Raw genomic sequence first — 113,767 nt, forward strand, 5'->3', positions numbered from 1 at the left:
GCCGTCACCGCCGGGCTGCTCAAGCAGCCCAACCTGGACGGCATCTACGACCTCACCCTGCTGAACAAGGTCCTCGCCGCCCAGGGCCGGCCCGCCGTCGCGGACGCCGGACTCGGCACCAAGTAGCGCCGCAGCCCCTCCAGTTCCGCGGTCCGGCCCCGCCCGCTCCCCGATCGATGCCCACCGGCGGGAGGGGCCCGGACCACGGCCCCGCTTCGCAGCCCGACGCAGACCACTCACGCAGGAGGTGTCCGGATGACTCCGGCACTGACCACCGAACCGGGCGCCGCCGGCGCCCGCCCCGACGGCGCCGCGCCCGCCATCCGGATCTCGCACGTGCACAAGTCCTTCGGCCGCCCCGGCGCCCGGACCCACGTCCTGGACGACATCACCCTCGACGTCGCCCCCGGCGAGTTCGTCACCCTCCTCGGCGCCTCCGGCTGCGGCAAGTCGACCCTGCTCAACCTGGTCGCCGGCCTCGACCGACCCAGCGCCGGCACCATCGAGGTGCCCGACGGCCGACCCGCGCTGATGTTCCAGGAACACGCCCTGTTCCCCTGGCTCACCGCCGGACGCAACATCGAACTCGCCCTCAAGCTCGCCGGCGTCCCCCGCCCCGAGCGCCGCGCCGAGGCCGAGCGGCTGCTCGAACTCGTCCGCCTCGGCGGCGCCCACGACAAGCGGGTCCACGAGCTGTCCGGCGGCATGCGCCAGCGCGTCGCCATGGCCCGCGCCCTCGCCCAGGGCAGCAAGGTTCTGCTGATGGACGAGCCCTTCGCCGCACTCGACGCCATCACCCGTGACGTGCTGCACGACGAGATCACCCGGATCTGGGCCGAACGGCAGCTGTCCGTCCTGTTCGTCACCCACAACGTCCGCGAGGCCGTCCGGCTCGCCCAGCGCGTCGTCCTGCTCTCCTCCCGCCCCGGCCGGGTCGCCCGCGAATGGCAGATCGACCTGCCGCAGCCGCGCCGCATCGAGTCCGCCGGAGTCGCCGACCTGTCCATCGAGATCACCGAAGAACTGCGGGGGGAGATCCGTCGCCATGTCCAGCACTGACACCACCCTCACCAAGTCCGACGGCCGGGAGGACACCGCCTCCGTCGGCGCGGGCCTCGACGCCCTGGACGCCGTCACCGCGCAGCGCGGCTCGCTCGGCGAGGCACTGCGGACCAAGGCGCTGCCGCCGCTGATCGGCGTCCTGGTCGTGCTCGCGCTGTGGCAGGGCGCCTACAGCATGCACGTCACCTCGTCGTACAAGCTGCCCAGCCCGGCCGACGTATGGCACTCCGCCCAGGACCTCTGGTACCAGGGCACCCTGTTCTCCATCATCTGGACCAGCGTCTGGCGCGGCCTGTCCGGCTTCCTGCTCGCCGTCGTCATCGGCACCCCGATCGGCCTGGTCGTCGCCCGCGTCCGGCCGGTGCGCACCGCCATCGGCCCGGTCCTCCAGGGCCTCCAGTCGCTGCCCTCGGTCGCCTGGGTGCCCGCCGCCGTGATCTGGCTCGGCATCAACGACTCGATGATGTACGCCGTCATCCTGCTCGGCGCCGTCCCCTCCATCGCCAACGGCCTGGTCGCCGGCATCGACCAGGTGCCCCCGCTGTTCCTGCGGGCCGGGCGCACCATCGGCGCCACCGGCCTCGCCGGCGCCCGCCACGTCCTCATCCCCGCCGCCCTGCCCGGCTACCTGGCCGGCCTCAAGCAGGGCTGGGCCTTCTCCTGGCGCTCCCTGATGGCCGCCGAACTCGTCGCCGCCTCCCCCGACCTCGGCCGGGGCCTGGGCCGGTTCCTGGAGGACCAGCGGGAGTTCTCCGACATGTCCGGCGTGCTGCTCGGCATCATCCTGATCCTCTTCGTCGGCATCGCCATCGAACTGCTGGTCTTCACCCCGGTCGAGCGCCGGGTGCTGCGCAACCGCGGCCTGCTGGCCGCCGGCAAGTGAGGCAGCGCCGATGCCCGCCCTCCTCCTGATCGCCCACGGCAGCCGCGACCCGCGCCACGCCGCGACGGTGGCCGCCCTGGTGGAGGAGGTGCGGGCGCAGCGCCCCGCCGCCGTGGTCGCCACCGCCTACCTGGACCACTGCGCGCCGCGGATCCCCCAGGTGGTCGGACGGCTGGCGGACGCGGTGGCGGTGCCGCTGCTGCTCAACCGGGCGTTCCACGCCAAGCACGACATCCCGGCCGCGCTGCGGGCCGCCGGCTCCCGGCTGCCGGTCGCGGACGTGCTCGGCCCGTCCCCGCTGCTGCTCGCCGCCCTGGACCGGCGCCTCGCCGAGGCCGGCCTGGCGGTCGGCTCGCCCGCCGTCCGGGCCCGCACCGGCGTCGTCCTGGCGGCGGCCGGCTCCTCCGACCCGGCCGCCGACGCGGCGACCCGCACGGTCGCCGCCGCCTGGCGCCGCACCCGCGGTTGGGCCGCCGTCGAAGTCGCCTACGCCTCCGCCGCCGGCCCGCGCGTCCCCGACGCCCTCGCCGCCCTCCGCACGGCCGGCGCCGCACACACCGCCGTCGCCCCCTACCTGCTGGCCCCGGGCCTGCTCCCGGACCGCATCACGGCCGCCGCCGAGGGGGCGGATGTGGTCGCGGACGTCCTCGGCCCCGCCCCGGAACTGGCGTCCCTGCTGCTCCGGCGCTACGACCAGGCCCTCCGGGCCGCCCAGCCGGTCGCGGCCCTCACCGCCTGAACAGAACCTCCGGTCACCGCTGCCCGTCAAGGGCACGCCGGGCGGCCGGAACGCGAACGGCCCGGCTCCCCCCGGGCGAGGGGGAGCCGGGCCGTCGTCGGGCCCCGGAAGGGGATCAGTCGAACGTGCGGCGCTGGCGGCCGGTCCCGTAGTTGGAGCCGGACTTGCTGCCGCTGCCGGGCTTGGAGCGGCCGGAGGAGCGGCCGATGAAACCGGCCGCCTGCGGGCGGTCGCCGCTCTGGGCGGTGGCTCCGGCCCCCATCCGCTGCTTGGGGCGGGGGCGGCGCGGGTTGCCGTTCATGTCGACGTCGGTGGGCAGCCCGGAGCGCTTGCCGGGACGGCGGCGCGGGGCGCCGGCCTTGGCCCCGGCGGGCTTCTCGGCGGCGGCCGCGGCCTGGTCGGCGACGACCGGCACGGCCACCGTCACCGGGACGCCGCTCGGCGTGCGGGCGCCGGTGATCCGGACCAGGTCGGCGTCGCCCGGACGGATCTTGGTGACGGTCGGGCGGATGCCGGCCACCGTCATCAGCCGGTTGACCTCGCGGCGCTGCTCGGGCAGCACCAGGGTGACGACCGTCCCGGACTCGCCGGCCCGGGCGGTACGGCCGCCGCGGTGCAGGTAGTCCTTGTGGTCGACCGGCGGGTCGACGTTGACGACCAGGTCCAGGCCGTCGATGTGGATGCCGCGCGCGGCGACGTTGGTGGCGATCAGCGCGGTGACGTGGCCTTCCCGGAACTGGTCCAGGACCCGGTTGCGCTGCGGCTGGGACTTGCCGCCGTGCAGGGCGGCGGCCTTCACGCCGTTGGCGAGCAGCTGCTTGGCCAGCCGGTCGGCGCCGTGCTTGGTGTGCACGAACATGATCACCCGGCCCTCGCGGGAGGCGATGTGCGCGGTGGCGGAGGCCTTGTCGGTCGGGTCCAGCTGGAGGACGTGGTGGTCCATGGTGGTGACCGCGCCGGCCGAGGGGTCGACCGAGTGGGTCACCGGGTCGGTCAGGAAGCGCTTGACCAGCCGGTCGACGTTGCGGTCCAGGGTGGCGGAGAACAGCATCCGCTGCCCGCCCTCGGCGACCTGCTCCAGCAGCTTGCTGACCTGCGGCAGGAAGCCCATGTCGGCCATCTGGTCGGCCTCGTCGAGGACCGTGATCGCGACGTCGGAGAGGTTGACGTCCCCGCGCCCGATCAGGTCGTCCAGCCGGCCCGGGGTGGCCACCAGGACCTCGGTGCCGCGGCGCACCGCGTTGGCCTGCCGGTTGATCGACATGCCGCCGACGACGGTGGTGATCCGCAGGTTGACGGCGGTGGCGTACGGGGTGAGCGCCTCGGTGACCTGCTGGGCCAGCTCGCGGGTGGGCACCAGGACGAGGGCCAGCGGGTACCGGGCGTCGGCGCGCTTGCCCGCGGTCCGGGCGAGCAGCGGCAGGCCGAAGGCGAGGGTCTTGCCGGAGCCGGTGCGGCCGCGGCCCAGGACGTCTCGCCCGGCGATCGAGTCGGGCAGCGTGGCGGCCTGGATCGGGAACGGCTCGGTGACGCCTTCGCGGCCGAGCGCGGAGAGGATCCCCTTGGGCAGTTCCAGCTCGGCGAAGGTCGCCGCCGGGGGCCGGGCCGGGGTGCCCTGGACCACGGTGAAGTCGGTGGCCTCGGGGGTGGCGGCGGGGCGGTTCTGCTTGGGGGCGCCGGCGCGGTTGCGCGGCTTGCGCGAGCGGTCGCCGCCCGCGGTGCGGCCGGGCTGGCCGGTGCGGCGGGACTGCTCGGTGTTGCGGGGGCCGCGGTCGCGCGGCGGGCGGGCAGGGGTGGTCACGGGATCTCCGTCCGTTGGTCAACAACCCGGGTCACGGGCTGGTCGGCCGTCGGAAGGAAGTGCGCCGCCCCGGCCGTACGGCGGCATGAGCGGGGGCCCGCACCGTGCGGTGCGGGCCCCCGCTTCGCGATGATCGCGAGTCAGCGTGGGAGCTGACGTCAGCCGATGATCTGGATGTTCTCGGCCTGCGGGCCCTTCTGGCCCTGGGTCACGTCGAACTCGACCTTCTGGCCCTCGAACAGCTCACGGAAGCCCTGAGCCTGGATGTTCGAGTAGTGGGCGAAGACGTCAGCGCCGCCACCATCCTGCTCGATGAAGCCGAAGCCCTTTTCGCTGTTGAACCACTTCACGGTGCCGGTAGCCATAACCGTCTCCTCATACTGGGGCATCAGAGACCCACACCTCGTGGGTCCCCAAGTAGCCGCGATCCCCATCCGGAGACTGAAACACCGGACAAAACAAATGCGCCTGTCGGTTGGAACCAGCAGGCGCACACCACGTTCATGGGAACCAAAACTGCAACTGCTTCGACTGTAGCACGGTGCCACCCCGGTTGACCGGGGATTTTCCCGCCCTGTAGATCACGTTTGGCCGCCCCGAGAAAGGGGCAGGCGGCGCCCCGCCGAAGCGGGGCGCCGCCTGTTTCCGGAGATCCGCGGCTCAGCGCCGGCCGGCCGGCTCCGGCAGGCCGTGGACGTCGACCGGCGGGGCCTGGCCCTCGCCGTGGCCGTGCCCGGGGGTGTCCGCGTGGCCGGGCCACCAGGCGCGGCGGCCGAGCAGCGCGGTGAGCGCCGGGGTGAAGAACATCGACATCACGAAGGCCGCGATGAGGATGCCGATGGCGATCGAGAAGCCCATCTCGCTCATCATCGTGTTGCCGGCCAGCAGCATGGTGCCGAAGGTCGCGGCCAGGATGAAGCCGGCCGCGGCCACCGTCGGGCCGCCGTGGCGGATCGCCTGGCTCGCCGCCTCGCGGGGGCTGCGGCCCTCGCGGGCCTCCTCGCGCAGTCGGGCGATCATCAGGATGTTGTAGTCGGTGCCGAGCGCGACCACGAAGAGGTAGATCAGGATCGGCAGCATGAACATCAGGCCCTGCTCGCCCTTGATGTTCTGGAACAGCAGGGTGGTGGCGCCGAGGGTGGCGCCGAAGCCGAGGCCGACCGAGGCCATCAGGTACCAGGGGGCGACCACGCTGCGCAGCAGCAGGCCGAGGATCACCATGATCAGCACCGCGGCGATCGGGAAGACCAGGCTGTAGTCGTGGGCCATCGCCGTGTTGATGTCCTTGTACACGGAGGTGGTGCCGGCGACGTAGGCCTTGGTGCCGGCGGGCGCCTGGTCGTGGGCGACCTTGCGGACCTCGCCGATGGTGTCGATGGCCTTGTTGCTGGCCGCCTCGTCCTTGAGGACGACGGTGATGTCGGCGGTGAGCCCGTCCTTGCTGACCCCGTGCTGCGGGTCCGGCAGGGCGGCGCCGGACACGCCGGGCACCTTGCCCAGCCCGTCCACGTAGCCCTTGAGCCCGGCGACGTCGATCTTGTTGCCGTTCTGGCTGGTCAGGTAGATGTGGGCGGGGTCCGCGGCGCCGGCCGAGTAGGCCTTGATCATGGTGTCCTGGACGACCATCGACTCCTTGGACTTCGGCATCGAGCTGCCGGCCATGTCGAAGGTGCCCTGGTAGCCGAGGGCGGCGACCGCGAGGCCGGCCATCACCAGGCCGGAGAGCACCGCGGCGGCGGCCGGACGGCGGCCGACGGTGCGGCCGATCGCGGCGAAGCGGGCGTTGGACGGCTCGCGCTGCCAGGCCTTGGAGGGCCAGAACAGGACCTTCTCGGGGATCAGGCAGAGGATCGCGGGCACCAGGGTGACGGACGCGACGGCGGTGACGGCCACCGCGATGGCCAGCGACGGGCCGAGCGCCTTGAACATGCCGAGGCTGGACAGGACGAGCACGGCGAAGGCGACCACGACGGCGCCGGCGGCGGAGGCGATGGCCTCGCCGACCCGGCCGATGGCGTTGGCCACGGCCTGCTTGCGGTCGTCCCCGGCCCGCAGCCGCTCGCGGTAGCGGAACATCAGGAACAGGAAGTAGTCGGTGCCGACGCCGTAGAGGACGACGGTGAGGATCTGCTCCATCGAGTTGTCGGCCTTGAGCCCGAACACCTTGCTGGCGTCCGCGATCAGGCCGTTGGCGACCATCGAGTAGATGATCACCGAGAGGATCGGCAGCAGCGCGATGATCGGGCTGCGGAAGATGATCCCGAGCGTCAGCAGGATGATCACGACCGTGCCGAGGCCGATCAGCATCCCGGCCGTCTTGCCGGCGTCCTGCTGGTCCAGGCTCATCGCGGCCGGGCCGCCGACCTGGAACTTCAGGTTGCTGCCGGAGGCGAGGGCGGTGCCCTCCTCGCGCAGCTTCTTCGCCGCGTCGGGGAACTCCTCCGACTGCATCTTGGTCTTGTCGATGGAGACCATCGACATCGCGTACTTGTGGTCCTGGGAGTAGGAGGCCGGCGAGACCGGGACGACCATCTCGACCAGCGGGATCTTCTTGTCGGCCAGGCCCTGGGTGACCTTGTTCATGGTCGCCGCGTCGGCGTCGTCCAGCTTGCCGCCGTCGTTGCGCTCGAAGAGCAGCAGCGCGGAGGGCGAGATGTTGGACGGGAAGGCCTTCTGCTGGACCTCCATCGCCTGGATGGACTCGTAGTGCTTGGGGAGGAAGGCCGCCTCATCGGTGTTGGCCTTCAGCGGCGGGGCGGTCGCGATGATCGCGACCGCGGCGATCAGCCATGCGCCGATCACCCACCAGGGGCGGCGAACGACGAATTGTCCGAGTCGGTGGAACATGCTCGTGATGCCTCCTGGGCATGGTTCACCGCAGCCCTCTGGGGGACGGGTTTCGGGGCGACGGCAGGACCGGCACGGGAATGCCCGAGGGCTTCCTTGCCGGTCGGCAGGTAAGTGGTCTGGGGCATCATCCTACGAGCACTTGCTTGCCGCCCGGCAAGGAGCCCCCGTGTGCTTCAACCCCCCGTGGCCGCCCGAAGCGGCCCCGCATCAGTTTCTCCCGAGCGCAAGCCCGTTGACCTCGTGCTCCGGGTGGAGATGAGTCCCCCTCAGGGTGGAGGCGAACCCCCTACCCCCTGGGATGAGATCTCGGGGTCCGGGGGTAGGGAAAACCCCACCCCACCCCCCGAGGAGAGCACCAGCGCGAGGCCACCCGGCAGCCGGATTACCCGCCGACCCCCGCTTCCCTAGTGTCGATCGTGACGCCGGGACGCAGCCGGCGAGCGACATCCGGCGGCTCCCCGACCCAGGGCTCCCGCCACTCCCGTACCGGCGACGACCGCCGCACTCCCTGGGGGGACCTCCGATGAAACACCTGAAGACCAGACTCGGCCCGGCCGCCGCGATGGGTGCCTGGAGCGCCAGGCACCGCAAGACCGCGGTGTTCGGCTGGCTGCTCTTCGTCATCCTGGCCTCGGTGCTCGGCGGCATGCACGGCAGCACCAGGATCACCGAGGCCGAGTCGATACCCGGCCAGGTCTCCCGGGCCACGACGATCCTGGAGGAGGCCGGGCTGAAGAGCCCGGCGACCGAGACCGTCCTGGTCCAGAGCACCACCCGCAGCGCCGACGACCCCGAGTTCCGCGCCGCCGTCGACCAGGTGGTCGCCGCCGTGAACGGCACCGGCAAGGCCGCCGAGGTCCGCTCGCCGTACGACACCAAGGCCGTCTCCGCGGACGGCCACTCCGCGCTGGTGCTGCTGACGCTCAAGGGCGACGCCACCGAGGCGACGGACCACGTCCAGCCGGTGCTGGACGCGGTGGCCGGCGTGCAGAAGCAGAACCCCGGCCTGACCGTGGTCGAGCTCGGCGACGCCAGCTCCGGCAAGTGGATGCAGGACCAGGTCAAGGACGACTTCACCCGCGCCGAGTGGACGGCCGTACCGCTCGCCCTCGGCATCCTGCTGGTCGCCTTCGGGGCGCTGGTCGCCGCCGTACTGCCGGTCGTGCTCGCGCTGACCGCCTTCATCGCCGCCGCCGGACTGGTCGCGCTCGGCAGCGGGTTCCTGCACACCAGCAGCGACGCGAGCTCGGTGATGCTGCTGGTCGGCCTCGCCGTCGGCGTCGACTACTGCCTCTTCTACCTGCGCCGCGAGCGCGAGGAGCGGGCCGCCGGACGGGACGCGGCCACCGCGCTCGCCGTCGCCGCCGCCACCAGCGGCCGGGCGGTGCTGGTCTCCGGCGTCACCGTGGTCGTCGCCATGGCCGGGATGTTCCTCACCGGGATCGCCACCTTCCGGGCGATGGCCTTCGCCACCATCGTGGTCGTGGTCACCGCCGTGCTCGGCTCGCTCACCGTGCTGCCCGCGCTGCTGTCGATGCTCGGCGACCGGGTCGAGAAGGGCCGGGTGCCGCTCCTGGCCAGGCTGCGCCGCCCGGAGCCGGCCGGGGCCGTGACCGGCGGGCGCTTCTGGAACGCGGTGCTGACCCCGGTGCTGCGCCGCCCCCTGGCCGCCACCGTGATCGCCGGCGGCGTGCTGCTGGCCCTGGCCGCGCCGCTGCTCACCATGCACACCGCCAAGCTGACCTTCCAGCAGCAGCTGCCCGCGGGCGACGCCCTGGTCGCCGCCTCGCGGAAGATCGAGGCCGCCTTCCCCGGCAGCCCGGCCCCCGCCACCGTGGTGATCAAGGCCGCCGACATCGACTCCCCCGCGATGACCGCCGCGATCGCCGACCTCAAGGCCAAGGCCCTGGCCGGCGGCCGGATGCACGGCCCGGTGGCGGTCACCGTGCACGCCGAGCAGAACGTGGCCACCGTCGAGATCCCGCTCAACGGCACCGGCAACGACGCCACCAGCAACGACGCCCTGCGCAGCCTGCGCGAGGAGCTGGTGCCCGCCACCGTGCTCAAGGTGCCCGGCACCGAGGCCCCGGTCACCGGCGCCACCGCCGCCTCGTACGACTTCAACCGCAAGATGTCCCACGCGATGCCGCTGGTCTTCGGCTTCGTGGTGCTCTTCGCCTTCCTGCTGATGCTCACCTCCTTCCGCTCCCCGGTCGTCGCCGTGACCGCCGTGGTGCTCAACCTGCTCTCGGTGGGCGCCGCGTACGGGGTGCTGACGCTGGTCTTCCAGCACGGCGTGGGCGCCTCGCTGCTGGGCACCGCCGGGGTCGGCGCGGTGGAGTCCTGGGTGCCGCTGTTCCTCTTCGTGATCCTCTTCGGGCTCTCGATGGACTACCACGTCTTCGTGGTCTCCCGGATCAAGGAGGGCCACGACCGCGGCCTGCCGACCCGGGCCGCGATCGCCCACGGCATCCGCTCCACGGCCGGGGTGGTCACCAGCGCCGCGGTGATCATGGTGGGGGTGTTCTCGGTCTTCGGTTCGCTGTCCATGCAGGTGATGAAGCAGATGGGCGTGGGCCTGGCGGTCGCGGTGCTGATCGACGCCACGGTGATCCGCGCGGTGCTGCTGCCCGCGGTGATGACCCTGCTGGGCGACCGCAACTGGTACCTGCCGCGCCGGCTGAACTGGCTGCCGGGCCTCTCGCACGGCGAGTCCGTCCCGCCGGTCGCGCCGGCGGCGGCTCCCGCGGCCTCCCCGGTGGAGGTGCTGAGCCACCGGTGACGCTGGTCACCCTCGGTCGATGCCGGGCCCCGCGGCGCGCGGGGCCCGGCGTCCGTGCGTCATGATGATCACCGTCCGGAATCTCCCGGATGTACACCGGCGGAACGGAGCCCAGTCATGATCCCCTTCGACGAGGGCCGCGCCCGGCTCCTGCTCGCCGAGGCCTGCCAGTCCGCCGGACTGCCCGCCCCGGACGGCGCCACGCTGCTCGCGCTCGGCGAGAACGCCGTCTTCGACCTCGGCGACCCGGCCGTGGTCGCCAAGGTCGGCCGCGGCCCCGAGCTGTACGACCGGGCGCACCGCGAGCTGGCCCTCGCCCACTGGCTGGCCGGGCAGGACGTGCCGGTGGTGCGCCCGTACGACGCGGTGGCGCCCGAGCCGCAGCTGGCCGACGGCCACCCGGTCACCTTCTGGCACCGGCTCGCGCCCGCCGTGCGCCCCGCCCGCCCGGTCGACCTCGCCCCGCTGCTGCGAGCCCTGCACAAGCTGCCGCTGCCGCCCTTCACCCTGGGCCGGCGCGACCTGCTGGCCCCGGTCGAGCGCTGGCTGGCCTCCGCCGAGGGTCATGTCGACCCGGCGGACGTCGCCTTCCTGCGCCACCGCCGGGACGCCTTCGCGGCCGCCCTGCCCGACCTGGTGCCGCGGCTGCACCCCGGGGTGATCCACGGCGACGCGCTGCCCCGCAACGTCCACGTCGGCCCGGACGGGCCGGTGCTGCTCGACCTGGAGTTCATGGCGAACGACCTGCGCGAGCACGACCTGGTGGTCCTCGCCCTCAGCCAGGACCGGTACGGCGTGCCGGCCGAGGAGTACCGCGCGTTCACCGAGGCGTACGGCTGGGACGTGCGCGAGTGGCCCGGCTTCACGGTGCTGCGCGGCGCCCGGGAGACGGCCAGCGCCTCCTGGGTGGCGCAGCAGGCGGCCAGCAACCCGGCGGCGCTGAAGGAGTTCCGGCGCCGGGTGGACTCGCTGCGGGACGGGGCCACCGAGGTGCGCTGGTACCCGTTCTGACGGTGCCGTTACCCCGGTCGGCGCCGGGGCGCCAACCGGGGCGAGTGTGAGAAGAGTCCTGGGGCGGTTCGGTCCGGTCCGCAACCAGGGCACGTACGATCGGCGTCCTATCGGACAGTCATCCTGACCCGAGAGATCGGCACCGTACTCGCACCTCAGGAGCCGCCGCCATGCACCGGACCGCCCGCCGCCCCTCCACCCCGACCCGACCGTCCCGCTCCAGGCGCCGGCTGTTCGCGGGCTGTGTCGCGGTGGCCGCCGCCCTGGGCCTGGCCGCGTGCGGGACGGCCAACGGCGCCCTCCAGTCGCCGAGCACCGCCCCCGTGACGTCCGGGACGGCGGCGCCGACCGCCGCTCCGAGCGGGACGGCGGCGACCACCATCGCGCCGGCGCCCGGCTCGGACGCCGCCACGCCGGGGTCCTCCCCCGCCGCCTCGGCGCCGGCGAAGCCGCACCCGTCCACGGCGACCGGCTCGCCCGTCTCCGCCAAGCCCACCGCGCCGGCCACCCCGGCCGCGCCGAGCAGCGCCGCGGCCTCGCCGGCCTCGTCGGCCTCCCCGGCCGCGCCGCCGCCGCACACCGGGGCGGGCACCGTGATCGGCTCCACCGCCTCCGGCGGCCGCACCGTCGCGCTGACCTTCGACGACGGGCCCGGCCCGGCCACCGGCCAGATCCTCGACCTGCTGGCCCAGTACCACGCCAAGGCCGTGTTCTGCGAGATCGGCCAGAACGCCGCCGCCAACCCGGCGCTGGTCAAGCGCATCCTGGCCGACGGGCACCGGCTCTGCGACCACAGCGTCCACCACCCGCAGCCGTTCGCGAAGCTCTCGCACGACAAGGCGGCGTACGAGATCACCACGGCCCGGGACATGATCGTCCACGCGGGCGGTCCGGGCACCGAGGTCGGCTGGTTCCGCGCCCCGGGCGGCGGCTTCAACGCCGACAACGAGCGGATCACCGCGGGCCTGGGGATGTCCTCGCTCGGCTGGTCCGTCGACCCGCGCGACTGGTCGCGTCCGGGTGTGCCGGCGATCGTCTCGACCGTGCAGCACCAGCTCAAGCCCGGCGGGGTGATCCTGATGCACGACGGCGGCGGCGACCGCGGCCAGACCGTGGCCGCGCTCAAGCAGCTGCTGCCCTGGCTGGTCGAGCAGGGGTACACCTTCGACTTCCCGGCCGCGTAGCGTCAGTCGACGCGCAGCCGGTAGACCTGCCGGGAGCCGCCCTCCGGGCCCGGGTCGGCGGCCTCGGCCGGGGTGAAGCCCAGCCGCTCGTAGAAGACCCGGGCACCACTGGCCACCGCGCCCGGGTGGTCCGGCCCGAAGGTCACCACCTCGACGGTGGCCGGGCCCCGGACGTGGCGGCGCAGCGCGTCCTCGACCAGCGCCCGGCCGACGCCGGTGCCCCGGGCGCGCCCGGCGACCACCAGCCAGTGCAGGTGGTGCGGCCCCTCACCGCCGACTCCGAACAGCAGGCCGCCGAGCGGCCCTTCGCCGTCCTCGGCGACGGTCGCCAGGCCCTGCTCGGCGCTGTCGAGCACCGCGCGGTGGAAGCCCGGTTCGGCGACCATCGGGCCGAACCAGTGCTCGACCTCGGCGGCGAGCGCGAGGAAGCCGGGCAGGTCCGCCGACCGGGCCTGGCGCAGGGCCGTCACCGGGCGGGCCAGCGCGGGTCGACGACGGCCCGCGGGTCCTTGCCGCGGCGCAGCCAGGCCTGGAGGCCCTCGGCCCACTCGCGGTACCAGTCGATCTGCCGCCGGTGCAGTTCGGCGGGCTCCAGCGCCCCCACCTCGGCCGGGTAGCGCCCGGCGAGGGCGACGGCGACCCGGACGGCGGCCAGCGCGTCGCTGCCCGCCTCGTGGGCGTCCGTCAGCTCCACCCCGTACAGCTCGCAGACCCGTTGCAGGGTGCGCGAGCCCTTGCGGTACTTGTCCACGGCGCGGTCGATGACCAGGGCGTCCAGCACCGGCCCGACCGGCCGGCCCAGCCGCTCGGCTAGCGTCGCCAGCCCGTGGCGGCGCAGCTCGGCGTCGAGCAGCGAGAGGTCGAACGGCGCGTTGAACGCCACCACCGGCCGTCCGTCGGCGATCCGTTCGCACAGCGCGGCGGCTATCTCCTCCACCGCTTCCTTGGCCGGCCTGCCCTTGCTCCGCGCGACCTCGTCGCCGATCCCGTGGATCGCCGCCGCCTCGGCGGGTATCGGCACCCCGGGGTCGAGCAGCCAGTGCGCGGCCCCCACCCGGGCGGCTCCGACGGTGTCCACGAGGGCGGCCGTGACGATGCGGTCCACGGCCGGGTCGGTGCCCGTGGTCTCCAGATCGAAGCCGACCAGTGGCTGCTGCCACCAGCTCATCAGGTGTGTCCTTCCGTCCTGTGTCCCGAAACAGCCCCTATCATCACCCGCCCCACCGACAACCCGGCCCACCGGGAGCCGTTCCGGGGCCCGATCACCGTTCGGGGGCGGGGCGGAGCAGGAAGACGTCGATCTCGTCCTCGCGTTCGAGCCGGAAGCCGTGCCGTTCGTAGAGGCGGCGGGCGGGGCTGCCCTGGAGGACGTCGAGGCGGACGGGTTCGCCCGCGGTGTCGGCGTCGGCGAGGAGGTGGCGCAGGACGGCGGTGCCCAGGCCCTGCCCCTGGTGGCGCGGGTGGAGGTAGAAGTGTTCCAGCAGGCGGCCGCCCTGGTCGGCGGGGCGGACGGTGACGGAGCCGGCGAAGGCGCGGTCCGGGCCGAGCAGCACGATCGAGGTGTGTGCGGGCGAGAAGCCGTCGCGCAGCCGCTGGCGGACCCGGTGTTCGTCGTAGCGGCCGAGGCGTTCGAGGTCGGGGCGCATCACCTCGGCCCGTAGTTCGGCGACGGGTTCGAGGTCGGCGGTGGTGGCGGGGCGCAGGCTCCAGGCGGGGTCGCTGTTCACGGTCGGCAGTCTGGCAGTGGCGTCATCGCGCCGGCCAGGGACTTTCTCAGGAGACCGGCCGGGAGTCGGACCAGATGCCCTCGAACTCCTCGCGGTAGACCTCCAGCAGGCCGGGTTCGGTGCCGCCGGGCTGCTGGCCGGCGCCGCCGCGCAGGACCAGGGCCGGGGACTCCATGCCGCGGGCGCGGCGCAGGTAGGGCTGGATGACGCCGAGGTCGCGGCCCTGGCGGCGGCCGCCGCTCGGGCCAGCCGGGCGGGGGCCTTCGACGAGGTAGGCGGTGAAGCGCGGGGTCTCGTCGAAGACCCGGATCTCGAAGCCGCCCTGGTCGCGCAGGTGGGCCCGGACCCGCCGTACGTGCCGGATGTTCATCTCGATGGAGCGGGACAACTCGCTGCGGCTGAGGCCGAGTTCGCGTTCGCGGCGGCGTACCGCGCTGCTCGCCGGGTTGAGGAAGAGCAGCCGTACCCGGCAGCCGTCCCCGGCCAGGCGCACCAGGCGTTTGCCGGTGTAGTTCTGGCAGAGCATGCCGAGGCCGATGCCGAGCGCGTCCAGGCGGCGGGCGCCGTCCAGCAGGTCCTCCACCGGCAGGTCGCGCTGGAGCCGGACCCGGTCGGCGTGCACGGCGACCACGTCGGCGTACCGGCCGGCCACCAGGGATTCGACCACGTCGGCGGGCACCCCGGCGCCGCCGCCGCCGTCGAGGACGGCGAGCAGCCGGGCGGCGGCCCGTTCGGTCTGGGCCAGGACGGTCTGGGTGAGCACGCGGTTGCGGGAGACCACGTGCCGGGCGACTTCCAGTTCGTCCAGGGCGAGTTCGATCTCGCGCCGGTCGGCGAGGAACGGTTCGAAGCAGGGCCAGTGCTGGACCATCAGTTCGCGCAGCTGGGGCAGGGTGAGGAAGACCAGCGGGTCGTCGTCGGCGGGGTCGAGCAGGTAGCCCTTGCGGCGGCTGACCTCGCGGACGGCTCCGGCGCGGTGGGCCCATTCCTCGCCGACCGGTCCGGCGGCGGCGGTGACCCAGTCCTCGCCGTGGGCGGGGGCGTAGATGGGGTGCAGCACCTCGTCGACGAGGGCGCGCAGCCGCTGTTCGACGAGGTTGAGCCAGACGTAGGCGCGGCCGGACAGCCGGACCCGCTGGTAGGCGTCCTCCCATTCGCCGGCCGACCAGGCCAGTGCCGGTATCTCGACGGGGCCGCTCTGGGCGGGTACCAGGGCGCGGCCGGTCAGGGTGGGGCGCATGACGACCGTGGGCGCCTCGCTACGGGCCGGGCCCCGGTCGGGGCCGCCGGGCCCGGAGCCACGGCCGCCAGCGGGGAACACCATGCGCCACCTCATCTGCGGCTGATCCCCGCGGGCGCGGGGACCGTTGACGGGTCGTTGACAAGCACCGGTCGGCCGGGGTGGCCGGACGATCAAGGGTACTGCCCGCCGCGAGCGGCTCGCAGCCGGACGCCGGGCGGCCCGGCCGCGGCGCCGTCCGCATCACCCGCCGCACTCTTCACACGAATGCCCGTCGACCCCTCGTTCGGACCAACCCGGGCCGGATCTCCCGGACGCCGGGGAGGGCCTCGGGGAGTATGCGCTGGTGCCACGTGTCAGGGCGGCCGCGCCGTCCACCGCCGCGGCTGTGCCGTGCGTCACGGCGCGCGGGCACGCACATGTCCGGCCGTCCGGCCGGGAAGAAGAGCGTCCGAGTCCGGGCCGACGGCCCGGATCCTTGTCGGATGCTACGCCAATTTCCGTCGGCAGCAAGGAAGTTGAGGAGTCATGCAGGTCTGGCCCGGTACGCCCTACCCGCTCGGCGCCACCTACGACGGGGCCGGCACCAACTTCGCGGTGTTCTCCGAGAGCGCCGACCGGATCGAGCTGTGCCTGATCGGCGAGGACGGCTCCGAGACGGCCGTCGAACTGCGCGAGACGGACGCCTTCGTCCGGCACGCCTACCTCCCGGGCGTCCAGCCCGGCCAGCGCTACGGCTTCCGCGTGCACGGCCCGTACAACCCGGGCCTGGGCCAGCGGCACAACAGCGCCAAGCTGCTGCTGGACCCGTACGCCAAGGCGATGAGCGGGCACATCGACTGGGACGAGTCGGTCTACGGCTACCACTTCGGCGCCCCCGAGCGCCGCAACGACCTGGACTCCGCCCCGCACACCATGCACTCGGTGGTGATCAACCCGTACTTCGACTGGGGCACCGACCGCCCACCGCGCACCGAGTACCACCGCACCGTCATCTACGAGGCCCATGTGAAGGGCCTGACCAGGCTGCACCCGGGCATCCCCGAGGAGATCCGCGGCAGTTACGCGGGCCTGGCCCACCCGGCGGTGATCGAGCACCTGGCCAAGCTCGGCGTCACCGCGATCGAGCTGATGCCGGTGCACCAGTTCGTCCGCGACCACCGGCTGCGGGACCTGGGCCTGTCCAACTACTGGGGCTACAACACCGTCGGCTTCTTCGCCCCGCACTCCTCCTACTCCTCCACCGGCGACCGCGGCCAGCAGGTGCAGGAGTTCAAGTCGATGGTCAAGGCGCTGCACGCGGCCGGGATCGAGGTGATCCTCGACGTGGTCTACAACCACACCGCCGAGGGCAACCACCTGGGCCCGACGCTGTCGCTGCGCGGCCTGGACAACGTCTCCTACTACCGCCTCGCCCAGGACCAGCGCTTCTACGAGGACACCACCGGCACCGGCAACAGCCTGCTGATGCGCAGCCCCCACGTGCTCCAGCTGATCATGGACTCGCTGCGCTACTGGGTCACCGAGATGCACGTGGACGGCTTCCGCTTCGACCTCGCCGCCACCCTGGCCCGGCAGTTCCACGAGGTGGACCGGCTCTCCTCGTTCTTCGACCTGGTCCAGCAGGACCCGGTGGTCTCCCAGGCCAAGCTGATCGCCGAGCCCTGGGACCTCGGCGAGGGCGGCTACCAGGTGGGCAACTTCCCGCCGCTGTGGACGGAGTGGAACGGCAAGTACCGGGACACGGTGCGCGACCTGTGGCGCGGCGAGACGGCGGCGCTGGCCGAGTTCGGCTCCCGGCTCACCGGCTCCTCCGACCTCTACCAGGACGACGGCCGCCGCCCGATCGCCTCGATCAACTTCGTGACCTGCCACGACGGTTTCACCCTGCGCGACCTGGTCTCGTACAACGAGAAGCACAACCAGGCCAACGGCGAGGAGAACCGGGACGGCGAGTCCTTCAACCGCTCCTGGAACTGCGGCGTCGAGGGCCCCACCACCGACCCGGAGGTCGAGGAGCTGCGGGCACGCCAGCAGCGCAACCTCATCGCCACCCTGATGCTCTCCCAGGGCGTGCCGATGCTCTCCCACGGCGACGAGCTCGGCCGCACCCAGCAGGGCAACAACAACGCCTACTGCCAGGACAACGAGCTCACCTGGGTGCACTGGCCGGAGGGCGACGGGTGGCAGGCGCGGCTGCTGGAGTTCACCCAGGGGATGATCTGGCTGCGCCGCGACCACCCGGTGTTCCGGCGGCGGCGGTTCTTCCACGGCCGGCCGGTGTCCGCCTCCGGCAGCCTCGACGACCTCACCGACATCGCCTGGTTCACCCCGACGGGCGACGAGATGACCAAGCGCAACTGGGGCGCGAGCTACGCCAAGTCGCTGACCGTCTTCCTCAACGGCTACGCGATCTCCGAACCGGACCGGCGCGGCGGGCGGATCGTCGACGACTCCTTCCTGCTGATGTTCAACGCCCACTTCGAGCCGCTGGAGTTCACCGTGCCGGCCGGGCACGGGCAGGAGTGGCAGGTCGTGGTGGACACCGCCCAGCCCCGGCTGCCCGCCCCGGGCACAGGGGCCAAGGTCAAGGCCGGGGACGCCCTGTGGCTCACCGACCGCTCGCTGATGGTGCTGCAACGGCCCGCGTGAGCGACCGTACGGACGGCCCCGGTCACCTGTTCGGGTCAGCAGCGGGTCTTGGCGGCGCGCTCCCCCGGGTACCTATGGAGCTATGACCCCCGCCGCCGAGCCCGCGCAGCCCCGCCCGGCCGCCACCGTCCCCACCGCCTCGTACCGCCTCCAGCTCCAGCCCGGCTTCACCCTGCGCGACGCCACCGCCGCCGTCCCCTACCTGGCCGCCCTCGGCGTCTCCCACCTGCACCTCTCGCCGCTGCTGGAGGCCGTCCCCGGCTCCACCCACGGCTACGACACCGTCGACCACACCCGGATCAGCGAGCAGCTCGGCGGCGAGCCGGCGCTGCGCGAGCTGGCCGCCGCCGCGCACCGCCACGGGCTGCGGCTGATCGCCGACGTGGTGCCCAACCACATGGCCGTGCCCGCCCCCGAGCGGCTCAACCGTCCGCTGTGGCAGGTGCTGCGCGACGGGCCCGACTCGCCGTACGCGCGCTGGTTCGACATCGACTGGGCCGCCCAGCCCGGCCCCGTCGACGCCCCCGGGCGCGGCCGGGTGCTGCTGCCGCTGCTCGGCGACCGGCTCGGCGCCGTGCTGGACCAGCTCACCGTGGACGGCGACACCCTGCGCTACCACCGGCACGAGCTGCCGCTGCGCCCCGGCACCTCCGGGCTTCCGCTCGACGAGCTGCTCGCCCGCCAGTGGTACCGGCTCGCCTGGTGGCGCCTGGCCCGCACCGAGCTCAACTACCGGCGCTTCTTCACCGTCAACGAGCTGATCGCGCTGCGGGCCGAGGACCCGGAGGTGTTCGCCGCCACCCACGCCGTGCTGCTCGGGCTGCACGCCGACGGCGTCCTGGACGGCTTCCGGATCGACCACCCGGACGGGCTCGCCGACCCGCGCGGCTATCTGCGGCGCCTGGCCGAGGCCACCGGCGGCGCGTACGTCGTGGTCGAGAAGATCCTCACCGGCGAGGAGCGGCTGCCCGAGGACTGGCCGGTGGCCGGCACCACCGGCTACGACGCGCTGCGCCGGATCGACGGCGTGCTCACCGACCACGCGGGCGCCTGCCGGCTGGCCGGGGCGTACGAGTCCTTCCGGCACGGCGGCCCCGTCCGGGACCTCTGCGAGGACCCGCACCCCGCGATCGCCGCCGCCCGGCGCGGACGGGCCGACATGACCGGTCCGGACGGCGAACTCGCCGCCGAGGTCGAGCGGCTGGTGCGGATCGCGCTGCGGATCGGCGCCGCCGAGCCCGCGCACGCCGACCACTCGCCGGCGCAGCTGCGCACCGCGCTCGGCCGGCTGCTCACCGACTACCCGGCGTACCGCCCGTACGCCCGGCCGGGCGAGGTGGTCCCGGCCGTCGCGACGGAGCAGCTGCGGGCGGCCCTGGACGGCTCCGCCGACCCGACCGACCGCCTGGTCGCCGCGCTCGCCCTCGGCGAGCTGGGCCGCGGCACGGACAAGGACGAGTTCTGCGTGCGCTTCGCCCAGACCGCCGCCGCGGTGGCCGCCAAGGGCGTCGAGGACACCGCCTTCTACCGCTGGAACGCGCTGCCCGGCCTCAACGAGGTCGGCGGCGAGCCGGCCAGGCCCGGACTGCACCCGGCCGAGTTCCACGACTGGTGCCGCCACCTGGAGGGCACCTGGCCGCACAGCATGACGGCGCTCTCCACCCACGACACCAAGCGCAGCGCCGACGCCCGGGCCCGGCTCACCGCGCTCGCCGAGCGGCCGGACAGCTGGGCCGCCGAGGCCGCCGCCTGGTCCACCGCCGCCGGGCCCGGCTTCGACCCGGACGCCGACTGGCTGCTCTGGCACACCCTGGTCGCCGCCTGGCCGATCGACCCGGACCGGCTGGTCGCCGCCCTGCTCAAGGCCGCCCGCGAGGCCAAGCTGCACACCTCCTGGACGACCCCCGACCCCCGCTACGAGCAGGCCCTGGAACAGCGGGCCCGCTCCGTCTACGGCAACCCCGGGCTGCTCCCCCGGATCGAGGGCGCCGTGCACGCCCTCGCCCCGTACGCCCGCGCCAACACCCTGGCCGCCGCGCTGCTGCACCTGACCGTGCCGGGCGTGCCGGACCTCTACCAGGGCAGCGAGGAGCCGCTGTACACCCTGGTCGACCCGGACAACCGGGGCCCGGTGGACTTCGGCGCGCTCGCCGTGCGGCTCACCGACGCGGCCACGCCGCGCCCCGGCGACCTCGCCCGGGAGAAGCTGCACCTCACCACCGCCGCGCTGCACCTGCGCCGGTCCCACCCGCTCGGCCGGTACCGGCCGCTGGCCGCCACCGGCCCCGCCGGGGAGCACCTGCTGGCCTTCGCCCGGGGCGAGGACGTGGTCACCGCCGTCACCCGGCTGCCGTACGGGCTGGAGCGCTCGGGCGGCTGGCGCGACACCGCGCTGGAGCTGCCGGCCGGCGGGCCGTGGACGGACGAGCTGACCCTGCGGAGCTTCCCGGCGGGGCCGGTGCCGGTGGCGCGACTGCTGGAGTCCTCGCCGGTGGCGCTGCTGACGAGGAGGGGCTGATGCCGGCCTACGAGGTGTGGGCGCCCCACGCAGCCTCCCGGGTGCGGGTCGAAGTCAACGGATTCGCCTACGAATTGGCTCGCTGCACGGACCGGGCGGGCTGGTGGTCCGGCGAGGCCCCGGCCGGTGACTACGCCTTCCGGCTGGACGACGGCCCGCCGCTGCCCGACCCGCGTTCACCCCGGCAGCCGCACGGCCCGGACGGCCCGAGCCGCCCGGTGGACCACGCCGCGTTCCACTGGTCGACCGCCGGCCGGTGCGCGCGGGCGCTGCCCGGCTCGGTGCTGTACGAGCTGCACGTGGGCACCTTCACCGCCCGCGGCACCTTCGACGCGGCCGCCGAACGCCTGGACCACCTGGTCGAGTTGGGGGTGGACTTCGTCGAGCTGATGCCGGTCTGCCCGTTCCCCGGCAAGCACGGCTGGGGCTACGACGGCGTCTCCCTCTGGGCCGTCCACGAGCCCTACGGCGGGCCCGAGGGCCTCAAGCGCTTCGTGGACGCGGCCCACCGCAAGGGTCTCGGGGTGGTCCTGGACGTGGTGCACAACCACCTCGGCCCGTCCGGCAACCACCTTCCCGCGTACGGCCCCTACTTCACCGACCGGCACCACACCCCGTGGGGCTCGGCGGTCAACCTGGACGCGCCCGGCTCGGACGAGGTGCGCGCCTACCTGATCGGCAGCGCGCTGGCCTGGCTGCGTGACTACCGGATCGACGGGCTGCGACTGGACGCCGTGCACGCCCTCGCCGACGACCGCGCCGTCCACTTCCTGGAGGAACTCTCCCACGAGGTCGAGAAGTTGGCGGTCACCACCAACCGGCCACTGTTCCTGATCGCCGAGTCCGACCTCAACACCCCCGCCACCACCGCCCCCCGCGAGGCGGGCGGAAGAGGCCTGACCGCGCAGTGGAGCGACGACTTCCACCACGCCCTGCACTGCGCGCTCACCGGCGAATCCCAGGGCTACTACGGGGACTTCGCCCGCGAGCCGATCGCCGCCCTCGCCAAGGCCCTCACTCGGGGCTTCTTCCACGACGGCACCTGGTCCTCCTTCCGCGGCCGCCACCACGGGCGCCCGTTCACCCCGACCGGCCACGGGCACCGGCTGCTCGGCTACCTCCAGACCCACGACCAGGTCGGCAACCGGGCGCTCGGCGACCGCGTCTCCACCGGCCTCGCCCCCGGCCGACTCGCTTGCGGCGCCGCGCTGGTGCTCACCTCACCGTTCACCCCGATGCTGTTCATGGGCGAGGAGTGGGGCGCCGCGACCCCCTGGCAGTACTTCACCGACCACACCGACCCGGCGCTCGCCGAGGCCGTCCGGCAGGGCCGGCGGCGGGAGTTCGCCGAGCACGGCTGGGCCGCCGAGGTCGTCCCCGACCCGCAGGAGCCGGCCACCGTGCTGCGCTCGGTGCTCGACTGGACCGAGCCCAGGCGCGCCCCGCACGCCGGACTGCTCGACTGGTACCGGACGTTGATCAGGCTGCGGCGCGAGCGGCCGGAGCTGTCCGACCCGGACCTCGGGGCGGTGCGGGTGGAGTTCGACGAGGCGGCGCACTGGCTGGTGGTGCACCGGGGGCCGTACCGGATCGCGGTCAACCTCGGGCCGGAGGAGGCCGCGCTGCCGCTGGGGGCCACCGGGCGCGAGGTGGTGGCGGCCTTCGGCGGGGGCGTCGAGCCGGACGGACACGCGGTGCGGGTGGCGGCGGACACGGTGGCGGTCGTCGCCCTCTGAGCGCTACTGGAAGAAAGTGCCGATCCGCTCCCGCAGCGCCGGGGCGTCCAGGCCGTAGGCGGCCAGGTGCTCCGGGATCGAGCCGTAGTGCCGGTGCTCCTCGCGCGGCACGCCCAGCGCCAGCACCCGGTGCGCCCGGCTCGCCAGCGCCTCGTGCGCCTCGTTGGCGGAGGTGCCCGCCAGGTACGGCTCCACCAGCACCACGTCCTGCCCCCGCTCGCCGAGCGCCGCGCGCAGCCCGGCGGCGTCGAAGGGGCGCACCGTCGCCGCGTACAGCACGGTGACGTCCAGGCCCTCGGTGGCCGCCAGCACCGCGTCCAGCATCGGGCCGACGGCCAGCACCACGCCGCGCGAGCCGGCCCGGACGGTGGCGAAGCGGCCCGGCTCGACGGCCACCGGCGCCGCGTTCTGGTGCGCCGAGAGCCGGACGTACACAGTGCGGTCGCCGTCCGCGTAGGCGTGGCGCAGCAGTCGCTCGGCCTCGTCCGGGTGGCCGGGCACGTGGACGGTCCAGTCCGGCAGGGTGTCCAGCAGGGCGACGTCGCCCGGCGACATGTGGGTGCGGCCGCCGGCCGGCCAGTCGTACGAGCCGGCCGCGCTCACCAGGACGGCGCCGACGCCCTGGTGGACCAGGTCCAACTTGACTTGCTCGAAGGGTCGTTCGATGAGGAAGCTGGCGAAGGTGTGGGCGATCGGGCGCATCCCGGTGAGCGCCAGTCCGCCGGCCGCGCCGATCAGCAGCTGCTCGCGGATGCCGACGTTGACCACCCGGTCGGGGTGGCGCTCCTGGGCCGGGGCGAAGGCCGCCGCGGTGATGTCGGCCAGTACCAGGGCCAGCCGGGGGTCCTCGTCCAGCAGGCGGGTGGTGACGTCGACGAAACGGTCGCGCATGGTGTCCATCGGTGAACTGCCCTTCGGTGTGCGGTTGTCGGTGATCAGGAGTTCTTGGGCTCGACCCGGGCGACCACCACGTGCGGGCGGCCCGGGTGTTCGGCGGTGAAGGCGCGGTACAGCGCCTCGTGGTCGCGGCCGTTCACCGTCGCGCTCGACCAGCCCTCGGCCGCGAAGCGCTCGGCGATGCCGCCCTGCCAGCCGTGGGTGGCCGAGGAGTTGTCGATCACCACCGTGTGCAGCCGGTCCAGCCCGTACGCCCCGGCGAAGGCCACCGCCTCGGCGTTGGAGCCCTCGTCGAACTCCGCGTCGCCGACCAGCACCCACACCGCCGGGTCGCTCAGCCCCTGCGCCCGCAGCCCGAGCGCCGTGCCGACGGCCAGCGGCAGGCCGTGGCCGAGCGAGCCGGAGGCGATCTCCACGCCGGGCAGCAGGGTGCGGTCCGGGTGGTGGCCGAGCGGCGAGTCGTAGCCGCCGAAGCTCGGCAGCACGGCGGGGTCGAGGAAGCCCTTGGCCGCCAGCACCGCGTAGTAGGCCATCGGGCCGTGGCCCTTGGAGAGCAGGAAGCGGTCCCGGTCCTGGGCCTCGGCGGTGGCCGGGGTGACGCGCAGGACCCGGTCGTACAGCACCCAGAGGGCGTCCAGGGTGGAGGTGGCGGCGGGGCCGTGCTTCTCGTCGCCGGTCATCAGGCCCATCAGGGCCGGCAGGTCATCGAACCGGGTGTCGTGTCCGGCCCCGGCCGTCGCGTTCGTCGTCATGACCACGATGGTGCGACTTGAAGCCGACTTGAGGTCAAGCGGCTACAGTGGGCCTCCATGACCGCCCCGTCCGACGGCCTCCGAACCTCCTGCCCGCGCCCCGGCGACCTGCTGACCATCGGCCAGCTCGCCGCCCGCAGCGGCCTCGCCGCCTCGGCACTGCGCTACTACGAGAGCCTCGGCCTGATCCACGCCACCCGCACCGCCGGCGGCCAACGCCGGTACGCCCGCGGCACGCTGCGCCGGATCGCCTTCATCCGGGCCGCCCAGCGGGTCGGCCTCTCGCTGGACGAGGCGAAGGTCGCGCTGGACCGGCTCCCCGAGCGCCCCGCCCCCAGCGGCACCGAGTGGGACAAGGTCGCCGAGTCCTGGCAGGGCCGGATCGACGAGCAGATCGCCGAACTGGAGCGGCTGAAGGCCAAACTCTCCGGCTGCATCGGCTGCGGCTGCCTCTCGCTGTCCCGCTGCGCCCTCTACAACGCCGCCGACCGGGCCGGCGAGACCGGCCCGGGCGCCCGCTACCTGCTCACCCGCGACCCGGCCACGGGCCCGGAACCCGTCCCCACCGAAGGCCCTTGAGGCCGCGGGTCGGTGCGCAGCAGGCCGTAGCGGACGACGTCGCGCCACTCGCCGCCGCGGAAGGTCCCCGCGCGCTGCACGCCCTCCCGGGTGAAGCCGAGCTTCTCCAGGACGCGCTGCTCGGCCAGGTTGCCGGCCTCGGTGTCCGCCTCCAGCCGCATGGTCGGGGTGTGCGCGAACATGTAGTCCACCAGCAGCCGTTGGGCCTGCGTCCCGATCCCCCGGCCGCGCGCCGCCCGCACCAGCTGCGCGCCGAGGCTCCAGTACGGGGCGACGGGGCGCGGGCCCATGCGGGTGGCGGCGACGAAGCCGCAGTACTCGTCACGGACGGCCACCGCGAGCACCCACTGCCCCTCGCCGAGCAGCCCGTTCTCCGCCCACTGCCGGCTGAACCGCTGCGGGTCACGCCAGCCGAACCACTGGAACTCGCCCGGCGCCTCCGGGTCGTTCAGCATCGCGTCCAGGGCGGGCAGATCGGCCGCGGCGACCGGGCGGAGGGAAACTCTGTCATCGCTCATGCAGGCGCCAACGGCCGGGCGGACGCGGCGGTTCCGCTGCCCTTCCCGATCGAGCGGGCGAGCCGGAATCCCACGTCGTCGATCCGCAGGGTCGGGTGGCTGCGGCGGCGGACGGAGGCGCGGCAGCTCCAGTGCTCGTCGAACCAGCCGCCGCCGCGCAGGACGCGGTAACCGCCGTACACCTCGGGGTCGTAGAGGTCCCAGCACCACTCCCAGACGTTGCCGAGCAGGTCGTACAGCCCGTACGCGTTGGGGCGCAGCTCGCCGACCTCGTGCGGGCGCTCGTCGGAGTTGCCGCGGTGCCAGGCGATCTCGTCCAGCGGGCCGTAGCGGGGGCCGTCGGTTCCGGCGCGGCAGGCGTGCTCCCATTCGGCCTCGGTGGGCAGCCGGTAGCCGTCGGCGGCACGGTTCCAGGAGGCCGTCTCGCCGTCCGGCGCGTAGGCGGGTGTGAGGTTCTCGCGCCGGGAGAGTTCGTTGCAGTAGCGGACGGCGTCGAGCCAGGAGACGCTGTGCGCGGGGCGCCGGTCGCCCGTCACGCCCTGGTACTGCTCGCGGGTCACCGGACAGGCCGCCAGCCGGTAGGAGTCCACGTCGACGGCCCAACTCCGCTGGGTGCGACGGTCGGAGAGGGTGACCCGGCCGGACGGTACGGTGATCATCCACCGATCCTAGGCCGCACCCGGGCGTGTGCGCCGCGGCCGACCGCGCCGCGCGCCGTCAGGTCCATGCCGAGACCCAGCCGGTGAAGCCCAGCCAGCCGCCGATCGTGACCGCCGCGCACACCCAGGCGAATCCGGCCGCGCCACGGCCGGCCCGCGGGCCCTTGGCGCGCTGGAAGCCGGCGGTCAGTCCGGCGACCGCGGTGACGGGCAGGGCGAGGAAGGCCAGGTACCCGACACCGTGGTAGATCCACATCGCGAAGATCAGGCCGACGAACGCGAACGGCGCCGACACCACCACGACGATCACGCCACCGACCGTGCAGGCGATCCGGAGCTGCCGCGCCTCGGAGAAGAACGGCGGCACCGCGCATGCCGCGGCGCAGAACAGCCCGAAGATGTACAGCTCCACCCCGCCCGGGCCGTACCCCAGTCCGATGCACCACACCGGCAGCAGGAAGGCGACCGCCCCCAGTCCGGACAGCCATCGGGCACTCCACGGCACCGCAACCATGCTTCCCCCTCGCACGCAGCATATTTGAACGCGTTCGAATCTAGCATGCCCCACCCCCCGGCGAGTCTTGGCCGAAGCGTTACGCCGGCCCCCTCCCGGGCACCTCCCCCGCCCCGCGGAAGGGGCCCTTCCCGGGCCGTGGCGCAGTCGCCACCGAGCGCCGACCCGGGCCCCGGACAACCGGGACGGACCAGGCCGCCAGGGCCCCAACCACCCGCCGCGCAGCCGCTTTTGCGCCCCGCGCGCCCGCCCGGCGAGCCGCCTAGGCTCGGTGGCATGAACCGTACGATCCGCACCGTCGACGACGTCCTCGCCCTCCTCGACGGCCTCTTCCCGCCCGCCGGGCCGTTCTGGGACCGGTTCTACGCGGACCGGTCCGCCGAGCGCCCGTTCTTCGCGCCCAAGCCGGACGAGAACCTGGTGTCCTGCCTGGAACGGGGCCTGCTGCCCCCGGCCCCCGGCCGGGCGCTCGACCTCGGCTGCGGCGCCGGGCGCAACGCGATCCACCTGGCCTCGCTCGGCTTCGAGGTCGACGCCGTCGACCTCTCCCCCACCGCCCTCGCCTGGGCCGAGGAGCGCGCCCGCGAGGCCGGGGTGGCGGGCGCCGGCCTGCGCTTCCACCGGGCGAGCATCTTCGAGGCCGAACTCCCGCACACCCGGTACGACCTGGTCTACGACTCCGGCTGCCTGCACCACCTCCCGCCGCACCGCCGGGTCGGCTACCTCGCCCTCCTCGACCGGGTCCTCGCCCCCGGCGGGCACTTCGCCGTCACCGCCTTCGCGGCCGGGCAGATGGGATCCGAGCGCCCCGACGAGGAGCTCTACCGGCTCGGCACCCTGGAGGGCGGGCTCGCCTACTCGCCGGACGAACTCCGTTCACTGTTCCGCGAGTTCACCCCGCTGGAGATTCGCCCGATGGCCGCCCAGGGCCCGGAGTCCGAGCTGTTCGGCCTGCCCTTCCTCCTCACAGCGCTCTTCCAGCGGGCTGTCAGCTTCTAACCGGCCTCTCATCTGCCGCCCCTAGCCTCCGGCCGTATGAACGTCTCCCTGCTCGACGGCTGGTTCCCGTGGACGGTCCAGGCCGCGGCCCTCGCGCTGCTCCTGGCCACCGCGAGCCGACGGGACCGGACCTGGCTGCGCAAGCGGGGGCCGATCGCGCTCGGGACGGCGCTGGCGCTCACCGGCGCCGCCGCCCTCGCCGTGCTCACGCTGAGCGGGATCACCGACCCGGTCCCGTACGGGGTGTGGCTGTGGAGCGGGGTGGCGATCGCGGCGCTGTGCGTGCTCGGCTTCGGCTGGCGCGGCGACCGGTGGTGGCGGCGGGCGCTGGTGGCGCCGACGGTGCTGCTGGCGCTGTTCTCCGCCGCGAACAGCGTGAACATCGCCACCGGCTACTACCCGACGCTGGACGACGCGATCGGCGAGCTCGGCGGGCAGCCGCTGCCGGAGCAGGTCACCCTGGACGAGCTGCGCTCGATCCACGGCCGGACCAGCACCGGCCGGATCGTCCAGGTCGACATACCGGACACCACCGGCGGTTTCCCCCACCGCCAGGAGCTGGTCTACCTGCCGCCCGCCTGGTTCCGCAGTCAGAGCCGCCCCAAGCTGCCGGTGCTGGAGATGATCGGCGGCGAGTTCGCGGCGCCCGACAACTGGATCCGCTCGGGCAACGCCGTGAAGACCGCCGACGCCTTCGCCGCCCAGCACAACGGCTTCGCGCCGATCCTGGTGTTCACGGACGCCACCGGCGGCTTCCGGGTGGACACCGAGTGCGTGGACGGCCCGCACGGCCGCGCCGAGAGCCACCTGCTCAAGGACGTCCCGCCGTTCGTCCAGAAGACCTTCAACGCCGCCACCGACCCGCACAAGTGGGGCGTGGCCGGCTGGTCGATGGGCGGCACCTGCGCGTTCGACCTCACCGTCGAGCACCCGAACGTCTTCACCCACTTCGGCGACTTCTCCGGCGACAAGGGCCCGTACATCGGCGACAAGGACCACACCGTCCAGGAGCTGTACGGCGGCGACGCGGCGGCCTGGGCCGCCCACGACCCGCTGACCGTGCTCGCCCACCACCCCAAGTACCAGGGCGTCTCCGGCTACTTCGCCCAGGGCGACGAGGAGCACGGCCAGATCGAGTCCGCCAAGGCCCTGGAGGCGGCGGCCGAGAAGGACGGCATCCGCACCGTGAACGTGGTCGGCTCCGGCAGGCACAACTGGCAGACCGGCGCCGCGTCCTTCACCCGGGCGCTGCCCTGGCTCGCCCGACAGCTCGGCGTCCCGGGCACCCGCGTCTAGACCAGCCGCACCGCGCGACCGCCCTCACCAGCACGGATGTCACATCAACCACACCGGCACCAAGGGGAATCCGGTCCTCCGGCCGGGACCCGGCTTTGCTCCCGGCGGCCCGGTGGCATAGGTTTTCGAGCGCCGTCGGCATACCACCGACCCTGACCGTCCCTCAATCCGGGGGCGAGCGGCGGGGCGAGGAATCCTGCGGCCGTACGCACGGGGGAGGAACCGCTGCCATGCCGAGTGCCCGCGACCACGGGTCCACCCGGCGGCGAGGACGGAGGGACGGCGCCGCACACCAGCGGTCCACGGCCGGCACCCGCCCGACCCCGACCAATGCCACCGGACATCCGAGGAAACGTCAGTTGCGCACCACCAGACTCGCCACCGCCACCGCCGCCGCCCTCGTCTGCCTGGGCGCGCTCAGCGCCTGCGGGCCGGACAACTCCGGACAGGACGCCGCCCGGCCCGCCGCAGAGGCCACCACGCCCACCACCAACCCCACCAAGCCCAGCGGGCCCGACAAGGGCATCCCGGACAAGGCCTGGATGGACACCAAGAGCATCCCGATGGACGAGAGCTACCACTACACGCCGCTGGCGGCCAACGCCAAGCAGCTCTCCGGCACGGTCCAGTTCAAGGGCATGGAGCTGTGCCACGCCCCGGTCGCCAAGGACGACGAGCCGCTGTTCACCGGCACCGCCGCCAAGTCCGAGGTCGGCTTCGGCGGGGAGCGCTGGGCGGCCCAGCAGACGCTGCTGTTCCACGGCGACCCGACCCACAGCAGCGGCGCCAAGCAGAGCACCAACCTGGCCCAGGCCCGCCTGTTGGAGACGGTCAAGGCCTGCGCCAAGACCGCGCCCGGCGCCACCGTGAAGGTCGACAGCGCCCCGGAGGCGCCCTACTTCGCCGCGCTCCTGACCATCCCGCAGGCCGACGGCAGCACCGTCACCCTGCACGAGTACGTGGTCAGCGACGGCGGCGTCGTCAGCGAGCTGTCGGTGTGGGCCACCACCAAGGCCGGCGCCCAGCCCAAGGACGCCTGGAAGGCCCCCGAGGACAAGTACGTCGGCACCGGCATGGGCTCGCCGATGTGCGAGGCCTTCCCGGGCTGCGACGGCCACGCGTAGCCCGTACGCCCGCCGCCGCCCGGCCCGTTCACTCCCGTGGGGGTGAACGGGCCGGGCGGCGTTCTCACAGTCCCAGGACGCCGAGCGCGGTGGTCCAGTCGGTCGCGATCGCGCTGCGGGCGTCGTCGAGGCCGACCCGGCCGCCGCACACCGCGTTCTTGAGCTTGGTCTCGACGGAGTCCTTGCTCTGCGCCGGCTGGCTGCCGTAGCGCGGCTCGGGCCACAGGTTGGCCGGGTCGCGCGGGGCGCCGCCGAGCTCCAGCGGGACGAGGTGGTCCTCCTCGTAGTCCGCCGTGCTGGTGTCCGCGTAGCCGTACGCCGCGATCTGCTGCACCTTCAGCGCGTTGGTGTAGCTGGTCGGCGGGCGGACGGTGGCGGTCCAGCCGGAGACGCAGATGGTCTGCCCGATGGTCGCCTGGGTGACGTCCGGGTTGTACGCGCCGGGGGTGCAGGACGGGTCGGGCAGCGGCAGGTACGCCTGCGAACAGCTCGCCGCGAGCGCGCCGTGCCCGGCGGTGGAGGCCGTCGCCGGGGTGGCGGCCCGCGCGGTGCCGGCGGCGAGCCCGGCGGCGGCGATGGCGGCCGCCGAGGCGACGACGGTGAGACGGTGACGGAGCATCATGGGGAAGCACTCCTGAACCGGCCCGGCCCCTTGCCGGGCGACTGTGTTCATGACATCACCGCTCGACCGTCCGCCGTCAGGCCCGGGACGTGAACGCCTGGTGCCCGCGTCTCCACAACCGCCGGGGCCCGGCCCGCGCCTCCGCCGCCGGCCTCAGCCCCGGGGGACCTCCAGCTCGATCTCCCGCCGGGTGTCGTCCCCGGGCATCGGAACCGTCACCCCGGTCGGCTCGAAGCCGGCCTTCCGGTACAGCGCCTGCGCCCGGGGGTTGTCCTCGTGGACGAACAGCCGCACCCGCTGCATCCGGGGCTCGGTGAGCGACCACGCCCAGTCCTGGACGGTCCGGATCAGCTCCTGCGCCAGCCCGGTGCCGCGCGCCTCCGGCCGGACGTAGACCCCGACCACGTGCACCTGGTCGACCTCGACGACGTCGCCGCCCAGGGCCCCTCCCGCGCCGGGCCGCTCGACCAGGCCGGTCATGGAGCCCAGCCAGCGCCCGTCCTCGGCCTCCGCGACGAACTGCGCCACGTCCGGGGCCGTCGCGGCCTTGGTCGTACGGTCCTGCCAGAACTCGTCGGGCTGGGCCGCGGCCTGCTCGTGGGTCTCCAGGAAGGCCACGGGCGCGACCGGGTCCAGCAGGGCGTCCAGGCGGATGTCCCTGAGCCGCTGCCAGTCCTCGGTGCGGACTCGTCTGATGGTGATTCCGGTGCTCATCGCATGATCATTTCACCGGATCCCGCCGCCCGCGCAACCGATTTCGACGCCGCCGAGGGGCCCCGATCCGGGCCCCAGGGCCTACAGTCCCTGGGCCAGCAGCCGGGCCAGCAGCGCCGCCGGCCCCTCCGGCAGGCTGCCGTGGACGAGTTCGGTGCGGTGCACCAGCCGGGGCGTCGCGATCGGCGCGCGGCCGACCCCGGGCGCCGCCGCGAGCACCGGCTCGGGCAGCAGGGTGAGCCCGTGCCCGGCGGCCACCAGCGCGAGCAGTCCGCGCAGGTCGGTGCCCTGGTAGCGGGTGGCGGGCCGGAAGCCGTCGACGCCCGCGGCCGCGCGCAGCCGAACCGCCGTCGGGGTGAGGTCGGGGGCGTCCAGCCAGCGGGCGGCGCAGAGGTCGGCGAGCGCGAGGCCGCCGCGCCCGGCCAGCGGGTGGCCGAGCGGCAGGGCTACGGCGACCGGCTGCTCGGCCACCGCGACGGTGCGCAGCGGGCCGACGTCGGGCAGCGGCAGCGGGTCGCTTGGCGCGGCCAGGCCGTCGACCAGGGCGAGGTCGACCTCGCCGGTGGCGACCTGCGCGGGCAGCACGCCCTGGGCGAGCACCCGGACCACGAGGTCCGCCTTCGGGTAGGCCCGGCGCACTTCGCCGAGTGCGCGCCCGAGCTTCGCTCCGACCGCCAGCGGGGTGGTTCCGAGCACCAGCCGGGCGCTCGGGGTGGCGGCCAGGCGCGCGACGTCGGCGCGCGCCGCCTCCAATCGGACCAGCAGCGGCGCGGCGTGCTCCAGCAGCCGCCGTCCGGCCTCGGTCGGGCCGACCGGGCGGCGGACCAGCAGGGCGGTGCCGAGGTCCGCCTCCAGGGCGGCGATCTGCTGCGAGACCGCGGACTGGGTGTAGCCGAGCTCGCGCGCCGCGTCCGAGAAGGAGGCGAGGCGGGAGACGGTGACGAAGGTGCGCAGCTGCTGCGGGTCCACGGCGGTCATCAACCGATCTGATCGAAACGTAAGGAATCATCGTTGGCGCTGATCTCGGGTCGGGGGCCAGGATAGCCGCATGACCTACCTGACCCCGCGCCTCGCCCTGGTCGGCGACCGCTCCCCCGCCGTCCGCTCGCACGCCCGCGTCCCCGGCCTGCTGGACGCCCTCGCCGACCACGACCACCTCGTCCTGGACGCCTACTGGATCCCGACCGGGGACGCCGCCGCACCCGGCGCCCTGGACGGCTTCGACGCCATCTGGCTGCTGCCCGGCAGCCCCTACCGCAGCGAGGCGGGCGCGCTGGCCGCCGTCCGGACCGCCCGGGAGCGCGGCATCCCCTTCCTCGGCACCTGCGCCGGGTTCCAGCATGCGGTGCTGGAGTACGCCCGCGACGTCTGCGGCCTGGCCGGGGCCGTCCACGGCGAGGAGCACCCGGACGGGGAGCACCAGGTGATCGCCCCGCTGGCCTGCTCGCTGGTCGGCCACGAGGGGGCCGTCACGGTCAGCCCCGGGAGCCTCGCCGAGCAGGTCCTGGGCACCACCCGCACCCAGGAGCGCTACCACTGCGCGTACGGCGTCGACGGCTCCTACCTGGAGCGGCTGTCCGCGCACGGCCTGCGGTTCAGCGGCGCGGACGACTCCGGCGAGGCGCGCATCCTGGAGCTGCCCGGCCACCCGTTCTTCCTGGCCTCGCTGTTCCAGCCCGAACTGTCCGGCGACGGCACCCGGGCGCACCCGATGGTCCGCGCCCTGGCCATGGCCGCCGTGGCCCACGCGGACGCCGCCACGGCCACGGCCGGCGCCTGAGCGCGCCTCACATCGGCAGCGACCGCAGCCGCACCGGCCCCTCCGGCCAGCCGGCCCCCGCCACCAGCGGCGCCCACATGGTGCGCAGCGGCATCTGCGCCAGCCGCCCCTCCGGCTGCTCCACGGTGACCCCCTGGGCCACCTCCCGGAAGCCGAGCCCCCGGTAGAACGCGCTCAGCGGCGGGCGGCAGAACAGCAGCGCGTACCGGTGGCCGAGCGTGCGCGCGTGGTCGAGGGCGGTCCCGACCACGGCCCGCGCGAGGCCGCCGTGCCGCTGGTCGGGCGCCACGCAGACCCCGCCGACGCCCATCACCGCCAGGTCGGTGCCGCCCACGGTGAGCGGCAGCGGCAGCAGCCCGGTGTGGGCGACGAGCCTGCCGTCGGCGGCCCGGACGCCGAAGTGGATCTCCTTGGGGAGGAAGGCCAGCCCGGTGTACGCGACGCCGTACGGGTCGTCGCCGGGGCCGAGGATCTCGTCCTGCTCGGCGCGGCCGTACCGGGCGAGCCGCTCGACCACCGGCGCCGCCCCGGCGAGGTGCCGCTCGGACACGGGCGCGGATGCGGACAGGGTCGCGGGCGCGGGCATGGGCTCGGGCTCAGGCTCAGGCTCAGGAGGGAAACGATCATCCATTCCGCCATGCTCTCCCCCCGTCACGGCCTTTCACCAGTCCCTTCCCGGCCACTCGATCGGACGATCCGACCGGCGTCCCCGGCGGTGTGGCAGCATGCCCCTCATGCAGCAGCCCACCGACCAGTCGGCCGCCGCCCAGCCGACCGCCGTCCCCTCGGCCGAGGAACTCGCCGCGCCGCTGCCCGGCCCGCCACTGCGTCTGCCCGGCCCCGTCCGGGACCTCGCCCCGGCCGCCCTGGTGCTGCTGGTCCTCGTCCCGCTCGCCGCCCACGACCCGGAGGTCGGCCCGACTGACTCGCCGACGACCAACGCGAGCCTGATGGCGGTCGGCGCGCTCGCCCTCGTCCTGCGCCGCCGCCACCCGGCCGCCGTCGCGGCGGTCACCCTGGTGAGCGGTCAACTCCCGCTCGCCGTCGCGCTCTACGGCCTGGCCGCGCGGCGCGGCGGCACCGCGCCGGTGTACGTCCTGGCGGCCCTGGCCGAACTCCGGCTGCTCGTCCCGTTCGACGCCGAGGACGTCGTCACCCTGTCCGGACTCGCCAATCTGATCGAGGACCCGCTGGTCTTCGGCCTCGTGCCGCTCGCCCTCGGCCTGGCCACCCACCAACGCGCCCGCACCGTCAGCGTGTTGGCCGAGCGCAACCGGCTGCTCGGCGAGCGCAACCGGCTGCTGGAAGAGGCCCGCCGGCACGCCGAGGAGCGCGCGGTGGCCGCCGAACGCGCCCGGCTCGCCCGGGAGATGCACGACGTGGTGTCCAACCGGGTCTCACTGATCACCCTGCACGCGGGCGCCGGGCAGGTCGCCCTGGCCGGGGACCCGGCCGCCGTCCGGCAGACGCTCGGCCTGATCCGCACCCTCGGCCTCCAGGCGCTGACCGAACTGCGCGTCCTGCTGGGCGTGTTGACCACCACCGCCGACCAGGCGCCCTCGCTGCGCGCGCTGCCCGCCCTGGTGGAGGAGTCCCGGCAGGCCGGGCTGGCGGTCGGGCTGACCGTCAACGGCCCGGCCGAGGGGCTGGCCGATCCCGGCCCCGCCGTGCAGTACGCGGCCTACCGGATCGTCCAGGAGGCGCTGACCAACGCCCACAAGCACGCCCCGGCGGCCGAGGTGGCCGTCACCGTCGAGGTCGCACCGGACGGGCTGCGTCTCGCGGTGGTCAACTCCCCCACCGGCAACGGGAACCCGGACCCGGACCTGCCCTCCGGCGGCCACGGCCTGCGCGGCATGCGCACCCGGGCCGGCGACCTCGGCGGCACCCTGGACGCCGGGCCGACCCCGGAGGGCGGCTTCGCCGTCCGTGCCCGGCTGCCGCTCGGCACCGCCTGAGCGGCAGCACCCGAGCGGCACCCGAGCGGCATCGGGGCGGCACTCGGACGGAAGCTCAGGCCGACGCCCGCCGCGCCAGCTCCGCCCACACCTCGTCCACCCGGGCCGCCAGCTCCGTCAGCCCGCCGCCGTTGTCGATCACCAGGTTCGCGATCGCCAGCCGGTCCTCCCGGGAGGCCTGCGCGGCCATCCGGGCCCGTGCCTCCTCCTCGGCCATCCCGCGCAGCCGCACCAGCCGGTCCACCCGCACCTCGTCGGCCGCGTCCACCACCACGATCAGGTCGAACAGCGGCGCCAGGCCGTTCTCCGCCAGCAGCGGCACGTCGTGCACCACGACCGCGTCCGGCGCGGCCGCCGCCTCCAGCGCGGCGGAGCGGGCCCGCACCAGCGGGTGGACGATCGCGTTCAGCGCCTTCAGCCGCTCCGGGTCGGCGAACACGATCGCCCCGAGCGCCGGACGGTCCAGCGCGCCGTCCTCCCGCAGCACCTGCGGGCCGAACTCGGCCACCACGGCCGCCAGGCCGTCCGTCCCGGGGGCGACCACCTCGCGGGCGATCACGTCCGAGTCCACGATCACCGCGCCGTGCGCGGCGAACAGCCGGGACACCTCGCTCTTGCCCGCGCCGATGCCACCCGTCAGTCCGATCTTCAGCATGGCGTCAGGCTACCTGCGTGGCCCGGCCCAGGTCAGCCCAGCTCCAGGCTCTCGCCCTCCTTCAGCACCGCCAGCTCCGCCCCCGTACCGGGCCCCTGCGGCCCGACCAGCCGGGTCTGCACGGCGAACCCGATCGGGCTGAGCACTGCCTCGTGCACCGGCACCGCCCGGCGCGGCCCGGCCTCCCGGACGTAGTCGATCACCTCGGAGGCCTTGCTCCAGGGCGCCGCCAGCGGCAGCAGCAGGGTCTCCACCGGGTGCGGCGGCACGGTGAACGCGTCGCCGGGGTGGAACAGCCGGCCGTCGAAGAGGAAGCCGATGTTCGTCACCCGGGGGATGTCCCGATGGATCTCCGCGTGCCACTCGCCGTGCACCGACACCCCCAGCCCGCCGATCTCGAAGGCGTCGCCCTCGCCGACGACCGCGACCCGCCGCGCCACTCCGTCCAGCCGCGCGGCGACGGCCCGGTTGGTCCACACCCGCAGCGCCGGATCCGCCTCCAGCGCGGCGCGCAGCCGGGACTCCTCGAAGTGGTCCATGTGCTCGTGGGTGATCAGGACGGCGTCCGCCCCGGCCAGTGCGGCGGCCGGGTCGGTGAACGCTCCCGGATCGACGACGACGGTGGTGTCACCGTGCTCGATGCGTACGCAGGCGTGTCCGAACTTGGTGATTCGCATGCCCGAAACCCTACAGCAAGGCTGTACAGCAATGCTGTGCATATTGTCGGTAGACTCATCCCATGACCAGCCGAGCCCCCCACCCGGACACCCTGGAACTCGCCGCCGACCTGCGCGCCGCCCTCGGCGCCCTGGTCCGCTCCCTGCGCACCGGCGACGAACTGCCGCAGAACCAGGCGGGCGTCCTCGGCCTGCTGATCCGCGACGAACGCTCCTGCACGGTCGCCGAACTCGCCGAGCTCCAGCGCGTCCGCCACCAGTCGATGGCCCGCACCGTCACCCTGATGACCGAGGCCGGACTGGTCACCCAGCAGCCCCACCCCACCGACGGCCGCAAGCAGCTGATCACCGCCACCGAGGCCGGCCGCGCCGCCCTGCTCGACCAGCGCGCCCGCCGCGAGCACCGCATCGCCACCGCGATCGAGTCCCGCCTCACCCCCGAGGAGCAGCACGCCCTGCAAGCCGCCGTCCCTCTGCTGCGCCGCCTGCGCTGACCGCGCCAACACCCACCCGAGGCCCGGCTTCTGACCCCTGCTAGGGTCCGACCACGTGACGGACCGGGCAGAGCACCAGTACCAGGCCATGCGCGAACACTTCCACCGCGCCGCCGACCAGCGGGGATTCACCCTCGCTCCGGCCCAGCAGGCGGCAGCCGAGCGGCTCAGCCGACTCGCCGGCGAACTGGCCCGCCCGGCCTGGCGGTTGCGCCGCCCACCGCGCCACCTCTACCTGTGGGGCCCGGTCGGCCGCGGCAAGAGCTGGCTCGTGGACACCTTCCTCGACGGCCTGCCCACTCCGGACAAGCGGCGCCTGCACTTCCACGACTTCTTCCGCCGCCTGCACCAGGGGGTCGCCCGGCACGACGCCGGCCCGCGGCAGTCCGCGCGCGACGGCGCCGCCGTCGACCGCGCCGTGGACGACCTGCTCGGCGACTGCCGGATCCTGGTCTTCGACGAGTTCCACGCCCACGACGCCGGCGACGCGATGCTCGTCGCCCGCCTGCTGCGCACCCTGCTGGAGCGCCGGATCACCCTGGTCACCACGTCCAACTACCCGCCCGCCGGCCTGATGCCCGACCCGATCCACCACCACCTCTTCGAGCCGACGATCCGGCTCATCGAGGAACGGATGGACGTCCTCGACGTCGCCGGCCCGGTCGACTTCCGTCGACTGGCCCCGGCCCAGGACCGGCCCGCGCCGAGCGACCTGCGCTTCGCCACCGGCGCCGTCCTGCGCCCCGGCCAGGAGGCGGCCGCCGGACTGACCCCGCCCGGGCCCGAGGAGGCCGCCCCCGTGACCGCCCACCACCGCGAGCTGCCCGCCCGGGCCGTCCGCGAGGCCGAGGGGCTGGTCTGGTTCGGCTTCGACGCGCTCTGCGAGGGCCGCACCGCCGTCCCCGACTACCTGGCGCTCGCCGAGCGCTTCCCCACCCTCGTCCTGGACGGCGTGCCGCCGCTCGCCGAGGCCGGTTCGGACGGCCGCCAGCGGTTCGCCAACCTGGTGGACGTCTGCTGCGACCGCGACATCCGGCTGATCCTGATCGGCGCCGACCCGATGACCGGCCTGGACCCAGGCTCCCCGCTCCAGCGTGACCTGGACCGCACCACCAGTCGCCTCGCCCTGCTCCGACAGGAGCCGGCCACGGCGCCCTGAGGCCGGCCCGCCCGCCCGGGAAGAAGCCCGCTACGCCGTCCCGACCAGCGACTCGACCTCGACCGGCCGCTTCGGCGGGACCGCCACCGGCCGCGCCGCCGCCCCGATCTCCGGCAGCTCCACGTGCTCGCTCAGCCCGAACCGCCGGTGCAGCCGCCGCAGCGGAGCCGGCGCCCACCAGTTGAACTCGCCGAACAGGCTCATCGCCGCGGGCACCAGCAGGCACCGCACCAGGGTGGCGTCCACCGCGACGGCGACGGCCAGCGCGATGCCCATCTGCTTGACCATCAGCATGTCCCCGAGCGCGAACCCGGCGAAGACGATCACCATCAGCATCGCCGCCGAGGTGATGATCCGCCCGCTGCGCTGCACGCCCAGCTCCACCGCCCGGACGCAGTCGTGCCCGCGCAGGGTCAGCTCCCTGATCCGGGCGAGCAGGAACACCTCGTAGTCCATCGACAGCCCGAAGGCGAAGGCGAAGACCAGCACCGGGATGAAGGTCTCCAGCCCGCCGGTCGGGCTGAACCCGAGCAGCCCGCTGAACCACCCGTCCTGGAACACCAGGGTGAGCGCGCCGAGCGAGGCGCCCAGCGAGAGCAGGTTCATCAGCAACGCCTTGACCGGCATCACCACCGAGCCGGTCATCAGGAACAGCAGCACCAGGGTGCCGACCGCGACCAGGCCCAGCGCCCACGGCCCGCGCGAGAGCAGTTCGTCCTGGAAGTCCACCACCGAGGCCGCGCCGCCGGTGACGTAGGTGGTCAGCCCGCCGCGGTCGGCCCGCAGCTCCTCCACCACCCGCTTGGCCGCCTTGCCCTGCGGATCCCCGGGCACCAGCACGTCGATGGTGGAGACGGCCTCGCCCACCGGGGTCACCGCCCGCACCCCGCTCACCCCGGGCAGCTTGGCGACCACGTCGTCCGCGTACGCCTGCGCCACCTGCGCGCCGCCCTCGACCACCACCGTGATCGGCGCGGCCGAGGCCTGCGGGAAGCGCTGGTCGATCGTCTCGGCGACCTGCCGCCCGGCCGAGGAGGCGGGCAGTACGGCGGCGCCGGAGCTGCGCATGTCGGCGTGCAGGAACGGCGCCCCGGCCGCCATCAGCAGCGCCACCGAGGCGAGCGTGACGGCGACCGCCCGCTTGCGCACCCGGCGCACGGTCCGGCTGAAGAACCCCTCGTCCGCGACGGGCGCTGTCGGCGCCTTGATCCGCGCGCCGGCGAAGCCCAGCAGGGCGGGGATCAGGGTCAGCGCGGCGGCGACGGCGATCACCACCACGCTCACCCCGGCCGCCGCCACCGCGCCCAGCACCGGACTGGTGAAGACGAACAGTCCGCAGAGCGCGACGGCCACGGTCAGCCCGGAGAAGGCCACGGTGCGCCCGGCGGTCGCCGCGGTCCGTTCGACGGCGGCGGCGACGCCCGCGCCGAGGCCGCGTTCCTCGCGGAAACGATTCACCATGAGCAGCGCGTAGTCGATCGAGAGCCCGAGCCCCAGCACGGTGGCGATCGGCAGCACGCTGGTGTCGATGTCCATGATCCGGCTGAAACCGAACATGGCCAGCAGCGCGCCGCCCACCGAGGCGACCGCCCCGATCACCGGCAGCGAGGCCGCCGCCAGCCCGCCGAAGACCAGCACCATGACGATCAGTGTGAGCGGCAGCGTCACCAGCTCGCCGAACCGGGTGTCCTTCTCGGTCTGCTGCTTGACCTCGTCCTGGAGCACCCGGTCCCCGCCGACCGTGACATGGGCGCCCCCCACCCCGTCCAGCGCCGCCAGCCGCGCCGTCACGGCGTCGGTCTGGGCGTTGCTCGCGCTGTCGGCCATCCGTACGGTGACCAGGCTCGCCGTGCCGTCGGCGGAGCGCAGCGCGGCCTGCTCCGGTCCGGGGCCGTACGCGTCCTGCGCGGCGGAGACCCCGGGCAGCGCGGTGATCTCGGCGGTGGCCCGCTCGACGGCGGCCTTCACCGCCGGATCGTCCACCGGGCGGCCGTCCACCACGGCGGTGACGGTGCCCTTGGCCGGGTCGGCGGCGGTGACCACCGCACTGCCCCGGTCGGCCTCGGCGGTGGCGGAGGAGGCTCCGGCCACCGAGCCCTCGAAGACCCGCCCCCCGATCAGGACACCGACCACGAGGACGACGGCCCACAGGCCGAGCACCCAGCGGCGGTGGCGGAAGCAGAACCGGCCGAGGGCCGCGAGCCGGCCGCCCACGACAGTGGAGGCGGCGGAAGAGCGGTTGCGCATGAGAAGCCTTTCGGGCAGCTCCTCTCAATCTAGGCGGAAGCCGAACTCCCACCTATAGATGGGCAATGAGCCCCATCTCACACTTTCCTTCACATAATGAACACATAAGTCGGCGCGACATAAATCAGCGCGGACAACTAAATGCGGACAACCGAATTGCGGCCGCCGGAACCCGGAGAACGGCCACCGGAATCCGGAGAACGGCCACCGGAATCCGGAAACCCGGGCCCCGACAACAAAGTGGGCCCCACCCGGAAATCCGGGTGGGGCCCACCGTCTAGCTATCGGCTAGCGGGAAGCGAGAGCCTCAGCTCTGGCCGCCGGCCAGCTTCTCGCGCAGGGCGGCCAGGGCCTCGTCGGAGGCCAGGGCGCCCGAGCCCTCGTCGCTGCTGGACGAGTACGAGCCACCGGCGGCAGCGGCGACGGCGTCGCCACCCTCCTCGGCAGCCTGGGCGTCGGCCTCGCGGCTCTTGATGACCTGGGCCTGGTGCTGCTCGAAGCGGGTCTGCGCCTCGGCGTACTGGCGCTCCCACTCCTCGCGCTGCTTCTCGAAGCCGGGCAGCCAGTCGTTCGCCTCGGGGTCGAAGCCCTCCGGGTAGATGTAGTTGCCCTGGTCGTCGTACGAGGCGGCCATGCCGTACAGGGTCGGGTCGAACTCGACCTCGGCCGGGTTGGCACCCAGGGCCTCGTTGGCCTGCTTGAGCGACAGGCTGATGCGGCGACGCTCAAGGTCGATGTCGATGACCTTGACGAAGATCTCGTCGCCGACCTGGACGACCTGCTCCGGGATCTCGACGTGGCGCTCGGCCAGCTCGGAGATGTGGACCAGACCCTCGATGCCCTCGTCCACGCGGACGAACGCACCGAACGGAACCAGCTTGGTGACCTTACCCGGAACGACCTGGCCGATCTGGTGGGTACGGGCGAACTGCTGCCACGGGTCCTCCTGGGTCGCCTTCAGCGACAGGGAGACGCGCTCGCGGTCCATGTCAACGTCGAGAACCTCGACGGTGACCTCCTGGCCGACCTCGACAACCTCGGACGGGTGGTCGATGTGCTTCCAGGACAGCTCGGAGACGTGAACCAGGCCGTCGACGCCACCCAGGTCCACGAAGGCACCGAAGTTGACGATCGAGGAGACGACGCCGGAGCGCACCTGGCCCTTCTGGAGGGTGGTGAGGAAGGTCTGGCGGACCTCGCTCTGGGTCTGCTCCAGCCAGGCACGGCGGGACAGGACCACGTTGTTGCGGTTCTTGTCCAGCTCGATGATCTTGGCCTCAAGCTCCTTGCCCACGTAGGGCTGGAGGTCGCGGACACGACGCATCTCGACCAGCGAGGCGGGGAGGAAGCCGCGGAGGCCGATGTCGAGGATGAGACCACCCTTGACGACCTCGATGACGGTACCGGTGACGATGCCGTCCTCTTCCTTGATCTTCTCGATCGTGCCCCAGGCACGCTCGTACTGAGCGCGCTTCTTGGACAGGATGAGACGACCCTCCTTGTCCTCCTTCTGGAGAACCAGGGCCTCGATGTTGTCACCGACGGCGACGACCTCGTGCGGGTCAACGTCGTGCTTGATCGAGAGCTCGCGGGACGGGATGACGCCCTCGGTCTTGTAACCGATGTCGAGGAGAACCTCGTCACGGTCGACCTTCACGATGACGCCCTCGACGATGTCGCCATCGTTGAAGTACTTGATGGTCTCGTCGATCGCGGCGAGGAAGGCCTCCGCGTCGCCGATGTCGTTGACCGCGACCTGCGGGGTGGTGCTGAGGGAGGAGTCGGTGGGGCTCGTCATTAGGAAAAGGGCTCCGGTACGGACATGAAAGTCGTAGGTAATGCCACGCGGAGGGCCCGTATCGCTCCCACCGAAAGCCGGACAGCCAAGAACACGGCGCACCGAAATTCCCGTACAACGAGAACCGGCGTCCGTCTTGCGACCGTGGGGTCTTCGACAGATGCGAGCGCGACCTGCTCCGTCCGAGGCGCGCAGGCCCGCAGCGCAACTTGTAGCATACGGGGACGGCCGGGCACGGTCAATGCCGAAGGACGGCAAGACGGTGGAGCCCGGTACGGATCAGGCCATATCCTCCGATTGCGCGCCTCGCGGCGGCGCCCGCAGGGGCCCTATCCCCGGATGCCACCGCCAGGAGCCGAACCCTGACGGGCCGGTTCTCGGCAGCGGCGCTTCCGCACTCCATACCCTACGCGATGGGCATTGTCACCGTGGCCACCACCCCCCAGTCGGACCTGCACGATCTTGACACCTCCGCCGCTCAGGTGGAGTCCGCGCAGGTCGAAGCCGCCGCGCGGACCTCGTCCGCACACGTCGAATCGGCGGCCCCGCACGTCGAATCGGCCGCGCGGGTCGAGGAGGAGGACGGCGAGGAGGAGGACGGCGACGACGCGGTGCGCCGCGAGGCCGACACCGGGGAGAGCAGCCGGGCCAGCCGGCACTGGTGGGACCGCAACGCCGACGAGTACCAGGACGAGCACGGCGAGTTCCTCGGTGACGACCGCTTCACCTGGTGCCCCGAGGGCCTGGACGAGGCCGACGCCCACCTGCTCGGCGAGGTCGGCGGCAAGGACATCCTGGAGATCGGCTCCGGCGCCGCCCAGTGCTCCCGCTGGCTCGCCGCCCGCGGAGCGCGCCCGGTCGCCCTGGACATCTCCTACCGCCAGCTCCAGCACTCCCGCCGGATCGACCTCGGCCGTGGCGCCACGCCCGTCCCCGTCGTCCAGGCCGACGCCGCCGTGCTCCCCTTCGCCGACGCCTCCTTCGACCTCGCCTGCTCCGCCTACGGCGCCGTCCCCTTCAGTGCCGACACCGCCGCCCTGATGCGCGAGGTGCGCCGGGTGCTGCGGCCCGGCGGGCGCTGGGTCTTCTCGGTCACCCACCCGATCCGCTGGGCCTTCCCCGACGAGCCCGGCGTCGAGGGCCTCACCGCGATGTCCTCCTACTTCGACCGCACCCCGTACGTCGAACAGGACGAGCAGGGCCACGCCACCTACGTCGAGCACCACCGCACCCTCGGCGACCGGGTCCGCGAACTCGTCGGCGCGGGCTTCCGCCTGGTCGACCTGGTCGAGCCCGAGTGGCCGGCCGCGCTGGAGCAGGAGTGGGGCGGCTGGTCCCCGCTGCGCGGGCGGCTGATCCCCGGCACCGCGATCTTCGTCGCCGAGCGGGGCTGATCCTCCCGATGAACCCGGCCTGGCGCGACCTGCCCGTCCGTACCGCCCTGCCCGCCCTGCACCAGGCCCTCGACGGGCACGGCACCGCCGTCCTCGCCGCGCCGCCCGGCACCGGCAAGACCACCCTGGTGCCGCTCGCCCTGGCCGGACTGCTGTCCGACGGCCGGCCGGTGCGGCGGGTGCTGGTCGCCGAACCGCGCCGGCTCGCCGTCCGGGCGGCCGCCCGCCGGATGGCCTGGCTGCTCGGCGAGGCGGTCGGCGACCGGGTCGGCTACACCGTGCGCGGCGAGCGCCGGGTCGGGCCGTCGACGGTCGTCGAGGTGGTCACCACCGGCGTGCTGCTGCAACGGCTCCAGCGCGACCAGGAACTGCCGGGCGTGGACGTGGTGGTCCTGGACGAGTGCCACGAACGGCACCTGGACGCCGACACCGCGCTCGCCTTCCTCCTCGACGTCCGGGCGGCACTACGGCCCGAACTCGGGCTGGTCTGCGCCTCGGCCACCTCCGACACCGAGGCCTGGGCCCAACTCCTCGGCGGCGCACCGGTAGTGGAGGCCCACGGGACCTCCCACCCGGTGGAGACCGTCTGGTCGCCGCCACCCCGCGCCGTCCGGCCCGCGCACGGCACCCGAGTGGACCGGGCGCTGCTCGACCACGTGGCGGCCGTCATCCGCCGGGCGTTGAGCGAACGCGACGGGGACGTGCTCTGCTTCCTGCCCGGCGTCGGCGAAATCGCCCGGGTCGCCGGGCAGTTGGGCGATGTACCGGCCTCCGTACTCCAACTCCACGGCCGCGCCCCACAGGCCGTCCAGGACGCCGCCCTCACCCCGTCCACCTCGCGGCGAGTGGTCCTCTCCACCGCCGTCGCCGAATCCTCCCTCACCGTGCCCGGCGTACGGATCGTGGTCGACGCCGGCCTCGCCCGCGAACCCCGCACCGACCACGCCCGCGGCCTGGCCGGCCTGGTCACCGTCCGCGCTTCACTCGCCGCCGCCCGCCAGCGCGCCGGCCGCGCGGGCCGCGAAGCCCCGGGCACCGTCTACCGCTGCTGGCACGAGGCCGAAGACGCCCGCGCCGCCCGCTTCCCCACACCGGAGATCGCCCTCGCCGACCTCACCGGCTTCGCCCTCCAGGCCGCCTGCTGGGGCGACCCGGACGCCACCGGCCTGGCCCTGCCCGACGCACCGCCGGCGGGCGCCATGGCGGCGGCCCGGCAAACCCTCCTGGCCCTCGGCGCCGTCTCCCCGGACGGCCGGGCCACGTCGCGCGGCATCCGCCTCGCCCGCACGGGGCTGCACCCCCGGCTCGGGCGCGCGCTGGTCGACGGGGCGGCGGCGGTCGGTGCTCGGCGAGCGGCCGAAGTGGTCGCGCTCCTCTCCGAAGAGCCACCCCGCGCCCTCGGCGACGACCTCTGCGCAGTGTGGCGCGGTGTGAAGGACTCCCGCGACCCCTACGCCGGCCGCTGGCGCGACGAAGTCCGCCGCCTGCTGCGCGCCACCTCCGACGAACCCGCCACCGACCTGCCCGACACGGCCGCAGCAGGCCTCGTCGTCGCCCTCGCCTTCCCGGAACGCATCGCCCGAGCGCGCGTCGAGCGCCCCTCCCCCGGCGAACGCAGCCCGTACCTGATGGCATCGGGCACCGCCGCCGAACTCGCCCCGGACACCCGGCTCGGCGCGCTGCCCTGGCTCGCCGTAGCCGTCGCCGACCGCCCTGCGGGGTCCCACTCCGCCCGCGTCCTGCACGCTGCGGCCCTGGACGAGGACACAGCGAAGCTCGCCGGTTCAGCCCTCCTCGTCACCCGCGACGAAGTCCACTGGGACACCCGCCGAGACGAAGTCGTCTCCCGCCGCGTCGAATCGCTGGGCGCCATCGAACTCGCCGAGAAGCCGTTGGGCCGCCCCGACGCGGCCCTCGTCCGCGCCGCCCTCCTCGAAGGCCTCACCCGCGAGGGCGTCAGCACCCTCCTGACCTTCCCGTCCAACCTCCGAGAACGCCTCGCCTTCCTCCACGCCACCATCGGCGCCCCTTGGCCCGACGTCTCCGATCAAGCCTTGCTCGACCGCGCCGACGAGTGGCTGGAGCCCGAACTCTCCCGCGCCCGCCGCCGCTCCGACCTCGCCCGCATTGATACGACCGCCGCCCTCCAGCGACTCCTCCCCTGGGCCACCGGCGAGGCAGGCCGTCTGGACGAACTGGCCCCGGAACGCATAACGGTCCCCTCCGGCTCCAAGATCCGCGTCGACTACACAGCCGAACGCCCAGTCCTGGCAGTCAAGTTGCAGGAACTCTTCGGCTGGAAGGCGGCCCCCGCCCTCGCCGGCGGCCGCGTCCCGCTCACCGTCCACCTCCTCTCCCCCGCCGGCCGCCCCGCCGCAGTGACGGGCGATCTGGAGTCCTTCTGGCGCGACGGCTACCGCGCCGTCCGAGCAGATCTGAGAGGCCGCTACCCCCGCCACCCCTGGCCCGAAGACCCGACAACGGCAGAGCCCACCCGCCGCACCAACGCCCGGAAGTGACTAGCGCACCACAGGAATCGCCCCGGAGCGCCAGTCGGCCAGCCGCTTACGGATGCTCGGAACCATCGGCAGGCCGTCGGTCTCGGCGGGGGTGAACCAGGCCACCTCATGGGACTCGTCAGACACCCGCAACTCCCCTCCGAGCGGGCGTCCGAGGAGGCAGATCGAGAACTCCTGGCGAACCTCGCCGTCGTCGTAGGCGAAGACGTGGCCCGGGTCGGTGTAAGTCCCGACGATCCCGGTGACCTCGATGTCGATGCCGGTCTCCTCCCGGGTCTCCCGGATCCCGCACCCGGCGAGCGACTCACCGATGTCCATCTTCCCGCCGGGCAGAGCCCACATCCCGTTGTCGGTACGGCGCTGGAGCAAAACGCGGCCTCCGTCGTCGACCACGACGACGGAGGCCGCCGGGACGAGGGAGTTCGCCTTCGGGGCGTTCGGGTCGTTCAGGTAATCAAGCCTGGGCACTGGCCACCTCCGCTTCCGAGATCGTCCACACGTCATGCCCTTTTGCCCACAAGTCTTCGACGTGACCGGCGAAGCGGTCGAAGACGCCGTCGTCCTGAGCGCGCCTGAAATGCATCATCGGGGCATCGTGGCCGATCCTACCGGGCAGCAGCGGCGTGACGATCATGTCGTTGTCGAAGCGGAAGACGCTGAGCGAGACGTGTGCGGTCTCGTATCGCGCCTCGATCAATGTGTCCCGCAGCTTGGACAGTTCGGACAGGGTGACCTCGATCCGGGTCGACAGGCTCAGAGGAACGTCCTCCTCCAGCTCCCGCTGACGGGTGACCGGGTGTCCGGGCTCGCCGAGGATGAAGCGGATCCGAACGCCATCGGCCGCCTTCTGCCGAAGCAGGCTGCCGAAGTTCGCGTGCTCCAACCATAGAAAGTAGTTGGTGTACCCAGCGAAGGTCAGCTCCCGGGTTGCCCCCTTTATCAGCTGACGCCACAGCGCGGCCGGCGCCGCGGACCGGTACGGGTACATCTGCACCAGCTCCCGATCCGGGCCCGACTTCACGAGCTGATGGACAGATGGCCAGAGCACGGTTTCCTCCTCGCCGAGGGCCCGGCTGGCCGCTGCGCGGTGTCGGGCATGTGGCTCGCGCAGGGGGTTCGCGAGCCACCGGTCGACGGTCTTGGGGTCGACACCGCACACACGCGCGAGTTTGGACGAGGTCATGTTGGCACGGGCCATTGCGTCACGGAGTGGGCTGTTCACCAGCAGGCCTTCCATGTTAGGGACGTTTCAAGGTCTACCAGCCAGATGTCCCAAACGTCCCGGAAACGCGGTATGACGTCCCGTCGGATTGCTCGACGATTCGAGCGTGACAGTTGCCGCGCCGCCCGCATTCGCCCAACCCCAGGTCGTGGCTTACGCCTGCCGTGGCGGCAAGAAGGACGACTGGGCCCGGGGCAGCCGCGTTCACATGCCCGCCAAACCTGGCTAGGCCTCGCACAGCACCGCGACCTCAGCGCGCGCAATCAAGTTTCAAAGCCGACAGCTGAATGACAGTGCGTCAGATGCGTAAACCGCGCCGCCGGATCCTTCTCCGACCGCCTCCTCTCCGCCCCTTCGAGGACCTTATGCTCACCACCCGCCGCCCTCGCATGTTCGTCGCGCGCCTGGATTCCCGGCCCGAATCCTCGCCCCTGGCCCGCTACTTGCTGCGCGCCTACCTCTCCGGACTTCCCACCGGCGACCACTACCGCGACACCGCCGAGCTGCTCCTCACCGAGCTGTTCGCCAACGCCGTCCAGCACTCCGACGCCCCCGACGACCACCACATCGAAATCCGCTTCGCCCTCCCCGACTCCCGCCTCCGGCTCGAAGTCCACGACGCCAGCACCGGACACCCCTCCCTCCGCACTCCCACCCCGACCTCCGAACACGGGCGCGGGCTCTACCTCGTCAACGAACTCGCCGAACACTGGGGCTGCTCCTCCCGCCCCGGCGGCATCGGCAAGTACATCTGGGCTCTCATCTCCCCCTCCCCCTCCCTCGTCACCGCCTGAGAAAGACCGAACCGCCATGTGTCAGCCGACTCCCTCCCTCGCCACCCTCGCCCGCCACACCCTCTCCCGCGGCGCCACCCCCGCCGCCACCTACGCCCTCCTCGCCCGCCTCGGCCACCCGCCCCTCCCCGTCGCCCAGGCCGTCTGCTTCGCCCTCGACATCCCCACCGCCGACATCACCACCCGCCTCGCCGACTGCCACGACGCCCTCCTCGCCCACCCCAAGCCCAACAGCGAGAACGACACCGGCGAACTCCTCGAAGCCCTCGGCGTCTTCGACATCCCCAAGAACCTCACCCCCACCGAAATCACCGTCATCAACCTCCTCACCACCGCCATGAACGCCATCGGCGGCCTCCGCCCCGGCCACCAACACGGACTCCAACGCTGGTTCACCACCGGCAAGCTGACCACCGCCTACCTCTCCCTCACCAACACCCACCCCCTCCCCCGCACCGGCAACCCCACCCTCTACTGGACCACCCTCACCACCGCCGGCGAACTCCTCACCACCACCCCCAACCCCGACACCCGCATCCGCTACGCCCTCACCCACTGCCGCACCCAAGCAACCCAAACCTGACCGCACAAGAAGTCGACCCACCCGACTTCCTGCGCGCCATAACGCCCCCAAGGCCGGGATCACGCACGTCCACACCATCCTCATGCCGAACGGAGAGGACCGACTGTGAGCATCGCGGCAAACCAGCAGGAGGCGCTCATGCTGCGTCGCTACCAGCAGCGGATCCACCACGTTCCTCGCAACCTGGTGGTTCAACCGACCGGCTTCTGCAACCTTGACTGCACGTACTGCTATCTGCCCGACCGCAACGACAAGACCCCCATGCCGATCACGGTCGCCGAGGCCATCGCACGGTCAGCGAGCGAGCTGGCCGAAGGCCCCCACCGCAAGCCCCTCGGCCTGATCTGGCACGCCGGAGAGCCGCTGGCGCTCGGACCGCGACGCTTCACGGAGCTGCTCCAACCGTTCGAGGAACTGCGCCGCAGGGGCCTGCTGGAACACGCCGTCCAGACAAACGCCACCTTGATCAACGACGAGTGGTGCAGGCTCCTGGCCGAGTACGGGTTCCGAGTCGGAGTCAGCATCGACGGCCCAGCAGACCTGACCGCCCGGCGCATCGATCGCCAGGGCCGCCCGGTGTTCGACCGGATCGTGAAGGGAATCGATCGGCTAAGGCACCACGGTGTTCCGTTCTCATTGATCGCCGTCGTCAGCCGGGAGAGCATCAGCGACCCCGACCGGCTCCTCGACTTCCTCGCCGCGCTCAGGCCAGTCAGCATCGGCCTCAACATCGAGGAGTTGGAGGGCGTCAACACCGAGCGCCGCCCGCCCACCCGCGAGCAGGCCATCGAGTTCTGGCGCAAGGTCCTTGCGTGGTCGCGGCGCCAACCGAGCGGCACGGCCCCGGTACGGGAGCTGGAACGTCTCGGCCGGTACCTGTGGATGAGCCGCACCCGGCGCCCCGACCTCGCGCACCTGAGCCGGGCCGACCCGTTGCCGACCATCGCCACGAATGGCGACGTGTTCCTGCTGTCACCCGAACTGGCGGGCATCAAAGCGCCCGCCTACAACGACTTCCGGGCCGGGAACGTCCTCGAACAGTCGATCAGTTCCATCCTGCGCCAGGCGCACCGGCTGAACTACGTGGGCGAGTTCCTGACCGGCCTGGATGAGTGCGAGTCCTCCTGCGAGTTCTTCGACTACTGCCGAGGCTCGCAGGCCGGGAACCGCTACTTCGAGCACCAGACCTTCGCTGTCGCCGAGACCGACTACTGCCGCGTCACCGAGCAGGCCCCGGTTCTGGCGCTGGCCGACACCGTGCGCAAGGAGGAAACCACATGACCGTTCTGGCGCAGCTCGCCACCACCGACGCTCCCGCTGTCGCGGCTCTGATCGCCGCCGTCATCTCGTCGAACGGGATGCCCTCGATCGAGTGGGGCAATCAGCCGACGTGGGACAACCGTGGCGGAGGCCCGTGGGACAACGCTCCCTCCTGGGACAACTGGCAGAGCGCCCCTTGGGACAACTGGAACAACGGGCCGTCCTGGTCCGACTGGTCCAACCGCTGACACCGTCAGCAGCACAATGGGGGCTCTCCCGCGCCATGCCGCCCACTGCCTCCCGGGGCAGCGGGCGGCGCCGACCACCGACCGGAGCACTTCTTGTCCATCCACCGCTACGGCCGCACCATCGTCACCCTGCCGGACCCGGATGACGACCCGTACCTGGGAGTCGTCAACTCCCCACCCAGGCCCGGCAGCACCGTCACCGAGTTCCGGTACACCGACCAGGACATGCGCGACCTCGACCTCACCGAGGCCGATCTGCGCAACGGCATCCTCCACAACCTCACCGCCCAGCGAACCACCATCGAGAACGTCCGGTTCAGCTCCGTCCGGATCACCGCCAGCGACCTCGGCTCGCTCCAACTGAGTGGCAGCAAGGCATCCCGCACCCTGTTCCGCGACTGCCGGCTCATGGGCGCGACCGTCACCGGCGCCGTCTGGGACAACGTCCTGTTCGAAAACTGCCGCCTCGACTACGCCACGTTCAACCAGATCCGCGCGAGCGGTCCGCTCGTCTTCGACCGGTGCGTACTCACGGAGGCCACCTTCACCGGCTGCGACCTCACCGGCGTGGTGATGCGCGACTGCGTGCTGCGAGCCACCGGGTTCGATTCCGGCACACACAAAGGCCTCGACCTCAGCGGCAGCGATCTGTCCACCATCCGAGGCGTCGGCAACCTGCGTGGGGTCGTCATCAGCCGCGGCCAGGAGCACCAGCTCACCGAGGCCCTCCTCGCCGAGCTGAACGTCACCTACAGCGAGGACCTCCCACAGCACCACTGACCGTCCTCCGAAGGGAGGCTCCGCGTGGGGCCGTTCATCGTCTTCACCGACTACGCCAAGCTCCGCGACCGCTGCCAGATCACCACCGTGGCGGTCGCGCACGGCCATCCAGCCTACGAAAACGGGGCGGTGGTCCCGGCCGACCGGTGGACACCCATCAGCCCCGTCGAAGCCGACTTCCTGCGCGCACCACGTCACCCACCGGCGGCCGAGGCCGTCGAACTCATCGCCTTCCCTGCCCCGCGCACGCTGGACTCCGTGGACAGCCCCTGGTGGACCGTCCATCCACCGTTCACCCCCGCGCCAGGCACTCAGTACGCCAACCACGCCACCAGCCCCGCAGGCGACCTCACCGTCACGGTGAACCCCGCGAGCGGAAGGCGGCTCGGCATCCACCTGGACAACTGGGACCGCCTCCCGTACGCCCACCGCCGGCTGTCCCGACGCAGGCTGTGTTTCAACGCGGGCCCCGGCTCCCGCTACCTCCTCGTCGGCGACACCGACGCACCGACCATCTGCCAACGCCTCAGCAGGGACGGCCCAGCGCACTACCCGCACACCGACGACATCCGGGCCTACGTGCACGCCGGGCATCCACTGCGCTGCCTGCGGCTGCGACTCGACCCCGGCGAGGGATACCTCGCCCCCACCGAGCTCCTGCCCCACGACGGCTCCACCATGGACCTCCCTGAGCCCTCCACCGCCGCGTTCTGGCTCGGCCGCTGGCCGATCAGAGCGTTTCCGTCCCTGATCTGACCGACTGGAGAGAGGCCACCAAGCGTGACCACGTCCGACACTCTGCGCGCCGCCCTGGTCGACCAGCTCACCGCGAGGGGCGCGCTCACCGACCCCGCGTGGACCGAATCCGCCACCGCCGTGCCGCGCGAACTGTTCGTCGGCAGCTACTTCGCCCCCACCGACAGCAGCGCTCCGACGAGCTACCGAGCCGTACGCCAGGGTGACCCCGGGTGGCTGGAGGGGGTCTACACCGACCGGACCCTCATCACCCAACTCGACGGCCGCACCAGCCCGGAGGACATCGCAGAGCAGCCAGCGACCGGCGCGCCGTCGTCGTCCTCGACGCTGCCCTCGCTCGTCCTCGGCATGTGGCAGCAGCTCGGCGCCGACGTCGGCCATCAGGTGCTCGAAGTCGGCACCGGGACCGGCTACTCGACGGCCCTCGGCGCGCACCGGCTCGGCGACGGGAACCTCACCAGCATCGAGTACGACCCCCAGGTAGCCGCCCGCGCGGCCGCCGCCACCAGGGCCGCCGGCTTCGCCCCGCGCCTCATCACCGGCGACGGTCTCGGCGGGGACCCGAACGGTGGCCCCTTCGACCGGCTGATCGCCACGTGCTCGGTCCGGTATCTGCCGATGGCCTGGCTCCGTCAGGTGAAGCCGGGCGGGCGCGTCCTGGTCACCCTGTCCGGGTGGAGCTACGCCAGCGCTCTGGCCTTGCTCGACGTGACCGGCCCCGGCGAGGCCGTCGGCCGGTGCCTGCCGGGCTACACCAGCTTCATGATCGCCCGACCCCACGACCGGCCGCCCCGCCCGACCCTGGCCCTGCTCCCCGGGGAGCAGCGCGCCAGCCGGATCGACCCCGCGAAGCTCGACACCTGGACGGGCAGTTGGGTCGCGCAGCTCGCAGCGCCCTCGGCCGAACGGATGGGCGCCTGCGGGCAGCAGATCCTCTCGGACGTGGCCACCGGATCGCAGGCCCGGACCATGCCCGACCCTGACGGCGGGTGGACGGTGGTGCAACGCGGGCCGCTCCGCCTGTGGGACCAGGTGGAAGCGGCCATCGAGGCCTGGCAGAGCGCGGGCGAGCCGCATCAGGACGCCTTCGGCATCACGGTCTCGGCGGCGGCACAACGCGTCTGGCTCGGCAGCGAGGACGGCCCGGGTTGGCACCTGCCGATCTGAAGCCGTCAGAAGAGCATGAGTGCGCAGGAAGTCGGCCCCACCGACTTCCTGCGCAGCCCCACGGCCTGATGTGTGTCAGAACACCGGCGGGCGGCCCAGCCTCGTCATCCGCCACACGGTGCTCCACCGCATCGGCCGACGCGGTGGACACGGAGTGCGCACGCCCTCCAAGAGCCCGGACCACCATGCCCGAAGGCCGGACAGCGGCGGGCGGCGGAGCAGTGTGTACAGCGTCCAGGAGGTGAGGTAGACCGGCACGAGGATCGCGGGCAGGTGACGCTTGGCCAGCCAGACCCGGTTGCGGGCGGTCAGCCGGTAGTAGGTGGTGTGCCGGGCCGGGTCGGTGCGGGGGTGTTGGAGCAGCAGGTCGGCGCGGTAGTCGATGCGCCAGCCGGCGTCCAGGGCGCGCCAGGCGAGGTCCGTCTCCTCGTGGGCGTAGAAGAACTCGGCGGGAAACAGCCCCAGGAACGTGGTGACCGGCCCGGACGACAGAGGGTCCGATGCGCCGAGGCGGGGGACGTGCCGACGCTGGGTGTGCCCGGTCTCGTCCGCGACGCGGAAGGACACGATCCCGAGCCCCGGGTCCCGCTCGAAGGCCTCCCGGAGCAGGCGGAAGGTGTCGGTGCGGGGCAGCAGACCGTCGTCGTCCAGGTCGACCACCACGTCCACGCCGCCGAGTTCGCGCAGCCGCTCGACGCCCACGTTGCGGCCGCCGGGGATGCCGAGGTTCTCCGGCAGTTCCACGGCGTCCACCCAGTCCGGCAGTTCGGGCAGCTTCGCGCCCTGCCCGAGCACCACGGTCCGCACGCCGCCATCGCCGCCGCCGCTGCCGTCCTGGGCCCGCACCGAGTCCAGCAGCGCCGTCAGCTCCGCAGGCCGGTCCCCCATCGTCAGCACCACCACGCCCAGCGTGACGCCCATCGCACCGCCTCATGTCGAGGAACTCTCAGGATCTCGCCGACACCGTCCCACAACGTCGGCTCCCACCAGTGCCCGAAGGCTCCTGGTTCACCCGTAGGGGGCTGGGGCCCGCCCGGCGATCATTCCCAGCGCCAGCCGTTCTTGTCCTCGCAGGTGAGGAGGTGCCCGGCGGCATCGGTACCGGTGCCGCCGTGGTTGGGGCAGAGCCGGCCCCGGACGATGCAGTTGCCCTTGGAATCGGTGGTGCAGCCGGCCGCCTGGTGCTGCGCGGGCGCGGGCTGCTGCGGCGGCGGGGTGTGCGCCGGAGCCGGTTGCCCGCGTCCGGCGGAAGGAACTCGTCGGACGGACTCCGGATGACTCGGCTATCGGCAGCTGCATCACGGCAGGAGTACACACTTTCGAGTTGAAGGCGGCGCGGCGCACTGACTTTCGAACGCAGCAAGGGATCGAACGTACACAAAGCGATCTCGCGGCGGCACCCGCTCAGGGAATCCAGTCCGGCCGCACCGGGAAGCTCTCCGCGAATTGGTCGATGACGGCCGCCATGCCGCTGTCCCGCTCTCCGCCCGGTCCGCTCAACTCGCTTCTGATACACGGCCGTTGCCGTTCGCGGACGCTACCGATCCACCCCAACGGGAAGAACCAGGGAAAGGGAGGCACGGTGGGACGAAGAGCGTGGATGGCAGCGGCGACGGTACTGGCACTGGGCGCCGCAGCCTGTACGGAGCAGTGGGGTGGCGGCGACACGGCGATCCGGCCCGTCGTCACTGCGAGACCGGCGCCGACCGGGGGCGGGTACGTCCTGTCCCAGGCGGCCCCGGCGTCGGCACAGTGGATCGCGGACGCCCTGAACGGGTTCAGCAGCCTGGACCCGTGTCCGAGGCTCTCCCGGCAGAACATGATCGTGCTCGACCCCGGAGACCCGCATCACCCCGCGACCGTGGCATGGCTGGGCAACGGCACGGCGATCTGCCTGGGCGCGCTCATGTGGGACCTCCAACCCAGCCTGGCCTTCGCCTCCAGTGACTCGATCGACTACCTGGCAGACCAGACCAGACCGACCGAGTTCGGGAACGGGCGCTTCCTCGCCTGTTTCGCCATCTTCCCCGGCGCTGTGTGGCAGGTCGCGATCAAGGACGACGACCACGCCTTCGGGCCGCCCCACCAGCGAACGGTGGACTACGGCGGCGGCCGGGAGTTCACGATCGTCGAGTACGCCGACCTCAAGCCGGGCTCGGGCACTCGATAGCGCCCAGGCCCGGGCGCCGACGTGCGCCCGGGCCCGCCCGACGGGTGTCAGTGCGCGGCGGCCTCCCAGTTGGGGCCGACGCCGACGGAGACGTCCAGCGGGACGCGCAGCGGGTAGGCGCCCGCCATCTGCTCGCGGACGATGGCCTCGACCTGCTCGCGCTCGCCCGGGGCCAGCTCCAGCACGATTTCGTCGTGTACCTGGAGCAGCATCCGGGAGGTGAGGCCGGCGGCGCGCAGCGCCTCGTCCACCCGGAGCATGGCGATCTTGACGATGTCGGCGGCCGAGCCCTGGATCGGGGCGTTGAGGGCCATCCGCTCGGCCATCTCGCGGCGCTGGCGGTTGTCGCTGCTGAGGTCCGGCAGGTAGCGGCGGCGGCCGAGCAGCGTCTCGGTGTAGCCCGTCGCCCGGGCCTCGTCGACGACCCGGCGCAGGTAGTCCCGTACGCCGCCGAAGCGCTCGAAGTAGGTGTCCATCAGGCCCTGGGCCTCGCCGGGCTTGATGCCGAGCTGCTGTGAGAGCCCGTACGCGGAGAGGCCGTACGCCAGGCCGTAGGACATCGCCTTGATCTTGCGGCGCATCTCGGCGTCGACCGCGTCGCGCGGGACCTCGAAGACCTGGGAGGCGACGGTGTTGTGGAGGTCCTCGCCGGAGAGGAAGGCCTCGATCAGCGCCTCGTCCTCGGACAGGTGCGCCATGATGCGCAGTTCGATCTGCGAGTAGTCGGCGGTGAGCAGCGACTCGTAGCCGGTGCCGACGACGAAGGCGCGGCGGATCGCGCGGCCTTCCTCGGTGCGGACCGGGATGTTCTGGAGGTTCGGGTCCTGCGAGGAGAGCCGGCCGGTGGCGGCGACCATCTGGTTGAAGGTGGTGTGGATGCGGCCCTTGGGCGAGACCGTCTTGAGCAGGCCTTCGACGGTGGTGCGCAGCTTGGCCTGGTCGCGGTGGCGCAGCAGGATGACGGGCAGTTCGTTGTCCGTCTGGGTGGCGAGCCAGGTGAGCGCGTCGGCGTCGGTGGTGTAGCCGGTCTTGATCTTCTTGGTCTTGGGGAGGGCGAGCTCGCCGAAGAGGATCTCCTGGAGCTGCTTGGGCGAGCCGAGGTTGAACTCGTGCCCGGCGGCGGCGTGCGCCTCCTCGACCACGCGCTGGATCTCGGCGGCGAACTGGGCTTCCAGGCCGGTGAGCCATTCGCGGTCGGCGGCGATGCCGTAGCGCTCCATCCGGGCCAGCAGGGCCGCGATGGGCAGTTCCATGTCGTGCATCAGCCCGGCGGCGCCGACCTCGGCGAGGCGGGTCTCGAAGAGCGCGGCGAGGTCGAGCACCGCGCGGGCTTCGAGCATCAGCGCCTGGGCGTGCGCGGTCGGGTCCTCCTCCGGTGCGTCGAAGGTGAGTTGGCCGGTCTCGGTGGCGGGGGCCGGGGTGAGCGAGCGGGCCAGGTACTCCTCGGCGAGCACCTCCAGGGTGAAGGTGCGGCGGCCGGGCTTCTCCAGGTAGGCGGCGAGCGCGGTGTCGGCGGCGACGCCGGCGATCGTCCAGCCGCGCTCGGCGAAGGCGCGCATGACCTGCTTGGCGATGTGCAGGGCCTTGGGGGCGCCGGCGTCGGCGAGCCAGGCGGCGAAGGCCCGCTCGTCCTCCTCGGCGAGCAGTGCCGGGTCGAACCAGGCGGCGGATTCTCCTGCGGCGAGGGCGACTTCGGTGACTTCGCCGGTGCCGAGCGCCCACTGGTAGACGGCGGCCAGGGCGACGGTGGTCTTGCCGTCGGCGGCGTGCTCGGCCAGCCAGCCGGCCAGGGTGCCCGGGTCGGTGAGGAGTTCGCCGTCGACCTCGACGCCGGGGGCGAGTTCGGCGTCGGCCGGCTCCTCACCGGTGGACGGGTCGATGCCGAAGACGCGGTCGCGGAAGTTGGCGTTGCGGAACTCCAGCGACTCCATCAGGGTGCCGACGGCGCCCTTGTCGAACGGCTTGCGGTCCAGGTCGGCGACGCCGAGTGGGAGTTCGACGTCGCGGACCAGCTCGGTGAGCACCCGGTTGCGCTTGACCGAGTCGAGGTTGTCGCGCAGCTTCTCGCCGATCTTGCCCTTCACCTCGTCGGCGCGGGCGACGAGTTCGTCGAAGGAGCCGAACTGGTTGACCCACTTGGCGGCCGTCTTCTCGCCGACGCCGGGGATGCCGGGCAGGTTGTCGGACGGGTCCCCGCGCAGCGCGGCGAGGTCCGGGTACTGGCGCGGGGTGACGCCGTACTTCTCGGCGACCTTCTCCGGGGTGTAGCGGGTGAGCTCGGAGACGCCCTTGGTCGGGTAGAGCACGGTGATGTGGTCGGTGACCAGCTGGAGCGAGTCGCGGTCGCCGGTGACGATGTCGACGTCGTAGCCCGCCGCCTCGGCGGCGGTGGCCAGGGTGGCGATGATGTCGTCGGCCTCGAAGCCCTCGGCCGTCAGCCGGGGGACGTGCATGGCGTCGAGCAGTTCGCCGATCAGGCCGACCTGGCTCTTGAACTCGTCGGGCGTCTTGGCCCGGTTGGCCTTGTAGTCGGGGAACTCGACGGAGCGGAACGTCTGCCGGGAGAGGTCGAAGGCGACGGCGAGATGGGTGGGCCGTTCGTCCCGGACGGTGTTGGCGAGCATCGAGGCGAAGCCGTAGACCGCGTTGGTGGGCTGGCCGGTGGAGGTGTTGAAGTTCTCCACGGGCAGGGCGTAGAAGGCCCGGTAGGCCATCGAGTGCCCGTCGAGCAGCATCAGCCGGGGCCGCGGGCCGGCCCCGCCGCCACCCGTCGCGCCCTTGTCCGTACTCTGCGTAGCCACGTCAACGTCCGTTCCTGCCGATTCCACTACCGGCCCCCGATCCTATGGCCCGGCACTGACAAAAGGGACGCCGCGCCGGTCCGCCGGGAGCTGTTACCAACGAGTAGGACGGTCGTACGATCGCAGGCGGCAGATCCCCGAGCGGCAGGAGCTCCCCATGACCGACGCGGTCCTCGACACCGCCCCCGACGGCACCCCCGAACCCGCCCCCGGCCACGCCCCGGTCCTGAAGATCCCGCAGGACGTGCTGGACCACTTCACCAAGCTCGGCGTGAGCCCGGAGACCTTCTCCGGCGGCCACCTCGGGGAGAAGCTCGGCATCCGGATCGTCGAGGCCTCCGGCGACCGCGTGGTCGGCACCATGCCGGTGGAGGGCAACCAGCAGCCGTACGGGCTGCTGCACGGCGGCGCGTCGGCGGCGCTGGCCGAGACGCTGGGCTCGATCGGGGCGATGCTGCACGCCGGCCCCGGCCGGTACGCGGTCGGCGTGGACCTCAACGCGACCCACCACCGCTCGGCCACCTCCGGGCTGGTGACCGGGGTGGCGACGGCGGTGTTCAAGGGCCGCACCGCCGCCACCTACGAGATCGCGATCACCGATGACACCGGCCGGCGGATCACCAGCTGCCGACTGACCTGCATGCTGCGCGACCTCTGACGAGCCCCGCCCCACGACGTCCGCACGGCCTCACCACAACGTCCGTACGGCGTCCATGAGTTCACTCAGGACAACATCAAGTCCCTTTTCCGCCCCCTTGTTTGACCACCTGCCACCCTGGGCAGGCGTTGGTCTGGACAAGGGGGCGTCGGCATGCCCGGGGGCGGCCGACGCGGATCCCGTGCGCGTAACACTGCGTAACAAGTAGGAAATCCGATCAATTGCCCGTTCCGGGGCCTCCGAGCACCCCGGAGCGACTTCGCCGCACCCTCGCCGTCCGCAATACGGACACTCAAGGCCGGAAGCAGAGCGCCGGACAGCGGTGTCCGATTATCGGAGCTGCCAGCTGCAACCCCTATTTCTGGGCCTTACATCACCCTACCGATGCGTAAAAGCCCGTGATCACCGGATCGATCGAGCCGGAACGACCGAATACTGAGACAGATAATCCGTGTGCTCATAACAAGAGAATCACAGCCTGCTCGCACTACTGCCCGAGCCGCCCGACGACATCTAGAGTCACGGCCAGTCACCGCGCCATTCGATTGGGCCCGGCCCTCCGCGCACTCCGGCTCCCGCCACTCAGGCGCGGGCGCCTCCTGAACCGAAGGGGACCCCTCGTGCGTCACCGTTCAGCACTTGTCGTGAGCATTGCCGTGATCGGCGCCCTCAGCCTCAGCGCCTGTGGTTCCCGCGGAGAGAAGAGCAGCGGCACCGGCGGCAACGCCAACTCCGGTGACGTCACCGTCGTCATCGGCGTCGACGCCCCGCTCACCGGCGACCTCTCCGCCCTCGGACTCGGCATCCGCAACTCCGTCGACCTCGCGGTCAAGCAGGCCAACGACACCAAAGAGGTCCCCGGCGTCAAGTTCGAGATCAAGGCCCTGGACGACACCGCCAAGCCCGCCCCCGGCCAGCAGAACGCCACCCAGTTCGTCGCCGACTCCAAGGTCCTCGGCGTGGTCGGCCCGCTCAACACCAGTGTGGCGCAGTCGATGCAGCAGATCTTCGACGACGCCAAGCTGGTCGAAGTCTCCCCCGCCAACACCGGTGTCGAGCTCAGCCAGGGCGAGAAGTGGGCCAGCGGCGTGAAGAAGCGCCCCTTCCAGTCCTACTTCCGCACCGCCACCACCGACGCCATCCAGGGCCCCTTCGCCGCCCAGTTCCTCTACAACGACGCCAAGAAGACCAAGGTCTTCCTCATCGACGACCAGAAGGCCTACGGCGCCGGCCTGGCCTCCACCTTCAAGGGCGAGTTCACCAAGCTCGGCGGCACCATCGCCGGCGAGGAGCACGTCAACCCCGACGACCGCGACTTCTCCGCCATCGTCACCAAGGTCAGGAGTTCCGGCGCCGACGCCGTCTACTACGGCGGCGAGTACCCCGCCGCCGGCCCGCTCTCCCTCCAGCTCAAGGAGGCCGGCATCACCATCCCCATGATGGGCGGTGACGCCATCCAGAGCGGCGAGTACCTCAAGCTCAACCCCAAGAGCCAGGGCGACTTCGCCACCGCCGTCGGCCTGCCCGTCGACAGCCTCGACACCGCCAAGAAGTTCATCGCCGACTACAAGGCCGCCGGCTACAAGGACGCCTACGAGACCTACGGCGGCTACTCCTACGACAGCGCCTGGGCCATCATCCAGGGCGTCAAGGCCGCCAAGGCCGGCGGCAAGGAGCTCACCCGGGTGGCCGTCCGCGACGCCGTCCAGAAGGTCTCCTTCGACGGTGTCACCGGCAAGGTCAGCTTCGACGAGTTCGGCGACACCACCAACAAGCAGCTCACCGCCTACACCGCCAAGGACGGCAAGTGGGCGGTGGAGAAGTCCGGCACCTTCAAGGGCTGAAGCACCGTCTGACGCTCCGTCACCACCAGCTCCACCAGCGCCACTTCACCACCACCGCGCGCGGGGGCGCCACCAGTGCCCCCGCGCGCACCCACATCCACCACCCAAGCGGACACCCCCGAACGCACTACGGAGGCCCAGCGGTGCACGACCTACCGCAGCAGCTGGCCAACGGCCTGATCCTCGGCGCCCTCTACGGGCTCGTCGCGATCGGCTACACGATGGTCTACGGCATCGTCCAGCTCATCAACTTCGCCCACGGCGAGATCGTCATGGTCGGCGGCTTCGGCGCCCTGACCGCCTACCTCGCGCTCCCCGGCGGCACCACCCTGTGGCTGGCCCTGCCGCTCATGCTGATCGCCGGCATCCTGGTCTCCACCCTCACCGCCGTCGCCGCCGAGCGCTTCGCCTACCGCCCCCTGCGCAACGCCCCCCGGCTCGCCCCGCTGATCACCGCGATCGGGCTGTCCATCTTCCTCCAGCAGCTCGTCTTCTCCTTCTACCCGGACGCCAAGAAGGCCCGGGTCTTCCCCAAGCTCCCGGGCGACCCCTTCAGCCTCGGCTCCGTCACCATCCAGCGCAGCGACCTGTTCCTGATCATCGCCGCCCCGCTGTGCATGCTCGCCCTCGGCTGGTTCGTCACCCGCACCCGCTCCGGCCGCGCCATGCAGGCCACCAGCCAGGACCCGGACACCGCCAAGCTCATGGGCATCGACACCGACCGCATCATCGTCATGGCCTTCGCCATCGGCGCCGCGTTCGCCGCCGTCGCCGCCGTCGCCTACGGACTGCGCAGCGGCCAGGTCGACTTCCGGATGGGCTTCCTCCTCGGCCTCAAGGCCTTCACCGCCGCCGTCCTCGGCGGCATCGGCAACATCTACGGCGCCATGCTCGGCGGCCTCGCCCTCGGCCTCGCCGAAGCCCTCGCCACCGGCTACATCCAGCACCTGCCCGGCATGCACCTCTTCGGAGGCGGCGCCTGGAAGGACGTCTGGGCCTTCGTACTCCTCATCCTCGTACTGCTGATCCGGCCCCAGGGCCTGCTCGGCGAACGCGTCGCGGACAGGGCGTGACCACCATGACGACCACCGAGACCACCCCGGTCATCCCGCTGCCCACCCGCGCCGCGGCGGCCCTCACCGGGCTCGGCGCCCTCGCCACCGCCGGCTCCGCCGCCCTCCACTGGACCTGGACCCCCGACTTCCCCGGCGACCTCACCTACGACGGCTCCCCCGCCGGCCTCCAGTGGCTCGCCCTCGTCGCCGGCCTCCTCACCCTCCTGCTGCTGCTCGCCTCCCAGGGCGTCCCCGGCCTGCGCTGGGCCGCCCCCGCCCGCAGCAACAACGCCGTCCTCTACGCCGCCACCGGCGCCCTCGCCGTGGCCGTCTACTCCGTCGCCGCCATCTCCGCCGAACTCGGCGGCCTCGCCAACCTCGAACCCGGCGGCTGGATCCTCGCCGCGGGCGGCCTGCTCGCCGCCCTCGGCGCCCTCGGCCTGCCGCTGGACCGCCGCACCGCCGTACCGCTGCGCATCCTCGACAACCGGCTCTTCCTGCTCCTCGCCGCCGCCCCGATCGCCTGGTTCGGCGCCCGCGCCGTTCCCGGCGACAAGCCCGTCGCCCCCGTGCTGACCGCGCTGGCCGGCGGCGTCGCCATCGCGGCCGGCGCCGTTCTGCTGCTCCAGCTGGGCCACCTCGCCAACAGCGCACTGCGCCTCGGCCGGATCGACCGCCCGCTCGCCGCCGCGCGCACGCTCCCCTCCTGGGTCGAGGTCCTGCTGATCGTCCTCGCCTTCGGGCTCGGACTGTTCGCGATCACCTTCGGCATCGACACCGAGTACGGCGAACTCTTCATCGGCTACCTGCTGTTCGCCGGCCTCGCCGCCCCCGCCCTGGCCAGGTCCGGCCTGATCACCCGGCTGCGCGCGCTGACCGTCAAGCACCGCCCGGTCACCACCGGCGCCGCCTTCGCCGCCGCCGCCGGCTTCCCCTTCACCCAGACCAGCGACCAGTACACCTCCGTCGCCACCAACATCCTGATCTTCGCCACCGTCGCCCTCGGCCTCAACATCGTCGTCGGCCTGGCCGGGCTGCTCGACCTCGGGTACGTCGCCTTCCTCGGCGTCGGCGCCTACGCCGCCGCCCTGGTCTCCGGCTCCCCCGCCTCGCCCATCCACGTCCAGTTCCCGTTCTGGGCCGCGATGCTCACCGGCGCCGCCGTCTCCATGGTCTTCGGCGTCCTGATCGGCGCCCCCACACTGCGGCTGCGCGGCGACTACCTCGCCATCGTCACCCTCGGTTTCGGCGAGATCTTCCGCATCACCATGCTCAACCTCAACGGCACCACCGGCCCCAAGGTCACCAACGGCTCCAACGGCATCCCGCGCATCCCCGACCTGGACATCCTCGGCTTCGACCTCGGCAAGCCGCACACCGTCGCCGGCATCGAACTCGGCCGCTTCTCCAACTACTACCTGCTGATGCTGCTGGTCACCGCGCTCGTCGTGCTGGTCTTCGCCCGGGTCGGCGACTCCCGCATCGGCCGCGCCTGGGTCGCCATCCGCGAGGACGAGACCGCCGCCGAAGCGATGGGCATCAACGGCTTCCGCCTCAAGCTCCTCGCCTTCGCCCTCGGCGCCCTGCTGGCCGGCCTGGCCGGCACCGTCCAGGCCCACGTCAGCTACACCGTCACCCCCGACCAGTACACCTTCGCCGAGGCCCTCCCGCCCAACTCCGCCTTCCTGCTCGCCGCCGTCATCCTCGGCGGCATGGGCACCATCAGCGGCCCGCTGGTCGGCGCCACCCTGCTCTTCCTCATCCCGAAGAAGCTCGAATTCCTCGCCGACTACCAGCTCCTCGCCTTCGGCGCCGCCCTCATCGTCCTGATGCGCGTACGCCCCGAAGGCCTCATCCCCAACCGCCGCCGGCAGCTGGAGTTCCACGAGGCCGCCGTCCCGGCCCAGGGCGCCGACGAGCCGACCGCACTCACCAAGGCAGGGGCGTGACCCACCCGATGACCACCACCGCCGCACCCCTGCTCGAAGTCACCGGCGTCACCATGCGCTTCGGCGGCCTCACCGCCGTCAACGACGTCTCCCTGACCGTCGGCGAAGGCGAGATCATCGGTCTCATCGGCCCCAACGGCGCGGGCAAGACCACCTTCTTCAACTGCCTCACCGGCCTCTACGTCCCCACCGAGGGCGCCGTCCGCTACCGGGGCACCCTGCTGCCCCCCAAGCCCCACCTCGTCACCCAGGCCGGCATCGCCCGCACCTTCCAGAACATCCGGCTGTTCGCCAACATGACCGTCCTGGAGAACGTCCTGGTCGGCCGGCACACCCGGACCAGGGAAGGCATCTTCTCCGCCGTCCTGCGCGGCCCCGGCTACCACCGCGCCGAAGCCCACAGCCGTGAAAAGGCCATGGAACTCCTGGAGTTCACCGGCCTCGCCGAGAAGGCCGACCACCTCGCCCGCAACCTCCCGTACGGCGAACAGCGCAAACTGGAGATCGCCCGCGCCCTCGCCTCCGAACCCGGCCTGCTGCTCCTCGACGAGCCCACCGCCGGCATGAACCCCCAGGAGACCCGGGCCGCCGAGGAGCTCGTCTTCGCGATCCGCGACAAGGGCGTCTCCGTCCTCGTCATCGAGCACGACATGCGCTTCATCTTCAACCTCTGCGACCGCACCGCCGTGCTCGTCCAGGGCCAGAAGATCGTCGAGGGCGACCGCGAGACCGTCCAGAACGACGAACGCGTCATCACCGCCTACCTGGGCGCCCCGCTCGAAGGCACCACCACCGCAGCACCGGAGGAAGCCCCGTGACCGCACTCCTGGAGGTCGAGGACCTCCGCGTCGCCTACGGCAAGATCGAGGCCGTCAAGGGCATCAGCTTCACCGTCGGACAGGGCGAGGTCACCACCCTCATCGGCACCAACGGCGCCGGCAAGACCACCACCCTGCGCACCCTGTCCGGCCTGCTCAAGCCCACCGCCGGACGCATCACCTTCGACGGCCGGGACCTCTCCACCGTCCCCGCGCACAAGATCGTCGCGCTCGGCCTCGCCCACTCCCCCGAGGGCCGGCACATCTTCCCGCGCATGACCATCGAGGAGAACCTCCTCCTCGGCGCCTTCCTGCGCACCGACGCGCCCGGCATCGCGGCGGACGTCGAACGGGCCTACTCGCTCTTCCCGATCCTCGGCGAGCGCCGGCGGCAGGCGGCGGGCACCCTCTCCGGCGGCGAACAGCAGATGCTCGCGATGGGACGGGCGCTGATGTCCCGGCCGAAGCTGCTCATGCTGGACGAGCCCTCGATGGGCCTCTCCCCGCTGATGATGCAGAAGATCATGTCCACCATCGTCGAGCTGAGGTCGAGCGGTACGACCATCCTCCTGGTCGAGCAGAACGCCCAGGCCGCGCTCTCCCTCTCCGATCGGGGCTACGTCATGGAGACCGGCCGCATCGTCCTCTCCGGGACGGGCCCGGACCTCCTGCACGACGAGTCGGTGCGCAAGGCCTACCTCGGCGAGGACTGAACCCCCGTACGCGAAAGGGCCCGGCAGAAACGTTCTGCCGGGCCCTTCTCACGTTCTCTTCGGACTATTCGGGCGTGCCCTCTTCCGCCTTCTTGCGGTCCTGGGCCTCGCCCTCCTCGATGACCGCCTCGGCCACCGCGGCCATCGTCATCCGCCGGTCCATCGAGGTCTTCTGGATCCACCGGAAGGCCGCCGGCTCGTTCAGCCCGAACTTGGTCTGGAGCACGCCCTTCGCCCGGTCCACCAGCTTGCGCGTCTCCAGCCGCTGGCTGAGATCCCCGATCTCCTTCTCCAGCGCCCGCATCTCCGCGTACCGGGACACCGCCATCTCGATCGCCGGCACCAGGTCCGACTTGGAGAACGGCTTGACGATGTACGCCATCGCCCCCGCGTCCCGCGCCCGGTCCACCAGCTCCCGCTGCGAGAACGCCGTCAGCATCAGCACCGGCGCCAGGTGCTTCTCGTGGATCTGCTCGGCGGCCGAGAGCCCGTCCAGCACCGGCATCTTCACGTCGAAGATCGCCAGGTCCGGCTTCAGCTCCTCCACCAGCCGCACCGCTGTCGCCCCGTCACCGGCCTCACCGACGACGGTGTACCCCTCCTCCTCCAGCATCTCCTTCAGATCGAGACGGATCAGCGCCTCGTCCTCGGCGATCACGATCCGGGTGATCTGGGGCGTATCGGTCTCAAGCGGCTGCGCCTGCTCGTCGGCGGTGCTCACGGGGCTCCTAGTTCCGGCGGGGTACTGCATGCACGAGGGTACCTAGACACGGTATGTTTGGTTTCGCAGGGCCGAAGACAACCTTCGAAACTGTGGATGCCCCGGTAGCCCAGCGGAAGAGGCAATGGTCTCAAACACCATACAGCGTGGGTTCGAATCCCACCCGGGGTACTTTCCTTCAATTTGAAGGTCTGACTATAGGTCGACGATCTTCCCTCTTTCGAGCGAACGTTCTCGCATTCGATTGCAGAATCATCCTTTGCGCTCGAACCATCACGCCATGCATGACATGGCCACGCGTCAACGCGCCTCGGAACTTCACTCATCCGGGCGGACCGGATGGCGGGCCGGATGGCGGACCAGTCGACGGGCCGGGCAGTCGGGCGGCATCCCTCACCGAGGGATGCCGCCCGTTCCGTACTCAGCCGTCCAGGGTGCCCACGTGGTGGACCCGGACGAGGTTGGTGGAGCCGGCCAGACCGGGGGGTGAGCCGGCGGTGATGACGACGATGTCGCCCTTCTGGCAGCGGCCCAGCGACAGCAGGGCCGCGTCGACCTGCTCGACCATCTGGTCCGTCGTCGGGGCGAACGGGCCGAGGAAGGTCTCCACGCCCCAGGTGAGGGCGAGTTGGCTGCGCACCGCGGGCTCGTAGGTGAAGGCGAGCACCGGGATCGGCGAGCGGTAGCGGGTCAGGCGGCGGGCGGTGTCGCCGGACTGGGTGAAGGCCACGAGGTACTTGGCGTGCAGGAAGTCGCCGATCTCGGCGGCCGCGCGGGCGACGGCGCCGCCCTGGGTGCGGGGCTTGCTGCCGGCGGTCAGCGGGGGGAGCCCGACGGCGAGGATGTCGCTCTCGGCCGCCTCGACGATCCGGGCCATGGTCTTGACCGTCTCGACCGGGTACTTGCCGACCGAGGTCTCGCCGGAGAGCATCACCGCGTCCGTGCCGTCCAGGACGGCGTTGGCCACGTCGGAGGCCTCGGCGCGGGTGGGCCGGGAGGCGTTGATCATCGAGTCCAGCATCTGGGTGGCGACGATGACCGGCTTGGCGTTGCGGCGGGCCAGCTTGATGGCGCGCTTCTGGACCAGCGGGACCTGTTCGAGGGGCATCTCCACGCCCAGGTCGCCGCGGGCCACCATGATCCCGTCGAAGGCGTCGACGACGGACTCCAGGTTCTCCACCGCCTGCGGCTTCTCGATCTTGGCGATGACCGGGACGCGGCGCCCCTCCTCCGCCATGATCCGGTGGACGTCCTCGATGTCCCGCCCGCTGCGGACGAAGGAGAGCGCGATCAGGTCGGCCCCGGTGCGCAGCGCCCACCGCAGGTCGGCGACGTCCTTGTCGCTGAGCGCGGGGACGGAGACGGCGACGCCGGGGAGGTTGAGGCCCTTGTGGTCGGAGACCAGGCCGCCTTCGATGACCAGGCAGCGCACCTCCGGCCCCTCGACGGCGACGACTTCGAGGGTGACCCGGCCGTCGTCGACCAGGATGCGTTCGCCGCGGCCGACATCGGCGGCGAGTCCGGCGTAGGTGGTTCCGCAGCGGTCCTTGTCCCCCACGACGCCCTTGTCGGTGGAGATGGTGAACTCGTCGCCGCGTTCGAGAAGTACCGGCCCGTGGGCGAAGGTGTCGAGGCGGATCTTCGGGCCTTGAAGGTCGGCGAGGATGCCGACGCTGCGGCCGGTCTCGTCGGCGGCCTTGCGGACGCGGCGGTAGCGTTCTTCGTGCTCGGCGTGCGTGCCGTGGCTGAGGTTGAGTCGGGCGATGTCCATCCCGGCGTCGACCAGGGACTTGATCTGGTCGTACGAATCGGTGGCGGGCCCGAGGGTACAGACGATTTTTGCTCGGCGCATAGTGCTGAGACTAGGCATTACCGACGCGTAACCACGACGCGGGTCCGGACTGCGGGATGACCGTTTCCGTAAGGCGAGTTGAACAATCTGACACATCCTCGGATCACGGCGCGCGCGCCCCGTTCCGCGCCCCCGTGGCACGCCGTCCGCGCCGCCCGTCGATGCGATTCCGTGAAGGGGTGTTCACCCGTGGTTCACCGCCGCTTCCACCCCCGCTCCCCGCCCGGCGGGACGCTCGTCACCCCCGGGTGACCACCCGGACGAAGGAGCGGACGAGGGGGAGGCGTTCGGCATGAAACGCGCTCTGGGGGTGGTGGCGGCGCTGGCCCTGTTGGGCGGGGTGGCCTTCGCACTGATCCCCGACGACAAGGATGCCGAGCCGGTCACGGTCACCGGCCTGATCGGGTCGGAGAAGCGGGACTTCTTCGACGACCCCGACGTCAAAGCGGAGTTGAAGAAGCAGCACTTGGTGGTCAAGGCGGAGCCGACCGGCTCCTGGACGATGGCGGAGCAGGCGAGGAACACGCCGAACCTGGACTTCGCCTTCCCGGCGAGCAGCGCGCCCGCCCTGGACATCCAGCGGGACTGGAAGTTGAAGGACTCGCCGCGGGTGCAGTTCTACTCCCCGCTGGTGATCGTCACCCACGCCTCGGTGGCGGACGTCCTGAAGAAGAACCAGCTCGCCGACGAGAAGGACGGCGTCTGGACGTTCCAGATGGACAAGTACGTGGCCGCGCTGAAGCAGGGCGGCCAGCGCTGGAAGGACCTGACGGGCGCGGCCGCGCACCCGGAGCTGGACGGCCTGGTGTACGTGTCCACCACCGATCCGGAGAGCTCCTCCTCGGGCGCCCTGTACCTGGCGATCCTGTCCTACCTGGCGAACGGCAACCAGGTGGTGTCCGACGACGCGGGCGTCAAGGCCGTCCAGGACGTCCTGTACACCGCGAACCGGGTCCAGGGCCTCCAGAAGGTCAGCAGCGACGGGCCGTTCCGCGAGTTCGGCGCGGGCGTCAACACCCTGGTCTTCGCGTACGAGTCGCAGGCCGCCGCGCTGCCGCTCCAGGGCCGGCCGACCGGCGACATGGTGGTGATGTACCCGACCACCACGATCAAGACGGACCACACCCTGGTGGCCCGGACGGACGGCGGCCGCAAGCTGGCCGACGCGCTGGTGAACGACCCGGAACTGCGGCGCCTGGAGGCCAGGTTCGGCCTGCGGCCGGACGCCGAGCCGGGCCTCTTCTGGGACGTGATGAAGGACAAGCAGCCGCACTTCGTCCCCGATGTGCGGACCGCGGGGCTGGCACTGGCCCCGGTGCCCTCGCTGGACTACATGTCCAAGCTGACGGCCGCGGCGAAGGGTGGGAGCCCGAAGTGAACCTCCGTGCGAAGCGCCGCGGCCCTCTCGCCGCGGTCCTGGCGGCCGCGCTGGCGGCGGTGACCGCGTGCACCTCCTCCGGCGGCGATCCGGGGCCGAGGCCGACCGATCCCCCCGCCGAGACCGCCCGGCCGGGCGTGCTGCGCGTCCTGGCTGGCAGTGAACTCCAGGACCTGGCACCGGTGTTGGAGGATGCCAGGAAGGCCACCGGGGTGACGGTGCAGTTCGCCTGGACGGGCAGTCTGGACGGCGCGGACACCGTCTCCTCGGGCCGGGCCGACGGCAAGTACGACGCGATGTGGTTCCCGTCCAACCAGTACCTGCGGCTGGATCCGGCCGGCAAGTCCAAGGTGCTGTCCGAGACCCCGGTGATGGTCTCGCCGGTGGCGGTCGGGGTGCGTTCCTCGGTGCTCGGCGAACTCGGCTGGGGCGACGGCTCGAAGGTCACCTGGGCGCAGGTCGGCGACGCGGCGGCGGCCGGCAAGCTGGCGTACGGGATGGCCGACCCCTCGCGCTCCAACTCCGGCTTCTCCACCCTGGTGGCGGTCGCCTCGGCGTTCTCCAAGGCGGACGGGGCGCTGGCCGAGGCGGATGTACAGAAGGCCACGCCGCAGCTGAAGGAGTTCTTCAAGGGGCAGAAGCTGACCTCCGGGTCCTCGGGCTGGCTGGCGCAGGCGTACGCCCGGGCCGAGTCGGGCGTGGTGGGCGCGCTGGTGAACTACGAGTCGGTGCTGCTGTCGATGAACCGGACGCTGTCGCCGCAGCAGCAGCTGACCGTGGTACGGCCGGTGGACGGCGTGGTGTCGGCGGACTACCCGTTCTCGCTGATGTCCTCGGCCGCGCCGGAGCAGCGCGACGCCTTCCAGCGGCTGACCGCGTACCTGCTCAAGGACGAGGTGCAGAAACGCATCTCCGAGACCACGCTGCGCCGCCCCGCGACGGCGGGCGTCGCCCCGGCGGCCGGGCTGCCCTCGGACCGGCGCCGGGAGCTGCCGTTCCCGGGCACCCGGGCGGTCGCGGACGGCCTGCTGGCCGCGTACCAGAACGAGCTGCGCCGCCCGTCCCGGACGGTGTACGTGCTGGACACCTCGGGCTCGATGGAGGGCTCCCGGATCGCCGCGCTGAAGAGCGCGCTGGGCCGGCTGACCGGGGCGGACGACACCCGCGGGGCGCGCCGCTTCCGGGACCGGGAGGAGATCACGCTGCTCTCCTTCGCCTCCGCGGTGAAGTGGACCAAGACCCATGTGGTGCCGGCCACCGGCGGCCGGCCCGGCCCGGAGGCGGAGCTGGCGTCGATCGACGCGGACGTGCAGTCGCTGGCCGCGTCGGGCGGGACGGCGGTGTACTCCTCGCTGGAGGAGGCGTACCGGGTGATCGAGCGCCAGCAGGCGGCGGCCGGCGACGACCGGTTCACCTCGATCGTGCTGATGACCGACGGCGAGAGCAACGCCGGGGCGACGGACGCCGACTTCAAGCGCTTCCACGACGGGTTGCCGGCCGGGGAGAAGGCGATCCCGGTCTTCCCGATCAGGTTCGGGGAGGCGGCGGTGAGCCAGCTCCAGGGGATCGCGGACCTCAGCGGCGGCAAGCTGTTCGACGGGACGGGTTCGCTGGACGGGGTGTTCGAGGAGATCCGTGGCTACCAGTGACGGTGACGGCTTCGGTGTCCGGGCGCTGCGCTACCTGGAGTCGGCGCGCAACCTGGTCGGCTGCGCGGGCGGCGCGGTCGGCCTGGGGCTGCACTTCGCCGGGCTGGGCGGGGCCTGGTGGCCGGGGGTGGTGGCCGGGCTGTACGGGGTGGGCGCGCTGCTGACGCCCGCCCCGGCGGGCGGGCGCGGGGCGCCGCCGTCGGCGGCGCCGGAGCTCCCCGTGTCCGAGGAGGGCGTCCCGGAGGTCTCCGTCCCGCTCAGGCGCGCTCCCGACCCGGAGCTGGAGGCGCTGGCCGCCTACCTGGACACCGTGCCGCTGCCGCCCGCGGCGGGCGTGGACGGCCTGCTGGCGGCGCTGCGCACGGCCGCGCCGGGCCCGGTGGCGGAGCGGATCATCCGGCACCGGCTGCCGGTCGCGGTGGCCGGCTACCTGCGGGCGCGGACCTGGCAGCCCTGGGCCGGCCGGGGCGCCCCGGACCCGGCGGCCGAGCTGGGGCGGGAGGTCGACCTGCTGGTGGGCGAACTGTCCTGATCCGTCCGCCCGCGAGGTCGTCCTACCGCCCCGCACCTCCCCCGCTCCCATCACCAACGAGTCATCAAGATCTCACCTCTCGGACAGGTCCGGGGGCTATCCAGCACCCCGGCCCACACGGCACACTGCTACGCGCGTCCCTCTACGCGCGTCGACGCGTAGACGCGCGTGACGCACACGTTTCAACCACGCATATCATCTGACGGCCCATCCGCCGTCGCCGTCCCACTCGGGAGAGTCATCCATGCCCCTGAACCGCCGTGACTTCGTCACCCGGTCCGCTGCCACCGCCGCCGGCGCCGCCCTGGCCGGTGGCGCCACCCTGGCCGCCGCCCCCTCCGCCGCGGCCGCCCAGCCGGACACGGCGGCCGCCAAGGGCCCGCAGCGCAAGCCGCACAAGCAGGCCTTCACCGTGATGGGCACCACCGACCTGCACGGCCGGGTGCTCAACTGGGACTACTTCACCGACGCGGTGTACAGCGACAAGTTCGACAACGCGGTCGGCCTCGCCAAGATCTCCACCCTGGCCAACCAGGTGCGCGAGGAGAAGGGCTGGGACCGCTGCCTGCTGATCGACTCCGGTGACACCATCCAGGGCACCCAGCTGTCCTACTACTACGCCCGGATCGAGCCGATCGCGACCGACGGCAACAACGTGCCGGACCACCCGATGGCCGTCGCGATGAACCTCATGGAGTACGACGCCGCCGCGCTCGGCAACCACGAGTTCAACTACGGCATCCCGACCCTCAAGGCGTACGAGGAGCAGCTGGAGTTCCCGCTGCTGGGCGCGAACGCGCTGAACGCCAAGAACGAGAAGCCGGCCTTCAAGCCCTTCGTGATCAAGGAGCTGCACCTGGGCGGCGGCCGCCCGGTGAGGGTCGGCATCCTGGGCCTGACCAACCCGGGCATCGCGATCTGGGACAAGGCCAACGTCAGCGGCAAGATGGTCTTCCCGGGCATCGTCGAGACGGCCGCCACCTGGGTGCCGAAGATGAAGGCCGCGGGCGCGGACGTCATCGTGGTGTCGGCGCACTCCGGCTGCGACGAGGCCACCACCTGGGGCGACCAGCTGCCGTGGGGCGAGAACGTCTCGGTGGCCCTGGCGGAGACCGTCCCGGACATCGACGCGGTGCTGGTGGGCCACGCCCACAAGGAGATCCCGCAGCGCCTGGTCGTCAACAAGAAGACCGGCAAGACGGTCGTGCTGTCCGAGCCGCTCTGCTACGGCCAGCGCCTGACCTGCTTCGACTTCGAGGTCGAGTTCGCCGCCGGCGTCTGGACGGTCGCCTCGGTCTCCGCACGGCTGCTGAACTCCAACACCGTGCCGGAGAACCCGGAGATCACCAAGGCGGTCGCCAAGCAGCACAAGAAGGTCGTCGCGTACGTCAACCAGAACATCGGCACCAGCAAGATCGCGCTGTCGATCGCCGACGCCCCCTTCAAGGCCACCCCGATCATCGACCTGATCGGCCGGGTCCAGGCCGACGCGGTCAAGACCGCGCTGGCCGGCGGCCAGTACGCCAACCTCCCGGTGCTGGCCCAGGCCGCCCCGTTCAACCGCACCGCGCTGATCCCGGCCGGCCAGGTCAAGCTGCGCGACGCCGCGGGCCTGTACATCTACGAGAACACCCTGGAGGCCCGCATCCTGACGGGCGCCCAGCTCAAGGACTACCTTGAGTACTCGGTGAAGTACTACAACCAGCTCGCCCCGGGCGCCCCGGTCGACAAGGACAAGCTGACCAACGCCGAGGCCACCCCCGACTACAACTACGACTCGATCTACGGCCTGAGCTACGACATCGACATCGCCCAGCCGAAGGGCCGGCGGATCGTCAACCTGTCCTTCCAGGGCAAGCCGATCGACCCGGCCGCCGAGTTCGTCCTCGCCGTCAACAACTACCGCGCCAACGGCGGCGGCAACTTCCCGCACGTCGCCAAGGCCAAGGTGGTCTGGTCGAACTCCGACGAGATCCGCAACACCATGATCGCCTGGGTGAAGGCCAAGGGCACCATCGACCCCGCCGACTTCTTCACCGACTCCTGGCGCCTCGTCCGCGCCGGCCAGCCCGTCCTCTGACCCGCGCCACGAACCCGAGGCGCCGCCGGGCCACCCGCTCGTCGGCGCCTCACCACGCGACCGGGCCCCGGCGGATTCCGCCGGGGCCCGGTCGCGCTCGGGACTGCCCGGTCAGAAGGGGAAGACGGCGCGCTCGTGCTGGATGGAGATCCACTTCACGGTGGTGAAGGCGTCCACCGTGGCTTCGCCGTTGAGGCGGCCGACGCCGGAGTTCTTCTCGCCGCCGAAGGGAACGCCCGGCTCGTCGGCGATGGTGCCGCCGTTGACGTGGATCATGCCGGTCTCGATCCGCTGGGCGACCTTCACGCCGCGGTCGACGTTCGCGGTGTGCACCGCGCCACTGAGGCCGAACGGGGTGTCGTTGGCGATCCGCACGGCCTCGTCCTCGCCGTCGAAGGGCACCAACAGCACCACCGGGCCGAAGAGTTCGTTGCGCAGGATCGGCGCGTCCGGCGCGAGGCCGGTGAGCACCACCGGGCCCATCAGGCTGCCGACCCGGCTGCCGCGCAGCAGCGCGGTGGCGCCGGCCGCGATCGCCTGGTCGACCTGGGCGCTGAGGGCGTCGGCCTGGACGGGGTTGATCAGCGGGCCGAGGTGGGTGGCCGGGTCCCTGGGGTCGCCGACGGTCAGCGAGGCCACCTTGGCGACGAACTTCTCGGTGAACTCGGCCTCGATGCCGCGGTCCACCAGCACCCGGTTGGCCGCCATGCAGACCTGCCCCTGGTGGACGAAGCGGCTGAACACCGCGGCGTCCACGGCGTGGTCCACGTCGGCGTCGTCCAGCACGATCAGCGCGCTGTTGCCGCCGAGTTCCAGGACGGTCCGCTTGAAGTGCCCGGCGGCGACGGAGGCGACGTGCCGGCCGACCTTGTCGGAGCCGGTGAAGGAGATCACCTTGGGCACCGGGTGCTCGATGAAGCTGTCGCCGATCTCGGCGATGTCGGTGATCACCACGTTCAGCAGGCCGGGCGGCAGGCCCGCGTCCTCGAAGAGCTTGGCGATCAGGCCGCCGCCGACCACCGGGGTCTCCTGGTGCGGCTTGAGGACGACGCCGTTGCCGAGCGCGAGCGCCGGGGCGACGGCCTTGAGCGCCAGGAACAGCGGGAAGTTGAACGGGCTGATCACGCCGACCACGCCGACCGGCAGCCGGTAGAGGCGGTTCTCCCGGCCGTGCGCGGGCGAGGTCAGCAGCCGGCCCTCGGGGGCCACCGACTGGTGCAGGCAGTCCCGCAGCACGTCCCTGACCAGCGAGAGCTCGAAGCCCGCCTTCAGCGCGGTGCCGCCGAGCTCGGCCATGATCGCCTCGACGATCTCCGGCTCGCGCTCCTCCACCAGCCGCAGCACGCGCTCGAAGACCTGCCGCCGCTGGTACGGGTTGGTGGCGGCCCACCCCTTCTGGGCGCGCTCGGCGGCGCGGTAGGCCAGGTCGACCTCGGCGACGGTGGCGACGGTGATGGCGGCGAGCTTGTCACCGGTGTAGGGGTCGACGTCGACGATGTCCCAGGAGCCGCTGCCGCTGCGCCACTCGCCGTCGATGTACTGCCGCGCCAACTCGGAGAAGTACGACATCTGATCCCTCTCATGCACCGACCTGATGGGAGATCATCGTACTGATGAGTTACAACTCCTGGCGTACCGTATGCAACAACTCGCGGGTCCGTTCCGGACTCAGACTGTCGGCGACCAGGTCGTCCATCGCCTGCCGGTACTCGGCCACCTCCGCGGGCTTGTCGAGGTAGAGCGCGGTGGTGAACTGCTCCAGGTACACCACGTCCGCCAACTCGGCCTCGGCGAACCGCAGGACGGTGAAGGCGCCGCTCTCCGCGCTCAGCCCGGCGTTGCCCAGCGGCAGCACCTCCAGCCGGACGTTGGGCAGTTCGCTGAGCTCCAGCAGCCGGTCCAGCTGGCCGCGCATCTGCTCGGGCCCGCCCCAGGGCCGGCGCAGCGCGGCCTCGTCCAGTACGGCGACCAGCCGCGGCGCGCGCTCGCCGGTGAGCAGCGCCTGCCGCCTGAGCCGGACCTCCACCCGGCGCTCGATCTCCTCCGGGCCGGCACTGTGGCCGCCGGCGGTGACCACGGCGCGGGCGTAGTCGGCGGTCTGGAGCAGCCCGTGGACGAACTGGACCTCGTAGCTGCGGATCTCGGCCGCGGCCTCCTCCAGCCCCAGGTAGTTCTGGAACCAGCCGGGCAGGACGTCGCCGTACTCGTGCCACCAGGAGTTGGTGTTGGCGTCGCGGAGCAGCCCGAGGAGGGTGGCACGCTCCTGTTCGGCCTCGACCCCGTACAGGGTGAGCAGGTCGGCCACGTCGCGCTCCTTGAAGCCGACCCGGCCGAGTTCCATCCGGCTGATCTTGGATTCGGAGGCCCGGATCGAGTACCCGGCCTCCTCCCGGCTGACGCCTCTGGCCTCGCGGAGCTTGCGCAACTGGGTGCCGAGTTGCAGGCGCCGTACGGTGGCGCCCCCGCCTGCCTGAGTCGTGCCCATCGACGTCATCCTCCGCGATCGCCCAGCCCCCCGGCCGTCGGCGGCAGTCTGCCACCTGGCACCGACGAACAACAGCCCACTGCCCGGGAACCGACCGGGGCGGCGGGCAACTCCGGCCGTTCGTCCACGAGTTGACGCGGACCGGAGGCCTCGGGAAGACGCGACGGCGCCCGCCCTCCAACTGGTCGGGGAAGAGGGCAGGCGCCAGGAGACCGCGTTGGCCCGGCGACACTGGCGGGGGCAGCGGGTTGAGCTCCCGGCGATGCGGCGCCGGGCGTTCGGTGGGGGGCCGGTCGGACCGTCCGTCCGTCAGACCACCAGGGGGCGGTCCGTGGGCCGGATCGGGGCGGGAAGCGGGGTCCTGCCGCCCAGGTACGCGTCCACCGCGGCGGCGGCCGAACGGCCCTCCGCGATGGCCCAGACGATCAGCGACTGGCCTCGGCCGGCGTCTCCGCAGACGTACACGCCATCGACATTGGTGGCGAACCGGCCGTCGCGGGCAATGTTACCGCGCGCGTCGAGGTCCGCTCCCAGCTGCTCGACCAGCCCGTTCTTCACCTCCGTTCCGGTGAAGCCCATGGCGAGGGTGACCAGCTCCGCCGGGATGGCCCGCCCGGTGCCCGGAACCTGCTCGAACCGGCCGTCCTTGAACTCCACCTCGACCAGGTGCAGTTCCCGGACGTTGCCGTCCTCATCGCCGCTGAAGTGGGTGGTGCTGACGGAGTAGATCCGCTCACCGCCCTCCTCGTGCGCGGAGGTGACCTTGTACGTCATCGGCATGGTCGGCCACGGCTGGTGACCGGGCCGGTCCTCGCCGGGCCTCGGCATGATCTCCAGCTGGGTGACGGAGGCCGCCCCCTGCCGGTGGGCGGTGCCGACGCAGTCCGCGCCGGTGTCGCCGCCGCCGATCACGACCACGTGCTTGCCCTTGGCGCTGATCGGCGACTCGACGAAGTCGCCCTCCTGCACCTTGTTGGCCAGCGGCAGGTACTCCATGGCCTGGTACACGCCCTTGAGCTCGCGCCCGGGCACCGGCAGGTCGCGGGCGGTGGTGGCGCCGGCCGCGACGACGACGGCGTCGAAGCGCTCGCGCAGCTGCTGCCCGGTGATGTCCTCGCCGACGTGGACGCCGGTGCGGAACCGGGTGCCCTCCGCCCGCATCTGCTCGATGCGGCGGTTGATGTGGCGCTTCTCCATCTTGAACTCGGGGATGCCGTAGCGCAGCAGCCCGCCGATCCGGTCGGCGCGCTCGTACACCACCACGGTGTGCCCGGCCCGGGTGAGCTGCTGGGCGGCGGCGAGGCCGGCCGGGCCGGAGCCGACCACGGCGACGGTCTTGCCGGAGAGCCGCTCGGGCACCTGCGGGGTGACCCCGCCGCGGTCCCAGGCCTTGTCGATGATGGTGACCTCGACGTTCTTGATGGTCACCGCGTCCTGGTTGATGCCCAGGACGCACGCCGACTCGCACGGAGCCGGGCACAGCCGCCCGGTGAACTCCGGGAAGTTGTTGGTGGCGTGCAGCCGCTCGATCGCGCCGGTGAAGTCGTCCCGGTAGGCGAGGTCGTTCCACTCGGGGATGAGGTTCCCGAGCGGGCAGCCGTTGTGGCAGAACGGGATGCCGCAGTCCATGCAGCGGCCGGCCTGCTCGGTGATGATCGGCAGCAGGCTGCGCTCGACGTAGACCTCGTTCCAGTCCCGGATGCGGACGTCCACCGGACGCCGCTCGGCCAGCTGCTTGGGCGTGGTCAGGAAGCCCTTGGGGTCAGCCATTGGCCGCCTCCATCATCTTGCGAGTGGTCTCGGCCTCGGAGAGGCCGTCGCGCTCGGCGGCGTCCTTGGCGGCGAGCACGGCCTTGTAGTCGGTCGGCATGATCTTGGAGAAGCGGGAGACGCCGCTGCCCCAGTCCGCCAGGAGTTCGGCGGCGACGGTGGAGCCGGTCTCCTCGTAGTGCTGCTGCACGGTCTCGCGCAGCCAGTCGCGGTCGGCGGCGGCGGGGGCCTCGATGCCCACCATCCCGTCGTTGACGTTGGCGGGGCGCAGGTCCAGGACGTACGCGATGCCGCCGGACATGCCGGCCGCGAGGTTGCGTCCGGTCTCGCCGAGGACGACGACCCGGCCGCCGGTCATGTACTCCAGGCCGTGGTCGCCGACGCCCTCGACCACCAGGGTGGCGCCGGAGTTGCGGACGGCGAAGCGCTCGCCGGCCTTGCCGCGCAGGTGGACGCGGCCGGAGGTGGCGCCGTAGCCGATGGTGTTGCCGGCGATGACGTGGTTCTGGGCGTCGTTGCCGATGGCCGCCGCCTCGCGGGCCGGGCGGACGATGACCACGCCGCCGGAGAGGCCCTTGCCGACGTAGTCGTTGGCGTCGCCCTCCAGCCGCAGCGTCACGCCGCGCGGCAGGAACGCGCCGAAGGACTGCCCGGCGGAGCCGGTGAAGGTGACGTCGATGGTCCCCTCCGGCAGGCCCTCGCCGCGGTACCGCTTGGTCACCTCGTGGCCGAGCATGGTGCCGACGGTGCGGTTGACGTTGCGGATCGGCAGCTGGATGCGGACGCTCTCGCCGCGCTCCAGCGCGTCCTCGGCGAGCTCGATCAGCTGGTTGTCCAGGGCCTTGTCCAGCGCGTGGTCCTGGGCGGTGGTGCGGTGGCGGGCCGCCCCCTCGGGCAGGGCCGGCACGTGGAACAGCGGGGCGAGGTCGAGCCCGGCGGCCTTCCAGTGGTCGATCGCGGCGCGGGCGTCGATGTGCTCGGCGCGCCCGACGGCCTCCTCGATCGAGCGGAAGCCCAGCGAGGCCAGGATCTCCCGGACTTCCTCGGCGATGAACTCGAAGAAGTTGACCACGAATTCGGGCTTGCCGGAGAAGCGCTCGCGCAGCACCGGGTTCTGGGTGGCGACGCCGACCGGGCAGGTGTCCAGGTGGCAGACGCGCATCATGATGCAGCCGGAGACGACCAGCGGGGCGGTCGCGAAGCCGAACTCCTCGGCGCCGAGCAGCGCGGCGATCACCACGTCGCGGCCGGTCTTCAGCTGGCCGTCGGTCTGCACCACGATGCGGTCGCGCAGCCCGTTGAGCAGCAGCGTCTGCTGGGTCTCGGCGAGGCCGAGCTCCCAGGGGCCGCCGGCGTGCTTGAGCGAGGTGAGCGGCGAGGCACCGGTGCCGCCGTCGTGCCCGGAGACCAGGACGACGTCCGCGTGCGCCTTGGACACGCCGGCCGCGACCGTGCCGACGCCGACCTCGGAGACCAGCTTCACGTGGATGCGGGCCGCCGGGTTGGCGTTCTTGAGGTCGTGGATCAGCTGCGCCAGGTCCTCGATCGAGTAGATGTCGTGGTGCGGCGGCGGCGAGATCAGGCCGACACCCGGGGTGGAGTGCCGGGTCCGGGCGACCCACGGGTAGACCTTGTGGCCGGGCAGCTGGCCGCCCTCGCCGGGCTTGGCGCCCTGGGCCATCTTGATCTGGATGTCGTCCGCGTTGACCAGGTACTCGGAGGTGACGCCGAACCGGCCGGAGGCGACCTGCTTGATCGCCGAGCGGCGCTCCGGGTCGTACAGCCGGTCCGGGTCCTCGCCGCCCTCGCCGGTGTTGGACTTGCCGCCGAGGCGGTTCATCGCGATCGCGAGCGTCTCGTGCGCCTCGCGCGAGATCGAGCCGTACGACATGGCGCCGGTGGAGAAGCGCTTGACGATCTCGGAGACCGGCTCGACCTCCTCGACCGGGATCGGCTCCCGGTCGAGGCCCTCCAGCTGGAACAGGCCGCGCAGCGTCATCAGGCGCTCGGACTGCTCGTTCACCCGGTCGGTGTACTGCTTGAAGATGTCGTACCGGCGGTTGCGGGTGGCGTGCTGGAGCCGGAAGACGGTGTCCGGGTCGAACAGGTGCGGCTCACCCTCGCGGCGCCACTGGTACTCGCCGCCGATCTCCAGCGCGCGGTGCGCGGCCGCGATGCCGGAGGCCGGGTAGGCCTTGGCGTGCCGGGCGGCCGTCTCGCGGGCGATCTCGTCCAGGCCGATGCCGCCGAGCTTGGTGGTGGTGCCGGCGAAGTAGCCGTCGACCAGGTCCTGGGAGAGGCCGATGGCCTCGAAGACCTGGGCGCCGCGGTACGAGGCGACGGTCGAGATGCCCATCTTGGACATGACCTTGAGCACGCCCTTGCCGAGCGCCTTGATCAGGTTCTTGATGGCCTTCTCGGGCTCGACGCCCTGGATGAAGACACCCTGGGCGACCAGGTCCTCGACCGACTCCATCGCCAGGTACGGGTTGACCGCCCCGGCGCCGTAGCCGATCAGCAGCGCGACGTGGTGCACCTCGCGGACGTCGCCGGCCTCGACCAGCAGCGACACCCGGGTGCGCTGCTTGGTGCGGATCAGGTGGTGGTGGATGGCCGAGGTGAGCAGCAGCGAGGGGATCGGGGCGTGCTCGGCGTCCGAGTGCCGGTCGGAGAGCACGATGATCCGGGCGCCGTCGGCGATCGCGGCGTCCGCCTCGGCGGCGATCTCGGCGAGCCGGGAGGCCAGGCCCTCGCCGCCGCTGGCGACCTTGTAGAGGCCGGACAGGGTGACGGCCTTGAGGCCGGGCTGGTCGCCGTCGGCGTTGATGTGGACGAGCTTGGCCAGCTCGTCGTTGTCGATCACCGGGAAGGTGATGCCGACCGAGCGGCAGGAGGCGGCCTCGGCGGCCAGCAGGTTGCCCTCCGGGCCGAGGTTGGACAGCAGCGAGGTGACGAGCTCCTCACGGATGGCGTCCAGCGGCGGGTTGGTGACCTGCGCGAAGAGCTGCACGAAGTAGTCGAACAGCAGCCGGGGCTTCTCGCTCAGCGCGGCGATCGGCGAGTCGGTGCCCATCGAGCCGAGGGCCTCGGCCCCGGTGCGCGCCATCGGGGCGAGGATGACCCGCAGCTCCTCCTCGGTGTACCCGAAGGTCTGCTGGCGGCGGGTGACGGAGGCGTGGGTGTGCGCGATGTGCTCGCGCTCGGGCAGCTTGGCGAGCTGGATCTGCCCGCCGGCCACCCACTCCTCGTACGGGTGCTCGGCGGCGAGGGCGGACTTGATCTCCTCGTCCTCGACGATCCGGCCCTGGGCGGTGTCCACCAGGAACATCCGGCCGGGCTGGAGCCGGCCCTTCTTCGCGACCTTCTCCTGGTCGATGTCGAGCACGCCGACCTCGGAGGAGAGGACGACCAGGCCGTCCTCGGTGATCCAGTACCGGGCCGGGCGCAGGCCGTTGCGGTCGAGCACGGCGCCGATCTGGGTGCCGTCGGTGAAGGTGACGCAGGCCGGGCCGTCCCAGGGCTCCATCAGGTTGGAGTGGTACTGGTAGAAGGCGCGGCGGGCCGGGCTCATGGTGGCGTGGTTCTCCCACGCCTCCGGGATCATCATCAGCACCGAGTGCGGCAGCGAGCGGCCGCCGAGGTGGAGCAGCTCCAGGACCTCGTCGAAGGACGCGGAGTCGGAGTGCTCCGGGGTGCAGATCGGGAAGATCCGCGACAGGTCGCCGTGGATGAGGTCGGTGGCGAGCTGGGACTCCCGGGCCCGCATCCAGTTGCGATTGCCCTTGACCGTGTTGATCTCGCCGTTGTGGGCGACGAAGCGGTACGGGTGGGCGAGCGGCCAGCTCGGGAAGGTGTTGGTGGAGAACCGGGAGTGCACCAGGCCGATGGCGGAGGCGTAGCCGCGGTCCGACAGGTCGGGGAAGAAGGGCTCCAGCTGGCCGGTGGTCAGCATGCCCTTGTAGACGATGGTGCGCGCGGACAGCGACGGGAAGTACACCCCGGCCTCGCGCTCGGCCCGCTTGCGGACCACGAAGGCGATCCGGTCCAGCTCGATGCCGGCCTTGCCCTGCTTGCTCAGGAAGAGCTGCCGGAACCGCGGCATCACGCCGCGCGCGGTGGCACCGAGCAGGTCCGGGGTGACCGGGACGTCGCGCCAGCCGAGGACGGTCAGCCCCTCCTCGGCGGCGATCGCCTCGATCCGCCGGACGGCCTCGGCCCCGGCCTCCTCCGCCTGCGGCAGGAAGGCGATGCCGACGGCGTAGGACCCGGCCGCCGGGAGCTCGAAGGAGACCTTTCCGCGCAGGAAGGCGTCCGGGATCTGGGTGAGGATGCCCGCGCCGTCGCCGGAGTCCGGCTCGGCGCCGGTGGCGCCGCGGTGCTCCAGGTTGCGCAGGACGTTCAGCGCCTGCTCGACGATGGTGTGGTCGGCGACACCGGTCAGTGTGGCGACGAAACCGACGCCACAGGCATCGTGCTCGTTCCGCGGGTCGTACAGGCCCTGAGCAGCAGGTCGCGCATCCGGCACGAGCGCGTACGGTCGGCGGGTGGCGCCGGCCTCGGGCTCGTTGGCGGAGTGCGTGGATGCAGACAGCATCGGCTCTCCCGTCGTCGTCTTTCGGCAAGTTGGTGCAAGTAGGGACGACGTTGGCCCTGATGCGATGAAGCGTGCGTGCAAGTTACATGATGCCCACGATCCCGGGAAGCGGAATATCCCGTCCGGATGGCGGGACGACACGCAGGTCAGGGAGTGGGAGAGAGGACGCGCCGCAGTGCGCGTCCCGACGATTGTGCCCAACCGGCCGCGGCCTGAAACAGGGGCCGAACCGGGGCCGCACCGAGGCCGATCATGGCCGCCTGCGAATCCATTCCGGGAGCCCGCCCGCGGATGCGAATCCGCGGCGCGGCGGCCCGGATGGTGAGACTAGGCCAGGCGTTCGCCGACCTTCATGTGTGAAACGTCACGCACTCGACAGCATAGTCATGCACGCCGACGGGTCACCCCACATGCCCGCCGATCAGCCAGCCGAGCAGGTACGTCACCCCGGCCGCCGCCCCGCCCAGCACCAGCTGGCGCACCCCGCTGAACCACCAGCTGCGCGCCGTCACCCGGGCCACCACCGCGCCGCAGAAGAACAGCCCGGCCCCCGCCAGTACCAGTGCGGGCAGCAACGAGGTCGCCCCCAGCAGGTACGGCAGCAGCGGCAGCAGCGCGCCGAGCGCGAAGCACAGGAACGACGAGCCGGCCGCGACCAGCGGCGAGGGCAGGTCGGTCGGGTCGATGCCCAGCTCCTCGCGAGCGTGCACCTCCAGGGCAAGCTCCGGGTCGGCGGACAGCTGCCGGGCCACCTCGTGGGCCAGCTCCGGGTCCACCCCGCGCGAGACGTACAGCTGGGCCAGCTCGGCCAGCTCGCCGTGCGGGTTGCGGCTCAGCTCCAGCCGCTCGGCCTCGATCTCGGCCTGCACCAGCTCCCTCTGGGAGGCCACCGAGGTGTACTCCCCCGCCGCCATCGAGCAGGCGCCGGCCGCCAGGCCCGCCAGCCCGGTCAGGATCACCGTCCCGCTGGACGCGGCGCCGCCGACCACGCCGGTCATCAGGGCGAAGTTGGACACCAGCCCGTCCACCGCGCCGAACACGGCCGGGCGCAGCCAGCCCCCATTGACATCCCGATGGTGGTCGGCCGCGGGTATCCGGGGCTGGTGTCCGGCGTCGGCTCCCACAGTGATCGCGCTCATCGTCGTTCCCCTCCTGCTTCGGTTCGTCCGCCCTGACGGTAGCCCGCTGACCTGGGCATTTCCAGCAAAGTAAGGCTGTCCGAACACCACGGGGGCCACCCTTCGCAGCCTCGCGAAGGATGGCCCCAGCCGGGGGAAAGCCCCTGGTCAGATCGGGTTCCTGGCGTCCTCGCCAGTCGCCTTGGCGTCCGTCTCGGCAGCGGTCCCGGTGGCCGCCTTCCCGCCCTTGACGTCCTTCTTGCCGCTCATGACGTCGTTCTTGGCGTCGTTCCTGGCCTCCTCGACCGCCTCGTGCGCCGCCGGGTCGATGCTCGCCGGGTCCTCCCGGCCGGGCCGCTTCCTCCCGACGATCACGAAGTACGCCACCGCGCCGAGGAACACCGCGATGGACACCCAGTCGTTCAGCCGCAGGCCGAGGTAGACGTGCGCGTCGTCGATCCGCAGCGCCTCGATCCAGAACCGGCCGACCGTGTAGGCGGCCACGTACAGCGCGAACGCCCGGCCGTGGCCCAGCTTGAACCGGCGGTCCGCCCAGATGACCAGCAGCGCGACGCCGACGCACCAGAGCGACTCGTACAGGAAGGTCGGGTGGTAGACGCCCTTGACGACCTCGCCGTTGGACAGCGTCTTGTCGATCTCCAGGCCCCACGGCAGGGTGGTGGACCGGCCGTACAGCTCCTGGTTGAAGTAGTTGCCCCAACGGCCCATCGCCTGGGCGAGCGCGATGCCCGGCGCGATGGCGTCGGCATAGGCGGGCAGGGGGACGCCCCGGCGGCGGGCGCCGATCCAGGCGCCGACCGCACCCAGCGCGACCGCGCCCCAGATGCCGAGGCCGCCCTCCCAGATCTTGAAGGCGTCCCAGGGGTTCTTCCCCTCGGCGAAGTACAGTCGGCCACCGTCGGTGATCACGTGGTAGAGGCGTCCGCCGACCAGGCCGAACGGCACGGCCCACACGGCGATGTCGCCGACGGTGTGCTTGGCACCGCCCCGGGCGACCCAGCGCTTGCTACCGAGCCAGACGGCGACGACGACACCGAGGATGATGCAGAAGGCGTAGGCGCGCAGCGGAATCGGTCCGAGGTGCAGGACGCCCCGCGACGGGCTGGGAATGTAGGCGATATCCATGGCAGTTCCGACGCTACAGGGTCCGACGGCCCCGTCCGACACCCCCGGGGTCACAGAAACCGAACAACGGGACGGCGCCGCCCCCTCCGGACGGGGAGGGGGCGGCGCGGTGTGAAGGGCTCAGCCGGCCGCGGGCGAGGGGTTGTTCGCCTCCGAAGCGGCACTGGTCGGCGCCGGGGTCTGCCCGTGCGAGCCCGCCGTGCCGAGCTGCTTGCCCTGGTTCGCGGCGTCCACCCACGTCGCCAGGTTCGCCGGAGTGATCTCCTCGCCGCTGCCGTTCTTGGGGTAGATCGGCTCGCCGTTGAGCAGCACCGTCGGGGTGGACTTGAAGCTGGACTTGTCGAAGTCCTGCTGCACCGCGGAGACCCACCCGCCGAACTTGTTGTCCTTGACGCAGGCCTGGAACTCGGGGGTGTCCAGGCCGTTGACCTGCTTGGCCAGGTTCAGCAGCACGGCCTTGTCGCCGAAGGCGTCGTTGGTCTCGTCCGGCTGGTTGCGGTACAGCACGTCGTGGAAGTCCCGGAAGTGCCCGGCGTCCTGGGCGCAGCCCAGCGCGTTGGCGCCGGTCCTGGAGCCCCGGCCCGTCACCGCCCGGTCGATGAACGACACGATGTGGTGGTTGGTGTAGATCTTTCCGGCGTCTTCCAGCTGGTCGATGGTCGCGGCGAACTCGCGCTCGAAGGCGCCGCAGGCGGGGCAGCGCGGGTCCTCGTAGATGGTGAGCACGGAGGGCGCGTTGCCAGCGCCGACCGGGATGACGAGGTTCTTGTCGCCGATCGTCCCGGCCGGGGCGGCGACCGGGGTCTCCGGCTTGGAGCGCTGGTTCTGCACCACGACGCCGGCGATCACCGCGGCGGCGATCACCGCGAGCACGGAACCGCCCACGATCAGCTTCTTCTTGCGCCGGGAGGAGACCTCATCGGCCGCCCGCTGTTCCAGCATCCGCTCGCGGGCGGTGCGCTTGCCTTCTCGGTTCTTCTCGCTCATTGCCTTGACATCCACGGTCGGGGGGCCTTCGTCGGGAGCAGGGATGTGGGGGGTGCCGGGGGGATGGGGTGCCGGGGGCGTGGGGGTCAGTTCGCCAGCCGGCCGTCCGCCGACAGCCGGGTTCGAGGCCGCCAGATCAGCCACCCGGCCAGTAGCAGGAATCCGGTGTCGCGCAGGATCTCCTGGAGGTACGTCGTCTGGGACTCGTCGACGTGCCCGCCGCCGCCGAAGCAGCCGCAGTCGATCGAGATGCCGCGCGCCCAGGCGGAGGAGATCCCGGCGATGAAGACCAGCAGCAGCAGCGCGGAGAGGCCCGCCACCAGCCGGACGCCGAGGCCGATCAGCAGCAGCAGGGCGAGCGCCAGCTCCAGGAACGGCAGACCGTAGCCGATCGGCTTGACCAGGCCCTCGGGCAGGATCTCGTACGCCCGGACGGCCTGGGCGGCCTCCGCCGGATCGGCGACCTTGGCCAGCCCGGCCCACCCCCAGACCACCGCGAGGCCGAGCCGGGCGGCGGTGCCGAGCCACTCGGTCCAGGCGTGCGCCGGCCGCCTCGCCGCGGGCACGGGCGCAGGCGCGGAGTCACCGGACTGCGCGGCCATCAGGGAACCCCCCTCGGGAAACTCGTTCACTCCCTGAGGAACCGCGAGGGAGGAAGGGTGGTTCCTCCGGATTCAGGAATGAAGCCAGATGAGTGACGTTTCGTCCGAATATCCCGAACACCCGTACGTCGGCGACGCCCCGCCGACCACCGCGCCTCGAACAGTTCGGGAGACCTCCCGGCCCCGCCTCCCGGAAACGCCGGCGGCCCCCCGCTCCCGAAGGAGCGAGGGGCCGCCGGGCTCACCGCGTCAGTGCCGTCGGACGCCCGAGGCCAGCTCCCCGGCCAGGGCCCGGACGGCGTCCAGCGCCGCGGCCTCGTCGTCGCCCGCGGCGAGGATCCGCTTCACGAACGCCGATCCCACGATCACCCCGTCCGCGAACCGGGCGACCTCCGCCGCCTGCACCGCGTCCGAGACCCCGAGACCGACGCAGACCGGCAGGTCCGTCGTGGCCCGGGTCCGCGCGACCAGGTCCTCGGCCATCGACCCGACGGCCGAGCGCGTCCCGGTCACGCCCATCACCGCGGCCGCGTACACGAAGCCGCTGCCCGCCGCGGTGACCTCGGCAAGCCGGGCGTCCTTGCTGCTGGGGGCGACCACGAACACGGTGTCCAGCCCGTGCTCGTCCGCCGCCTTGCGCCACTCCTCGGACTCCTCCACCGGGAGGTCCGGCAGGATGCAGCCGGCCCCGCCGGCGGCCGCCAGGTCGGCGGCGAAGCGGGCCACCCCGTAGCGGTCGACCGGGTTCCAGTAGGTCATCACCAGCACGGCGGCCTCGGGGTGCGCGGTGGCGACCTCCTGGACGGTCCGCAGCACGTCCTTGATCCGCACCCCGCCGCGCAGCGCGATGTCGTCCGCGGTCTGGATGACCGCCCCGTCGAGCACCGGGTCGGAGTGCGGCAGGCCGACCTCGACCACGTCGCAGCCGCCCTCGATCAGCGCGTTGACCGCCCGGATGCCGCCGTCCACGGTCGGGAAACCGGCCGGGAGGTACCCGATCAGCGCGGCCCGGTCCTCGGCCTTGGCCGCCGCGAGGATGCCGCTCAGCTTGCCGGCACTCAGCTTGTCAGCCATGATCACTTACCCCCCTCGGCGGAGCTGTCGCCCGAGCCGGTCTTCTCGTCGTACAGCCCGAAGTACTCGGCCGCGGTGTGCATGTCCTTGTCCCCGCGCCCGGACAGCGAGACCAGGATGGTCGCCTCCGGCCCGAGCTCGCGGCCCAGCTCCAGCGCCCCGGCGAGCGCGTGGGCGCTCTCGATGGCCGGGATGATGCCCTCGGTGCGGGACAGCAGGCGCAGGGCCTGCATCGCGGCGTCGTCGGTGACCGGCCGGTACTCCGCCCGCCCGGTGTCCTTCAGCCAGGCGTGCTCCGGCCCGACGCCCGGGTAGTCCAGCCCGGCCGAGATCGAGTGCGACTCGATGGTCTGCCCGTCCTCGTCCTGGAGGACGTACGTCCGGGAGCCGTGCAGCACGCCCGGGTCGCCCTTGGTGAGGGTGGCCGCGTGCCTCGGGGTGTCGGCGCCCTCGCCGGCCGCCTCGCAGCCGATCAGCCGCACACCCGCGTCCGGGATGAACTCGTGGAAGATCCCCATCGCGTTGGAGCCGCCGCCCACGCAGGCCACGACCGCGTCGGGCAGCCGCCCGGTCCGGTCCAGCACCTGCCGGCGCGCCTCGACGCCGATGACCCGGTGGAAGTCGCGGACCATCATCGGGAACGGGTGCGGCCCGGCGACGGTGCCGAACAGGTAGTGGGTGGAGTCGACGTTGGCGACCCAGTCCCGGAACGCCTCGTTGATGGCGTCCTTCAGCGTCCGGCTGCCGGACTTGACGGCCACCACCTCGGCGCCGAGCATCCGCATCCGGGCGACGTTGAGCGCCTGGCGCTCGGTGTCGACCTCGCCCATGTAGATGGTGCAGTCGAAGCCGAACAGCGCGCAGGCGGTGGCGGTGGCCACGCCGTGCTGGCCGGCGCCGGTCTCGGCGATGATCCGGGTCTTGCCCATCCGCCTGGTGAGCAGCGCCTGGCCCAGCACGTTGTTGATCTTGTGCGACCCGGTGTGGTTGAGGTCCTCGCGCTTGAGCAGGACGCGCGCGCCGCCCGCCTCGGCGGAGAAGCGGTGCACATCGGTCAGCGGGCTCGGGCGCCCGGTGTAGTCCTTGAGCAGCGCGTCGAGCTCGGCGGCGAAGGCCGGGTCGGCCTTGGCCTTCTCGTACTCCTCGGCGACCTGCTCGACCGCGGCGACCAGCGCCTCCGGGATGAAGCGGCCGCCGTAGGCCCCGAAGTAGCCGCGCGCGTCCGGCACCTGGGCGCCGGGCAGGTAGTCCTTTTCGGACATGGTGTGGTTTCCCTTGACGAAGATGGACGACAACGACGTCTGATCAGCTGGTCCCGGCCGGATTCGGCCGGTTCAGCCGGACGTCGCGCGCCATCGCCGCCCCGGCACCTGTCCGGGCTCGCAGCCGATGACGTAGCGCACCCGACGCCCCAGCACCCGGCGTGCGGGAGCGCGGCAGCCGCGCGGGCGGCAACCGGGGGCGAGTCGGGTGGCGATCTTCATCGGCGGCGTCAGTCCTTGTGCCGGACGGCGGGGTGGGCCCCGGCCGCGACCAGGTCGGCGACCGCGGCACGCGGGTCCTTGCCGGTCACCAGGGTCTCGCCGACCAGCACCGCGTCGGCGCCGAGGTTGGCGTAGTTGATCACGTCCAGCGGGCCGCGCACACCGGACTCGGCGATCTTCACGATGCCGTCCGGGATCGTGTGGGCGACGTTCTCGAAGGTGTTGCGGTCCACTTCGAGCGTCTTGAGGTTGCGGGCGTTGACGCCGATGATCCGGGCGCCGGCGTCCACCGCGCGCTTGATCTCCTCCTCGTCGTGCGCCTCGACCAGCGGGGTGAGGCCGATCGACTCGGCGCGCTCGATCAGCGACACCAGGGCCGGCTGGTCGAGGGCCGCGACGATCAGCAGCGCGAGGTCGGCGCCGTGCGCGCGGGCCTCCCACAGCTGGTAGGCGGTGACGATGAAGTCCTTGCGCAGCAGCGGGGTGTCCACCGCTGCGCGGACGGCGTCCAGGTCGGCCAGCGACCCGCCGAAGCGGCGCTGCTCGGTCAGCACGCTGATCGCGGCGGCACCGCCGGCCGCGTAGTCGACCGCCAGGGCGGCCGGATCGGCGATCGAGGCCAGGGCGCCCTTGGACGGGCTGGAGCGCTTCACCTCGCAGATCACCCGGACCCCGTCGCCCTTGAGGGCGGCGACGCCGTCCTTGGCCTCCGGTGCCTTGGCGGCGAGCTCCTTGAGCTCGTCCAGGGAGACCCGGGCCTGCCGCTCGGCGAGGTCCTCGCGGACCCCTTCGATGATCGAGTCGAGCACACTCACTCAGGAGCCCCCATCTTTTCTGCCAGTCGGTCGGCGCGAGTCGGCGGGCAGCAGCCCACCGGCACTTCGATGGTATCGGCACCCGGCGACGCGGGGCGCATCGGTTCCGCCCCCGTCTCGCGGACCGGACGCCCGCCCCGACGGCCCCCAGCTGCGGATTCACCGGCTCCGGCAGCCCTTCGGCCGCCGTGGCGCCCGGCGGCGGGGCTCAGACCAGCGGCGGTGCCAGCCCCGCTCCGATCGGCGAGTTGCGCACCACCCAGAACACCAGCACCAGCAACGCGATCAGCGCCCAGCGCCGGCCCCCGACGGTGATCCTCGGCGGCGGTCCGCCGGTCAGCGCGGCCCAGCTCCAGCGCAGCCAGAGCACCATCAGCACCCCGGTCAGCAGCACGACGACGGCGTTGTCGTGCAGCGCCCCGGTGAGGTCCCCGCGGGTCAGCGCGTGGACGCAGCGCAGCCCCCCACAGCCGGGGCACCACCAGCCGGTGGCGGTCAGGAACGGGCAGTCGGGGTAGTGCCCGGGGACGTTCGGGTCCACCACGGCGACGTACGCGGTGGGGACGGCCACCGCCGCCAGCGCGGTCAGCGGCGGGCTCAGCCGGCGCAGCACGGGCGGCGGGGCGGAGGCGGTGGGGACGGCGTTCACGCCCCGATTCTGCCCGGGCCGGGCCCGGACACGACGAAACGGCGGGCGTGGCGCGCCCGCCGTTCCGATGTACGACAAACGTGTGGTGCGAAGAGCCCCGTCGTCAGGCGGCGGCGACGGCGACGCGGGCCTCGCGGGCCGCGAGCTGCTCCTCGACCGACTTGTAGACGTTCGTGCTGGGCTGCTTGCCCATGCCGGCCATCGACATGGCCTTGCCGACCACGCCGCCGAGCAGGATGACCGCCAGGCTGACCCAGACGAACAGCACCGACGGCAGGATCATCGCGACACCCGCCGCGGCGAAACCGACGAAGGAGATGACGACGCCGGTCCAGGCGGCGGTGGTGTGGCCGTGTGCTGCTGCTGCCATCGTGATGCTGCTCCTTGGCTCTCGGGGCCCGGCCGGGCCTGCGGGGCCGCCGGCGGGTTGACGGGTTCCATTGTGCCGGGCCACACAGCGGCGGCCCAAAGGGGGTGGCGGGTCTATCGCGTCACATGTGCCGTTCGGAACCGCTTCGTGACGGTTCGGGACCCTGCGGGGCCGTTCAGACGGCCGTGGGGTCCTCGCCGCGGTCCAGCGCCTTCCACAGGTCGCCCGGGGTGTCGGACTTCGCCGGGGCCTTGCGGGTCGGCGCCTCGTAGCGGCTGCCCATGGCCGGCCAGCCCCGGCCGTAGCGCAGGGTGAGCAGCCCGGCCAGGGCCAGCAGCACCCCGCCGACCAGCGCGACCCAGGGCCAGCCGGTGTGCGAGACCTCGGTGGCCGTCGAACCGGACAGCGCCAGCTTGCGGGCGGCCTCGGTGTCCAGCGCGGCGGTGTCGCCCGCCCCCGCGGCCGCGGCGACGGCCGCGCCGAGCCCGGCCAGCAGGGTCAGCGCGCCGACCGCCAGCCGGCCGACGCCGCGCACCGCGAACACCGCGACCGCGGCGGCGAGGCCCACCAGGGCCAGCCCACCGGGCAGTTCGGAGATCTTGCCGCCGGTGACGGACACGTCCAGGGTGCCGACCCGCCCCTCGGCCCAGGGCCGCCCGGCCGCGGTCAGCACCAACACGGCGCTGAGCACCGTCAGCAGCAGCATCACGCCGAGGGTGCGGCGGCTGGAGGTGGCGGGGGCGGAGGTCTGCTCAGCGGTCACCCGTCCACTATCCCCCGGCCGACGCCCGGGCCCGTACCCGGGGTGGCCGATGCGACGGGGAACTCGTCCGTGCGCAGCACCACCGTCCGGCCGCCGAGCGGAAGGAAGAGGTCGTTGCCGAACGGGACCCGCTCGGCCTCCCGGTACACCCCCTCGGGCGACGGCGCGGTGTGCACGGTGCAGACCGCCGCCATCGGATCGATCACCACGTACACCGGCACCCCGCCGTGCGCGTACGCCCTGGCCGCCCGCCCCAGGCCGGGCCGGGCCAGCTCCAGCACCGCCTCGACCCCGGCCGCGCCGAACCGGCCCCGCTCGCCCCGGACGGCGTCCCGGGCGAGCACGGTCAGGTCGGGGGCGAGGCCGTCGGGCGCCTCCGGGAAGTCGAGCGCCACCCCGGACAGCACCCGACCGTGGCCGGCCGGCTGCTCGCCGAGCTGTCCGGCGGCGCCGAGCACGACCTCCCAGCGCAGCTCGTCGTACGGCACCTCGGGCATCCCGGCGGCCTCCCTCGCACCTCAGGACAGTTCCGGCCTCCGCAGCGTATTGGCGGTGGCGACGGCCCGCAGCACGGCGGCCGCCTTGTTGCGGCACTCGGTGTCCTCGCCGTGCGGGTCGGAGTCGGCGACCACGCCCGCGCCGGCCTGCACGTACGCGGTGCCCCCGCGCAGCACCGCGGTGCGGATCGCGATCGCCGTGTCCGAGTCCCCGGCGAAGTCCAGGTAGCCGACGCAGCCGCCGTACAGGCCGCGGCGGGTCGGCTCCAGCTCCTCGATGATCCGCATCGCCCGCGGCTTGGGCGCGCCGGAGAGGGTGCCCGCCGGGAAGCAGGCCGTCAGCACGTCGAAGGCGGTCCGGCCCGGGGCGACCTTGCCGGTCACCGTCGACACGATGTGCATCACATGGCTGTAGCGCTCGATCTGCATGAAGTCGACCACCTCGACGCTGCCCGGCTCGCACACCCGGCCGAGGTCGTTGCGGCCGAGGTCCACCAGCATCAGGTGCTCGGCCCGCTCCTTGGGGTCGCCGAGCAGCTCGGCGGCCAGCTCCGCGTCCTCGTGCGGGGTGGCGCCGCGGTGCCGGGTGCCCGCGATCGGGTGCAGCATCGCCTCGCCGTCGGTGACCTTGACCAGCGCCTCCGGGCTGGAGCCGACCACGTCGAAGGCCCCCTCGGCGCCGCCGTCCGGCCCGGGGAAGCGGAACAGGTACATGTACGGGCTGGGGTTCGTGGTGCGCAGAACCCGATAGACGTCCAGCGCGGAGGCCGGGCAGGGCGCCTCGAAGCGCTGCGAGGGCACCACCTGGAAGGCCTCGCCCGCCCGGATCCGCTCCTTGACCACCTCCACGGCGGCGCGGTAGGGCTCGCCACCGAACGGCGAGTGCACCTCGCCGGGGCCGGCCGGAGTGAAGGTGGCCAGGCCCGGATCGACCGGCTTCGCCAGCTCGGCCTCCATCGCGTCCAGCCGGGCCACCGCGTCCGCCCAGGCCTCGTCCACACCGCTGGCCAGGTCGTTGTGGTTGACGGCGTTGGCGATCAGCAGCACCGTGCCGTCGACGTGGTCGAGCACCGCGAGGTCGGTGGCGAGCAGCAGGGTCAGCTCGGGCAGGCCCAGGTCGTCCGGGTTGAGGTCGGGCAGCTTCTCCAGCCGACGGACGATGTCATAGCCGAGGTAGCCGACCAGGCCGCCGGTGAGCGGCGGCAGCCCGTCGTCCTCCCGGCGCGGGGTGTGCAGCGCCTGGAGGGCGGCGCGCAGCACCTCCAGCGGGTCGCCCTCGGTGGGGATGCCGACCGGCGGGGTGCCGAGCCAGCGGGCCCCGCCGTCCGGCCCGACGGTGAGCGCGGCGGCACTGCGCACCCCGACGAAGGAGTAGCGCGACCAGCTGCGGCCCTGCTCGGCGGACTCCAGCAGGAAGGTGCCGGGCCGCTCCTCGGCGAGGCTGCGGTAGAGGCCGATCGGGGTGAGGCCGTCCGCGAGGAGCCTGCGGGTGACCGGGATGACCCGGGTGTCGACGGCGAGCTTGCGGAAGGCTTCGAGATCCATGACGGGCGGCACCTTCTGGAGTTGTGGACGGGGGTCTTGTGAGTCAGGCGAGCGGAAGCACATCGGCGTCGAAGCAGGTGCGGTCCCCGGTGTGGCAGGCCGCGCCCGTCTGGTCGACCTTGACCAGCAGGGTGTCACCGTCGCAGTCCAGGGCCACCGACTTGACCGCCTGGGCGTGCCCCGAGGTGTCCCCCTTCACCCAGTACTCCCGCCGACTGCGGCTCCAGTACGTGCAGCGCCCGGTGCTGAGCGTGCGGTGCAGCGCCTCGTCGTCCATCCAGCCGAGCATCAGCACCTCACCGGTGTCGTACTGCTGGGCGATGGCCGGGATCAGCCCGTCCTCGGTGCGCTTGAGCCGCGCGGCGATCTCGGGTGCGAGGGCAGTGGTGCCGGGAGCGGCGGGTGTGGTGGACATGGCCCCATTGTGTCAGCCCGCCCCACCGCCCCGACGGGACCTTCCGGCGCCCGGGCCTCACCGTACGGGGCGATTTCGGCCAACCGCCTGCCGGGCGGGAGCCCGGTGGGCCATTCTCATGGCCATGACCTCCGAGCAGCCGCCCGCAGCCGCCGCCTCCCGTCCGTCCCGCGGCCTGGTCCTCACCGTCGCCGCCGTGCTGGTCGTCCTGCTCGCGGTGGTGGCCACCGCGGTGCTGTGGCCGGACGACGAGAAGCCGGTCGCCGCGCCGCCCCCGCCCACCCCCACGGCCACCCCGACTCCGACCCCCACGCCGACGCCCACCCCGACCAAGCCGCAGCCGCCGTACGCCTTCTTCCCGGTCGGCGCCTGCTTCGACCACCCGCAGCTGAGCCCGGTGATCACCAAGGCCGAGGAACGCCCCTGCGCCGGCGAGCACGACGGCGAGGTGATCGCCGATCTCAAGCTGGCCGACGGCCTGACCGGCGAGATCCAGGTCTCGCTGGCCATGCGGGACGGCTGCAAGGAGGCCGAGGCCGCCGCCAAGGCCCGTCAGGCCGACGGGAAGGCCTACTACGGCCGCCAGTTCGGCCCGGCGATGGTCAACTACCAGCAGGGCTGGCGGGACTACACCTGCACCCTGACCGGCAGCAACAAGCAGGGCGGTGCCAAGCTCACCGGAAACCTCCACCCGTAGCCCTCCGGCCCCTCACCGGCCCGTACAACCGATCGAGTGCCTTCGCCTCGGCGTTCGAAGGACACCATCCGCGAGCCTCAGCCGCCCGGCTCCACGGCCCCGGAGACTTCGAACGCTCAATTCGTGTCCGCTTGGTGAGAGGACTGAGGTGAAGTCCAGTCAGAACCGGGTGACCGCCGTCACCTGGAGACGCAAACTCGCCAGGGCGATGACCACCGCCCTGGCCTTGACACTCGTGCCCTTCGGGTTGTCACTCGTCGAACCGTCGACCGCGCAGGCGGCCGGTCTTCCGGGCGGTCTCGGGCCGTGCCTGGGCGCGGACTGTCCGGCGACGTTCCCGCCGGTCAACAGCGGCCCCTTCGCGGGCCGTGACGCCGGGGTGAACATCTTCGTCGGCGGCGACTACGACGTCAGGGAGTCGGCCGCGGAGGCCGAGGGCCACGTGGTGACCCTCGGCAGCTTCGACGTGGCCAAGGCCGCCGGAGCCAGCTCCGTCTTCAACATCGGCATCGTCGGCGGCGGCTCACGGGTCCCCCCGCCGGACGGCGCCGACTTCCTCACCACCGGCGGGAACGTCACCGTGGCCCCGGGAGAGACGCTCCTGGCCGAAGGCGGCGTTGTCCGCCACGCGGGCGCGGTCACGGGCGACATCGCCGGAACGGTGATCCAGGACCCGCAGGCCGTGGCCGCCTACCAGCCGCTGCGCGGCGAGCTCCAGGCGGCAAGCCAGTGCTACGCCGGGCCCACCCCGCCCCGCCCCGCCACCGGAACCGCCGTCAACCAGGGGTACCAGACCCTGTTCACCGGTGACGGCACCTCCGCGCTCCAGGTCTTCAACGTCGACTTCGACATCGTCGGCAACGGCACCGGCCAGCAGGGCATCGTCTTCCAAGGCATCCCCTCGAACGCGACGGTGCTGGTCAATCTCCTGGGCGACGCCCGCGTCATCAACACCTACAGCGGCAGCCTTGAGGACACCGACCCCTGGAACCAGCTGCGCGAGCGCCTGCTGTGGAACTTCCCCACCGCGACGACGGTCAGCCTCATCGGATCGGGGCAGTTCCAGGGCAGCGTGCTGGTGGGCAACCCGGCCAGCACCGCCACCATGGGCATGCCCGGCTTCAACGGGCGGTTCTTCACCACCGGCTCCCTGGTGCAGAACTCCGGCGGCGGGATGACCGGTTCCGAGTTCCACGCCTACCCGTTCGACGGTGACCTCCCGGACTGCGGCGCCGCCCCGGCCACCGCTTCGACCAGCGTGCTGAAGGTCGACTCCGCGACGGACCAGCCGCTGGCCGGCGCGACCTTCCAGCTGTGGCGGGAGACCAACGACATCCCCGGTCTCCAAACCAACGGCACCAACCCGGACACCAAGGTGGGCGCGCCCTGCACCACCGGGGCGAACGGCCTCTGCACCGAGGGCGGCCTCCCGCTGGGCACCTACTACTGGCAGGAGACCGAGGCTCCCCCCGGCTACGAGCTGCCGCAGCCCGCGGTGACGACCGTGGTCCTCGACACCAACGGGCAGACCGTCCAGGTGACCGTGCCCGACGCCAGGAGCCCGATCGTCGAGGTCGGGTCCACCAGCGTCACCAAGGTCGACTCGGCGACCCACCAGCCACTGGCCGGGGCCGTGTTCCAGCTGTGGCACGAGACCAACGGCGTCCCCGGCCTCCAGACCACCGGCGCCAACCCCGACACCCCGGTCGGCTCGCCCTGCGTCACCCCCGCCAACGGCGTCTGCTCCGCCAGTGACCTGCCGCTGGGCACGTACTACTGGCAGGAGACCGCGGCTCCCCCCGGCTACGACCTGCCCGACCTCAACGTGACCACCGTCGAACTGGACGCCAACGGGCAGAACGTCGCGGTCACCGTCGAGGACACCATGGCCATCGCCCCGACGGCCTCCACCACCGTCACCAAGGTCGACTCGGCGACCCACCAGCCACTGGCCGGGGCCGTGTTCCAGCTGTGGCACGAGACCAACGGCGTCCCCGGCCTCCAGACCACCGGCGCCAACCCCGACACCCCGGTCGGCTCGCCGTGCGTCACCCCCGCCGACGGCGTCTGCTCGGCGGACGGCCTGCCGCTCGGCACCTACTACTGGCAGGAGGTTTCCGCACCCGACGGTTACGAGCTGCCCGGCCTCAACGTGACCACCGTCGAACTGGACGCCAACGGGCAGAACGTCGCGGTCACCGTCGAGGACACCATGGCCATCGCCCCGACCGGCTCGACCAGCGTGACGAAGGTCGACGCCGTCACCGGCCAGCCGCTGGCGGGCGCGACCTTCCAGCTCTGGAACGAGACCAACGGCGTCCCCGGCCTCCAGACCACCGGCGCCAACCCCGACACCCCGGTCGGCTCGCCGTGCATCACCCCGGCCGACGGCGTCTGCTCGGCCTCCGGGCTCCCGCTGGGCACCTACTACTGGCAGGAGACCGCGGCTCCCCCCGGCTACGACCTCCCCACGCAACCCGTGACAACGGTCGTCATCGACATCAACGGTCAGCACATCCCGGTCACCGTCGAGGACAGCAGGACCGTCGTCCCGACCGGCTCGACCAACGTCACCAAGGTCGACGCCGTCACCGGCCAGCCGCTGGCCGGGGCCGTGTTCCAGCTCTGGCACGAGACCAATGGCATCCCCGGCCTCCAGACCACCGGCGCCAACCCCGACACCCCGGTCGGCTCGCCCTGCGTCACCCCCGCCAACGGCGTCTGCTCGGCCTCCGGGCTCCCGCTCGGCACGTACTACTGGCAGGAGACCGTTCCTCCCCCCGGCTACGACCTGCCCACACAACCCGTGACCACCGTCGTCCTCGACACCAACGGCCAGAACGTCCCCGTCACCGTCCAGGACAGCAAGAGCGTCGTTCCGGCCGGCTCGACCAGTGTGCTGAAGGTCGACTCCGTCACCTCGCAACCGCTGGCCGGTGCCACCTTCCAGCTCTGGCACGAGACCAACGGCATCCCCGGCCTCCAGACCACCGGGACGAACCCGGACACCCAGGTCGGCTCGCCGTGCATCACTCCCGACACGGGCGTCTGCTCGGCCAGTGATCTGCCGCTGGGCACGTACTACTGGCAGGAAACCGCAGCCCCTCCCGGCTACGACCCGCCCACACAACCCGTGACCACCGTCGTCCTCGACACCAACGGCCAGAACGTCCCCGTCACCGTCGAAGACATCAAGACCGTCGCCCCGACCGGCTCCACCAGCGTGACCAAGGTCGACTCGACGACCCACCAGCCCCTGGCCGGCGCCACCTTCCAGCTCTGGCACGAGACCAACGGCATCCCCGGCCTCCAGACCAACGGCATCAACCCCGACACCACGATCGGCACCCCCTGCACCACCCCCACCAACGGCACCTGCTCCGCCAACAACCTGCCACTGGGCACCTACTACTGGCAGGAAACCGCAGCTCCCCCCGGCTACGACCTGCCCACACAACCCGTGACCACCGTCGTCCTCGACACCAACGGCCAGAACGTCCCCGTCACCGTCCAGGACACCAGGACCGCCACCAACCCCGGCTCCACCAGCGTCACCAAGGTCGACTCGGAGACCTGGCAGCCGTTGGCCGGTGCCGTCTTCCAGCTGTGGCGGGAGACCAACGGCATCCCCGGCCTCCAGACCACCGGCACCAACCCGGACACCAAGGTGGGCGCGCCCTGCACCACCGGGACCGACGGCGTCTGCTCCGCGAGCAACCTGCCGTTGGGCACGTACTACTGGCAGGAGGTCTCGGCGCCGGACGGCTACGACCTGCCGCAGTCCCCGGTGACCAAGGTCGAGCTGACCAAGGACTGCCCGTGCGTGGCGATCACGGTCGAGGACAGCAAGAAGTGCCCGCCCGAGCCCTGCCCGCCCGAGCCGTGCCCGCCGAACCCGTGCGACCCGGCGAACCAGGAGTGGCGTACTCACGAGGAGCGCATCTGAAGAACCGCTACAGCACGGGCGGCTGACCGCCTGATGTGACGGACTGGCCGGAGGAGCCGACGGACGGCTCCTCCGGCCGGCCGCGTTTCCCGCCCCTCACCCACCGAGAGCGTCGGCTTCTCGGCGGCATTCGACGCGAAGACCGCCCAAAGGCACCCCGCCGGGCACCCGGGCCCTAGGCTGACGACATGTCCAATAACGCACTCGCCGAACGCCATCGTCTCGCCCAACTCCTCGTCGCCGCCGGGCCGGACGCGCCGACTCTCTGTGCCGGGTGGACGACCCGGGACCTCGCCGCGCATCTGGTGGTGCGGGAGCGGCGGCCCGATGCGGCGGCCGGGATCCGGGTCGGGGCGCTGGCCGGGTGGACGCGGCGGGTGCAGGACGAGTACGCCGGGCGGCCGTACGAGGAGTTGGTCCGGCTGTTCCGGGCCGGGCCGCCGGTGTACTCGCCGTTCGCGCTGCCCGGGGCCGACGAGCTGGCGAACACCATCGAGTACTACGTCCACGCCGAGGACGTCCTGCGCGCGACCGAGGAGTGGACGCCGCAGCCGGTCCCGCCGGGCCGTGCCGAGGCGCTGTGGCGCCGGCTGCCGCTCATTGCCCGGTACGAGGCGGGCCGCCGCTCCCCCGTCCGCCTGGTGCTCGCCCATCCGGACGGCCGGTCGCTCACCGTCGGCCCGGCCGGCTCGCCCACCGTCCGGATCACCGGCGAGCCCGCCGAGCTGGTCCTGTTCGTCTACGGCCGCGGCGAGCGGACCACCCTGACGGTCGACGGCGCGCCGGACGCCGTCGAGGCCCTGCGCCACGTGCTGCCGCTGCCCTGACCCCGCGCCGACAACGACGGAGTACGGGCCCGCCTGGATGGACGGGCCCTCCCCTCTCTCCGGCTGCGGATGCCAGTGCCCGGGTGCAGACTCGCAGGGGCCGGGGTCCGATCAGGGCAGGCCGGTCACCCTCCGTCGAAGGGGCACCCTTCCATGATCACCACCGACTTCCCGATCGGCTCGCCCTGCTGGATCGACCTGGGCAGCCCGGACATCCGCGCCACCGCCGGGTTCTACGGCAAGGTGTTCGGCTGGAGCTTCCTGGAGATCCCCGAGGCCGGCGGCTACGGGTTCCTCCAGCTGGGCGGCAAGACCGTCGGCGCCGTCGGCGATCTCGACCCGGGCTCGCGCTCAGCCTGGACGACGTACTTCCGCACCGAGGACGCGGACGCCGTCGTCAAGGCCGCCGTGCAGGCCGGAGCCACCGTGCGCGTGCCGCCGTCGGACGTCATGCGGGAGGGCCGGTTCGCCGCGCTCACCGATCCGCAGGGCGCCGAGTTCGCCGTCTGGCAGGCGGGCGACACCAAGGGCCTGGACGCCGTCTCGCAGGACGACGCCCTGGTCTGGTCCGAGCTGCACGTCTCCGACCCGGACGCCGCCTTCGCCTTCTACCGGCAGATCTTCGGCTGGCGGGTGGAGAAGTTCGAGCCGTCGCCGGGCATGTCCTACCGGGTGATCTCCACCGCCGAGGGCGACCAGGACGCCGCCGGCTTCGGCGGCATCGCCCCGACCATGTCCCCGGAGCAGCCCGCCGCCTGGACGCCGTACTTCGCCGCCGAGGACGTGGACGCGCACGTGGCCAAGGCGACGGCGGCCGGCGGCTCGGTGCTGATGCCGGCCTCGGACGTCAAGGGCGTCGGCCGGATCGCCTGGCTCGCGGACCCGAACGGCGCCCCGTTCGCGCTGATCAAGGGCGATCCGAACCAGGAGTGAGCACATGGCGAGGGCCCGCGGTTCCTCGGGAACCACGGGCCCTGAAACCGCACGGTCACCGCACCGGGTGCCCGGCCTCCCGCAGCGCGCCCTTGACCTCGCCGATCCGCAGGTCCCCGAAGTGGAACACGCTGGCGGCCAGCACCGCGTCAGCGCCCGCCTCGACGGCCGGGGCGAAGTCCGCGAGCTTGCCCGCCCCGCCGGAGGCGATCACCGGCACCGAGACGGCCGCGCGCACGGCCCGGATCATCTCCAGGTCGTAGCCGTCCTTGGTGCCGTCCGCGTCCATCGAGTTGAGCAGGATCTCGCCGGCCCCCAACTCGGCCGCGCGGCCCGCCCATTCGACGGCGTCCAGGCCGGTGCCCTGGCGCCCGCCGTGGGTGGTGACCTCGTAGCCGGAGGCGGTCTCGGTACCGGGCGGGCAGCGCCGGGCGTCCACCGAGAGCACCAGCACCTGGCGCCCGAAGCGCTGGGCGATCTCGCGGACCAGTTCCGGACGGGCGATCGCCGCGGTGTTGACGCCGACCTTGTCCGCGCCGGCCCGCAGCAGCTTGTCCACGTCCTCGACGGCGCGGATGCCGCCGCCGACGGTCAGCGGGATGAACACCTGCTCGGCGGTGCGGCGCACCACGTCGTAGGTGGTCTCCCGGTCGCCGGAGGAGGCGGTGATGTCGAGGAAGGTCAACTCGTCGGCGCCTTCGGCGTCGTAGAGCTTGGCCATCTCGACCGGGTCGCCGGCGTCGCGCAGGTTCTGGAAGTTGACGCCCTTGACCACCCGCCCGGCGTCCACGTCCAGGCAGGGGATGACACGAACTGCGAGGGTCACTGCTGCTTGCCTTCCAGGGTCTTTGCCAGTCCGGACCGGTACGCGTCGATCTCGACCTCGACCATCATCCGGGAGTCGATCAGTCCCTCGACCACCACCATGGTGGCCACCGGGCGTACGGCGTCGAAGAGTTCACTGTGGGCGCGGCCCACCTCCTCGGCGTCGCGGACGTGGGTGATGTACATCCGGGTGCGGACCACGTCGTCCGCGGTCAGACCGTACGCGGCGAGGGCCGTGAGACCGACGCCGAACGCGGCGAGGGTCTGCCGGTACGGGTCGCCCTCGTGCTCGATCCGGCCGTCCACCCAGGCGGTGGAGCCGGCCACGTGCACGTGGTCGCCCGCGGCGACCGCCCGGGAGTAGCCGAACTCGTCCTCCCACGGGGAGGATCCGCCGACCCGACCACGTACGACCTCGCCACGTACGATCCGACCGTCCGTCATCCGGAAACCGCCTCCAGGGCCTCTTCGAGGGTGAACTTCTGCTCGTAGAGTGCCTTGCCCACGATGGCGCCCTCGACACCCTCGCCGACGAGCGAGGCGATCGCCCGCAGGTCGTCCAGCGAGGAGACGCCGCCGGAGGCGACCACGGGCTTGTCCGTCGCGGCGCAGACGTCGCGCAGCAGCTGGAGGTTGGGGCCGGTCAGGGTGCCGTCCCGGTTGACGTCGGTGACGACGTAGCGGGCGCAGCCCTCCTGGTCGAGGCGCGCCAGCACGTCGAAGAGCTGGCCGCCGTCGCGGGTCCAGCCGCGGCCGCGCAGGGTGGTGCCGACCACGTCCAGACCGACGGCGATCTTGTCGCCGTGCTCGGCGATGGCCTTGGCGACCCACTCCGGGGCCTCCAGGGCGGCGGTGCCGAGGTTGACCCGGGTGCAGCCGGTGGCGAGCGCGCGGGCGAGCGACTCGTCATCGCGGATGCCGCCGGACAGCTCGACCTTGATGTCCAGCTGTCCGGTGACCTCGCGCAGCAGCTCGTAGTTGGTGCCGGTGCCGAAGGCGGCGTCGAGGTCGACCAGGTGCAGCCACTCGGCGCCGGCGTTCTGCCAGGCGAGGGCGGCGGCCAGCGGCTCGCCGAAGGAGGTCTCGGTGCCGGAGGCGCCCTTGACCAGGCGGACGGCCTGACCGTCGCGGACGTCGACGGCGGGCAGCAGCTCAAGGCTCATCAGAAACAACTCTCAGACGCTCAGAGGGTGTTGACCCAGTTGGTCAGCAGGGCGGCGCCGGCGTCGCCGGACTTCTCGGGGTGGAACTGGGTGGCCCACAGCGGGCCGTTCTCGACGGCCGCGACGAACGGCTGCCCGTGGGTGGCCCAGGTGACCAGCGGCGGGTTGATCCGCGCGCTGTGGGTCTCCAGCTCCCAGTGCCGCACCCCGTAGGAGTGCACGAAGTAGAAGCGGGTCTCCGGGTCGAGGCCGGCGAACATCCGGCTGCCCTCGGCCACGTCCACGGTGTTCCAGCCCATGTGCGGGACGACCGGGGCGTCCAGCGGCTCCACGACGCCCGGCCATTCGTCGCAGCCGGCCGTCTCCACGCCGTGCTCGACCCCCTTCTCGAAGAGGATCTGCATGCCGACGCAGATGCCCATGACCGGGCGGCCCCCGGCGAGCCGGCGGCCGATGATCCAGTCCCCGCGGACGGACTTCAGCCCGCGCATGCAGGCCTCGAAGGCGCCCACGCCGGGGACGAGCAGGCCGTCCGCGGCCATCGCGGTGTCGTAGTCGGAGCTGACCGTGACCTCCGCCCCGGTCCGCTCCAGGGCGCGCTGCGCCGAGCGGAGGTTGCCGGAGCCGTAGTCGAGGACGACGACGTTCTTGCCCATGTTCAGGTGTCCAGTCTCTCTACGGCAGGTCTACAGGCGCATGAGGCCGGAGCCCAGGCACATCACGGACCCGATGGCCAGCACCAGGATGACGCCCTTCGGGAGCTTCTGCTTCCAGAAGGAGATCACTCCGCCGACCAGGAAAAGGCCGGCGAAGATCAGGATCAGAGCGGACTTGCTCACAGCGCACCCTTGGTCGAGGGGAGGATTCCGGCCGCGCGCGGGTCGCGCTCGGCGGCGTAGCGCAGCGCCCGGGCCAGCGCCTTGAACTGGCACTCCACGATGTGGTGGGCGTTGCGCCCGTACGGCACGTGGACGTGCAGCGCGATCTGGGCCTGGGCCACGAAGGACTCCAGGATGTGCCGGGTCATCGTGGTGTCGTACGAGCCGATCATCGGGGCGATGCCCTCGGGCTCGGTGTGCACCAGGTACGGCCGACCGGAGAGGTCCACGGTGACCTGGGCGAGCGACTCGTCCAGCGGCACCGTGCAGTTGCCGAAGCGGTAGATGCCCACCTTGTCGCCGAGCGCCTGCTTGAAGGCGGCGCCGAGCGCGAGGGCGGTGTCCTCGATGGTGTGGTGGGTGTCGATGTGCAGGTCGCCGTCGGTCTTGACGGTGAGGTCGAACAGACCGTGCCGGCCGAGCTGGTCGAGCATGTGGTCGTAGAAGCCGACGCCGGTGGAGATCTCGGTGCGGCCGGTGCCGTCGAGGTCTATCTCGACCAGGACGGAGGTCTCCTTGGTGGTGCGCTCGACGCGTCCGATGCGGGACATGGGGGTTACAGCTCCTTGATCACAAAGCGGACGGCGTCCAGGAAGGCGTCGTTCTCGGCGGGCGTGCCGGCGGTGACCCGCAGCCACCCGGGGACGCCGTTGTCGCGGACCAGGACGCCCTGGTCGAGGATCGCCCGCCACACCGCGTGGGTGTCGGCGAAGCGGCCGAACTGGACGAAGTTGGCGTCCGAGTCGGTGACCTCCAGGCCCATCCCCCGCAGCGCGTCGACCAGCCGGTCGCGCTCCGCCTTGAGCCGCCCGACGTACCCCAGCAGGGTGTCGGTGTGCTCCAGGCAGGCCAGCGCGGTGGCCTGGGTGACGGCCGACAGGTGGTACGGCAGGCGCACCAGCTGCACCGCGTCCACCACCGCCGCGTCGGCGGCCAGGTAGCCCAGGCGCAGCCCGGCCGCGCCGAAGGCCTTGGACATGGTGCGGCTGACCACCAGGTTGGGGCGGCCCTCGACCAGCGGCAGCAGCGAGGCGCGGTGCGAGAACTCGACGTACGCCTCGTCCACCACCACCAGGCTGGGCCGGGCGGCCTGGGCGGCCTCGTACAGCCGCAGCACGGTGTCGGCCTCGACGGCGGTGCCGGTCGGGTTGTTCGGCGAGCAGATGAACACCACGTTCGGCCGGTGCTCCGCGATGGCGGCGAGGGCGGCGTCCACGTCGATGGTGAAGTCGTCGTTGCGCGGGCCGGAGATCCAGGCGGTGCCGGTGCCCCGGGAGATCAGCGCGTGCATCGAGTACGAGGGCTCGAAGCCGAGCGCGCTGCGGCCGGGGCCGCCGAAGGTCTGGAGCAGCTGCTGGAGCACCTCGTTGGAGCCGTTGGCGGCCCACACCTGCTCGCGGCCCACCGGGAAGCCGGTGGTCTTGACGAGGTAGGCGGCGAGGCCCTCGCGCAGCTCGACCGCGTCCCGGTCGGGGTAGCGGTTCAGCCCGCGGGCGGCCTCGGCGACGCGCTCGGCGATCCGGGCCACCAGCTCCTCGGGCAGCGGGTACGGGTTCTCGTTGGTGTTCAGCTGGACGGGCACGTCCAACTGCGGTGCGCCGTACGGGGACTGGCCGCGCAGCTCGTCCCGGATCGGCAGATCGTCAATGCGAGTCACAGGAGTCACGAGCCGGGAACCGTCCAATCGAAACGAGCCTTGATCGCGTCCCCGTGCCCCGGCAGGTCCTCGGCGTTCGCCAGGGTGACCACGTGCGAGGCGACCTCCGCCAGCGCCGCCCGGTCGTACTCGACGACCTGGACGCCACGCAGGAAGGTCTGCACCGACAGCCCGGAGGAGTGGCAGGCGCAGCCGCCGGTCGGCAGCACGTGGTTGGAGCCCGCCGCGTAGTCGCCCAGCGAGACCGGGGTCCAACGGCCGATGAAGATCGCCCCGGCGTTGACCACCCGGGCCGCCACCGCGTGGGCGTCGCGGGTCTGGATCTCCAGGTGCTCGGCCGCGTAGGCGTTGACCACGGCGAGGCCCTGGTCCAGATCGTCGACCAGGATGATGCCGGACTGCCGGCCGCCCAGCGCCTCGGCCACCCGCTCGCCGTGCTTGGTCCGGGCGACCTGCACGGCCAGCTCGGCCTCGACCGCGTCGGCCAGCTCCGGGGAGTCGGTGACCAGCACCGAGCCGGAGGTCGGACCGTGCTCGGCCTGGCTGATCAGGTCGGCGGCGACGTCGGAGGGCAGCGCGCTGTCGTCGGCGAGGACGGCGATCTCGGTCGGGCCGGCCTCGGAGTCGATGCCGATCCGGCCGGCGAAGTAGCGCTTGGCGGCGGCGACGTAGATGTTGCCGGGGCCGGTCACCATGGTGACCGGCGCGCACTCCTCGGTGCCGAGGGCGAACATCGCGACCGCCTGGGCACCGCCGACGGCGTAGACCTCGTCCACGCCGAGCAGCGCGCAGGCCGCCAGGATGGTCGGGTGGGGCCGGCCGCCGAACTCCTTCTGCGGCGGCGAGGTGACGGCGATGCCCTGGACGCCCGCCTCCTGGGCCGGCACCACGTTCATCACCACGGAGGACGGGTAGACCGCCAGCCCGCCCGGCACGTACAGGCCGACCCGCTCGACCGGCACCCAGCGCTGGGTGACGGTGCCGCCCGGCACCACCTGGGTGGTGTGCCCGGTCCGGCGCTGGTCCGCGTGCACGGCACGGGCGCGGCGGATCGACTCCTCCAGCGCGGCCCGCACCCTCGGGTCCAGCGTCTCCAGGGCGGCGGTCAGCTGCTCGGCCGGGACCCTGGTCGACTCCAGCCGGACGCCGTCGAAGCGCTCGGTGATCTCGATCAGCGCCGCGACCCCGCGATGGCGTACGTCCTCGGCGATCGGCCGCACCTTCTCCAGGGCGGCCGCGACGTCGAACTCGGCACGGGGCAGCAGGTCACGCGGGTCGTCCAGCGAGCCGCGGAGGTCGATTCGAGAGATCACGCCACCCAGTGTAAGGAGTGGCCGGAATCGCTGGTCCCGCATTTCAGTCCGTGATACGAAAGGCGAGATGACCGGGGGACGGGGGAAACCATGGCGGAGCGCGCTCCGGAAGGCTGGACCGGGGTCGAGCGGAGGCTCTGGGAGGCCTACCGCCGGGGCGAGATCCTTGACCTGCGAACGGGTGAACGGGACGCCGACGACCCCTTCGGCGAGGCCGTCTGGGGCGCCGAGCGCACCGTCCGCGCCGAGGTGCTGGCCCTCCTGCTGCTGGCCGGTCCGCGGCCCGCGCCCGGGCGGGTCGCCTCGTTGCGGCTCAGCGGCGCGCTGATCACCGACGCGCTCAACCTGGCCGGCGCCGACATCGGCCACTACGTCGAGCTCCACGAGTGCCGCTTCGAGCACAAGATCCTGGTCTCCGAGGCCTCCGCCCCGACGCTGCGCTTCGTGAACTGCCTGATCCCCCGGCTGGAGGCCTCCCGGCTCGCCACCACCGGGGACGTCCACCTGGCCCGCTGCCGCCTGCCCGACGGCATCCGGCTCACCGACGCCAAGATCGGCACCGACCTGCTGCTCAACCAGTCCGTCGTCGGCGGCGACCGCTTCGGGCGCGCCGTCTCCGCCGACGGGATCACCGTCAACCAGGACTTCGAGGCCGAACGTGTGGAAATCACGGGCGAGCTGAGCATCCGCACCGCCCGGATAGGCGGCCGGCTCTCGCTGCGCGGCGCCCAGCTGCGCGCCGACCGGGCCCAGAACCGCATCTGCCTCAACGCCGTCCGGATCACCGTCGGCCACACCCTCTACCTGACCGGCTCCGCCGACGGCGGCTGGACGGGCTCCCGCGGCTACTACGGCTCCGGCTACGGCCAGGTCCCGCCACCGGACGGCCCGATCACCCCCTTCCGCGCCTACGGCCGGGTCCGGCTCTCCGACAGCCGTTTCGACGGCGGCTGCCTGATCTCCGGCGAGTTCCACCTGGAGGGCGACGACGAGCTGTCCCTGCGCCGCATCCAGACCCCGGAGCTGCGCTTCACCTGCAAGAAGCGCCCCACCGGCACCGTCTCGCTCTCCCGCGCCCGGGTCGGCAACCTGGTCGACAAGCCCTCGGCCTGGCCGCTGGGCAGGCACCTGGCCCTCACCGGCTTCGTCTACGAGAACCTGCGCCCGATCGGCTCCTTCGGCGTCCGGCAGCGGATCGCCTGGCTGGAGGGCTCCTCGGTGGACTTCCAGCCCGAGTCCTACGAGCAGCTCGCCGCCGCCCTGCGCCGCGACGGCGCCGACGACGACGCCCGCGAGGTGCTCTACGCCAAGCAGCGCCGGCGCCGCCGCACCCTGCCGCTGCCCGCCCGGATCTGGGGCGCCGTCCAGGACCTCACCGTCGGCTACGGCTACCGCCCCGGCCGGGCCGGCCTGTGGCTGCTGCTCGCCTGGGCGCTCGGCAGCCTCTGGTTCGCCACCCACCCGCTGGAGCCGCTCAAGGCCGACGAGCGCCCGCACTGGAACCCGGTGCTCTACACCCTCAACCAGCTGCTGCCGATCGTGGACCTCAACCAGGGCGGCTGGAACCCCGGCGGCAGCGCCCAGTGGATCTCCGCCGGGCTGGTCGTGATCGGCTGGCTGCTCGCCTCCACCGTCGTCACCGGCGCCACCAGGATGCTCCAGCGCGGGTGACGCGGACAGCGCGGGTGACGCGGACAGCGCGGGTGACGCGGGGTGACACGGGTCAGGGGAGAACCTGGCGGCAATCGCCCGGCTCGGGGAACTACGCTGTCCGCCGTGACAGAACGGCTGCCGCTCTTCCCGCTGAACACCGTGCTCTACCCGGGCCTGGTGCTGCCCCTGAACGTCTTCGAGGAGCGCTACCGCCGTCTCGTCGCCGACCTGCTCGAACAGTCCGAGGACGCCCCCCGGCGGTTCGGCGTGCTCGCGATCAGGGACGGCCGGGAGGTCGCGCCGGTACGGCCCGAGGACGGACCGGCCGGCCCGCTGGACGGCCTGGGCACCGCCACCGGTGACCCGCTGGAGGCGATCTTCCACATCGGCTGCGTCGCCGACGTCGCCTCCGCCGAGAAGCAGCCGGACGGCCGCTACGAGCTGCTGGTCACCGGCACCACCCGGTTCCGGCTGCACTCGGTGGACGTCTCCGGCCCGTACCTGACCGGCGAGATCGAGCCGATCGAGGAGCGCCCCGGCGAGGGCTCCGGCGCGCTGGCCTCCGAGGTCGAGCGGGCGTTCCGGGTCTACCAGAAGCGGCTGGCCGGTGCCCGCGAGGCCAGCACCGTCGGCCGCCAGGAGCTCCCGGACGACCCGCAGGTGCTCTCCTACCTGGTCGCCGCCGCCTCGGTGTTCGAGACCTCGACCAAGCAGGAACTGCTCGCCTGCCCCGACACCGCCCGGCGGCTGCGCGCCGAGCTCGACCTGCTGCGCCGCGAGACCGCCGTGCTCGGCTGGCTGCCCTCGCTGCCCGCCGCCGACCTCACCCGCCAGCGCTTCAGCCCCAACTGACCGAGCCCCGGAAACTGACCGACCCGGACCGAGGAGCCCGCGTGGCCAAGAAGAGCAGGAAGGGCGGCCAGGGCACCCCCGCCACCGTCGCCCTGGAAGCCGCCGCCGTCCCGTTCACCGTGCACGCCTACGACCACGACCCGGCCGCCGCCTCCTACGGCGGCGAGGCCGCCGAGGTCCTCGGCATCGTCCCGGAGCGGGTCTTCAAGACCCTCGTCGCCGACGTGGACGGCACCCTCACCGTCGGCGTGGTCCCGGTCGCCGGCCAGCTCGACCTCAAGGCCCTGGCCGCGGCCGTCGGCGGCAAGCGCGCCGCCATGGCCGACCCGGCGGCCGCCGAGCGCAGCAGCGGCTACGTCCTCGGCGGCATCTCCCCGCTGGGCCAGCGCCGGCCGCTGCGCACCGTCATCGACGCCAGCGCGCTCACCCACCCCACCGTCTACGTGTCGGCGGGCCGCCGCGGCCTCGAAGTCGAACTCGCCCCCATCGACCTCATCACCCTCACCAAGGCCCACACCGCCCCCATCGCCCGCTGACAGGGCGAGCCGAGAGGGGCGCGGGGAACCGCGCGGACCGGAAGGCTCCGGCCCGCGCCGACCGACGGGCCTACCTGGGTCCCGCCGAGAAGTCCGTCCCCGTCGGCGCCTGCGCCGGAGGCGACACCGAAGGCACCGCCGGAGCCTGCGCCACGGGTGCCCAGTACGGCGGCGGGTCCTCCTCCCGCTTCCCGAAGGCCGCCGAGAGCAGCAGCAGCACCACCATCGCCGCCATCGGCCACACCAGCAGCGCCCCCATCGCCCCCAGGTCGATGCTCGCGTCGAAGTGCCCGCCGTCCCCGACCCGCCGGGCCTCCCCGATCAGGTCGGTGCTCGGCCCGAGCCACCGCCCGATCCGCCAGGCCCCGATCGATCCGAGCAGGCCGCCGATGGCCAGCCCCACCGCGACCGAGATGCCGCCGCCGCGCCGCCGGGTCATCAGGAAGGCCCCGAGCGCGGTCACGATCCCGGCGCCCAGCCCGATGAGCACGAACACCGCGTCGGCGCCGGCCCGCTGCTCCCCCTCCGGGTCCCCGTAGAGGATGCGGTCGCCGTCGACCACCAGCGGCACCTTGGGCGCCAGCCAGGCCCACAGCCCGCTCATCACCAGTCCGACCACCAGGCAGGCGAGGACGACGCTCGCCCCGACCCACGCCTCCGACCGCAGCCGCTCCCCCAGCGGGGTCGTGCCGGCTCCGAGGGCGGTGGCCCCGTGCGGCGGCGCGAACGGGTCGGGCGCTGCGGCCGGTCCCGGTGCCTGCGCGTCGGCGGGGGCGGGGTCCGGAGGTGTGTTCGGTACGGTCACGGGCCCCATCGTTTCACGACGGCCACCCGAACGACCCACCACCGTACGGACCGCAGGGCCCTAGCGCGAGACCGCCCGCCGGTACGCCCAGGTGGCGACGGCCAGCGACGCCACGCCCACCCCGGCGCAGACCGCCAGGTCCCCGAGCACCGCGGCCCAGTCCGGGTCCGGAGCGAACGTCCGCGCGAAGGCGTCCACCCCGTACGTGGACGGCAGCAGGTCCCGCAGCCACTGCACCGGCTGCGGGAGGTGGTCCACCGGCAGCACGCCCAGCAGCAGCGCGGCGGACATCCCGAGCTGCCCGAGCATGGTGGCGATCTCCTGCCGCGGCGCCAGCAGCCCGCAGGCCGCCCCCAGCCCGGACAGCGCGGCCCCGGCCAGCGGTACCACCGCCAGCAGCACCCACAGCTGCCCGAGCGGCAGCCCGAATAGCACCGCCCCGAACGCCGCCGTGACGACCGTCCCGGGCAGCGTGAAGGAGGCGTACGCGGCGGCCGCGCCCAGCACCACCGAGGCGGCCGGCACCGGCAGCGTCGCGTAGTGGTCGAGCCCGCCGGTGGCCCGCAGCTTGCCGAAGTACTGGGCGAGCAGGTTCAGCGCGACGAAGGCGACCACCAGCACGCTCGACCCGGCGACCACCGACCGGGCCTCGGAGGTCTGCCCGGCGTCCACGACGCCGCGCATCATCACCAGGATGCCCACCGACTGGAAGGTGGCCACGAACAGCAGCGGGATGCGCGCCACCCGGGCCCGGGCGAGCTGCGCCCGGTACACGGCCGCGAGCGCCGGCAGCAGCCGGGCGGCGGGGGCGAGCGGGGCGGGGGCGCCCGTGGACCGGCGGGTCCCCGGCGCCGAGAGCAGCGTCACTTGGCCAGTCCTCCGTGGCGGCCGCCCAGCTTGAGGTAGGCGTCCTCAAGGCTCGGGGTGGCGAGGGTGAAGTCGTCGAGCGCGGCGAAGGCGGGGCCGGTGGTGACGGCCGCGACCAGTTCGCGGGCCTGCTCGGGGGTGGTGCGGACGGTCCAGCGGCGCCCGGTGCACTCGGCCCGGTCGCGCAGCGCGGCGACGGCGGGGACGCCGAGCGGCGCCTCGTCCCGCCAGACCAGGTCGAGCCGGACGTCGCCGTCCACCAGGGCCTTGAGTCCGCCGGGCGTGTCGCAGGCGATCACCCGGCCGTCGTCCACCACCGCGACCCGGTCGAGCACCGTCTCCGCCTCGATCACGTTGTGGGTGACCAGCAGCACCGTCGTCCCGTGCTCGGCGCGCCGGCGGTCGACGGCGCTCCACACCGCGCGCCGGGCGACCGGGTCCATGCCGGTGGTCGGCTCGTCCAGGACGAGCAGCGGCCGCTCTCCCACCAGGGTGGCCGCGAGGCAGGCGAGCCGCCGCTGTCCACCGGACAGCTTGGCGAGCGGCCGGGCCGCGATGGGCTCCAGTCCGAGCTCCGCCAGCACGTCCGCGGCCGCGCCACGGGCCTGCGCCCGGGTGAGTCCGCGCAGCCGTCCGGTGGTCTCGGCGGCGAGCGCCACCGTCAGCTCGTCCAGCGCGGTGGATTCCTGTCCGAGGTAGCCGAGCAGCCGGGCCGCCCGTTCGGGGTGCCGGACGATGTCGTGGCCGAAGAGTTCGACGGAGCCCGCGTCGGGGCGCAGCAGTCCGGTGAGCTGGCGGACCAGCGTCGACTTCCCGGCGCCGTTCGGTCCGAGCAGCCCGAAGATCTCGCCCTGGCGGACGGTGAGGGTGATCCCGTCGTTGGCCCGGATCTCGGTGGCGGCCGCGCCGCGCCCGCTGCGGTAGGTCCTCACCAGGTCGCGCACGGCCACGCACGGCAGGGGTTCCTCGGGTGCTCGCCCCGCCGTCTCGTTCACGACCGAAGACTCTACGCGCTCATACGGGCGAACCGGACAAGGGGGCCCGAGGAGCGCCTCCCGCCGCCCGCCGGCTCAGTCGTCGACGACCATCGAGCCGCCGGGCACCCTGGCCGCCAGCTCCTTCCAGAAGCCGGCCCGGATGGCGTAGCGGTCGTGCTCGTCGATCTGGTCGTCCTTGTGCGCCAGCAGCCCGAAGCGGGCGGCGTAGCGCAGCAGTTCGCCGTCCACCCGGTGCGGGATGCGCGGGTAGTCGGGCCAGAGCATGGTGAGTCTCTCGGCGTCGTCGATGCGTTCGCTCCAGCGGCGGGCGAAGACCTGCCCGACCTCGTGGGCGTCGCCGCCGATGGAGGTGATGTCCTCCTCGCGGTCGGCCCAGCGCTGCTCGGAGGTGGTGAGCTGGGCGAGCGTGGGCAGGCTGTCGCCGGCGGTGACGGCGGGCTCCGGGGCGGGCCGGTCCACCCAGCCCCGGTCGGAGGACCAGCGCAGCACCGGCCCGGCCTGGGCGACGGCGCCGTGTCCGTTCACGCTGTGCCCGTTGGTCCCGTTGGTCCCGTTGGCCGCCGGGGTGATCGGGGTGACGGGGCTGACGGAGGGGGCCCGCCCGGCCAGGTCCTTCGGCGTCGGGACGACCTTGAGCGTGGCCGCCGGTTGCGGCCGCCCGTCGGCGGCGGGGGCGGGGCTCGCCTGGTCGGCGTCGGCGGCCACCGGACGGACCACCGGCGGCACCACGGCGGGCAGCGTGGTGGGCGGGGCGGCCGGGGGCGCGGCGAGGATCTTGGCGATCTCCTGCCGGGCGCCGGGGGCCGGGAACATGCTGGAGTGCTCGCGCAGCGAGAAGCAGCCCTCGATCCACTCCCGGTCGAGCACCCGCCGTTCGTCCGCCTCGCCGACCAGGTCCTCGGACTGGTTGAAGTCGCCGTCGGCGGCCTGGAGCGCCCACAGGTGGACGGCCACGCCGTGCTCCTTGGCGGTCATCATGCCGGGCAGCAGGTCCCCGTCCCCGGTGATCAGTACGACGTCGGCGCAGGCCCGGTTGCGGGCGAGTTCGGAGAGTTCGGCGTGCATCGCGGCGTCCACGCCCTTCTGCACCCAGCGCCCCTCGGCCCGGGTGAGCGCGCCGAGCCGTACGGTGACCCGGGGCAGCACCCGCAGCCGCCGGTGCTCGGGCATCGGCCGCCGGTCGGGCGCGGCGTCGAACCAGTAGATCCGCAGCAGCGGCAGGCCCGTCTCGGCTTCGGCGCGTTCACGCAGTGCGGTGATCAGGGCCGTGTGGTTGACGGTGACCTTGGAGCGGGAAGGATCCCCGGCGAGCAGGCTGGCGGCGGCGCCCAGCAGGTATCCGGCGTCCACCAGGACGACACAGCGGTCCATCGCGCACCTCTTTTCGCTCGCCCTCGGAATCAGTCGGGTGGTTCGATCCGGCCCCGGGGGCCGCCCGCCGACCAGGCGTGCCGAGGCGAGGGGACCCCGTCACCGCCCGATCATTGGGTCACCTTTTACCCCTGGTTCGCCTGCCGAACCTCGCCGGTTGTCCCGGTACCGCAAAAGCCGTACCAACCGGGCGCAAACACAAGCGAAGGCGGGCCCCGTACAACGACGGGGCCCGCCCTGGGTCACGCGGCGGCGTGCCGACCGGTGACGCCGGTCTGATCAACTGACCGGAAGATCAGCCGTTCAGCCCTTGAGCTCGGCGGCGACCAGCTCGGCCAGCTGGACGGCGTTCAGCGCGGCGCCCTTGCGCAGGTTGTCGTTCGAGACGAACAGCGACAGGCCGTTGTCCACCGTCTCGTCCACCCGGATGCGGCCCACGTAGCTCGGGTCCTGGCCGGCGGCCTGGAGCGGGGTGGGGATGTCGGACAGCTCGACGCCGGGGGCGCCGCCGAGCAGCTCGACGGCGCGCTCGGGGCTGATCGGGCGCTCGAAGCGGGCGTTGATCTGGAGCGAGTGGCCGGAGAAGACCGGGACGCGCACGCAGGTGCCGGCGACCTTCAGCTCCGGGATGCCGAGGATCTTGCGGCTCTCGTGGCGGAGCTTCTGCTCCTCGTCGGTCTCGTTGGAGCCGTCCTCGACGATGGCGCCGGCCAGCGGCACCACGTTGAAGGCGATCGGCCGCTTGTAGACCTGGGGCTCGGGGAACTCCACGGCGCCGCCGTCGTGGGCGAGCGCGGCGGCGTTGTCCACGACCTTGGCGGCCTGGCCCTGGAGCTCGGCGACACCGGCCACACCGCTGCCGGACACGGCCTGGTAGGTGGAGACGATCAGGGCGGCGAGCCCCGCCTCCTCGTGCAGCGGGCGCAGCACGGGCATGGCGGCCATGGTGGTGCAGTTCGGGTTGGCGATGATGCCCTTGGGTCGGTCCGCGATGGCCTCGGGGTTGACCTCGGAGACGACCAGCGGGACCTCGGGGTCACGGCGCCAGGCGGAGGAGTTGTCGATCACGACGGCACCGGCCGCGGCGACCTTGGGGGCCAGGGCCTTGGAGGTCGAGCCGCCGGCCGAGAAGATCACGATGTCCAGGCCGGTGTAGTCGGCCGTGGCCGCGTCCTCGACGGTGACCTCGGTGCCCTGCCAGGGCAGCGTGCGTCCGGCCGAGCGGGCCGAGGCGAACAGCCGCAGCTGCTCCACCGGGAAGTTGCGCTCCGCCAGGATCTCGCGGACCACGCCGCCGACCTGTCCGGTGGCACCGACAATGCCGATCTTCATCTCCGACTACTCCTCTGAATGGTGCTGTTCACAGCCGCACACTGCCCATCATGCCTTGTCACGCGGGTGAAGCGGCCTGGCGTCCCACGCTGTGAGAGCGCTCCCGAAACGGTCTAGTGGTCCAGACCACTGGCGAGGGTCAGCGCGGCGCGGACCTCCGCCTCCCCGGCCGGCAGCAGCGGCAGCCGTACGTCCGGGGTCGGGATGCGGCCCTGGGCGTGCAGCACGCC

At 72.5% G+C, this 113,767-nt stretch carries 103 protein-coding genes and 1 tRNA gene (2 of these 104 only partly in view); 46 read left to right on the forward strand and 58 right to left on the reverse strand.

Annotated elements, in window-relative coordinates; all coding sequences use genetic code 11:
* The 4 genes from QWJ13_RS04410 to QWJ13_RS04425 form a co-directional block, all read left to right on the forward strand.
* Positions 1-126: the end of an aliphatic sulfonate ABC transporter substrate-binding protein gene (locus tag QWJ13_RS04410; protein WP_316520611.1), read on the forward strand. The gene continues 1,038 nt to the left of window position 1, outside the view; only the last 126 of its 1,164 coding nucleotides appear in the window; the start codon falls outside the window, past its left edge; the stop codon is at positions 124-126.
* Between the two features lie 129 nt (positions 127-255).
* Positions 256-1,059, forward strand: a complete 804-nt coding sequence (locus tag QWJ13_RS04415) for an ABC transporter ATP-binding protein (protein WP_316520612.1) — start codon at positions 256-258, stop codon at positions 1,057-1,059.
* Positions 1,046-1,945 carry an ABC transporter permease gene (locus tag QWJ13_RS04420; RefSeq protein ID WP_316520613.1) on the forward strand — a complete coding sequence of 300 codons (900 nt, stop codon included), beginning with the start codon at positions 1,046-1,048 and terminating at the stop codon, positions 1,943-1,945. The genes QWJ13_RS04415 and QWJ13_RS04420 overlap by 14 nt, the downstream gene beginning before the upstream one ends.
* Positions 1,946-1,955: 10 nt before the next feature.
* Positions 1,956-2,684, forward strand: coding sequence for a sirohydrochlorin chelatase (locus QWJ13_RS04425; protein WP_316520614.1), 729 nt, complete (start codon positions 1,956-1,958; stop codon positions 2,682-2,684).
* Between the two features lie 115 nt (positions 2,685-2,799).
* Here QWJ13_RS04425 and QWJ13_RS04430 read toward each other — a convergent pair whose 3' ends face one another.
* From QWJ13_RS04430 to QWJ13_RS04440, 3 genes are all read right to left on the reverse strand, one after another.
* Positions 2,800-4,485 carry a DEAD/DEAH box helicase gene (locus tag QWJ13_RS04430; RefSeq protein ID WP_316520615.1) on the reverse strand — a complete coding sequence of 562 codons (1,686 nt, stop codon included), beginning with the start codon at positions 4,483-4,485 and terminating at the stop codon, positions 2,800-2,802.
* 158 nt (positions 4,486-4,643) lie between these two features.
* Positions 4,644-4,850, reverse strand: a complete 207-nt coding sequence (locus QWJ13_RS04435) for a cold-shock protein (protein ID WP_030060364.1) — start codon at positions 4,848-4,850, stop codon at positions 4,644-4,646.
* A 295-nt stretch (positions 4,851-5,145) separates the two neighbouring features.
* Positions 5,146-7,332 (reverse strand): MMPL family transporter, encoded by a 2,187-nt coding sequence (locus QWJ13_RS04440; RefSeq protein WP_316520616.1) that lies wholly within the window; start codon positions 7,330-7,332, stop codon positions 5,146-5,148.
* A gap of 526 nt (positions 7,333-7,858) precedes the next feature.
* Between QWJ13_RS04440 and QWJ13_RS04445 the strand changes: the two genes are divergently transcribed.
* The 3 genes from QWJ13_RS04445 to QWJ13_RS04455 all read left to right on the forward strand — a co-directional run bounded on the left by QWJ13_RS04445 (position 7,859) and on the right by QWJ13_RS04455 (position 12,312).
* Positions 7,859-10,117: an MMPL family transporter gene (locus tag QWJ13_RS04445; RefSeq protein ID WP_316520617.1), complete on the forward strand. Its 2,259-nt coding sequence runs from the start codon at positions 7,859-7,861 to the stop codon at positions 10,115-10,117.
* Positions 10,118-10,234: 117 nt separating this feature from the next.
* Positions 10,235-11,128 carry a phosphotransferase enzyme family protein gene (locus QWJ13_RS04450; RefSeq protein WP_316520618.1) on the forward strand — a complete coding sequence of 298 codons (894 nt, stop codon included), beginning with the start codon at positions 10,235-10,237 and terminating at the stop codon, positions 11,126-11,128.
* Between the two features lie 170 nt (positions 11,129-11,298).
* On the forward strand, positions 11,299-12,312 hold the full coding sequence (locus QWJ13_RS04455; protein WP_316520619.1) for a polysaccharide deacetylase family protein: 1,014 nt from the start codon (positions 11,299-11,301) through the stop codon (positions 12,310-12,312).
* A 2-nt stretch (positions 12,313-12,314) separates the two neighbouring features.
* On the opposite strand, the gene QWJ13_RS04460 is transcribed toward QWJ13_RS04455, so the two are convergent.
* The 4 genes from QWJ13_RS04460 to QWJ13_RS04475 all read right to left on the reverse strand — a co-directional run bounded on the left by QWJ13_RS04460 (position 12,315) and on the right by QWJ13_RS04475 (position 15,363).
* Positions 12,315-12,782 (reverse strand): GNAT family N-acetyltransferase, encoded by a 468-nt coding sequence (locus QWJ13_RS04460; protein WP_316520620.1) that lies wholly within the window; start codon positions 12,780-12,782, stop codon positions 12,315-12,317.
* Positions 12,779-13,480 (reverse strand): exonuclease domain-containing protein, encoded by a 702-nt coding sequence (locus QWJ13_RS04465; RefSeq protein WP_316520621.1) that lies wholly within the window; start codon positions 13,478-13,480, stop codon positions 12,779-12,781. Before QWJ13_RS04465 ends, QWJ13_RS04460 begins: the two co-directional genes overlap by 4 nt.
* A 94-nt stretch (positions 13,481-13,574) precedes the next feature.
* On the reverse strand, positions 13,575-14,048 hold the full coding sequence (locus tag QWJ13_RS04470; protein ID WP_316521655.1) for a GNAT family N-acetyltransferase: 474 nt from the start codon (positions 14,046-14,048) through the stop codon (positions 13,575-13,577).
* A 37-nt stretch (positions 14,049-14,085) separates the two neighbouring features.
* Positions 14,086-15,363 (reverse strand): DUF5919 domain-containing protein, encoded by a 1,278-nt coding sequence (locus QWJ13_RS04475; protein ID WP_432277423.1) that lies wholly within the window; start codon positions 15,361-15,363, stop codon positions 14,086-14,088.
* Between the two features lie 444 nt (positions 15,364-15,807).
* On the opposite strand from QWJ13_RS04475, the gene glgX reads away from it, so the two are divergent.
* The 3 genes from glgX to treZ all read left to right on the forward strand — a co-directional run bounded on the left by glgX (position 15,808) and on the right by treZ (position 22,185).
* Positions 15,808-17,931 (forward strand): glycogen debranching protein GlgX, encoded by a 2,124-nt coding sequence (gene glgX / locus QWJ13_RS04480; RefSeq protein ID WP_316520622.1) that lies wholly within the window; start codon positions 15,808-15,810, stop codon positions 17,929-17,931.
* An 82-nt stretch (positions 17,932-18,013) separates the two neighbouring features.
* Entirely contained in the window at positions 18,014-20,449 is a 2,436-nt protein-coding gene (gene treY, locus QWJ13_RS04485) for a malto-oligosyltrehalose synthase (RefSeq protein WP_316520623.1), read from the forward strand.
* Positions 20,449-22,185, forward strand: a complete 1,737-nt coding sequence (gene treZ / locus QWJ13_RS04490) for a malto-oligosyltrehalose trehalohydrolase (protein WP_316520624.1) — start codon at positions 20,449-20,451, stop codon at positions 22,183-22,185. The genes treY and treZ overlap by 1 nt, the downstream gene beginning before the upstream one ends.
* 3 nt (positions 22,186-22,188) lie before the next feature.
* On the opposite strand, the gene QWJ13_RS04495 is transcribed toward treZ, so the two are convergent.
* Together QWJ13_RS04495 and QWJ13_RS04500 are read right to left on the reverse strand one after the other, a co-directional pair.
* Entirely contained in the window at positions 22,189-23,085 is an 897-nt protein-coding gene (locus QWJ13_RS04495) for a transketolase family protein (protein ID WP_316520626.1), read from the reverse strand.
* A gap of 35 nt (positions 23,086-23,120) precedes the next feature.
* Positions 23,121-23,834 carry a thiamine pyrophosphate-dependent enzyme gene (locus QWJ13_RS04500; protein ID WP_316520627.1) on the reverse strand — a complete coding sequence of 238 codons (714 nt, stop codon included), beginning with the start codon at positions 23,832-23,834 and terminating at the stop codon, positions 23,121-23,123.
* Positions 23,835-23,891: 57 nt separating this feature from the next.
* On the opposite strand from QWJ13_RS04500, the gene soxR reads away from it, so the two are divergent.
* A complete protein-coding gene (gene soxR / locus QWJ13_RS04505; protein WP_316520628.1) occupies positions 23,892-24,413 on the forward strand; it encodes a redox-sensitive transcriptional activator SoxR in 522 nt (173 codons plus the stop codon).
* Here soxR and QWJ13_RS04510 read toward each other — a convergent pair.
* From QWJ13_RS04510 to QWJ13_RS04520, 3 genes are read right to left on the reverse strand one after another with little or no spacing between them, the layout of a single operon-like run.
* Positions 24,353-24,931, reverse strand: coding sequence for a GNAT family N-acetyltransferase (locus QWJ13_RS04510; RefSeq protein WP_316520629.1), 579 nt, complete (start codon positions 24,929-24,931; stop codon positions 24,353-24,355). The two genes, soxR and QWJ13_RS04510, sit on opposite strands and share 61 nt — an antisense overlap.
* On the reverse strand, positions 24,928-25,590 hold the full coding sequence (locus QWJ13_RS04515; RefSeq protein WP_316520630.1) for a formylglycine-generating enzyme family protein: 663 nt from the start codon (positions 25,588-25,590) through the stop codon (positions 24,928-24,930). Before QWJ13_RS04515 ends, QWJ13_RS04510 begins: the two co-directional genes overlap by 4 nt.
* A gap of 58 nt (positions 25,591-25,648) precedes the next feature.
* A complete protein-coding gene (locus QWJ13_RS04520) occupies positions 25,649-26,095 on the reverse strand; it encodes a hypothetical protein (RefSeq protein WP_316520632.1) in 447 nt (148 codons plus the stop codon).
* Positions 26,096-26,380: 285 nt separating this feature from the next.
* Here QWJ13_RS04520 and QWJ13_RS04525 point away from each other — a divergent pair, with 285 nt between their 5' ends.
* The 3 genes from QWJ13_RS04525 (at position 26,381) to QWJ13_RS04535 (ending at position 29,523) form a co-directional block, all read left to right on the forward strand.
* Positions 26,381-27,103 carry a class I SAM-dependent methyltransferase gene (locus QWJ13_RS04525; RefSeq protein WP_316520633.1) on the forward strand — a complete coding sequence of 241 codons (723 nt, stop codon included), beginning with the start codon at positions 26,381-26,383 and terminating at the stop codon, positions 27,101-27,103.
* 36 nt (positions 27,104-27,139) lie between these two features.
* Positions 27,140-28,399, forward strand: coding sequence for an alpha/beta hydrolase (locus QWJ13_RS04530; protein ID WP_316520634.1), 1,260 nt, complete (start codon positions 27,140-27,142; stop codon positions 28,397-28,399).
* A 359-nt stretch (positions 28,400-28,758) separates the two neighbouring features.
* The gene (locus QWJ13_RS04535) at positions 28,759-29,523 is read left to right on the forward strand and encodes a hypothetical protein (RefSeq protein ID WP_316520635.1); all 765 of its coding nucleotides are present in this window, start codon (positions 28,759-28,761) and stop codon (positions 29,521-29,523) included.
* Between the two features lie 64 nt (positions 29,524-29,587).
* Here QWJ13_RS04535 and QWJ13_RS04540 read toward each other — a convergent pair whose 3' ends face one another.
* From QWJ13_RS04540 to QWJ13_RS04550, 3 genes are all read right to left on the reverse strand, one after another.
* Positions 29,588-30,145 carry a hypothetical protein gene (locus QWJ13_RS04540; RefSeq protein ID WP_316520636.1) on the reverse strand — a complete coding sequence of 186 codons (558 nt, stop codon included), beginning with the start codon at positions 30,143-30,145 and terminating at the stop codon, positions 29,588-29,590.
* A gap of 153 nt (positions 30,146-30,298) precedes the next feature.
* Positions 30,299-30,859 carry a GNAT family N-acetyltransferase gene (locus tag QWJ13_RS04545; RefSeq protein WP_316520637.1) on the reverse strand — a complete coding sequence of 187 codons (561 nt, stop codon included), beginning with the start codon at positions 30,857-30,859 and terminating at the stop codon, positions 30,299-30,301.
* Between the two features lie 81 nt (positions 30,860-30,940).
* Positions 30,941-31,837 (reverse strand): LysR family transcriptional regulator, encoded by an 897-nt coding sequence (locus QWJ13_RS04550; RefSeq protein WP_316520638.1) that lies wholly within the window; start codon positions 31,835-31,837, stop codon positions 30,941-30,943.
* Positions 31,838-31,907: 70 nt separating this feature from the next.
* Between QWJ13_RS04550 and QWJ13_RS04555 the strand changes: the two genes are divergently transcribed.
* Positions 31,908-32,639 carry a CTP synthase C-terminal region-related (seleno)protein gene (locus tag QWJ13_RS04555; RefSeq protein ID WP_316520639.1) on the forward strand — a complete coding sequence of 244 codons (732 nt, stop codon included), beginning with the start codon at positions 31,908-31,910 and terminating at the stop codon, positions 32,637-32,639.
* A 7-nt stretch (positions 32,640-32,646) separates the two neighbouring features.
* On the opposite strand, the gene QWJ13_RS04560 is transcribed toward QWJ13_RS04555, so the two are convergent.
* Positions 32,647-33,225: a GNAT family N-acetyltransferase gene (locus QWJ13_RS04560; RefSeq protein ID WP_432277424.1), complete on the reverse strand. Its 579-nt coding sequence runs from the start codon at positions 33,223-33,225 to the stop codon at positions 32,647-32,649.
* A 148-nt stretch (positions 33,226-33,373) separates the two neighbouring features.
* On the opposite strand from QWJ13_RS04560, the gene QWJ13_RS04565 reads away from it, so the two are divergent.
* A complete protein-coding gene (locus tag QWJ13_RS04565; protein ID WP_316520641.1) occupies positions 33,374-34,597 on the forward strand; it encodes a sensor histidine kinase in 1,224 nt (407 codons plus the stop codon).
* A gap of 55 nt (positions 34,598-34,652) precedes the next feature.
* Here QWJ13_RS04565 and coaE read toward each other — a convergent pair whose 3' ends face one another.
* Together coaE and QWJ13_RS04575 are read right to left on the reverse strand one after the other, a co-directional pair.
* On the reverse strand, positions 34,653-35,252 hold the full coding sequence (coaE, locus tag QWJ13_RS04570) for a dephospho-CoA kinase (RefSeq protein ID WP_316520642.1): 600 nt from the start codon (positions 35,250-35,252) through the stop codon (positions 34,653-34,655).
* A gap of 32 nt (positions 35,253-35,284) precedes the next feature.
* Positions 35,285-35,929, reverse strand: a complete 645-nt coding sequence (locus QWJ13_RS04575) for an MBL fold metallo-hydrolase (RefSeq protein WP_316520643.1) — start codon at positions 35,927-35,929, stop codon at positions 35,285-35,287.
* A gap of 62 nt (positions 35,930-35,991) precedes the next feature.
* On the opposite strand from QWJ13_RS04575, the gene QWJ13_RS04580 reads away from it, so the two are divergent.
* Both QWJ13_RS04580 and zapE read left to right on the forward strand, forming a co-directional pair.
* On the forward strand, positions 35,992-36,423 hold the full coding sequence (locus tag QWJ13_RS04580; RefSeq protein WP_316520644.1) for a MarR family winged helix-turn-helix transcriptional regulator: 432 nt from the start codon (positions 35,992-35,994) through the stop codon (positions 36,421-36,423).
* 55 nt (positions 36,424-36,478) lie between these two features.
* Positions 36,479-37,582, forward strand: coding sequence for a cell division protein ZapE (zapE, locus tag QWJ13_RS04585; RefSeq protein ID WP_316520645.1), 1,104 nt, complete (start codon positions 36,479-36,481; stop codon positions 37,580-37,582).
* Positions 37,583-37,612: 30 nt separating this feature from the next.
* On the opposite strand, the gene QWJ13_RS04590 is transcribed toward zapE, so the two are convergent.
* On the reverse strand, positions 37,613-39,829 hold the full coding sequence (locus QWJ13_RS04590) for an MMPL family transporter (protein WP_316520646.1): 2,217 nt from the start codon (positions 39,827-39,829) through the stop codon (positions 37,613-37,615).
* A gap of 307 nt (positions 39,830-40,136) precedes the next feature.
* Positions 40,137-41,627, reverse strand: a complete 1,491-nt coding sequence (gene rpsA, locus QWJ13_RS04595) for a 30S ribosomal protein S1 (protein ID WP_316520647.1) — start codon at positions 41,625-41,627, stop codon at positions 40,137-40,139.
* A gap of 413 nt (positions 41,628-42,040) precedes the next feature.
* Here rpsA and QWJ13_RS04600 point away from each other — a divergent pair, with 413 nt between their 5' ends.
* Together QWJ13_RS04600 and hrpB are read left to right on the forward strand one after the other, a co-directional pair.
* On the forward strand, positions 42,041-43,021 hold the full coding sequence (locus QWJ13_RS04600) for a class I SAM-dependent methyltransferase (RefSeq protein WP_316520648.1): 981 nt from the start codon (positions 42,041-42,043) through the stop codon (positions 43,019-43,021).
* Positions 43,022-43,029: 8 nt separating this feature from the next.
* Positions 43,030-45,540: an ATP-dependent helicase HrpB gene (gene hrpB, locus QWJ13_RS04605; protein WP_316520649.1), complete on the forward strand. Its 2,511-nt coding sequence runs from the start codon at positions 43,030-43,032 to the stop codon at positions 45,538-45,540.
* Here the strand turns inward: hrpB and QWJ13_RS04610 are convergent, their stop codons facing one another.
* Positions 45,541-46,008, reverse strand: coding sequence for an NUDIX hydrolase (locus QWJ13_RS04610; protein WP_316520650.1), 468 nt, complete (start codon positions 46,006-46,008; stop codon positions 45,541-45,543).
* Positions 45,995-46,777: an XRE family transcriptional regulator gene (locus QWJ13_RS04615; RefSeq protein WP_316520651.1), complete on the reverse strand. Its 783-nt coding sequence runs from the start codon at positions 46,775-46,777 to the stop codon at positions 45,995-45,997. Before QWJ13_RS04615 ends, QWJ13_RS04610 begins: the two co-directional genes overlap by 14 nt.
* Positions 46,778-47,151: 374 nt before the next feature.
* On the opposite strand from QWJ13_RS04615, the gene QWJ13_RS04620 reads away from it, so the two are divergent.
* From QWJ13_RS04620 to tgmC, 7 genes are all read left to right on the forward strand, one after another.
* A complete protein-coding gene (locus QWJ13_RS04620; protein WP_316520653.1) occupies positions 47,152-47,556 on the forward strand; it encodes an ATP-binding protein in 405 nt (134 codons plus the stop codon).
* Positions 47,557-47,572: 16 nt separating this feature from the next.
* The gene (locus QWJ13_RS04625) at positions 47,573-48,139 is read left to right on the forward strand and encodes a hypothetical protein (protein WP_316520654.1); all 567 of its coding nucleotides are present in this window, start codon (positions 47,573-47,575) and stop codon (positions 48,137-48,139) included.
* A gap of 105 nt (positions 48,140-48,244) precedes the next feature.
* Entirely contained in the window at positions 48,245-49,420 is a 1,176-nt protein-coding gene (gene amcB, locus QWJ13_RS04630) for a cyclophane-forming radical SAM peptide maturase AmcB (protein ID WP_316520656.1), read from the forward strand.
* Positions 49,417-49,647, forward strand: a complete 231-nt coding sequence (gene amcA / locus QWJ13_RS04635) for a multiple cyclophane-containing RiPP AmcA (RefSeq protein WP_316520657.1) — start codon at positions 49,417-49,419, stop codon at positions 49,645-49,647. The genes amcB and amcA overlap by 4 nt, the downstream gene beginning before the upstream one ends.
* Before the next feature lie 93 nt (positions 49,648-49,740).
* Complete coding sequence (locus tag QWJ13_RS04640; protein ID WP_316520658.1) at positions 49,741-50,427, forward strand: pentapeptide repeat-containing protein; 687 nt, start codon at positions 49,741-49,743, stop codon at positions 50,425-50,427.
* Positions 50,428-50,451: 24 nt separating this feature from the next.
* A complete protein-coding gene (locus tag QWJ13_RS04645; RefSeq protein WP_316520659.1) occupies positions 50,452-51,183 on the forward strand; it encodes a hypothetical protein in 732 nt (243 codons plus the stop codon).
* Between the two features lie 24 nt (positions 51,184-51,207).
* On the forward strand, positions 51,208-52,350 hold the full coding sequence (gene tgmC / locus QWJ13_RS04650) for an ATP-grasp peptide maturase system methyltransferase (RefSeq protein WP_316520661.1): 1,143 nt from the start codon (positions 51,208-51,210) through the stop codon (positions 52,348-52,350).
* Between the two features lie 75 nt (positions 52,351-52,425).
* Here the strand turns inward: tgmC and QWJ13_RS04655 are convergent, their stop codons facing one another.
* Entirely contained in the window at positions 52,426-53,271 is an 846-nt protein-coding gene (locus QWJ13_RS04655) for a glycosyltransferase family 2 protein (RefSeq protein ID WP_316520662.1), read from the reverse strand.
* Positions 53,272-53,950: 679 nt separating this feature from the next.
* Here QWJ13_RS04655 and QWJ13_RS04660 point away from each other — a divergent pair.
* Positions 53,951-54,520 carry a hypothetical protein gene (locus QWJ13_RS04660; protein WP_316520664.1) on the forward strand — a complete coding sequence of 190 codons (570 nt, stop codon included), beginning with the start codon at positions 53,951-53,953 and terminating at the stop codon, positions 54,518-54,520.
* Between the two features lie 47 nt (positions 54,521-54,567).
* On the opposite strand, the gene polA is transcribed toward QWJ13_RS04660, so the two are convergent.
* The gene (gene polA / locus QWJ13_RS04665; protein WP_316521660.1) at positions 54,568-57,255 is read right to left on the reverse strand and encodes a DNA polymerase I; all 2,688 of its coding nucleotides are present in this window, start codon (positions 57,253-57,255) and stop codon (positions 54,568-54,570) included.
* A 223-nt stretch (positions 57,256-57,478) separates the two neighbouring features.
* Between polA and QWJ13_RS04670 the strand changes: the two genes are divergently transcribed.
* The 6 genes from QWJ13_RS04670 to QWJ13_RS04695 all read left to right on the forward strand — a co-directional run bounded on the left by QWJ13_RS04670 (position 57,479) and on the right by QWJ13_RS04695 (position 64,358).
* Positions 57,479-57,979, forward strand: a complete 501-nt coding sequence (locus tag QWJ13_RS04670) for a PaaI family thioesterase (RefSeq protein ID WP_316520666.1) — start codon at positions 57,479-57,481, stop codon at positions 57,977-57,979.
* Positions 57,980-58,599: 620 nt separating this feature from the next.
* Positions 58,600-59,823 (forward strand): branched-chain amino acid ABC transporter substrate-binding protein, encoded by a 1,224-nt coding sequence (locus QWJ13_RS04675; RefSeq protein WP_316520667.1) that lies wholly within the window; start codon positions 58,600-58,602, stop codon positions 59,821-59,823.
* A gap of 143 nt (positions 59,824-59,966) precedes the next feature.
* A complete protein-coding gene (locus tag QWJ13_RS04680; RefSeq protein WP_316520669.1) occupies positions 59,967-60,896 on the forward strand; it encodes a branched-chain amino acid ABC transporter permease in 930 nt (309 codons plus the stop codon).
* A gap of 5 nt (positions 60,897-60,901) precedes the next feature.
* Entirely contained in the window at positions 60,902-62,827 is a 1,926-nt protein-coding gene (locus tag QWJ13_RS04685; RefSeq protein WP_316521662.1) for a branched-chain amino acid ABC transporter permease, read from the forward strand.
* Between the two features lie 8 nt (positions 62,828-62,835).
* Entirely contained in the window at positions 62,836-63,645 is an 810-nt protein-coding gene (locus QWJ13_RS04690) for an ABC transporter ATP-binding protein (RefSeq protein WP_316521664.1), read from the forward strand.
* Complete coding sequence (locus QWJ13_RS04695) at positions 63,642-64,358, forward strand: ABC transporter ATP-binding protein (RefSeq protein WP_316520670.1); 717 nt, start codon at positions 63,642-63,644, stop codon at positions 64,356-64,358. Before QWJ13_RS04690 ends, QWJ13_RS04695 begins: the two co-directional genes overlap by 4 nt.
* Before the next feature lie 64 nt (positions 64,359-64,422).
* On the opposite strand, the gene QWJ13_RS04700 is transcribed toward QWJ13_RS04695, so the two are convergent.
* Complete coding sequence (locus QWJ13_RS04700; protein ID WP_316520671.1) at positions 64,423-65,079, reverse strand: ANTAR domain-containing response regulator; 657 nt, start codon at positions 65,077-65,079, stop codon at positions 64,423-64,425.
* A 98-nt stretch (positions 65,080-65,177) separates the two neighbouring features.
* On the opposite strand from QWJ13_RS04700, the gene QWJ13_RS04705 reads away from it, so the two are divergent.
* Positions 65,178-65,250 (forward strand) — tRNA-Leu (locus QWJ13_RS04705).
* Between the two features lie 250 nt (positions 65,251-65,500).
* Here the strand turns inward: QWJ13_RS04705 and pyk are convergent.
* Positions 65,501-66,931, reverse strand: coding sequence for a pyruvate kinase (pyk, locus tag QWJ13_RS04710; RefSeq protein WP_316520672.1), 1,431 nt, complete (start codon positions 66,929-66,931; stop codon positions 65,501-65,503).
* A gap of 292 nt (positions 66,932-67,223) precedes the next feature.
* Between pyk and QWJ13_RS04715 the strand changes: the two genes are divergently transcribed.
* From QWJ13_RS04715 to QWJ13_RS04730, 4 genes are all read left to right on the forward strand, one after another.
* Positions 67,224-68,309 carry a substrate-binding domain-containing protein gene (locus QWJ13_RS04715; protein ID WP_316520673.1) on the forward strand — a complete coding sequence of 362 codons (1,086 nt, stop codon included), beginning with the start codon at positions 67,224-67,226 and terminating at the stop codon, positions 68,307-68,309.
* Entirely contained in the window at positions 68,306-69,958 is a 1,653-nt protein-coding gene (locus QWJ13_RS04720) for an extracellular solute-binding protein (protein WP_316520674.1), read from the forward strand. The genes QWJ13_RS04715 and QWJ13_RS04720 overlap by 4 nt, the downstream gene beginning before the upstream one ends.
* Positions 69,945-70,490 carry a hypothetical protein gene (locus tag QWJ13_RS04725; RefSeq protein WP_316520675.1) on the forward strand — a complete coding sequence of 182 codons (546 nt, stop codon included), beginning with the start codon at positions 69,945-69,947 and terminating at the stop codon, positions 70,488-70,490. Before QWJ13_RS04720 ends, QWJ13_RS04725 begins: the two co-directional genes overlap by 14 nt.
* 244 nt (positions 70,491-70,734) lie before the next feature.
* Positions 70,735-72,570: a bifunctional metallophosphatase/5'-nucleotidase gene (locus QWJ13_RS04730; RefSeq protein WP_316520676.1), complete on the forward strand. Its 1,836-nt coding sequence runs from the start codon at positions 70,735-70,737 to the stop codon at positions 72,568-72,570.
* 111 nt (positions 72,571-72,681) lie between these two features.
* Here QWJ13_RS04730 and QWJ13_RS04735 read toward each other — a convergent pair whose 3' ends face one another.
* The 18 genes from QWJ13_RS04735 to hisI form a co-directional block, all read right to left on the reverse strand.
* Positions 72,682-74,139, reverse strand: a complete 1,458-nt coding sequence (locus QWJ13_RS04735) for an aldehyde dehydrogenase family protein (protein ID WP_316521667.1) — start codon at positions 74,137-74,139, stop codon at positions 72,682-72,684.
* Positions 74,140-74,188: 49 nt separating this feature from the next.
* A complete protein-coding gene (locus tag QWJ13_RS04740) occupies positions 74,189-75,055 on the reverse strand; it encodes a Sco1979 family transcriptional regulator (protein ID WP_316520677.1) in 867 nt (288 codons plus the stop codon).
* Positions 75,056-75,364: 309 nt separating this feature from the next.
* On the reverse strand, positions 75,365-76,825 hold the full coding sequence (locus QWJ13_RS04745; RefSeq protein WP_316520679.1) for a glutamate synthase subunit beta: 1,461 nt from the start codon (positions 76,823-76,825) through the stop codon (positions 75,365-75,367).
* The gene (gltB, locus tag QWJ13_RS04750; RefSeq protein WP_316520680.1) at positions 76,818-81,419 is read right to left on the reverse strand and encodes a glutamate synthase large subunit; all 4,602 of its coding nucleotides are present in this window, start codon (positions 81,417-81,419) and stop codon (positions 76,818-76,820) included. Before gltB ends, QWJ13_RS04745 begins: the two co-directional genes overlap by 8 nt.
* Before the next feature lie 401 nt (positions 81,420-81,820).
* On the reverse strand, positions 81,821-82,558 hold the full coding sequence (locus QWJ13_RS04755; RefSeq protein WP_316520682.1) for a VIT1/CCC1 transporter family protein: 738 nt from the start codon (positions 82,556-82,558) through the stop codon (positions 81,821-81,823).
* Between the two features lie 147 nt (positions 82,559-82,705).
* Positions 82,706-83,683: a prolipoprotein diacylglyceryl transferase gene (lgt, locus tag QWJ13_RS04760; protein WP_316520683.1), complete on the reverse strand. Its 978-nt coding sequence runs from the start codon at positions 83,681-83,683 to the stop codon at positions 82,706-82,708.
* A 120-nt stretch (positions 83,684-83,803) separates the two neighbouring features.
* Positions 83,804-84,670: a DsbA family protein gene (locus tag QWJ13_RS04765; RefSeq protein ID WP_316520685.1), complete on the reverse strand. Its 867-nt coding sequence runs from the start codon at positions 84,668-84,670 to the stop codon at positions 83,804-83,806.
* Positions 84,671-84,756: 86 nt separating this feature from the next.
* Positions 84,757-85,272, reverse strand: a complete 516-nt coding sequence (locus QWJ13_RS04770; protein WP_316520686.1) for a MauE/DoxX family redox-associated membrane protein — start codon at positions 85,270-85,272, stop codon at positions 84,757-84,759.
* Positions 85,273-85,521: 249 nt separating this feature from the next.
* Positions 85,522-86,346: a tryptophan synthase subunit alpha gene (gene trpA / locus QWJ13_RS04775; protein ID WP_316520688.1), complete on the reverse strand. Its 825-nt coding sequence runs from the start codon at positions 86,344-86,346 to the stop codon at positions 85,522-85,524.
* Between the two features lie 2 nt (positions 86,347-86,348).
* Complete coding sequence (trpB, locus tag QWJ13_RS04780) at positions 86,349-87,608, reverse strand: tryptophan synthase subunit beta (protein ID WP_316520690.1); 1,260 nt, start codon at positions 87,606-87,608, stop codon at positions 86,349-86,351.
* A gap of 72 nt (positions 87,609-87,680) precedes the next feature.
* Positions 87,681-87,830 carry a tryptophan biosynthesis modulator TrpM gene (gene trpM, locus QWJ13_RS34315; RefSeq protein WP_350543990.1) on the reverse strand — a complete coding sequence of 50 codons (150 nt, stop codon included), beginning with the start codon at positions 87,828-87,830 and terminating at the stop codon, positions 87,681-87,683.
* An 8-nt stretch (positions 87,831-87,838) separates the two neighbouring features.
* Positions 87,839-88,645, reverse strand: coding sequence for an indole-3-glycerol phosphate synthase TrpC (gene trpC, locus QWJ13_RS04785; protein ID WP_316520691.1), 807 nt, complete (start codon positions 88,643-88,645; stop codon positions 87,839-87,841).
* Positions 88,646-88,853: 208 nt separating this feature from the next.
* On the reverse strand, positions 88,854-89,294 hold the full coding sequence (locus tag QWJ13_RS04790) for a DUF2752 domain-containing protein (protein ID WP_316520692.1): 441 nt from the start codon (positions 89,292-89,294) through the stop codon (positions 88,854-88,856).
* A 103-nt stretch (positions 89,295-89,397) separates the two neighbouring features.
* Positions 89,398-89,664: an HGxxPAAW family protein gene (locus QWJ13_RS04795; protein WP_316520694.1), complete on the reverse strand. Its 267-nt coding sequence runs from the start codon at positions 89,662-89,664 to the stop codon at positions 89,398-89,400.
* Between the two features lie 175 nt (positions 89,665-89,839).
* The gene (locus QWJ13_RS04800; protein ID WP_316520695.1) at positions 89,840-90,427 is read right to left on the reverse strand and encodes a TIGR02234 family membrane protein; all 588 of its coding nucleotides are present in this window, start codon (positions 90,425-90,427) and stop codon (positions 89,840-89,842) included.
* Positions 90,424-90,924: a Uma2 family endonuclease gene (locus tag QWJ13_RS04805; protein WP_316520697.1), complete on the reverse strand. Its 501-nt coding sequence runs from the start codon at positions 90,922-90,924 to the stop codon at positions 90,424-90,426. The genes QWJ13_RS04800 and QWJ13_RS04805 overlap by 4 nt, the downstream gene beginning before the upstream one ends.
* 21 nt (positions 90,925-90,945) lie before the next feature.
* Positions 90,946-92,469: an anthranilate synthase component I gene (locus tag QWJ13_RS04810; protein ID WP_316520698.1), complete on the reverse strand. Its 1,524-nt coding sequence runs from the start codon at positions 92,467-92,469 to the stop codon at positions 90,946-90,948.
* 43 nt (positions 92,470-92,512) lie between these two features.
* The gene (hisI, locus tag QWJ13_RS04815; RefSeq protein ID WP_316520699.1) at positions 92,513-92,884 is read right to left on the reverse strand and encodes a phosphoribosyl-AMP cyclohydrolase; all 372 of its coding nucleotides are present in this window, start codon (positions 92,882-92,884) and stop codon (positions 92,513-92,515) included.
* 124 nt (positions 92,885-93,008) lie between these two features.
* Between hisI and QWJ13_RS04820 the strand changes: the two genes are divergently transcribed.
* From QWJ13_RS04820 to QWJ13_RS04835, 4 genes are all read left to right on the forward strand, one after another.
* On the forward strand, positions 93,009-93,581 hold the full coding sequence (locus QWJ13_RS04820) for a hypothetical protein (protein ID WP_316520700.1): 573 nt from the start codon (positions 93,009-93,011) through the stop codon (positions 93,579-93,581).
* 148 nt (positions 93,582-93,729) lie between these two features.
* Positions 93,730-97,527 carry a SpaA isopeptide-forming pilin-related protein gene (locus tag QWJ13_RS04825; RefSeq protein ID WP_316520702.1) on the forward strand — a complete coding sequence of 1,266 codons (3,798 nt, stop codon included), beginning with the start codon at positions 93,730-93,732 and terminating at the stop codon, positions 97,525-97,527.
* 188 nt (positions 97,528-97,715) lie between these two features.
* Entirely contained in the window at positions 97,716-98,354 is a 639-nt protein-coding gene (locus QWJ13_RS04830) for a TIGR03085 family metal-binding protein (RefSeq protein WP_316520704.1), read from the forward strand.
* Positions 98,355-98,507: 153 nt separating this feature from the next.
* Positions 98,508-99,287 carry a VOC family protein gene (locus tag QWJ13_RS04835; protein ID WP_316520705.1) on the forward strand — a complete coding sequence of 260 codons (780 nt, stop codon included), beginning with the start codon at positions 98,508-98,510 and terminating at the stop codon, positions 99,285-99,287.
* A gap of 55 nt (positions 99,288-99,342) precedes the next feature.
* Here the strand turns inward: QWJ13_RS04835 and hisF are convergent, their stop codons facing one another.
* The 8 genes from hisF to hisD are packed head-to-tail and all read right to left on the reverse strand — an operon-like array spanning position 99,343 to position 105,123.
* Positions 99,343-100,113, reverse strand: coding sequence for an imidazole glycerol phosphate synthase subunit HisF (hisF, locus tag QWJ13_RS04840; protein WP_316520707.1), 771 nt, complete (start codon positions 100,111-100,113; stop codon positions 99,343-99,345).
* Complete coding sequence (locus QWJ13_RS04845) at positions 100,110-100,556, reverse strand: RidA family protein (protein WP_316520708.1); 447 nt, start codon at positions 100,554-100,556, stop codon at positions 100,110-100,112. The genes hisF and QWJ13_RS04845 overlap by 4 nt, the downstream gene beginning before the upstream one ends.
* Positions 100,553-101,275: a bifunctional 1-(5-phosphoribosyl)-5-((5-phosphoribosylamino)methylideneamino)imidazole-4-carboxamide isomerase/phosphoribosylanthranilate isomerase PriA gene (priA, locus tag QWJ13_RS04850; RefSeq protein WP_432277425.1), complete on the reverse strand. Its 723-nt coding sequence runs from the start codon at positions 101,273-101,275 to the stop codon at positions 100,553-100,555. The genes QWJ13_RS04845 and priA overlap by 4 nt, the downstream gene beginning before the upstream one ends.
* Before the next feature lie 20 nt (positions 101,276-101,295).
* Positions 101,296-101,931 carry an imidazole glycerol phosphate synthase subunit HisH gene (gene hisH / locus QWJ13_RS04855; RefSeq protein WP_316520710.1) on the reverse strand — a complete coding sequence of 212 codons (636 nt, stop codon included), beginning with the start codon at positions 101,929-101,931 and terminating at the stop codon, positions 101,296-101,298.
* 30 nt (positions 101,932-101,961) lie between these two features.
* Positions 101,962-102,114 (reverse strand): hypothetical protein, encoded by a 153-nt coding sequence (locus tag QWJ13_RS04860; RefSeq protein ID WP_316520711.1) that lies wholly within the window; start codon positions 102,112-102,114, stop codon positions 101,962-101,964.
* Entirely contained in the window at positions 102,111-102,704 is a 594-nt protein-coding gene (gene hisB, locus QWJ13_RS04865; protein WP_188298709.1) for an imidazoleglycerol-phosphate dehydratase HisB, read from the reverse strand. The genes QWJ13_RS04860 and hisB overlap by 4 nt, the downstream gene beginning before the upstream one ends.
* Before the next feature lie 5 nt (positions 102,705-102,709).
* Complete coding sequence (locus QWJ13_RS04870; protein WP_316520713.1) at positions 102,710-103,810, reverse strand: histidinol-phosphate transaminase; 1,101 nt, start codon at positions 103,808-103,810, stop codon at positions 102,710-102,712.
* Between the two features lie 5 nt (positions 103,811-103,815).
* Positions 103,816-105,123 carry a histidinol dehydrogenase gene (hisD, locus tag QWJ13_RS04875; RefSeq protein ID WP_316520714.1) on the reverse strand — a complete coding sequence of 436 codons (1,308 nt, stop codon included), beginning with the start codon at positions 105,121-105,123 and terminating at the stop codon, positions 103,816-103,818.
* Positions 105,124-105,213: 90 nt separating this feature from the next.
* On the opposite strand from hisD, the gene QWJ13_RS04880 reads away from it, so the two are divergent.
* The 3 genes from QWJ13_RS04880 to ybaK all read left to right on the forward strand — a co-directional run bounded on the left by QWJ13_RS04880 (position 105,214) and on the right by ybaK (position 108,164).
* A complete protein-coding gene (locus QWJ13_RS04880) occupies positions 105,214-106,794 on the forward strand; it encodes an oxidoreductase (protein ID WP_316520716.1) in 1,581 nt (526 codons plus the stop codon).
* Positions 106,795-106,899: 105 nt separating this feature from the next.
* The gene (locus QWJ13_RS04885) at positions 106,900-107,628 is read left to right on the forward strand and encodes an LON peptidase substrate-binding domain-containing protein (protein ID WP_316520717.1); all 729 of its coding nucleotides are present in this window, start codon (positions 106,900-106,902) and stop codon (positions 107,626-107,628) included.
* A gap of 41 nt (positions 107,629-107,669) precedes the next feature.
* Positions 107,670-108,164: a Cys-tRNA(Pro) deacylase gene (gene ybaK, locus QWJ13_RS04890; RefSeq protein WP_316520719.1), complete on the forward strand. Its 495-nt coding sequence runs from the start codon at positions 107,670-107,672 to the stop codon at positions 108,162-108,164.
* A gap of 70 nt (positions 108,165-108,234) precedes the next feature.
* Here the strand turns inward: ybaK and QWJ13_RS04895 are convergent, their stop codons facing one another.
* From QWJ13_RS04895 to QWJ13_RS04920, 6 genes are all read right to left on the reverse strand, one after another.
* A complete protein-coding gene (locus QWJ13_RS04895; protein WP_316520720.1) occupies positions 108,235-108,969 on the reverse strand; it encodes a hypothetical protein in 735 nt (244 codons plus the stop codon).
* 60 nt (positions 108,970-109,029) lie between these two features.
* On the reverse strand, positions 109,030-109,836 hold the full coding sequence (locus QWJ13_RS04900; RefSeq protein ID WP_316520721.1) for an ABC transporter permease: 807 nt from the start codon (positions 109,834-109,836) through the stop codon (positions 109,030-109,032).
* A complete protein-coding gene (locus tag QWJ13_RS04905) occupies positions 109,833-110,831 on the reverse strand; it encodes an ABC transporter ATP-binding protein (RefSeq protein WP_316520722.1) in 999 nt (332 codons plus the stop codon). The genes QWJ13_RS04900 and QWJ13_RS04905 overlap by 4 nt, the downstream gene beginning before the upstream one ends.
* 75 nt (positions 110,832-110,906) lie before the next feature.
* Positions 110,907-112,205: an NYN domain-containing protein gene (locus QWJ13_RS04910; RefSeq protein ID WP_316520724.1), complete on the reverse strand. Its 1,299-nt coding sequence runs from the start codon at positions 112,203-112,205 to the stop codon at positions 110,907-110,909.
* A gap of 303 nt (positions 112,206-112,508) precedes the next feature.
* Complete coding sequence (locus QWJ13_RS04915) at positions 112,509-113,537, reverse strand: aspartate-semialdehyde dehydrogenase (protein ID WP_316520725.1); 1,029 nt, start codon at positions 113,535-113,537, stop codon at positions 112,509-112,511.
* Positions 113,538-113,650: 113 nt separating this feature from the next.
* Positions 113,651-113,767, reverse strand: the final stretch of a protein-coding gene (locus tag QWJ13_RS04920) for a dihydrodipicolinate synthase family protein (RefSeq protein WP_316520727.1). It continues 771 nt past the right edge of the window; the window shows 117 of its 888 coding nt (coding positions 772-888); its start codon lies off the right edge, out of view — the gene reads right to left on this strand; it ends in the stop codon at positions 113,651-113,653.

This window comes from Kitasatospora brasiliensis (assembly GCF_032654805.1).
Classification (GTDB): Bacteria; Actinomycetota; Actinomycetes; order Streptomycetales; family Streptomycetaceae; genus Kitasatospora; species Kitasatospora brasiliensis.

Bases quoted from the DNA above. Each gene is read 5' to 3' on its own strand.
- priA (WP_432277425.1), bottom strand. From the start codon at position 101,275: ATGAGCCTTGAGCTGCTGCCCGCCGTCGACGTCCGCGACGGTCAGGCC.
- coaE (WP_316520642.1), bottom strand. From the start codon at position 35,252: ATGCTGAAGATCGGACTGACGGGTGGCATCGGCGCGGGCAAGAGCGAG.
- QWJ13_RS04500 (WP_316520627.1), bottom strand. From the start codon at position 23,834: ATGACGACGAACGCGACGGCCGGGGCCGGACACGACACCCGGTTCGAT.
- QWJ13_RS04525 (WP_316520633.1), top strand. From the start codon at position 26,381: ATGAACCGTACGATCCGCACCGTCGACGACGTCCTCGCCCTCCTCGAC.
- treY (WP_316520623.1), top strand. From the start codon at position 18,014: ATGACCCCCGCCGCCGAGCCCGCGCAGCCCCGCCCGGCCGCCACCGTC.
- QWJ13_RS04690 (WP_316521664.1), top strand. From the start codon at position 62,836: ATGACCACCACCGCCGCACCCCTGCTCGAAGTCACCGGCGTCACCATG.
- trpB (WP_316520690.1), bottom strand. From the start codon at position 87,608: ATGTCCGAAAAGGACTACCTGCCCGGCGCCCAGGTGCCGGACGCGCGC.
- QWJ13_RS04575 (WP_316520643.1), bottom strand. From the start codon at position 35,929: ATGCGAATCACCAAGTTCGGACACGCCTGCGTACGCATCGAGCACGGT.
- QWJ13_RS04565 (WP_316520641.1), top strand. From the start codon at position 33,374: ATGCAGCAGCCCACCGACCAGTCGGCCGCCGCCCAGCCGACCGCCGTC.
- hisB (WP_188298709.1), bottom strand. From the start codon at position 102,704: ATGTCCCGCATCGGACGCGTCGAGCGCACCACCAAGGAGACCTCCGTC.
- QWJ13_RS04755 (WP_316520682.1), bottom strand. From the start codon at position 82,558: ATGAGCGCGATCACTGTGGGAGCCGACGCCGGACACCAGCCCCGGATA.
- QWJ13_RS04600 (WP_316520648.1), top strand. From the start codon at position 42,041: ATGGGCATTGTCACCGTGGCCACCACCCCCCAGTCGGACCTGCACGAT.
- QWJ13_RS04420 (WP_316520613.1), top strand. From the start codon at position 1,046: ATGTCCAGCACTGACACCACCCTCACCAAGTCCGACGGCCGGGAGGAC.
- QWJ13_RS04580 (WP_316520644.1), top strand. From the start codon at position 35,992: ATGACCAGCCGAGCCCCCCACCCGGACACCCTGGAACTCGCCGCCGAC.
- QWJ13_RS04550 (WP_316520638.1), bottom strand. From the start codon at position 31,837: ATGACCGCCGTGGACCCGCAGCAGCTGCGCACCTTCGTCACCGTCTCC.
- QWJ13_RS04475 (WP_432277423.1), bottom strand. From the start codon at position 15,363: ATGGTGTTCCCCGCTGGCGGCCGTGGCTCCGGGCCCGGCGGCCCCGAC.
- QWJ13_RS04440 (WP_316520616.1), bottom strand. From the start codon at position 7,332: ATGTTCCACCGACTCGGACAATTCGTCGTTCGCCGCCCCTGGTGGGTG.
- QWJ13_RS04615 (WP_316520651.1), bottom strand. From the start codon at position 46,777: ATGGAAGGCCTGCTGGTGAACAGCCCACTCCGTGACGCAATGGCCCGT.
- QWJ13_RS04540 (WP_316520636.1), bottom strand. From the start codon at position 30,145: ATGATGCTCCGTCACCGTCTCACCGTCGTCGCCTCGGCGGCCGCCATC.
- QWJ13_RS04845 (WP_316520708.1), bottom strand. From the start codon at position 100,556: ATGACGGACGGTCGGATCGTACGTGGCGAGGTCGTACGTGGTCGGGTC.
- QWJ13_RS04590 (WP_316520646.1), bottom strand. From the start codon at position 39,829: ATGCGCAACCGCTCTTCCGCCGCCTCCACTGTCGTGGGCGGCCGGCTC.
- QWJ13_RS04805 (WP_316520697.1), bottom strand. From the start codon at position 90,924: ATGCCCGAGGTGCCGTACGACGAGCTGCGCTGGGAGGTCGTGCTCGGC.
- QWJ13_RS04435 (WP_030060364.1), bottom strand. From the start codon at position 4,850: ATGGCTACCGGCACCGTGAAGTGGTTCAACAGCGAAAAGGGCTTCGGC.
- QWJ13_RS04450 (WP_316520618.1), top strand. From the start codon at position 10,235: ATGATCCCCTTCGACGAGGGCCGCGCCCGGCTCCTGCTCGCCGAGGCC.
- QWJ13_RS04685 (WP_316521662.1), top strand. From the start codon at position 60,902: ATGACGACCACCGAGACCACCCCGGTCATCCCGCTGCCCACCCGCGCC.
- QWJ13_RS04465 (WP_316520621.1), bottom strand. From the start codon at position 13,480: ATGAGCTGGTGGCAGCAGCCACTGGTCGGCTTCGATCTGGAGACCACG.
- QWJ13_RS04835 (WP_316520705.1), top strand. From the start codon at position 98,508: ATGATCACCACCGACTTCCCGATCGGCTCGCCCTGCTGGATCGACCTG.
- QWJ13_RS04660 (WP_316520664.1), top strand. From the start codon at position 53,951: ATGGCAGCGGCGACGGTACTGGCACTGGGCGCCGCAGCCTGTACGGAG.
- QWJ13_RS04620 (WP_316520653.1), top strand. From the start codon at position 47,152: ATGTTCGTCGCGCGCCTGGATTCCCGGCCCGAATCCTCGCCCCTGGCC.
- QWJ13_RS04820 (WP_316520700.1), top strand. From the start codon at position 93,009: ATGACCTCCGAGCAGCCGCCCGCAGCCGCCGCCTCCCGTCCGTCCCGC.
- QWJ13_RS04555 (WP_316520639.1), top strand. From the start codon at position 31,908: ATGACCTACCTGACCCCGCGCCTCGCCCTGGTCGGCGACCGCTCCCCC.
- treZ (WP_316520624.1), top strand. From the start codon at position 20,449: ATGCCGGCCTACGAGGTGTGGGCGCCCCACGCAGCCTCCCGGGTGCGG.
- lgt (WP_316520683.1), bottom strand. From the start codon at position 83,683: ATGGATATCGCCTACATTCCCAGCCCGTCGCGGGGCGTCCTGCACCTC.
- QWJ13_RS04735 (WP_316521667.1), bottom strand. From the start codon at position 74,139: ATGTCGTACTTCTCCGAGTTGGCGCGGCAGTACATCGACGGCGAGTGG.
- QWJ13_RS04530 (WP_316520634.1), top strand. From the start codon at position 27,140: ATGAACGTCTCCCTGCTCGACGGCTGGTTCCCGTGGACGGTCCAGGCC.
- hrpB (WP_316520649.1), top strand. From the start codon at position 43,030: ATGAACCCGGCCTGGCGCGACCTGCCCGTCCGTACCGCCCTGCCCGCC.
- QWJ13_RS04880 (WP_316520716.1), top strand. From the start codon at position 105,214: ATGGCGGAGCGCGCTCCGGAAGGCTGGACCGGGGTCGAGCGGAGGCTC.
- QWJ13_RS04560 (WP_432277424.1), bottom strand. From the start codon at position 33,225: ATGCCCGCGCCCGCGACCCTGTCCGCATCCGCGCCCGTGTCCGAGCGG.
- QWJ13_RS04915 (WP_316520725.1), bottom strand. From the start codon at position 113,537: ATGAAGATCGGCATTGTCGGTGCCACCGGACAGGTCGGCGGCGTGGTC.
- hisI (WP_316520699.1), bottom strand. From the start codon at position 92,884: ATGTCCACCACACCCGCCGCTCCCGGCACCACTGCCCTCGCACCCGAG.
- QWJ13_RS04765 (WP_316520685.1), bottom strand. From the start codon at position 84,670: ATGAGCGAGAAGAACCGAGAAGGCAAGCGCACCGCCCGCGAGCGGATG.
- hisH (WP_316520710.1), bottom strand. From the start codon at position 101,931: ATGGGCAAGAACGTCGTCGTCCTCGACTACGGCTCCGGCAACCTCCGC.
- trpA (WP_316520688.1), bottom strand. From the start codon at position 86,346: ATGGCTGACAAGCTGAGTGCCGGCAAGCTGAGCGGCATCCTCGCGGCG.
- glgX (WP_316520622.1), top strand. From the start codon at position 15,808: ATGCAGGTCTGGCCCGGTACGCCCTACCCGCTCGGCGCCACCTACGAC.
- QWJ13_RS04415 (WP_316520612.1), top strand. From the start codon at position 256: ATGACTCCGGCACTGACCACCGAACCGGGCGCCGCCGGCGCCCGCCCC.
- QWJ13_RS04445 (WP_316520617.1), top strand. From the start codon at position 7,859: ATGAAACACCTGAAGACCAGACTCGGCCCGGCCGCCGCGATGGGTGCC.
- QWJ13_RS04455 (WP_316520619.1), top strand. From the start codon at position 11,299: ATGCACCGGACCGCCCGCCGCCCCTCCACCCCGACCCGACCGTCCCGC.
- amcA (WP_316520657.1), top strand. From the start codon at position 49,417: ATGACCGTTCTGGCGCAGCTCGCCACCACCGACGCTCCCGCTGTCGCG.
- QWJ13_RS04830 (WP_316520704.1), top strand. From the start codon at position 97,716: ATGTCCAATAACGCACTCGCCGAACGCCATCGTCTCGCCCAACTCCTC.
- QWJ13_RS04625 (WP_316520654.1), top strand. From the start codon at position 47,573: ATGTGTCAGCCGACTCCCTCCCTCGCCACCCTCGCCCGCCACACCCTC.
- QWJ13_RS04655 (WP_316520662.1), bottom strand. From the start codon at position 53,271: ATGGGCGTCACGCTGGGCGTGGTGGTGCTGACGATGGGGGACCGGCCT.
- QWJ13_RS04740 (WP_316520677.1), bottom strand. From the start codon at position 75,055: ATGGGCACGACTCAGGCAGGCGGGGGCGCCACCGTACGGCGCCTGCAA.
- QWJ13_RS04770 (WP_316520686.1), bottom strand. From the start codon at position 85,272: ATGGCCGCGCAGTCCGGTGACTCCGCGCCTGCGCCCGTGCCCGCGGCG.
- QWJ13_RS04730 (WP_316520676.1), top strand. From the start codon at position 70,735: ATGCCCCTGAACCGCCGTGACTTCGTCACCCGGTCCGCTGCCACCGCC.
- QWJ13_RS04515 (WP_316520630.1), bottom strand. From the start codon at position 25,590: ATGATCACCGTACCGTCCGGCCGGGTCACCCTCTCCGACCGTCGCACC.
- QWJ13_RS04510 (WP_316520629.1), bottom strand. From the start codon at position 24,931: ATGAGCGATGACAGAGTTTCCCTCCGCCCGGTCGCCGCGGCCGATCTG.
- soxR (WP_316520628.1), top strand. From the start codon at position 23,892: ATGACCGCCCCGTCCGACGGCCTCCGAACCTCCTGCCCGCGCCCCGGC.
- QWJ13_RS04545 (WP_316520637.1), bottom strand. From the start codon at position 30,859: ATGAGCACCGGAATCACCATCAGACGAGTCCGCACCGAGGACTGGCAG.
- QWJ13_RS04745 (WP_316520679.1), bottom strand. From the start codon at position 76,825: ATGGCTGACCCCAAGGGCTTCCTGACCACGCCCAAGCAGCTGGCCGAG.
- QWJ13_RS04910 (WP_316520724.1), bottom strand. From the start codon at position 112,205: ATGGACCGCTGTGTCGTCCTGGTGGACGCCGGATACCTGCTGGGCGCC.
- rpsA (WP_316520647.1), bottom strand. From the start codon at position 41,627: ATGACGAGCCCCACCGACTCCTCCCTCAGCACCACCCCGCAGGTCGCG.
- QWJ13_RS04810 (WP_316520698.1), bottom strand. From the start codon at position 92,469: ATGGATCTCGAAGCCTTCCGCAAGCTCGCCGTCGACACCCGGGTCATC.
- gltB (WP_316520680.1), bottom strand. From the start codon at position 81,419: ATGCTGTCTGCATCCACGCACTCCGCCAACGAGCCCGAGGCCGGCGCC.
- QWJ13_RS04795 (WP_316520694.1), bottom strand. From the start codon at position 89,664: ATGGCAGCAGCAGCACACGGCCACACCACCGCCGCCTGGACCGGCGTC.
- QWJ13_RS04715 (WP_316520673.1), top strand. From the start codon at position 67,224: ATGAAACGCGCTCTGGGGGTGGTGGCGGCGCTGGCCCTGTTGGGCGGG.
- pyk (WP_316520672.1), bottom strand. From the start codon at position 66,931: ATGCGCCGAGCAAAAATCGTCTGTACCCTCGGGCCCGCCACCGATTCG.
- QWJ13_RS04670 (WP_316520666.1), top strand. From the start codon at position 57,479: ATGACCGACGCGGTCCTCGACACCGCCCCCGACGGCACCCCCGAACCC.
- polA (WP_316521660.1), bottom strand. From the start codon at position 57,255: ATGCTGCTCGACGGGCACTCGATGGCCTACCGGGCCTTCTACGCCCTG.
- QWJ13_RS04425 (WP_316520614.1), top strand. From the start codon at position 1,956: ATGCCCGCCCTCCTCCTGATCGCCCACGGCAGCCGCGACCCGCGCCAC.
- trpM (WP_350543990.1), bottom strand. From the start codon at position 87,830: ATGAAGATCGCCACCCGACTCGCCCCCGGTTGCCGCCCGCGCGGCTGC.
- QWJ13_RS04495 (WP_316520626.1), bottom strand. From the start codon at position 23,085: ATGGACACCATGCGCGACCGTTTCGTCGACGTCACCACCCGCCTGCTG.